Annotated in this window: 98 protein-coding genes (1 of these 98 running past the window's edge); 51 read left to right on the top strand and 47 right to left on the bottom strand. The window is 64.0% G+C overall.

The features are described 5' to 3' along the window. The 6 genes from DOM45_RS13885 to DOM45_RS13860 form a co-directional block, all read right to left on the bottom strand. Window positions 1-292: the 5' portion of an FAD-binding oxidoreductase gene (locus DOM45_RS13885; protein ID WP_110601461.1), read on the bottom strand. 1,118 nt of this gene lie to the left of the window's left edge; the window shows 292 of its 1,410 coding nt (coding positions 1-292); it begins with the start codon at window positions 290-292; its stop codon lies off the left edge, out of view. Window positions 293-321: 29 nt separating this feature from the next. Then, window positions 322-1,605: a TRAP transporter large permease gene (locus tag DOM45_RS13880; protein WP_110601459.1), complete on the bottom strand. Its 1,284-nt coding sequence runs from the start codon at window positions 1,603-1,605 to the stop codon at window positions 322-324. After that, a complete protein-coding gene (locus DOM45_RS13875) occupies window positions 1,605-2,117 on the bottom strand; it encodes a TRAP transporter small permease (protein WP_110601457.1) in 513 nt (170 codons plus the stop codon). Before DOM45_RS13875 ends, DOM45_RS13880 begins: the two co-directional genes overlap by 1 nt. An 80-nt stretch (window positions 2,118-2,197) precedes the next feature. Continuing rightward, a complete protein-coding gene (locus DOM45_RS20495) occupies window positions 2,198-2,641 on the bottom strand; it encodes a type 2 periplasmic-binding domain-containing protein (RefSeq protein ID WP_110601456.1) in 444 nt (147 codons plus the stop codon). Between the two features lie 81 nt (window positions 2,642-2,722). Then, window positions 2,723-3,745: a TRAP transporter substrate-binding protein gene (locus DOM45_RS13865; RefSeq protein ID WP_110601454.1), complete on the bottom strand. Its 1,023-nt coding sequence runs from the start codon at window positions 3,743-3,745 to the stop codon at window positions 2,723-2,725. Between the two features lie 118 nt (window positions 3,746-3,863). After that, on the bottom strand, window positions 3,864-5,570 hold the full coding sequence (locus DOM45_RS13860; protein ID WP_110602084.1) for a dihydroxyacetone kinase family protein: 1,707 nt from the start codon (window positions 5,568-5,570) through the stop codon (window positions 3,864-3,866). A 132-nt stretch (window positions 5,571-5,702) separates the two neighbouring features. Between DOM45_RS13860 and DOM45_RS13855 the strand changes: the two genes are divergently transcribed. The 5 genes from DOM45_RS13855 to DOM45_RS13835 all read left to right on the top strand — a co-directional run bounded on the left by DOM45_RS13855 (window position 5,703) and on the right by DOM45_RS13835 (window position 10,785). Next, window positions 5,703-6,557 (top strand): IclR family transcriptional regulator, encoded by an 855-nt coding sequence (locus tag DOM45_RS13855; protein WP_205909469.1) that lies wholly within the window; start codon window positions 5,703-5,705, stop codon window positions 6,555-6,557. A gap of 154 nt (window positions 6,558-6,711) precedes the next feature. Beyond that, complete coding sequence (locus DOM45_RS13850; protein WP_110601451.1) at window positions 6,712-7,197, top strand: tripartite tricarboxylate transporter TctB family protein; 486 nt, start codon at window positions 6,712-6,714, stop codon at window positions 7,195-7,197. Continuing rightward, complete coding sequence (locus tag DOM45_RS13845; protein ID WP_110601449.1) at window positions 7,191-8,693, top strand: tripartite tricarboxylate transporter permease; 1,503 nt, start codon at window positions 7,191-7,193, stop codon at window positions 8,691-8,693. Before DOM45_RS13850 ends, DOM45_RS13845 begins: the two co-directional genes overlap by 7 nt. Window positions 8,694-8,864: 171 nt before the next feature. After that, window positions 8,865-9,827 (top strand): Bug family tripartite tricarboxylate transporter substrate binding protein, encoded by a 963-nt coding sequence (locus tag DOM45_RS13840; RefSeq protein WP_110601447.1) that lies wholly within the window; start codon window positions 8,865-8,867, stop codon window positions 9,825-9,827. Between the two features lie 64 nt (window positions 9,828-9,891). Next, the gene (locus tag DOM45_RS13835; protein WP_110601445.1) at window positions 9,892-10,785 is read left to right on the top strand and encodes a dihydrodipicolinate synthase family protein; all 894 of its coding nucleotides are present in this window, start codon (window positions 9,892-9,894) and stop codon (window positions 10,783-10,785) included. Window positions 10,786-10,978: 193 nt separating this feature from the next. Here DOM45_RS13835 and DOM45_RS13830 read toward each other — a convergent pair whose 3' ends face one another. The 4 genes from DOM45_RS13830 to DOM45_RS13815 form a co-directional block, all read right to left on the bottom strand. Next, window positions 10,979-12,142, bottom strand: coding sequence for a GGDEF domain-containing protein (locus DOM45_RS13830; protein WP_110601443.1), 1,164 nt, complete (start codon window positions 12,140-12,142; stop codon window positions 10,979-10,981). A gap of 293 nt (window positions 12,143-12,435) precedes the next feature. Further along, a complete protein-coding gene (locus DOM45_RS13825; protein ID WP_110602082.1) occupies window positions 12,436-14,571 on the bottom strand; it encodes a TonB-dependent siderophore receptor in 2,136 nt (711 codons plus the stop codon). A gap of 184 nt (window positions 14,572-14,755) precedes the next feature. Further along, entirely contained in the window at window positions 14,756-15,043 is a 288-nt protein-coding gene (locus tag DOM45_RS13820; RefSeq protein WP_157958434.1) for a DUF4235 domain-containing protein, read from the bottom strand. 114 nt (window positions 15,044-15,157) lie between these two features. Then, on the bottom strand, window positions 15,158-16,087 hold the full coding sequence (locus DOM45_RS13815) for a hypothetical protein (RefSeq protein WP_110601440.1): 930 nt from the start codon (window positions 16,085-16,087) through the stop codon (window positions 15,158-15,160). A gap of 401 nt (window positions 16,088-16,488) precedes the next feature. Between DOM45_RS13815 and DOM45_RS13810 the strand changes: the two genes are divergently transcribed. The 5 genes from DOM45_RS13810 to DOM45_RS13790 all read left to right on the top strand — a co-directional run bounded on the left by DOM45_RS13810 (window position 16,489) and on the right by DOM45_RS13790 (window position 25,080). Next, window positions 16,489-19,122, top strand: coding sequence for a type VI secretion system Vgr family protein (locus DOM45_RS13810; RefSeq protein WP_110601439.1), 2,634 nt, complete (start codon window positions 16,489-16,491; stop codon window positions 19,120-19,122). A gap of 3 nt (window positions 19,123-19,125) precedes the next feature. Continuing rightward, window positions 19,126-20,013 (top strand): DUF4123 domain-containing protein, encoded by an 888-nt coding sequence (locus DOM45_RS13805; RefSeq protein WP_110601437.1) that lies wholly within the window; start codon window positions 19,126-19,128, stop codon window positions 20,011-20,013. Next, window positions 20,006-22,666 carry a T6SS effector BTH_I2691 family protein gene (locus tag DOM45_RS13800; RefSeq protein ID WP_110601435.1) on the top strand — a complete coding sequence of 887 codons (2,661 nt, stop codon included), beginning with the start codon at window positions 20,006-20,008 and terminating at the stop codon, window positions 22,664-22,666. The genes DOM45_RS13805 and DOM45_RS13800 overlap by 8 nt, the downstream gene beginning before the upstream one ends. Before the next feature lies 1 nt (window position 22,667). Further along, window positions 22,668-23,741, top strand: a complete 1,074-nt coding sequence (locus tag DOM45_RS13795; RefSeq protein WP_110601433.1) for a DUF6708 domain-containing protein — start codon at window positions 22,668-22,670, stop codon at window positions 23,739-23,741. A gap of 262 nt (window positions 23,742-24,003) precedes the next feature. Further along, entirely contained in the window at window positions 24,004-25,080 is a 1,077-nt protein-coding gene (locus DOM45_RS13790) for a DUF6708 domain-containing protein (protein ID WP_110601431.1), read from the top strand. 122 nt (window positions 25,081-25,202) lie between these two features. Here the strand turns inward: DOM45_RS13790 and DOM45_RS13785 are convergent, their stop codons facing one another. Further along, the gene (locus DOM45_RS13785) at window positions 25,203-26,225 is read right to left on the bottom strand and encodes a LacI family DNA-binding transcriptional regulator (protein ID WP_162302628.1); all 1,023 of its coding nucleotides are present in this window, start codon (window positions 26,223-26,225) and stop codon (window positions 25,203-25,205) included. A gap of 370 nt (window positions 26,226-26,595) precedes the next feature. Between DOM45_RS13785 and DOM45_RS13780 the strand changes: the two genes are divergently transcribed. From DOM45_RS13780 to DOM45_RS13725, 12 genes are all read left to right on the top strand, one after another. Further along, window positions 26,596-27,525, top strand: coding sequence for a Bug family tripartite tricarboxylate transporter substrate binding protein (locus tag DOM45_RS13780; RefSeq protein WP_157958433.1), 930 nt, complete (start codon window positions 26,596-26,598; stop codon window positions 27,523-27,525). 31 nt (window positions 27,526-27,556) lie between these two features. Beyond that, window positions 27,557-28,009: a tripartite tricarboxylate transporter TctB family protein gene (locus DOM45_RS13775; protein WP_110601424.1), complete on the top strand. Its 453-nt coding sequence runs from the start codon at window positions 27,557-27,559 to the stop codon at window positions 28,007-28,009. 1 nt (window position 28,010) lies between these two features. Beyond that, entirely contained in the window at window positions 28,011-29,537 is a 1,527-nt protein-coding gene (locus tag DOM45_RS13770) for a tripartite tricarboxylate transporter permease (RefSeq protein ID WP_110601423.1), read from the top strand. A gap of 10 nt (window positions 29,538-29,547) precedes the next feature. Then, complete coding sequence (locus tag DOM45_RS13765) at window positions 29,548-30,696, top strand: mandelate racemase/muconate lactonizing enzyme family protein (protein ID WP_110601421.1); 1,149 nt, start codon at window positions 29,548-29,550, stop codon at window positions 30,694-30,696. A gap of 21 nt (window positions 30,697-30,717) precedes the next feature. Beyond that, the gene (locus DOM45_RS13760) at window positions 30,718-32,514 is read left to right on the top strand and encodes an alkaline phosphatase family protein (protein ID WP_110601419.1); all 1,797 of its coding nucleotides are present in this window, start codon (window positions 30,718-30,720) and stop codon (window positions 32,512-32,514) included. Window positions 32,515-32,874: 360 nt separating this feature from the next. After that, window positions 32,875-33,060, top strand: a complete 186-nt coding sequence (locus DOM45_RS13755) for a hypothetical protein (RefSeq protein WP_110601417.1) — start codon at window positions 32,875-32,877, stop codon at window positions 33,058-33,060. Further along, window positions 33,057-34,064 (top strand): Ldh family oxidoreductase, encoded by a 1,008-nt coding sequence (locus DOM45_RS13750; protein ID WP_110601416.1) that lies wholly within the window; start codon window positions 33,057-33,059, stop codon window positions 34,062-34,064. Before DOM45_RS13755 ends, DOM45_RS13750 begins: the two co-directional genes overlap by 4 nt. Before the next feature lie 529 nt (window positions 34,065-34,593). Then, window positions 34,594-35,760 (top strand): ROK family transcriptional regulator, encoded by a 1,167-nt coding sequence (locus DOM45_RS13745; protein WP_110601414.1) that lies wholly within the window; start codon window positions 34,594-34,596, stop codon window positions 35,758-35,760. A 101-nt stretch (window positions 35,761-35,861) separates the two neighbouring features. Continuing rightward, window positions 35,862-36,869 (top strand): Bug family tripartite tricarboxylate transporter substrate binding protein, encoded by a 1,008-nt coding sequence (locus DOM45_RS13740; RefSeq protein ID WP_110601412.1) that lies wholly within the window; start codon window positions 35,862-35,864, stop codon window positions 36,867-36,869. A 132-nt stretch (window positions 36,870-37,001) separates the two neighbouring features. Next, window positions 37,002-37,481, top strand: coding sequence for a tripartite tricarboxylate transporter TctB family protein (locus tag DOM45_RS13735; RefSeq protein ID WP_110601410.1), 480 nt, complete (start codon window positions 37,002-37,004; stop codon window positions 37,479-37,481). Window positions 37,482-37,494: 13 nt separating this feature from the next. Further along, a complete protein-coding gene (locus DOM45_RS13730; RefSeq protein ID WP_110601407.1) occupies window positions 37,495-39,096 on the top strand; it encodes a tripartite tricarboxylate transporter permease in 1,602 nt (533 codons plus the stop codon). Next, window positions 39,089-41,140 carry a metallophosphoesterase family protein gene (locus DOM45_RS13725; RefSeq protein ID WP_110601405.1) on the top strand — a complete coding sequence of 684 codons (2,052 nt, stop codon included), beginning with the start codon at window positions 39,089-39,091 and terminating at the stop codon, window positions 41,138-41,140. The genes DOM45_RS13730 and DOM45_RS13725 overlap by 8 nt, the downstream gene beginning before the upstream one ends. A gap of 185 nt (window positions 41,141-41,325) precedes the next feature. Here the strand turns inward: DOM45_RS13725 and DOM45_RS13720 are convergent, their stop codons facing one another. The 7 genes from DOM45_RS13720 to DOM45_RS13690 form a co-directional block, all read right to left on the bottom strand. Further along, the gene (locus DOM45_RS13720) at window positions 41,326-42,141 is read right to left on the bottom strand and encodes a phosphodiesterase (RefSeq protein ID WP_110601403.1); all 816 of its coding nucleotides are present in this window, start codon (window positions 42,139-42,141) and stop codon (window positions 41,326-41,328) included. 24 nt (window positions 42,142-42,165) lie between these two features. Continuing rightward, a complete protein-coding gene (locus DOM45_RS13715) occupies window positions 42,166-43,149 on the bottom strand; it encodes an ABC transporter ATP-binding protein (RefSeq protein WP_110601401.1) in 984 nt (327 codons plus the stop codon). Between the two features lie 30 nt (window positions 43,150-43,179). Then, the gene (locus DOM45_RS13710) at window positions 43,180-43,995 is read right to left on the bottom strand and encodes an ABC transporter permease (RefSeq protein WP_110601399.1); all 816 of its coding nucleotides are present in this window, start codon (window positions 43,993-43,995) and stop codon (window positions 43,180-43,182) included. Between the two features lie 21 nt (window positions 43,996-44,016). After that, window positions 44,017-44,838 (bottom strand): ABC transporter permease, encoded by an 822-nt coding sequence (locus DOM45_RS13705; RefSeq protein WP_110601398.1) that lies wholly within the window; start codon window positions 44,836-44,838, stop codon window positions 44,017-44,019. A 4-nt stretch (window positions 44,839-44,842) separates the two neighbouring features. Then, the gene (locus tag DOM45_RS13700) at window positions 44,843-45,859 is read right to left on the bottom strand and encodes an ABC transporter substrate-binding protein (RefSeq protein ID WP_110601396.1); all 1,017 of its coding nucleotides are present in this window, start codon (window positions 45,857-45,859) and stop codon (window positions 44,843-44,845) included. A 68-nt stretch (window positions 45,860-45,927) separates the two neighbouring features. Next, complete coding sequence (locus tag DOM45_RS13695; protein WP_205909468.1) at window positions 45,928-46,935, bottom strand: LacI family DNA-binding transcriptional regulator; 1,008 nt, start codon at window positions 46,933-46,935, stop codon at window positions 45,928-45,930. Window positions 46,936-47,074: 139 nt separating this feature from the next. Then, on the bottom strand, window positions 47,075-47,977 hold the full coding sequence (locus DOM45_RS13690; RefSeq protein WP_110601392.1) for a LysR substrate-binding domain-containing protein: 903 nt from the start codon (window positions 47,975-47,977) through the stop codon (window positions 47,075-47,077). Window positions 47,978-48,136: 159 nt separating this feature from the next. Here DOM45_RS13690 and DOM45_RS13685 point away from each other — a divergent pair, with 159 nt between their 5' ends. After that, complete coding sequence (locus DOM45_RS13685; RefSeq protein WP_110601390.1) at window positions 48,137-48,760, top strand: NAD(P)H-dependent oxidoreductase; 624 nt, start codon at window positions 48,137-48,139, stop codon at window positions 48,758-48,760. A gap of 15 nt (window positions 48,761-48,775) precedes the next feature. On the opposite strand, the gene DOM45_RS13680 is transcribed toward DOM45_RS13685, so the two are convergent. Beyond that, window positions 48,776-50,041, bottom strand: coding sequence for an MFS transporter (locus tag DOM45_RS13680; protein ID WP_110601389.1), 1,266 nt, complete (start codon window positions 50,039-50,041; stop codon window positions 48,776-48,778). A gap of 89 nt (window positions 50,042-50,130) precedes the next feature. Here DOM45_RS13680 and DOM45_RS20075 point away from each other — a divergent pair, with 89 nt between their 5' ends. Together DOM45_RS20075 and DOM45_RS13675 are read left to right on the top strand one after the other, a co-directional pair. Then, window positions 50,131-50,268, top strand: a complete 138-nt coding sequence (locus DOM45_RS20075; protein ID WP_157958432.1) for a hypothetical protein — start codon at window positions 50,131-50,133, stop codon at window positions 50,266-50,268. A gap of 51 nt (window positions 50,269-50,319) precedes the next feature. After that, window positions 50,320-51,735 carry an FAD-binding oxidoreductase gene (locus DOM45_RS13675; protein WP_110601387.1) on the top strand — a complete coding sequence of 472 codons (1,416 nt, stop codon included), beginning with the start codon at window positions 50,320-50,322 and terminating at the stop codon, window positions 51,733-51,735. Window positions 51,736-51,760: 25 nt separating this feature from the next. Here the strand turns inward: DOM45_RS13675 and DOM45_RS13670 are convergent, their stop codons facing one another. After that, entirely contained in the window at window positions 51,761-53,344 is a 1,584-nt protein-coding gene (locus DOM45_RS13670; RefSeq protein ID WP_110601385.1) for an alkaline phosphatase D family protein, read from the bottom strand. Between the two features lie 185 nt (window positions 53,345-53,529). Here DOM45_RS13670 and DOM45_RS13665 point away from each other — a divergent pair, with 185 nt between their 5' ends. Beyond that, window positions 53,530-53,928 (top strand): GFA family protein, encoded by a 399-nt coding sequence (locus DOM45_RS13665; protein ID WP_110601383.1) that lies wholly within the window; start codon window positions 53,530-53,532, stop codon window positions 53,926-53,928. Window positions 53,929-53,945: 17 nt separating this feature from the next. On the opposite strand, the gene DOM45_RS13660 is transcribed toward DOM45_RS13665, so the two are convergent. After that, window positions 53,946-56,141 (bottom strand): OsmC domain/YcaO domain-containing protein, encoded by a 2,196-nt coding sequence (locus tag DOM45_RS13660; RefSeq protein WP_110602081.1) that lies wholly within the window; start codon window positions 56,139-56,141, stop codon window positions 53,946-53,948. A 412-nt stretch (window positions 56,142-56,553) separates the two neighbouring features. Between DOM45_RS13660 and DOM45_RS13655 the strand changes: the two genes are divergently transcribed. The 3 genes from DOM45_RS13655 to DOM45_RS13645 all read left to right on the top strand — a co-directional run bounded on the left by DOM45_RS13655 (window position 56,554) and on the right by DOM45_RS13645 (window position 60,489). Next, window positions 56,554-57,279 carry a gluconate 2-dehydrogenase subunit 3 family protein gene (locus tag DOM45_RS13655; RefSeq protein ID WP_110601382.1) on the top strand — a complete coding sequence of 242 codons (726 nt, stop codon included), beginning with the start codon at window positions 56,554-56,556 and terminating at the stop codon, window positions 57,277-57,279. Between the two features lie 64 nt (window positions 57,280-57,343). Continuing rightward, the gene (locus DOM45_RS13650; protein WP_110601381.1) at window positions 57,344-58,711 is read left to right on the top strand and encodes a c-type cytochrome; all 1,368 of its coding nucleotides are present in this window, start codon (window positions 57,344-57,346) and stop codon (window positions 58,709-58,711) included. Window positions 58,712-58,716: 5 nt separating this feature from the next. After that, window positions 58,717-60,489, top strand: a complete 1,773-nt coding sequence (locus DOM45_RS13645; protein WP_240612398.1) for a GMC family oxidoreductase — start codon at window positions 58,717-58,719, stop codon at window positions 60,487-60,489. A gap of 173 nt (window positions 60,490-60,662) precedes the next feature. Here DOM45_RS13645 and glpK read toward each other — a convergent pair whose 3' ends face one another. The 3 genes from glpK to glpD form a co-directional block, all read right to left on the bottom strand. Continuing rightward, the gene (gene glpK / locus DOM45_RS13640) at window positions 60,663-62,168 is read right to left on the bottom strand and encodes a glycerol kinase GlpK (RefSeq protein WP_110601379.1); all 1,506 of its coding nucleotides are present in this window, start codon (window positions 62,166-62,168) and stop codon (window positions 60,663-60,665) included. Window positions 62,169-62,238: 70 nt separating this feature from the next. Then, window positions 62,239-62,967, bottom strand: a complete 729-nt coding sequence (locus tag DOM45_RS13635) for an MIP/aquaporin family protein (protein ID WP_198655655.1) — start codon at window positions 62,965-62,967, stop codon at window positions 62,239-62,241. Between the two features lie 100 nt (window positions 62,968-63,067). Further along, entirely contained in the window at window positions 63,068-64,582 is a 1,515-nt protein-coding gene (gene glpD, locus DOM45_RS13630; protein ID WP_110601378.1) for a glycerol-3-phosphate dehydrogenase, read from the bottom strand. 368 nt (window positions 64,583-64,950) lie between these two features. Between glpD and DOM45_RS13625 the strand changes: the two genes are divergently transcribed. The 7 genes from DOM45_RS13625 to DOM45_RS13595 all read left to right on the top strand — a co-directional run bounded on the left by DOM45_RS13625 (window position 64,951) and on the right by DOM45_RS13595 (window position 72,369). Next, on the top strand, window positions 64,951-65,829 hold the full coding sequence (locus tag DOM45_RS13625; RefSeq protein ID WP_110601376.1) for a glycine betaine ABC transporter substrate-binding protein: 879 nt from the start codon (window positions 64,951-64,953) through the stop codon (window positions 65,827-65,829). Between the two features lie 220 nt (window positions 65,830-66,049). Next, window positions 66,050-67,636: an ABC transporter substrate-binding protein gene (locus tag DOM45_RS13620; protein ID WP_110601375.1), complete on the top strand. Its 1,587-nt coding sequence runs from the start codon at window positions 66,050-66,052 to the stop codon at window positions 67,634-67,636. 76 nt (window positions 67,637-67,712) lie between these two features. Further along, on the top strand, window positions 67,713-68,717 hold the full coding sequence (locus DOM45_RS13615; protein WP_110601374.1) for an ABC transporter permease subunit: 1,005 nt from the start codon (window positions 67,713-67,715) through the stop codon (window positions 68,715-68,717). 15 nt (window positions 68,718-68,732) lie between these two features. Beyond that, a complete protein-coding gene (locus tag DOM45_RS13610; protein ID WP_110601372.1) occupies window positions 68,733-69,632 on the top strand; it encodes an ABC transporter permease subunit in 900 nt (299 codons plus the stop codon). A gap of 63 nt (window positions 69,633-69,695) precedes the next feature. Beyond that, window positions 69,696-70,736 carry an ABC transporter ATP-binding protein gene (locus DOM45_RS13605; protein ID WP_110601371.1) on the top strand — a complete coding sequence of 347 codons (1,041 nt, stop codon included), beginning with the start codon at window positions 69,696-69,698 and terminating at the stop codon, window positions 70,734-70,736. Further along, window positions 70,733-71,737, top strand: a complete 1,005-nt coding sequence (locus tag DOM45_RS13600) for a dipeptide ABC transporter ATP-binding protein (RefSeq protein ID WP_110601369.1) — start codon at window positions 70,733-70,735, stop codon at window positions 71,735-71,737. The genes DOM45_RS13605 and DOM45_RS13600 overlap by 4 nt, the downstream gene beginning before the upstream one ends. Before the next feature lie 185 nt (window positions 71,738-71,922). Beyond that, entirely contained in the window at window positions 71,923-72,369 is a 447-nt protein-coding gene (locus DOM45_RS13595; protein WP_110601368.1) for a universal stress protein, read from the top strand. Window positions 72,370-72,451: 82 nt separating this feature from the next. Here the strand turns inward: DOM45_RS13595 and DOM45_RS13590 are convergent, their stop codons facing one another. The 6 genes from DOM45_RS13590 to DOM45_RS13565 form a co-directional block, all read right to left on the bottom strand. Further along, the gene (locus DOM45_RS13590; protein ID WP_110601367.1) at window positions 72,452-73,669 is read right to left on the bottom strand and encodes an ABC transporter ATP-binding protein; all 1,218 of its coding nucleotides are present in this window, start codon (window positions 73,667-73,669) and stop codon (window positions 72,452-72,454) included. A gap of 25 nt (window positions 73,670-73,694) precedes the next feature. Then, window positions 73,695-74,540: a sn-glycerol-3-phosphate ABC transporter permease UgpE gene (ugpE, locus tag DOM45_RS13585; protein WP_110601364.1), complete on the bottom strand. Its 846-nt coding sequence runs from the start codon at window positions 74,538-74,540 to the stop codon at window positions 73,695-73,697. Beyond that, window positions 74,540-75,415, bottom strand: a complete 876-nt coding sequence (ugpA, locus tag DOM45_RS13580; RefSeq protein WP_110602076.1) for a sn-glycerol-3-phosphate ABC transporter permease UgpA — start codon at window positions 75,413-75,415, stop codon at window positions 74,540-74,542. Before ugpA ends, ugpE begins: the two co-directional genes overlap by 1 nt. Window positions 75,416-75,540: 125 nt before the next feature. Then, window positions 75,541-76,863 (bottom strand): sn-glycerol-3-phosphate ABC transporter substrate-binding protein UgpB, encoded by a 1,323-nt coding sequence (ugpB, locus tag DOM45_RS13575; RefSeq protein ID WP_342588726.1) that lies wholly within the window; start codon window positions 76,861-76,863, stop codon window positions 75,541-75,543. A 156-nt stretch (window positions 76,864-77,019) separates the two neighbouring features. Beyond that, on the bottom strand, window positions 77,020-78,240 hold the full coding sequence (gene sbmA / locus DOM45_RS13570; RefSeq protein WP_110601361.1) for a peptide antibiotic transporter SbmA: 1,221 nt from the start codon (window positions 78,238-78,240) through the stop codon (window positions 77,020-77,022). A gap of 126 nt (window positions 78,241-78,366) precedes the next feature. Next, on the bottom strand, window positions 78,367-79,086 hold the full coding sequence (locus DOM45_RS13565) for a GntR family transcriptional regulator (protein ID WP_110601359.1): 720 nt from the start codon (window positions 79,084-79,086) through the stop codon (window positions 78,367-78,369). A gap of 207 nt (window positions 79,087-79,293) precedes the next feature. Between DOM45_RS13565 and DOM45_RS13560 the strand changes: the two genes are divergently transcribed. From DOM45_RS13560 to DOM45_RS13550, 3 genes are all read left to right on the top strand, one after another. Beyond that, on the top strand, window positions 79,294-80,127 hold the full coding sequence (locus DOM45_RS13560) for an amidohydrolase family protein (RefSeq protein ID WP_110601357.1): 834 nt from the start codon (window positions 79,294-79,296) through the stop codon (window positions 80,125-80,127). A 69-nt stretch (window positions 80,128-80,196) separates the two neighbouring features. Beyond that, complete coding sequence (locus DOM45_RS13555; protein ID WP_110601355.1) at window positions 80,197-81,498, top strand: SLC13 family permease; 1,302 nt, start codon at window positions 80,197-80,199, stop codon at window positions 81,496-81,498. Window positions 81,499-81,618: 120 nt separating this feature from the next. Next, window positions 81,619-83,388 (top strand): M14 family metallopeptidase, encoded by a 1,770-nt coding sequence (locus tag DOM45_RS13550; RefSeq protein ID WP_205909466.1) that lies wholly within the window; start codon window positions 81,619-81,621, stop codon window positions 83,386-83,388. On the opposite strand, the gene DOM45_RS13545 is transcribed toward DOM45_RS13550, so the two are convergent. Together DOM45_RS13545 and DOM45_RS13540 are read right to left on the bottom strand one after the other, a co-directional pair. Then, on the bottom strand, window positions 83,385-84,881 hold the full coding sequence (locus DOM45_RS13545) for an amidase (protein WP_110601353.1): 1,497 nt from the start codon (window positions 84,879-84,881) through the stop codon (window positions 83,385-83,387). The two genes, DOM45_RS13550 and DOM45_RS13545, sit on opposite strands and share 4 nt — an antisense overlap. A 126-nt stretch (window positions 84,882-85,007) precedes the next feature. After that, window positions 85,008-86,024: a 1-aminocyclopropane-1-carboxylate deaminase gene (locus tag DOM45_RS13540; RefSeq protein ID WP_110601351.1), complete on the bottom strand. Its 1,017-nt coding sequence runs from the start codon at window positions 86,022-86,024 to the stop codon at window positions 85,008-85,010. Window positions 86,025-86,213: 189 nt separating this feature from the next. Between DOM45_RS13540 and DOM45_RS13535 the strand changes: the two genes are divergently transcribed. From DOM45_RS13535 to pnp, 8 genes are all read left to right on the top strand, one after another. Then, entirely contained in the window at window positions 86,214-86,705 is a 492-nt protein-coding gene (locus DOM45_RS13535) for an Lrp/AsnC family transcriptional regulator (RefSeq protein WP_110601348.1), read from the top strand. Between the two features lie 160 nt (window positions 86,706-86,865). After that, window positions 86,866-87,783 carry a 5-dehydro-4-deoxyglucarate dehydratase gene (kdgD, locus tag DOM45_RS13530; RefSeq protein ID WP_110601346.1) on the top strand — a complete coding sequence of 306 codons (918 nt, stop codon included), beginning with the start codon at window positions 86,866-86,868 and terminating at the stop codon, window positions 87,781-87,783. A gap of 106 nt (window positions 87,784-87,889) precedes the next feature. Beyond that, a complete protein-coding gene (locus DOM45_RS13525) occupies window positions 87,890-89,245 on the top strand; it encodes an enolase C-terminal domain-like protein (protein ID WP_110601344.1) in 1,356 nt (451 codons plus the stop codon). A gap of 79 nt (window positions 89,246-89,324) precedes the next feature. After that, the gene (locus DOM45_RS13520; RefSeq protein ID WP_157958151.1) at window positions 89,325-90,269 is read left to right on the top strand and encodes a Bug family tripartite tricarboxylate transporter substrate binding protein; all 945 of its coding nucleotides are present in this window, start codon (window positions 89,325-89,327) and stop codon (window positions 90,267-90,269) included. 109 nt (window positions 90,270-90,378) lie between these two features. After that, window positions 90,379-90,879 (top strand): tripartite tricarboxylate transporter TctB family protein, encoded by a 501-nt coding sequence (locus DOM45_RS13515; protein WP_110601341.1) that lies wholly within the window; start codon window positions 90,379-90,381, stop codon window positions 90,877-90,879. A gap of 34 nt (window positions 90,880-90,913) precedes the next feature. After that, window positions 90,914-92,422, top strand: coding sequence for a tripartite tricarboxylate transporter permease (locus DOM45_RS13510; RefSeq protein WP_110601339.1), 1,509 nt, complete (start codon window positions 90,914-90,916; stop codon window positions 92,420-92,422). Between the two features lie 155 nt (window positions 92,423-92,577). Further along, window positions 92,578-94,155, top strand: a complete 1,578-nt coding sequence (locus DOM45_RS13505; protein ID WP_110601337.1) for an aldehyde dehydrogenase (NADP(+)) — start codon at window positions 92,578-92,580, stop codon at window positions 94,153-94,155. A gap of 218 nt (window positions 94,156-94,373) precedes the next feature. Continuing rightward, window positions 94,374-96,503, top strand: a complete 2,130-nt coding sequence (gene pnp, locus DOM45_RS13500) for a polyribonucleotide nucleotidyltransferase (protein WP_157958152.1) — start codon at window positions 94,374-94,376, stop codon at window positions 96,501-96,503. 65 nt (window positions 96,504-96,568) lie between these two features. On the opposite strand, the gene DOM45_RS13495 is transcribed toward pnp, so the two are convergent. The 9 genes from DOM45_RS13495 to dksA form a co-directional block, all read right to left on the bottom strand. Then, window positions 96,569-97,594: an acyltransferase family protein gene (locus DOM45_RS13495; RefSeq protein ID WP_110601333.1), complete on the bottom strand. Its 1,026-nt coding sequence runs from the start codon at window positions 97,592-97,594 to the stop codon at window positions 96,569-96,571. 163 nt (window positions 97,595-97,757) lie between these two features. Continuing rightward, window positions 97,758-98,714, bottom strand: a complete 957-nt coding sequence (gene coaA / locus DOM45_RS13490; protein WP_162302627.1) for a type I pantothenate kinase — start codon at window positions 98,712-98,714, stop codon at window positions 97,758-97,760. Between the two features lie 49 nt (window positions 98,715-98,763). Further along, window positions 98,764-99,252, bottom strand: coding sequence for a GNAT family N-acetyltransferase (locus DOM45_RS13485; RefSeq protein ID WP_110601330.1), 489 nt, complete (start codon window positions 99,250-99,252; stop codon window positions 98,764-98,766). Next, window positions 99,245-100,123 (bottom strand): pantoate--beta-alanine ligase, encoded by an 879-nt coding sequence (gene panC, locus DOM45_RS13480; RefSeq protein ID WP_110601328.1) that lies wholly within the window; start codon window positions 100,121-100,123, stop codon window positions 99,245-99,247. The genes DOM45_RS13485 and panC overlap by 8 nt, the downstream gene beginning before the upstream one ends. Next, a complete protein-coding gene (panB, locus tag DOM45_RS13475) occupies window positions 100,123-100,914 on the bottom strand; it encodes a 3-methyl-2-oxobutanoate hydroxymethyltransferase (RefSeq protein ID WP_110601327.1) in 792 nt (263 codons plus the stop codon). The genes panC and panB overlap by 1 nt, the downstream gene beginning before the upstream one ends. A 174-nt stretch (window positions 100,915-101,088) precedes the next feature. Then, window positions 101,089-101,586: a 2-amino-4-hydroxy-6-hydroxymethyldihydropteridine diphosphokinase gene (gene folK, locus DOM45_RS13470; RefSeq protein WP_110601326.1), complete on the bottom strand. Its 498-nt coding sequence runs from the start codon at window positions 101,584-101,586 to the stop codon at window positions 101,089-101,091. Continuing rightward, window positions 101,579-103,009 carry a polynucleotide adenylyltransferase PcnB gene (gene pcnB, locus DOM45_RS13465; protein WP_110601324.1) on the bottom strand — a complete coding sequence of 477 codons (1,431 nt, stop codon included), beginning with the start codon at window positions 103,007-103,009 and terminating at the stop codon, window positions 101,579-101,581. The genes folK and pcnB overlap by 8 nt, the downstream gene beginning before the upstream one ends. A 998-nt stretch (window positions 103,010-104,007) precedes the next feature. Next, window positions 104,008-104,910: a tRNA glutamyl-Q(34) synthetase GluQRS gene (gene gluQRS, locus DOM45_RS13460; RefSeq protein WP_110601322.1), complete on the bottom strand. Its 903-nt coding sequence runs from the start codon at window positions 104,908-104,910 to the stop codon at window positions 104,008-104,010. A 113-nt stretch (window positions 104,911-105,023) separates the two neighbouring features. After that, on the bottom strand, window positions 105,024-105,461 hold the full coding sequence (gene dksA, locus DOM45_RS13455; RefSeq protein ID WP_110601320.1) for an RNA polymerase-binding protein DksA: 438 nt from the start codon (window positions 105,459-105,461) through the stop codon (window positions 105,024-105,026). 263 nt (window positions 105,462-105,724) lie between these two features. On the opposite strand from dksA, the gene sfsA reads away from it, so the two are divergent. Beyond that, the gene (gene sfsA / locus DOM45_RS13450; protein ID WP_110601318.1) at window positions 105,725-106,480 is read left to right on the top strand and encodes a DNA/RNA nuclease SfsA; all 756 of its coding nucleotides are present in this window, start codon (window positions 105,725-105,727) and stop codon (window positions 106,478-106,480) included. Here sfsA and metW read toward each other — a convergent pair. The 5 genes from metW to DOM45_RS13425 form a co-directional block, all read right to left on the bottom strand. Continuing rightward, window positions 106,477-107,073: a methionine biosynthesis protein MetW gene (metW, locus tag DOM45_RS13445; RefSeq protein ID WP_157958431.1), complete on the bottom strand. Its 597-nt coding sequence runs from the start codon at window positions 107,071-107,073 to the stop codon at window positions 106,477-106,479. The two genes, sfsA and metW, sit on opposite strands and share 4 nt — an antisense overlap. Next, window positions 107,073-108,230, bottom strand: a complete 1,158-nt coding sequence (gene metX / locus DOM45_RS13440) for a homoserine O-succinyltransferase MetX (RefSeq protein WP_110601315.1) — start codon at window positions 108,228-108,230, stop codon at window positions 107,073-107,075. The genes metW and metX overlap by 1 nt, the downstream gene beginning before the upstream one ends. 151 nt (window positions 108,231-108,381) lie before the next feature. Further along, on the bottom strand, window positions 108,382-108,972 hold the full coding sequence (locus DOM45_RS13435) for a YggT family protein (protein WP_110601313.1): 591 nt from the start codon (window positions 108,970-108,972) through the stop codon (window positions 108,382-108,384). Window positions 108,973-109,005: 33 nt separating this feature from the next. Next, window positions 109,006-109,845, bottom strand: a complete 840-nt coding sequence (gene proC, locus DOM45_RS13430) for a pyrroline-5-carboxylate reductase (RefSeq protein ID WP_110601312.1) — start codon at window positions 109,843-109,845, stop codon at window positions 109,006-109,008. Window positions 109,846-109,885: 40 nt separating this feature from the next. Then, window positions 109,886-110,596, bottom strand: a complete 711-nt coding sequence (locus tag DOM45_RS13425; protein WP_110601310.1) for a YggS family pyridoxal phosphate-dependent enzyme — start codon at window positions 110,594-110,596, stop codon at window positions 109,886-109,888. Window positions 110,597-110,635: 39 nt separating this feature from the next. Between DOM45_RS13425 and DOM45_RS13420 the strand changes: the two genes are divergently transcribed. Then, entirely contained in the window at window positions 110,636-111,670 is a 1,035-nt protein-coding gene (locus DOM45_RS13420; protein WP_110601309.1) for a type IV pilus twitching motility protein PilT, read from the top strand. Between the two features lie 34 nt (window positions 111,671-111,704). Further along, on the top strand, window positions 111,705-112,838 hold the full coding sequence (locus tag DOM45_RS13415; RefSeq protein ID WP_110601308.1) for a PilT/PilU family type 4a pilus ATPase: 1,134 nt from the start codon (window positions 111,705-111,707) through the stop codon (window positions 112,836-112,838). 16 nt (window positions 112,839-112,854) lie between these two features. Here DOM45_RS13415 and DOM45_RS13410 read toward each other — a convergent pair whose 3' ends face one another. Further along, on the bottom strand, window positions 112,855-113,970 hold the full coding sequence (locus DOM45_RS13410; RefSeq protein WP_110601306.1) for an anhydro-N-acetylmuramic acid kinase: 1,116 nt from the start codon (window positions 113,968-113,970) through the stop codon (window positions 112,855-112,857). Between the two features lie 99 nt (window positions 113,971-114,069). Between DOM45_RS13410 and tyrS the strand changes: the two genes are divergently transcribed. Next, window positions 114,070-115,269 (top strand): tyrosine--tRNA ligase, encoded by a 1,200-nt coding sequence (gene tyrS, locus DOM45_RS13405; RefSeq protein ID WP_110601304.1) that lies wholly within the window; start codon window positions 114,070-114,072, stop codon window positions 115,267-115,269. Window positions 115,270-115,343 lie beyond the last annotated feature (74 nt).

Below are 115,343 nucleotides of genomic sequence, written 5' to 3'. Positions count from 1 at the left end.
GACAGACCCCACCATGAAGGGCGGCGGTATGGCCCTCCAGCGATGTTCCCGCGCCCATGGCGATCACCGCCACGTTCTCCGCAGCCGCCAGTTTAACGAGAGCGGCGACCTCCTCGGTCGACTCGGGATAGACGCCAACCTGAGGCGGAATCGAGGGGTGCCAGCACTCGCCGCGGCCCATACGCTCGAGCTCGGAGGGGCTGGTGCTGAGTCGCCCGCCGACGATCTGGCGCAGACCCTCGATGAAGCTGTCCGGCAGTGCGGTATGTCGAGTCGATGGCATGTAGCTCATGAGATTCCTTCCTGTAAGAGGCGTTGCGCTCAGTCCAGCCCGAACAGACGGGGCAGGTAGAGAACGGTCTCCGGTACGTAGGTGATGAGGAGCAGCGTGGCGATGGCGGAGAGCAGCAGCGGCCACATGGCGCCCACGATCTTCCCGATGGGCATGCCGGTCACGATGGCACCGGTGAACAGGGCCGCGCCATAGGGTGGCGTGATCAGGCCGATGACCAGGTTGAAGACCACGACGACCCCGAAGTGGATGGGATCGACTCCCAGATCCACGACCAGCGGCATCAGCATGGGTACCACGATGAGAATCGCCGGCAGCATGTCCATCACCATGCCCCAGAGCAGCAAGAACACATTGATGATCAACAAAATGAGATAGCGGTTGTCGGTGAAACTGAAAATGAAGCTCGCGATCAGGTCCGGGACCCTCTCCGAGGCGAGCACCCAGGAGAACACCGCCGAGGCGCCGGAGAGCAGGAGGACCACGGCGGAGAGCACGGCGCTTCGAATCATCAGGAACAAGATCGTCAGCCAGTGAATCGCCCGGCCTTGGCGGATCAACAGCAGCAGAAATCCGTAGCCGACCGCCACGGCGGATGCCTCGGTGGGCGTAAAGACCCCTGACAGAATGCCTCCGAGGATGATGATCGGCATGGCCAGGAAGGGCAGCGATGAGGCAGTGACTTTCAAGAATTCACCGATGCTGATGCGCCGGTCCCTGACTGGCGTCATCCTGCGCGAGGAGCAGAAGACGACGATGGCCATGGCGACGGAGACCAGCGTGCCGGGTATGGCTCCGCCGACGAGCAGGCCGCCGATGGATGTGCCGGTGATGGCTCCCACCAGCACCATCGGGATCGATGGTGGAATGATCGCGCCCTTGATCGAAGAGGCGACGGCGAGCGCGGTGCTGAATGCCCGCGTGAAGCCGTTCTTCTCCATCATCTTGACCTGCATCTTGCCCAGCCCGGCGATTTCGGAAATAGCCGATCCGGAGCAGCCTCCGAACAGCATCGATGAGACGATGGTCACATAGCCCATGCCGCCGCGCGTGCGTCCAACCAGCGCGTTCGAGAAATTCATCATCTTGTCGGCGGTGCCGGAAACCACCATGAGGTCGCCGGCCAGCATGAAAAAGGGAATGGCAAGCAGCGTGAAATTGTCGATGCCGATGAAGAACTGCTGAACCACCAGAAAGAGCGGCAGATCCTGGACGACGAAAAACAGGATCGTGCTGGTCAGCATGGCGAACGACAGCGGAATGCCGATCGCCATCATGACGACGAAGCCGATGAGAAAGAGGGTCAAAGACATCAGACGACTCCCTCGATCTCGCCCAGTGCTTCGCGTCTATCGGGGCCGAAGTGCCGGCCGAACACCTGGAGGATCGACAGCCCCGCCCCCAGCGGGTAAGAGAGATAGACCCACAAGTAGGAGACACGCAGCGATGGCGTTCGCATGATGGATTCATCGACCGCCAATAATGCCCCCTGGATCAGAATCACCAGCAGCGTGCCGATGACGATGGTATCTATCAACCACTCCAGGGTGATCTGCAGACGTGCCGGCAGGGCGGTAAGCAGAAAGGTCAGCCGAGGATGCTGCTGGAGCCGTATGGCGATGGCGCTGCCGATCATCACCAGAGAAAACATCAGATAGCGCGACATCTCATCGCCCCAGAACACCGGAGCGTTGAACAAGTAGCGAGCGACGACCATCCATATGACCAGAATCGACATCATCAGAAGTAGCGCGCCAGCGAGGGTGGCGGTGATCCAGAACACGACGCGATCACCATGTCCGAGAAAAGTCGTGAGTCGTTGCATGAGAAGACCTCGAAATCCGGCGAATGCGCCGCACTGAGAAAATCAGTCGTCGACCGAGTCGATGGTGTCAAAGCCGTCGTTCACGAACGCTTCTCCAGTCTCGTCGATCGCACACCGACTGGCCTGGGGGAGGGACCTCGTGAAGGACCTCGAGCCGCTCGGGTGTCGATGCCTGGATATCCACCCTTCGTCGATCCGAGTCTCGAGCGCGAGCACGTCCTGCATGGCGCTGATGCCGGCATGGGGAGGGTGGCCTCCGTCTGAGCCTCGTCCGCGGGCGGGCGAAGATCCTCGGGCAGAGGCTGATACCACTGCTCGTCGACGACCATGCCGGCGATGGTCATGAGATGACCCGAGTGGGTCGGTTGGCCCTGCACCTGGTCGTGCTTTTGCTGCTGTATCACCACCCGGAGCGCTGGCCATCCACCACGCCCATCTGCAGTGCGCTCTAGCACTCCCTGAACGGCGTGGCCGTTGGGGGCGTGCCGAGGCCTCGTGCGAGGCGACGGCGAGTAGCAGTGCAAGACGAAACGTCGGTTTCATGCGCTATGCCCCGGTAGTGATGAAGGCCAAATTGGCCCGGCCCGGCTCGAGCTTTCACCGCATCACGATGCCTCGTCGAAGCCGTCCAGGTAGTCGAAGAAGCCCTGAGCGAACTCGTCGCCGTACTCGTCGATCGCCCATTCGCGTAGAGGCTTGGCAGTGGCATCTCGAAACGCTTGGCGCTCCTCGGGCGAGAGCGCATAGATCGTCATACCCTCCTCCTCGAGCTGGTCGAGTGCCAGGACGTCCTGGATCGCACCGACGCCGGCATAGGCCAGCGATGCCTCGGCATTGGCCTGATCGACGGCAGCGCGTAGATCATCGGGCAGCCCGGCGTACCATGCTTCGTTGACGAAAATCGCCGCGATGGTCATGAGATGGCCCGAGAGCGTGAGATGGTTCTGTACCTGATAGAACTTCTGCTGCTGGATGGTGGCCAGCGGGTTCTCCTCGCCGTCGACGACGCCGGTCTGTAATGCGCTGTAAAGTTCGAGAAAGGGGATCGGAGTGGGTGAGGCACCGAGCGCTCGCATCAACTCCTGGTGCGGCACGATCTCCTGGGTCCGCATTTTCAAACCCCGCATGTCCTCTGGGCGATGAATGGGGGTATCCGCGGTAGTGAAATTGCGAAAGCCGTATGGCTCGAAGCCGAGAATACGCACGCCCGTGGACTCGGCGACGTCGTCGAGCAGTTCGGCGATGAAGGGCTGGTGGGTGGAAAGCTTCTCGACCATGTCCGCGCGGGTGGCATAGAGAAATGGCAGGTCGATGATGCCAAGCTCGGGATAGTAGAGCGAGGCGAAGACACCCGATGAGAAACTCGCCACATCGATGGTGCCGCGACGGACCTGCTGGGCCATGGAGCGGGCGTCGCCCAGTTGGCCGTTGGGAAAGACATCGACCTCGATGCGCCCGCCGCTGAGACGCTCCAGCGCCTCCTCGAATACGTAGGCATGTGCGGCGGCGGCGTTGGCGGCTGGTTGGTCCACGTCGGCGAAGGAGTATTTGAGCGTATATTCCTGCGCCTTTGCGGCGCCACAGCTCAGGCCCAGGGCCAAGGCGAGGGTTACCGTTATCGTTTTCATGTACAAAGTCCCCGAGTGGTTCGTGGGTGATGCCGCTCGCCGGCCTGATGATGAACCCTGCGAGCCTTCTACCTGGATTCTTGCGGTAACGCGCCTCCAGTGAGAGTGCGAGGCGCCTTCAGCTCGAGTGCCTGGTCAGCGAGTCGTGCAGCGCTTCCAGCCAGAGCGATACCGCGAAGGCGCCGCCATCCGGCGTACCCAGGGCTCGTTCGCCGAGATAGGCCGCGCGACCGAAGGCCGGTAGCATCTCCGCAGTGGCTTTGGCGCCTTCTCGAGCTGCTGTCACCGCTTGGTCGAGTGCAGACAGGGCGTCCTCGCCCCTGGCTATCGCTGTCGCGAAGGCATCACTGGCGGGAGCCAGCGCATCCACCATGGTTCGGTCACCGGGCCCGGCACCGCCGATCTCCGAGATGATCCGCTGCGCTGCGACCAGCGCTGCCGACCAGTCCTCCGCTTTCGCACTCTCTTCCGGCAGCACCTGTGCGGCACGTAGCAGTGCCGTGGCGTAGAAGGGGCCGGAGCTGCCTGCGATGGCCCGGCGCAGCGTATCCCCGGCGGCGGCGAGACAGACTTTGGGCGAGGCGAATACTGCGTCTGGCAGATCGCGCAGGGCTTGGGCACCTCGCGTCATGCTCGCACCCAGGTCGCCGTCGCCGGTGGCGGCATCGAGCCGGGTGAGGTGGGATTCGTTTGCTATCAGGCAAGTGGCGACGTCGAGCACGGCGCGCTGGAGTACAGGATCCGGTTCACCACGGGTTGCCGATGCGCGGGCTGTCGTCGGTGCGGCTGACAACGATCGCGTATGGCGCGCCTCGGCGACGGTGGCCGCGCGTGGCCAGATGCGTACCTCGGTGGCTGCGTCGAGTTGTTCGATCCGGGTGTCGTCAAGTGGCAGCAAGGTAAGCGAGCAACCGGCCATTTCGAGCGCGGTCATGAAGTTGCCGCTCCACAGCCGCTCGACGCGCAGCCCGCGTTCGCGCAGCTTGGCGATGGCGCGCCGAGCCACGATCGCGAGTTCCATCGGTGGCGTGGCACCCAGGCCATTGACCAGCAGTCCGACACGCTTGCTCGAGTCGTCGAAGTGGCCCAGCAGCGTGTCGAGTATCTCGTCGACGATGGCGTCCGCCGTCATCAGTTCGGCCTTGCGGACGCCCTTTTCGCCGTGGATACCCAGGCCGAATTCGATCTCCCGCTCACCGAGTGAGAAACCCTCCTGGCCTGCGGTGGGTACGATGCACGAGCCCAGGGCGATACCCATGGTGACGAGCGATGCGGCTGCCTCGCGAGCCTGGCGCGTTACCCGCTCGAGCGAGTCGCCGCGGGCCGCACTGGCACCGGCGATCTTGTGAACCAGCACCGTACCGGCCAGGCCCCTGCTGCGATCGGCGGGTAGCGTCTCGCGTAATGCGACATCGTCGGCGACCATCACCACTTCCGTGGGAATGCCCTCGGCGCTGGCGAGTTCGGCCGCCAGGGTGAAGTTGAGCCGGTCGCCGGTGTAGTTCTTGACCACCAGCAGTGCCCCTCTTGGACCCGCCGTGGCCCGGATGGCGGCATGAACCGCGTCAACGCTTGGGGAGGTGAATACGTCGCCGGCGACGGCGGCAGAGAGCATGCCAGCGCCGACGAAGCCGGCGTGGGCCGGCTCATGACCGCTGCCGCCGCCGGAGATGATAGCCACCGGTCTTGCATCCGGCGAGTCGGGCAGGTCCGAGCGCACGACCACGTTCTCGCCTTCGAGCAGGGCAATCGTCGGATTGGTATCTGCTAGTCCCTCGAGCAGTTCGTGTACCACATCTCGCGGATCGTTGATTAGCTTCTTCACTGCCAGCTCCATTTTCAATTCCGTTATACGGAATACCTTGGTGCTGGATAAGTCAATATCCACTTTATGCTGATATCTCTCCGTTTGTGGCCAGATCGAAAATAAAAATGGAACTTTAAGACATTGGTTACGTTGATAGCCGGCTATGAACGTGCGATCTTGCTGTCATTCAGGAGGGACACGATGAACGATATTCCAAGGTCGGCCATACAGGACGGCCGCGATGCCGGTGCCAAATCGTTCTACAAGATGGCGAAAGTGCTCGATTGTTTTTCGCGTTCGAAAGGACACTTGTCGATTACGGACATGGTCGAGATGACCGGGCTGCCGAGAACGACCATTCACCGCATCGTGGCGTCTCTGCGCGAGATTGGCATGATCGATCAGGACCATCGCCGAGGTGACTACCGCCTTGGGCTGAGAATGTTCTATTACGGCAGTGCAGTACTCGCCAATCTGGATCTTGACCGTCACGCGAGACCTCACGTGCTCGAGCTCCATCAGATCACTGGAGATATCGTGCATCTGCATATGTTCGACGGTAGCCAGATGGTCTGCATCGAGCGCGAGGAGATGGGCGATGCTCGCCTGACAACGCTGACCACCATCGAGGCCGCGCCGGTCCACTGCACTAGCGTTGGCAAGGCGTTCCTGGCTTTTCAAAGCGAGGCCCTGATCGAGCGTATCGTCGAGGAGGAGGGGCTGGAGCGCAGAACGGAACATACCTTGGTCGAGATGTCTGCACTCCGCGAAGATCTGCAGCGTATTCGTGAGCGTGGCTTCTCCCGTGACGACGAGGAGAACGAGCTCGACGTGCGCTGTGTCGGTGCACCTATCCGAGACAGTCGAGGACGGGTGTTCGCCTCCATCAGTGTTTCAGGCCCGGCCAGTCGGCTGCCACTCGCTCGTCAGGACGGTCTGGCTCCGACCGTCATACGCACTGCCGACGCCATCTCGCGCGAACTGGGCTGGGCGGGAAAGCCGTAAGTCTGCATCAAGAATTGAGAAGAGAAAGGTGAGTCTATAATCCGAATTGCGGATTGATAGTGTTTTTTTAAAGCGTATTTTCCATGGTAAGTGGCGCTGGGACCCAAAGACAGATCGAACCAGCGTCTTGGTTTCTCACCATGGAGACTGCGTTATGCGGGTACATGACATCATATTGGGGCCAGCAGTGGTTCTGGCGGGGGCTGGGCTCTGTGTCTGGGCCACCGCACTGCCGCAACCTCAAGGCTTTGCCTACGGCCCTAATCTCTTTCCTACGCTCACCGGTAGTGGTCTCGCACTGGCAGGGCTCTCCATACTTTTCGCCGGTATCAAGAAGCGTCGTATGGGACCGCTGTTCGAGCGACCCGATTGGTCGAAGCGCTGGCGACTCGCGATCAATTTCTGGTTGATCCCCGTGGCCATCATTGCATACGTACTACTGGTGGAGCCGCTGGGCTTTCTCATCACCGCGACTCTATTGCTGTTCGCCCTGATGATTGCCAACCGGGTGCATCCGCGACGCGCGGCAGTCGTCGCGCTGATCATCGCCCTGGCTATCAACTTGCTGTTCGCCTCGATATTGCACGTGCCGTTGCCTTGGGGACCGCTGACTGCGGTGTCGGGGTGGTTGATATGGTGATGTTCTATTCCGTGCTATCGCAGTTGACCGATGGCTATCTGTTGCTGGTGATTCTCCTGTCTGCTGCCTATGGGCTAATCATCGGCGCCATACCTGGGTTGACCGCATTGATGGCCAGTGCGCTGTTGGTGCCATTTGTCATCTTCATGCAGCCGATACCCGCGGTCGCTGCCATTATCACCGCGTCGGCCATGGCGATATTCGCCGGCGACATTCCCGGGGCGCTGCTGCGCATGCCCGGTACGCCAGCATCCGCGGCCTACACCAACGACGCCAATGGCATGGTCCTCCGAGGCAAGGGCGCCGTGGCCCTGGGTGCCGGTCTGATTGCCTCTTCACTGGGTGGTCTGATCAGCGCGCTGGTGCTCTCCTTGGCAGCGCCGTCACTGGCCAAGATCGCTCTGATATTCAGCTCCGTCGAATATTTTTGGCTGGGCGTACTTGGGCTCAGCTGTGCGACTTTCGTATCCGGCGGCTCTCTGGCCAAGGGGTTGGTGTCGCTGTTTCTGGGACTGTCGCTGGCAACGGTAGGCATGGACCCAGTCAGCGGCATTCCGCGGTTTTCGCTCGGATCTCCGGACCTGCTGGGTGGTTTTGGGCTGATCCCCGTGCTGATCGGCCTGTTCGCTGTTTCCGAACTGCTACGTAATGCGGCCAATCCGCCCCGAGCCGAGGCGTTACCTAGCATCAGCGGGCCGATACTCGTCCCAAGCCTCATAAATCTATGGCGACACCGGTTAGGCACGCTGCGCGGTGGCTCGATCGGTACATTGGTCGGTGCTCTGCCGGGCGCAGGGTCGGACATAGCCGCCTGGATCTCCTATGCGGTTGCACGCCGAGGAAGCCGGAAGGGGCGGCGGGAGGACGATATAGGAGCGTCGGAGCGGATTATGTCGGCCAGCGCGGCCAATAACGCGAGTCTCGGTGGGGCTTACATTCCGGCCACGGTCTTCGGCATACCCGGTGACGCCATCACCGCGATCGTCATATCGGTCATGTTCATCAAAGGCATCAACCCTGGCCCGACGCTGTTTCTGAATCAGCCGGAGGTCATCTACACGATCTTCGGGATCTTCTTTATTGCCAACTTGGCACTGATTCCTCTCGGCATCCTGTGTATCCGAGGCTTCGGTTACATCCTTCGGTTGCCGCGCGCGTATGTCTCAGCCGTGGTGTTGATGTTCTGCATTCTAGGGGCGTTCTCGGTCGAGAACACGCTGTTCTCGGTAGGGCTTATCGCGCTCTTCGGCTTGCTCGGCTACGTCATGGAATCCAACGAAATACCGCTGGCACCGGCGATTCTCGGCCTGATCCTGGGGCCGATGATCGAGGAAACGTTCATGACGACAATGCTCAAGTCTCGGGGTGATCTGAGCATCTTCTTCGATCGCGAGATCGGTGCTGTGCTGGGTATTGTCACTGTCGCGGTATGGGCGGGAGTCGTGCTGCTGCAAATTTGGCCTAAAAAGAAACTTAAGTCGAAACCTATCGGATGATATTCCGTATTTCGGAATACTACGATAGTTTAATTTCTATGGATCGATAAAAATGGAAGTATGGGCCCAGTAGTTTGATAAGCGACCAAGGGGTCCGGCGCGAATCTCCAAGGGCCTCTAGCGACGGGGTGTCGAGTGAAGCTGGGCCGTGGAATAAAGGAGAGGCATCGAATGAAAACGACCATGCTGATGATTGCGATGATGGCTGGCAGTGCGTGGGTATCCTCGGCGCAAGCGCAGGATGCCTGGCCAACCCGGCCCGTACAGATGGTCGTGATCGCCGGGGCCGGTGGCGGCAGCGATTACGTCTTCCGCTTGCTTTCCCGTGAACTGGAGAAAAATACGGGGCAGGCGTTCAGTGTGGTCAATCAGGCTCAGGGCGGTGGCGTTGTCGGCATGACGACCTATACCAACGCGGAGCCCGATGGCTACACACTCGGCCAGATGTCGCCTTTTGCTCAGTATCGCGTCCTAGGGCAGGCCGATTTCACCAGCGAGAGCTTCACTCCCATCGCGCTGGTGAACATGGATCCGGCCGCAGTTCACGTCGCTGCTGATTCCAATCTCGAATCGCTACAAGACATTGTCGACGCACTCAAAGCCGACCCCACCAGCTTGACGATTTCCTGCGGCGGTACGTGCAACGCCAGCTGGGACATTCCTTTCGTTTCTCTGATGCTCGATGAGGGTATCGATGTCACTCAGCTCAATCTGGTGCCGGCCAAGGGGGCCGCGGCAGGGCTACAGGAGCTGACCTCCGGCGGTATGGACGTCGTCTTGTCGTCGCTACCTGAGACCGACTCGTTGCGCGAAGCGGGGTTAGTCGAAAACGTTGCCGTATTCGCCGAGCAGCGCCTGGATCGCTACCCGGACGTCCCGACCGTCGAGGAGGCCGTCGGTGAGCCGGTGACCGGCGGGACTTGGCGCGGCGTCGCAGGGCCAGCGGGCATGTCACCGGCGTTGGTAAAGGTCATCGAGGCGCAGGTGAAAGCTGCCTTCGATGCCGAGGCTTTTCAGCAGGGTATGAGAGATCGGGGTTTTGGTCCGGTATGGATGAATGCCGACGAACTCGGTGACTTCATGGCCGAACATGAACAGCAAACCGAGCGCGTGCTCGGCGAGTTACGGCAATAACGCCCGCCAGATCGCGACTGAGCCGGCGATCGGTTGACATCACTTCATTGATAGGGACACCGCTATGAAACACGAGCTTGAAGGTATCATTCCGCCACTGGTCTCGCCGTTCAAAGAGGACGAGACGCTGGATGAAGAGGCGCTGCGCGATAACATCCGCTTCATGCTGAAGAAGAAAGTCCACGGTATCTGCTTGGGGGGGAGTACGGGGGAGGGGCATACGCTATCCGTCGAGGAGCTCGCTCGCTCCATCGAGATCGCTTGCGAGGAGGTCGACGGCAAGATTCCGGTTGTCGCGGGGATCATCGCCAACAGTACGCGTGATGCGATCGCGGCGGCCAAGGCCGTTTCGAAATTCGACGTCGCCGCGCTGCAGATCACTCCGGTGCATTATGTCTTCAAGCCCACCGAGGATGCCACCTACGCACACTTCGAGCGTTTGACTCGTGAAGTCGATATCCCCGTTATTATCTATAATGTAGTGCCTTGGAACTATCTCTCACCCCAGCTATTGGTACGGATCATGAAGGGCCTGCCCCAAGTGATCGGGGTCAAGCAGAGCGCCGGCGATCTCAAATTGATGGCTGATCTGATGCTGAGCGTGCCCGAAGGCCGTCGAGTGTTCACGGCAGTTGATGCGCTACTCTACCCGTCTTTCGCCATTGGCTCCCACGGCACGATAGCGGCCAATCCTGCGGCGGTACCCGGGGTCTGCGTAACGCTCTGGAATGCCGTCAAGGCAGGGGATCACAAGCTCGCCAGAGAGGTTCACGAAGCGCTGCTAGCATTCTGGAATACGATCTTCGCCGACAATTTGCCTGCCAACGTCAAGTACGTGCTGAGCAAACAAGGTGTGCAGACCGGGCGGCCGCGTATGCCGATGCCGCCAACGAGCGCAGAGCAGGCTGCGGCCATCGACGCTGAACTCGATAACGTCCTTCGCTTCGATCAAACCTGAGACCGCAGCAGTTGGGGGATCTCTCGCCGGTGTAGCCGGCGAGGGCATTCGCCATCACCAATCCCGCAATACTGGAAAAGCGGTGTGTGGGGTTCATCCCTTCCACGACCACTGGTCATATCTGAATGCAGTCGACGTCTTTCGAACGACGAGATCCATGGGCAAGATAATGTAGCCTGGCCCTGGTGCATCGTCACGCCCGGCTATGCTCGGTCAACTCGAGTATGCGTGTGCCGTTTCGGCCGCTGCGCTTGACGTCGTAAAGTGCCACGTCACCGTGGCCGATCAGGGATTCGAGATCGCCGGGTGGCTGCTCGAAGTATGTGGCGCCGACGCTCAACGTCACCGCATCCGGGGTGTCGAAGTTCTGCGCAGCGGTTTCATGGAAGCGCGCGCGCAACGTCTCGCTGAGTTGCCGAATGTCCTTGGGCATGACGTCATGCAGCATGATGGCGAACTCGTCGCCGCCGAGTCGGGCGGCGAGGGCCTCTTCCGGCAGCGCCTCCCGAATCAGGTCGCTCAACGTGATCAGCAGCCGGTCGCCCGCCGCATGGCCATGGAGGTCGTTGACCAGCTTGAAGTTGTCGACGTCGATCAGCAGCAGCGCCCCCGGCCGCTTGCTGGAAGCGTGGTTCAAGAATCGTGGCGTGCGCGCCTCGAAGGCCCGGCGGTTGAACAGTGCGGTCAACGGGTCACGCTCGGCGAGCTGTTCGATCTGGCGCTCCCGCCGATACCGCACCGTCCCGGTCATCGACAGGGCGATCAGCAGGATCGCCATCACCCCCTCGACCAACGAGATGCGGATCACTGCGCCCTGGTAGACGACGAGGTCGATCAGTGTACCGGGAACCAGTGCCAGTCCGACCTTGCTCAGGTAGAACGCGCCATGGACGAGCAGCGTGTAGTGCAACTGACGAGTGCCGAGCGTGGCGACGTCGGCCTCCAGACGCAGCAGCAGGCTGGCCCGGAGCGACACGATCGCCACCAGCAGCGAGTTGACGATCAGATAGAGTTTCGACGACGCTTGCCCGTCCGGCAGCAGCAGTAGCGCGCACCAGACCGCGACGACCAACCACCACCAGGCCGACAGCCGTCGCTCGACGAAGCGCGTGACACCGAGCAGAAACATCCAGTGGGCGAATACCAGCAGGCCGTTGGCGAACCAGACGCCGATGAAGAAGTGGCCGCTGGCGCGCAGCAGCGCGAGCGAGCAGCCCAGCGTGATCGAGGCGAAACCGGTGGACCAGAACAGCAACGAGACGTCGCGGGCGCCGCGCCACTCCATCAGCAGATAGAGCGCGGCGGCGGCCGAGATGGCGATGGTCAAGGTCAATATCGTGGCAGGGTCGAACGCCATGTTCGTGTCGATCCGTCGTGGCTTGGCGGAAAAGTTCTGCCGTCACGGCGTCTTCGAACGATCATGCGCTGGCGGCGGGCGAGCAGGCTTGCTCATTCGGTCATTATCGGCGATCGCACCGACTTCTTGAACCGCCCGCGATCCAGCGCCGCGCCGCTGGTCCGATCGCGGGCCTTCGCCATGCCGATATCTCGTTGGCCCTCGAGAATCCGGCGACGCGCATGGCAGGAGGAGAGATGTGGATTCCGAGCGGCCGGGGCCGCTCGGAATCTCACCGCATGCCGGCCTCGGCCCTACCAGCGGTAGCTGACTTTCGCCCGGATCTCGCGTCCCGGGTTGTAGTAGTTGGCGGTGCCGGAGCCGACGATGTGCTGTTCGTCGAAGAGATTGCTGACGTTGACCGTGAAGTCGGTGTTCCGGACGATCCGGTAGTCGAAGGCCGCATCGATCAGGGTCGCCGAATCGCTCTTCGCCGTATTGGCGGCGTCGAAGTAGTAGCCGTCGGTGTAGCGGGCGCCCAGGCCGACGCTCATCTGCTCGCCCGGGAGCGTGTAGTAGCCCCACAGCATGGCGGTGTGCTTCGGCGCGATGGCGAAGTCGTTGCCCTTGATCGAGGTGCCATCGCGCAGCGTGCCCTCCTCGACCTCCGAATCCAGGTAGGAGTAGCCACCGACGACGCTCAGGCTGTCGGTGAGCTCGGCCTTGACCTCGAGATCGAGGCCGCGTGCCCGGGATTTGCCGACGGTCTGCTGGTCAATGGCGCCGTTGTCCTGCACCACGGCGATGGTCACGTCGTCTCTTTCCAGGTTGTAGACCGCCGCCGAGAACTGGGCGTTCATGCCTTGGGGCGAGTATTTCAGCCCGATCTCCTGCTGCTTGCCCCGTTCCGGCGTGACGCCGATGGTCGGTGGCGCCACCGACTCCACGTAGCTGACGTAAGTGGAGAGCTCGTCATTGACGATATAGGTCAGCGCACCGCGAACGGTCGTCTCCGAGAAGTCGTCGCTATCGTCGAATGCCTCCCCATAGGATTCCCCCTCGCTCGAGAGATCCATCGAGTCGTTGCGCACGCCGGCGCTGACGACGACGCGATCGTAGAACGAGAGATTCTGCGTCAGGAAGACCGAGCGAGTCCGGTAATCCTGATTTTCGTAGCGGTAGGGCGTGAGGTCGCCGGGGCTGCCGCTGTAGACCGGGTCGGCGATATCGATGGGCGTCGCATCCCCGTAGATGGAGCGGGAGTCAGTCGAGGCGTCGCGGTACTCGACGCCGCCCAGGGTACTGCTGTCGATGTCGCCGAAACTGGCGTCGTACTGCAGGATCGTGTTGCCGATGAATTCGTGAGCATCGGTATCGGTGCCGAAGTAGTCGCGATCCACCAACGTGCCGACGCGCGTCGCGGAATCGGTGATGTAGACGTAGCGGAAGTCGTCCTCCAGATCGCTGTAGCGAACGTTGGCGCGCAGGGTCAGGCCATTCTCGAAATCGTGGATCAGTTGGCCGGTAACGCTGGTCCGGTCGACATCATGATCGTTGAAGCCCGGCTCGCCGAAGAAGTCGTCGCGATCATACTCCCGGTCTAGCGGATAGCCGCCGCTATTGGGGGTGTCGTCGCGATTGAGGTAGTCGACGATCAGTGTCGCCGAGGTCTGATCCGTCGGTTCCCACGTCAGGCCACCCATCAACAGCCCGTTGTTGTTCTTCGAGTGATCGTACTCGCGGTCGCTGTCCTGAATCTTGCCGGTGAAGCGGTAGGCGAGGGTCTGGCCCGAATCCAGGACATCACCGACATCGATACCGGCTTCCTTGTGATCGAACGAGCCGTAGGAGAGGAAACCTTCGCCGAAGCGTTCGAAACGCGGCCGCTTGCTGACGAAGTTGACCGATCCACCCGGATCGGCCGGGCCGAACAGCGTGGAGTTGGCACCGCGCAGGACTTCGATACGCTCGTAGGCGTAGGGGTCTTCTCGCACGCCGCGCATGGAACCCAGGGTCATGCCGTCGCGATAGGTCGTGGCCTGGAAGCCGCGAATCTGGAAATAGTCGTTGCGGTCATCGGTGCCGTAGTAGTCGGTGATGACCCCGGGGGTGTATTGCAGCACCTCCTCGGTCGTCTGGGCGCCGCGCTGCTCGATCTCTTTCTGGGTGATGACCGAGACGGAGGCAGGCGTGTCCTGAATGCTCGTGGCGACCTTGCCGCCTACCCAAAGCTCCCGTGCGACGACGGTTTCGCTGTCGTCGTCGGGGGCCGCTTGCGCATTGACGATGACGGGAGAGAGACGATACGCCCCGCCTCGATCTTCCGTCTGCTGCGCGTTCCCGATCGCGGGAAGGGTGAGTAGTGCGGAGCCGCAGAAAAGCGCCACGGTGGTCTGGTGCCACCATGGCGGATTCCCGCGACCCACGATCGTGCGATTGCGGCCGCTCATCGTGATGATCCCCAAGTGAATGATCCCTGTTGACAGGCCCGCGATTTTTTTAGTGGCGGGCCCGGGGATTATCCTTAGAGACCTCTATGCAATCAAGAATATTTCTCAGTTAGATTCGCGTTCATGGTCCAGGGGGGGGTATGACTGGCCCCTGTACGAGGGCGACCGGTGACGCACCAAGCCTTCAATCCTCGATACGTGAAAGCAGGCGTTGGCCCCGGCGAGTCCGACGGGCACGGCGCAGCCCGCTGGAAGCCATTTTCCAGCCCAGAATACGACCCACGCCAACCGCGACGCCGGAAGCAGCGCCCCACAAGAGCGCCTCGCGCCAACGCACATCGGGGTCGTCCGGGTTGACCGGGGGTTCGAAGGCGTGACGTCGGGTGGTGTGCTTGAGAGCCTCCCGGGTTGCCACGCCGGAGATGATGGCCGTGGACGTACCGATGATGGTCCAGAGTGTATGGGGTTTCATGCTGGCCTCCTTGCCGAGTGCGGGACTCTCAGCATGGTCCATGGCTCGTCGGGTTGCCAAGTGGGCGTGATTGGCTGGCGCCCGCGAACCGACGGTCTCCGAGTTGCCCGCGCTTCAGGGCAGTGGCTCGCCAGAGCTGCTGGCGCGACGCCGTGACCATTGCCACAGGGTCCAGTGAGCCAACAGCGGCCAGCGGGGCTGCATGAACTCGAGAAAGCGCTGCCGCCACAGGTTGGTCAGTGATTTGCTCAGCCCCAACCGCTCCCCGATCTCCGTATCGTGATACCCCACTACGAGAAGGCGCAGGTATTCCGGCCACAGTTCCTTATGCTGGATATGTGAAAGCGGCGTCTCGGTCAGGTTGTTGTAGCGGCGCCCACAGCCATGACATTGATACTCCGTAGCGCGCCGGCTGGTCAGCACCTGGTTCGATGAGGAACCGCAGTAGGGACAGTGCCTGTCGGTCAAGACAGTGAGCTCGGCAAGCGCCGCGACACACGCTTCCAGCGCCTCCTCGACTTCATCCGTCAGTTCGGAAACCTGCGTGGACTGATGGTCCTCCCACCAGCGATGCAGGTCGGCATCGTAGTCGGCCATGGCCTCCATGAAGGCCCGGCTCCAGGTCATCGAAGCCTTGTTGCTGATCCCCAGGAAGGTGGCGATCAGCTCTTGGGAGAACCCCTGGAACCGATAGCTCATCCACGGCTTCCACTTGTCTTCCGAGCGCAGCAGGCGAAGCGGCGTGCCGCTCAGCACGTTGAACCGCTTGTTGCAGTTTCGGCAGTAGTAGCCATCGCGACGCAACCCACGACTGCCAGCGGGGATGGCCAGTGAGATCGAGCGGCTCGCGCAGGCCGGACATTGATGAGGGGCGCTGGCGGGCAGGGTGGCGAGATAGGACAGGAAGCTCCGGGCGCTGGGGCGCAACGCCTCCGGCAGCAGCTCCAGCGACGGTCGCCCGAGCAGGAAGTCGATGGTGTCGACGTGCCTTCGCGTCGGGGGGATATTGAATGTCGAGAAAGTCTGCGGGATGGCAGGTGCCATACGGGAAATCTTTTATCGAGATGTCGAATGGGCGAGGTCACTAGGGTTGGTACGAAAGGTCGGCGAGCGCAGGCAGTTTTCGTACAAAGCCTAGAGTACGCGATGGTGCAGTCAGGGCGCCAACACCGACAGGCCCTCGACACCGAACCGAATAGTATCGGGCCATGCCGATCTGCCCAGGGCCCCGAACGCTTCAGATGACACAAGTGCCTTTCGGACACGGCTTATCGAGAGCAGTCTCCACGCCGAATCATCAAAAGTCTTAGTCATCAATAGCAATTCTCCTACAAACATTCGATGAATACCGCGTTACCCTAATGAATTGCGTCATTCATGGTCACTGCTACCCGGTTGCCTATCCGAGTCGCACCGGAACCTGAGCCCGTCATCAGGAAGACAACATGTTCAACGAACTACTCGACACTTTCGATATCGACCTGTCGCAGTCCCAGCGGCTGCTGACGCTCGAACTTGCCGGAACGTCGTTCATTCCTCACCGGCTGGTGGGCGAGGAGCGGGTCAGCGAGCCCTTCACCTACACCCTCGATTGCGTCTCCCAGCAGGGCGATATCGAACTCAAGACGCTGATGGCCCAGCCGGCCCGGCTCTCGATCCTGCAGGCCGACGGCAGCTATCGCCGCTTGCACGGGCTGGTCAGTGAGGCGGCGTTGCTGGGCGAGGACGGCGGCGTTACCTACTACCAGCTCACCCTGGTGCCGTGGCTGGCCATGCTCAAGCTGGGTCGCGACAGCCGGATCTTCCAGGATCGCAGCGTCGTCGATGTCCTCACCGACGTGTTCGACGGTCATGAACTGGCCAAGGGCCGCTACCGCTTCGATCTGCGTCGTGACTATCCCGCCCGCAGCTACTGCGTGCAGTATCGCGAGAGCGATTTCAACTTCGTCAATCGGCTGTGTGAAGAGGAGGGGCTCTGGTATTACTTCGAATATAGCGACGATAGCGAAGGGGCTGACGGCGGCGGCGAAGGCGAGCGTCGAACTTTCGACGGCCATCGCCTGGTCATCACCGACGATGTCGATACCACCCAGCCGGTCAGCCCCCAGGCGATCCGCTTCCACCGTCAGGCAGCCACCGAGCGCGAGGATGCGCTGACCCAGTGGGGCGGCGTGCGCGCCCAGCAGCCCACCCGGGTCAGCGTCGGCACCTTCGACTACAAGCAGCCCTCGCTGACCAAGCGCACCGGGCTCGACACCCTCAGCGATCAGGGCAACCTGCCTAAGACCGAGCTCTACGACTACGCCGGCGAGTACTACTACCACGGCTATGAGCGCGGCGAGCGCCTGACCGAGAACCGCCTCGAGTCTCACGAGTCCCGCGCCAAGCGCTTCCGTGGTAGCGGCGGCGCGCGCCAGCTCCAGGCCGGGCGCTGGTTCGAACTCACCCAGCACCCGCTTCACGACACCGGGGGCGAAGAAGAGCGTCAGTTCCTGCTGCTCGGGGTGACCGTGCACGCCGAGAATGCGCTGCCGGTCTCGGCCCAGTTCCAGGCACTGCCGGGCAGCCTGCAGCCGCAGCTCGATGCTGCCAAGCGCGCCCATGGGCTGGAGAGTGACACTGCAGATCCCACCGGCGAGCGTCTCAGCGACTACGCCACCGGCGGTACCGGCCACTTTCTGGTCGATCTCGAAGCGCAGCGGCGCAGCCAGCCCTACCGCCATCCGCTGACCCACCATCGCCCGGTGATCGGCGGACCCCAGACCGCCACCGTGGTCGGCCCCGCCAACGAGGAGATCCACACCGACCACCTCAACCGGGTGCGCGTCCAGTTCCACTGGGATCGCCAGGGGCAGCAGGATGAAAATAGCAGCGTCTGGCTGCGGGTCTCCCAGCCCAACGCCGGTGCCGGCTGGGGCGGGGTGTTCGTGCCGCGTATCGGCCAGGAAGTGCTGGTCGACTTCCTCGAAGGCGATGCCGACCGCCCGCTGATCACCGGCCGGGTCTACAACGGCGAGCAGACCCCCGACTGGCACAGCCACGGCCTGCTTTCCGGGTTCAAGAGCAAGACCTACCGTGGCAGCAAGTACAACGAACTCGTCTTCGACGACGCCACCGACCAGGAGCGGGTGCGTCTCAACTCCGAAGCCGAGAAGAGCCAGCTCAACCTCGGCTATCTGATCCACCAGACCGGCAACACCCGCGGCGCCTTCCGCGGCACCGGGTTCGAGCTGCGCACCGACGCCTATGGTGCCATCCGCGCCAACCAGGGGCTCTACCTCACCAGCTGGGGCCAGCTCGGCGCCAGCGGCGACCAGCTCGACCTCACCCCGGCCAAGCAGCAGCTCGACAGCGCCTACAACCTCACCGACAGCCTCAGCCAGAGTGCGGCGGACCACAACGCCGAAGCGCTCGACAGCCGCGACAACCTCAAGCAGGCCGGCGAAGACGCCGACGACCGCTACGGCAATAGCGAACAGCTTGCGGATGCTGATCAGAGCAACGCCCGTGGCGCCACCGACAGCGGCGGCCGCGGCGAAGCGGCGCGGATGAAGGCACCCTGGCTGCATATCGCCTCGCCCGCCGGCATCACGATGAGCACGCCGGAATCGACCCACCTGGCCCAGGGGCGTTCGCTGAGTGTCTCCAGCGGCGAGGACGTCAATGTCGCCACCGGCAAGAGTCTGGTCGCCTCGATCTCCGAGAAGCTCTCGCTGTTCGTCTACCGCGCCGGCATCAAGCTCTTCGCCGCCCGCGGCAAGGTGGAGGTGCAGGCGCAGAGCGACGAGATGGCGCTGACCGCGGAGAAGGACGTCAAGATCACCTCCACCGAAGGGCGGGTCGAGATCAACGCCGCCAACGGCATTTTGCTCACCAGCGGCGGCGGCTATATCCGTATCGAAGGTGGCAATATCGACGTCCACGGCCCTGGTGCGATTGATATCAAAGGCGCTCAGCACAGCTTTGGCGGGCCGGCGAGCATGGATGTCGCGATGCCTGAGCTGCCGGAGGGAGAGTGCGAGAAGCAGTTCGCGGGCGCCGATAAGTCATCTTCAGGCAGTACGCCCGTGGGAGGGTGATCCATGTCGGTATTGATGGAGCCATCCCGGATTCGCACAGATGACGCGAGTCTAACGGCAGAGTCGCTGCATCAATTCGACTACGCCGTGATCAACCCCTTGGTCGTGCACGAACGAGACTGGCGTGACCTGCCTGTCCGGGCGTTGGAAACGTCGCCTGCTCCGGCGCGAGGTCATCGCCTGCCGCAGCTGGTCGATCTCCAGATCTTGTCCGATGAGACGCGTGACGACGTGATCGACCACATCCGTCGCTATCGTAAACGTGGCGCCTCGTTTTTCTCGGCGCTGATGAGTACAAGCGCCGATCTCGAACAAACGGCCTACCACCTGCGTCGCCAGCTGCTGCAGCGGCGCCCTGGCGACCGCCGATATCACTGGTTTCGCTATTACGATCCGCTCGTCTTCCGCCATCTGGCGTGGCTGCTGACGCCGATGCAACTGGCCCGACTTCTGGGGCCTCTCGATCAATGGTTCTGGTTCGATGGGCAGGGTCGGTCTTATGTCCTGAAGCGTCCCGAGATCACTACCGCCATCGATTGGTTGGAACTGACTCGTGCCCAGTGGTCGAGTATCGATCGCTTTGCGGGACTGAATCGGAGTCTGCGCCGTCTGAGCCTGCTGGCCCCCGCCTGGCCGCAGGACACGATCCATTGGCAGTGGCTGGATGACACTCTGCGTCATGCGCAACGCTCGAGCCTATCGTCCGAGGATCAGTCGTTACTGGCAGAACGGGCGGCCATGCATCTGCCGGACCTGGCCGGACAGGAACAGGTAGAGCAGTTCATGGCGCTAGCGACGCGGCGACGATCCGAAACTGGCGGTCATCTGGACGCATGGCATGACGCCGAATGGAACATCCTCATTTCAGAGTTAAGGAGCGGACATGAGTAGCGCCGATAGTCCTCGCCCCGATTGCAGCTTCTGTGGCGGCGGTGGCCTGCCTATCCTGCCCGTACGATATGCCGTGGCGCGTAGCGATAATGTCAGCATTAGCGCCCCTGGATTGCCGGCGGATCTCGCGGATGATGCCATCTCGCAGATTGCGCTTGCAGGAGACCAGCACTACACACTGAGGCTACTGCGAGAAGGCTTTCTGTATGTCTTCAACGCGGCCCGTGGACGTTGGCAGGGCTACTACGTGACCGACGAAGGTTTTCTCAGCCGCTATATCGATGTCACCAACGACGAGCTGCTGGCGCTCGATCCCGACGCGCCGGGGCCGATCGATGCCGATATCCATGCGCCGGTGGAGGATGACGAGTTTCCCTGCCGCGGCAATCCCGAGCATGTCTATCCAGGGCGCTGTATCACGGTCCCGGCGGCTCAGGACGCTACAGAGCTCTACCTCGCCTTCTCGGATGACCGCTGGACCAAGCGGGTTTGGAAAGAGCACGCCGCCAATACGGATGGCCGGCGTGACGCCATGCGCAGGCTCTCCTTGACGCAATGGAAAGGAGGCGCGGCGGACTATACCCGCCCGCTCAGTGAACTCGGGGAGCGGGTGGCCGAGGCCAATTTCCCTTGGGTGCAGCGCCAGTCGAGCGATACGGGCGGCAGCGCAGCGAGCCAGAGTACGGAAGTGAGCGCGCTGAGCCACAGCCTGGCACCCGTCAACGGGATTCAGGGCGATGTCGATGGGTTCATCGAGTGGTCGCAACGCCAGGCCGAGCCGAGTGAGATGACGCCAGCGCTGTGCGTGCTCGACGATCCGGCCGGTGTCACCAGCGATCTCGCTGCACTACTCGCCGCACGAGAGAATGAGTTCAACGAGCAGGAAGCGATCAAGCGCCCGTTAGTGACGGCGGGGATCGTCAATGCGCTGCGAGACGGCTTCCGGGAGCGGGCGCGGATGCAGCGCGCCAATAAGATCGTCGAGGAGCGGCTCGAACATGAGTACTACCGTACTTATGGAGGTCCGCCGGGCATAGCACATGCAGCCAAAGCCACCTTCGAGCGTCGGCAGAAGGAAGATCCCGCTTATCGGCAAGAGGTCGAGGCCACGCGGCTAGCTGCCTACAAGAGCATCAGTGAGTCTGAACTCGAAGAGGCCGCCAACGATGCCTGGGGCAAGTATGGCGACAAACTCCGGCCCGGCGAGCCCGATCACTGGATGGAGAGCACCTATCGCTCGCAGCTATCGGATTACGATGAAGAGAATATGCAGCCACTGGCATCGGCCTATGTGAGCTGGGTGACTGGTAATCCCTTGCTGATCTACCTCAACAGCCGATTCGATGATGCGAACGTCGAGTCGGGTATCAATTTCGTCTCCGTGATCTCCTTCGTGCTGTTGGGTACCCAAAGCTACGCGCCTGCCTTCAAACAGTATGTTGAATGGCTGTCGGCGAGCGAGATCGACAATAGCAATCTGCTCTTGCGAGGCATGTGCCTCAATCAGCAAGCCCTGGTCGAACAGATCATGGCAGCGAGCGATGTTAATTTCGGTGCCAAACCCCATAACCCTGCCACCTTACCTTGGGGGCCGTTGATCGCTGCTTATCTTGGACTGACGGAAGATTATCCCGACGAAGTTGTCTCTCCCGCCAGAATGCTCGGCCATGCGCTGGGGCCAATGCAAAGTGTCGTGGCAAAAGCGCAGAATCCGACGCCATTCCTGCTCACCTTGGGGATGATCTCGGGAAGCTCGATTCAGATCACCCAAATCAGCGTGACGTTGGAGGAAGCCTTATCCCGAACCCGCGAGCCGCTCAAGTTGGTCCACCCCGACTGGGGTGAGAGTGAGCTGCATCAGTTCCAGCAGAAGGTTCGGGTGGAAACGCGCTCGCTCATCGCGGTCAACGGGGAGCCCCCTGTGACCTTCGATATGCGCCAGATAGACCTCACTCCGCTCGAGGAATTTATGGCGGAAACGTCTTCGCCCTCCAGAGCAATAAGCCTGACAAGTCGAGAAAGGTTAGAGTTCTCGGCAGGTATCGTTGGGGTGGCGTTGGCTTACATAAGCCTGAACGATCAGCTGGGGAAGATGAACAGCATCCTTGGCGCGGGCCTACAAGCCCAAGGGCGTCTACTCGGTATGGGGTTCGCCTTGGCCAGCGGCGCCGCTGAGCTTGTAGGTAAGACGTTTGAGCATGCACGGAAAGTATTTGAGGCCACGGATCATCTACTGGCCGGATCCAGCAGGTTTTTCCTGAGATGGGGGGCGAGGTTTGGTTTGGCGGGTGGGGTCATTTTAGGGTTGATGGATGTGTGGGAGGGAATCGAAAAATTTGAAAGTGGCGACACTACGATGGGATATCTTTATCTAGCCTCCGGTATTCCAACGATCTTGGGCAGTGGTGTTGCATTCTCGATTTTCATTGGAATGACCGGGGTTTTTTCCACAGCCTTTCTTTGGTGTGTTGTCGGTGTGCTCGGGATCGTTGCGTTTGCGGCAACACTTTTCATTTGGTGGTTTTCGGAAAATGACTTGCAAGAGTGGTTGGCCGAGTGTGGCTTCGGCGAACGTGGCGATCTAGGTCTTGGTAACGCGGCTCTAGAAAATGACATGCAAAGACTTGAAGCAATCACTCAAAAGGAAAAATGACATGCAACCCACAAAAAAGGATTTTTATAATCTTTATGTAAGAGGGAATTGGGGGTTCTCGAAAACAATGTCGAAAATCACCAAGTTGAAAGGAAGTACTAGGCCGCTCGAAAAAAACACAAGCGTTCCATCTGTCAAGGAAACGAAATTTAATTGTTCAGTGATTTCTATCAATGCCACCTTTTTAGAAGTTGTGGATGCAGATAATCGCCTAAGAGGGCTGGCTACGCCTTTTGGACTTGTTGGTGGGCTTGCCACACTGCTGAGCGGGTGGCTGGTTATCTACTACATGGTTGCGCAAAGCACTAATGTGCCTATCCCCATATACTTTCTCGCTACTTTCCTTCTTCTACTTGTAGTTTTGATAGGCTTCCCTATTTTTAACTCTCTCGTGCGCCGAGATATGTTTCGGAAAACCCACTACCCAATGCGCTTCAATCGCCGTGATCGAAAGGTCTACGCCTGGTCGCAGGATATGGGCGTCGTCACCATGAATTGGGACGATATTCAGTTTTACACTAGCGAAGCGACGAAGTCCCAGGATCGCCGAGGTATGTCGCGTGAGGAAATTCGCGGATACGTACGCGATCGCAACGGCAATATGCTTTATCACCTCGTCTTCTTCAAGTACGAAGGCTTCAAAGGTATGAAAGGCGTACTGGAAATCTGGGAGCTGGTGCGCCGCTATATGGAGGAACCTGACGGCTATATTCAGGCCTATCAGGTCGACCAGCGCTTGCTGGATCTGGATGGCAAACGTGAGAGTTTCATCCACTCGTTGATCCAGGCCACGCAGGTAATTGCAGACAGCCGCATTCTACAGGTGATTCTTGCAATGGCGATTACTTGGACAGGCACAGGCCGGCTGATCGCAAAGTGGACCTGTCGCGTGCCGCGTTGGCCCGAGTGGGTCGAGGAAAAATGCCGCGTCGATCCAAACGACCCCTACGTACGCAATCGCCAAACCGAGCGCCCGCTGAGTGCGAGGGAAATTCTTTGGCCATTATTCTGCTACCTGCTGGGATGGGCGGAGGTGTTAGTGATTCTGTACTTCTGTTTCCGGGGATATTTTTGAAACGCTGAACCTAAACAGGGAGCAGGCTTTGGGTTGGCACAACCAGGGCCTGCTCTACTATTAACACCGAGCGGGCCGTCGACAACGTGGCTGACTTAACACAGGCGCCGAAAATAGTCAGTTCAACCTCAGACAATATTATTCATAAAATCGTCATCACCAGCGGCAGCGGTTTATATCTACAGGCCCCAGCCGTGCTCAACCGGGTTACTAACCGGACAGTTAGAGGGCATCGAAGCCATTAGCCACAAGGAAGGAGGGTATGCAATCGACGACTGCCAAGGATCTTTACAACTTATTGATCAGGGCAAACTGGGGGTTCTCCAGTACTATGTCACGCTCGAGAGGATTTGGAGAGAAAGTCCAAGTGCTCGACAAGAAGCAAACGCCAGATCAAGTAAAGTCACCTCGTTTTAATGACTCGGTAATTGCCGTTAGTTCGAGCTATATTGAAGTAATTGATTCGGGAGGGCGTCTACGAGGCGTCACCTCCTTTTTTGGTCTCATGGGGGCGATCCCTGTTTTAATAGGATTCGGAGCTCTGTTTTTTAGCCTCTTCGATGATGTTGGTAGTCTCCCATTGATTGTTCACATATTTACGTGGCTGGCAATCCTAGCAGGAGTATTTATAGGATTTCCTATACTAAACGCCTTAGTTCGCTGGGACATGTTCCGCAAGACTCACTACCCCATGCGCTTTAACCGTCGCGACCGCAAGGTCTATGCTTGGACTCAAGATATGGGTGTGGTCACCATGAATTGGGACGATATTCAATTTTATGGCAGTCAGGCGACCAAGTCTCAGGATCGCCGGGGTATGTCGCGTGAGGAAATTCGCGGATACGTACGCGATCGCAACGGCAACATGCTTTATCACCTCGTCTTCTTCAAGTACGAAGGCCTCAAGGGCATGAAAGGCGTGCTGGAAATCTGGGAGCTAGTGCGCCGCTATATGGAAGAGCCCGATGGCCATATCCAAGCCTATCAGGTCGACCAGCGCCTGCTGGATCTGGATGGCAAACGTGAGAGTTTCATCCACTCGTTGATCCAGGCCACTCAGGTCCTCGCTGATAGTCGCGTATTCCAGCTGATTTTCGCACCGATGGTCATGTGGGCCGGCACCGGCCGTATCCTCGCTAAGTGGACCTGTCGCGTGCCGCGTTGGCCTGAGTGGGTCGAGGAGAAATGCCGGGTCGCACCGGACGATCCCTACGTACGCAATCGTCAAACCGAGCCTCCGCTGAGCACCAAGGAAATTCTCTGGCCGCTGTTTTGCTTCCTGCTTGGCTGGGCGGAGGTGTTAGTGATTCTGTACTTCTGCTTCCGGGGATACTTTTAATTCGCTGGGTCGACAGCGGCGAGCGTCGCCCAACTGCCGCAGCCTTCCAGGACCCGCTCTGAATCTGATCGGAGCGGGTTCGATGGTGGGCGTATGTCTCGGTCTTTGTGCCACCGATGCCCTCAAACGCTCTCCCGTTCCACCAGCCTCACCCCCAGGTCCAGACGTTTCTCCGCCTCCGGGAGTTCACCTGCGAGACTGGCCAGCAGTAGCCGGGCGGTGTGCTGGCCGATCTCACGGCGTGGCGGTTCGATGGTGGTGAGCGGGGGGACGGTGCTGGTGGTGAAGTCCAGGTTACCGAAGCCGGCAAGGGCGATGCGGTCGGGAATGTCCCACTTCTGTCGCTGGCACTCGCACAGCACGCCGAGCGCCACCATGTCGTTGGAACAGGCAATGGCTTCGATCTCCGGATGATCCTGCATCAGCGCGTGGGTCAGCCGCCCGGTTTCCTCGGCGTGGCTGCGGCCGCTCAGCTCCCGCAGCTCGACCGTCCCTCCGGCGGCTTCCACTGTCTCTCGAAAGCCGTGGTAGCGATCCCGCGCACGCACGTCGCGCTCGAAGTTGGTGCTGACGAACGCCATCCGTCGGCGTCCCTGCCGCAGCATGTGCTCGGCCACCAAGCGGCCGCAGGTGTAGTGAGAGAATCCCACCACCATGTCCAGCCCCGGCTGGCCGTAGTCCCACATCTCGACGATGGGCGTATCGTTGTTGGCCAGCACCGATAGCGACTTGCGGGTGTGCAGGAAGCCGGTCAGCACCAGGCCGGCGGGGTTCCAGCTCAGAATCGAGCGAATCAGTTCCTCTTCCCGCGAGTCGTCGAATTCGGTGTTGCCGATCAGCAGTTGATAACCGGCGCTTCGCAGATGACGCTCGAGGGTTTCCAGCGTCTCCGAGAAGAACGAGTTGGTGATGGTGGGCACCAGCACGCCGATCACGTTGGAGCGCGAGGATGCCAGCCCGCCGGCCATGGTGTTGGGCAGGTAGCCCAGCCGGTCGATGGCCGCCTGGATCTTCTCGGCGCGCCCAGGGGAGACCTCGTCCGGCCGACGTAGATAGAGTGATACCGTGCTCGGTGACACGTCTGCCAGTCTGGCGACTTCCCCCATGGTGACGCGCTGCGAACCGCGTCGTCGTCGTTTGGCCAAGATTCCGTTACCTCGTCTCCGACCCCGCGCTCGGACCGGATAAGCATATGAATTTTTTCGTCCCCCTCTAAGCTCTGTCTGAAAAACCGGCGAGCGCAGCATTTTTCAGACAAAGCGTAGGGCCCGCCCGCTAGTGTAAAGGGCCTGGCGCGGCGCTTCGTAAGGGGAGAAGCGCCGCGCTCGGACCGCGACCTGGATCGGGGTCTACGACGAATGGACGATGTCGACGCGTTGTTAGCGTTCATTCGTAGCGCTACGATTTTAAGCCATGTCGAGAACGAATTCTCCTGAATGGTCTCGAATGAGACCAATTATCTAAAGGCAGCGCTGGTTTCGGTTTTTTTCGCAGCGCTACGAAATGGAGCCAACCATGAAGTCACTGCGCTATTCCCTGGCCGCCCTGGCCCTGATCGGCACCACTCATGCGGCCATGGCGGCCGACAACCTGGAGATCATCGTGCCGTTCGCGGCAGGTGGTGCGACCGATATCGTCGCCCGCAGCTTCGAGCCGACCTTTTCGCAACAGCTGGGCGTCACGTCGGTGGTGCGCAATGTCGCCGGTGCCAGCGCCACGGTGGGCACGGCGGAGGTCGCCAACAGCGAGGGCAACCCCAATATCATCGGCTACGAGCCTGCCGGTGCGCTGTCGATCCAGCCCTCGCTGAAGAAGTTGCCCTACGGTCCGGACAGCTTCACCTACATCTGCCGCACCGTTTCCAACCCGATGTTCCTGATGGTCTCGAAGTCCTCCGATATCACCTCGTTCAAGCAGCTGGTGGAGGAATCCCAGGATCAGCCGTTCCTCTATGGCTCCTCCGGTCCGGGGACGCTGCCGCATCTCGCCATGGCGGCGACCGTGGTCAACAGTGATCTCAAGGCCGAACACGTGCCCTACAGCGGCTCGGGCCCGGCGATGAACGCGCTGGCCGGCAACGAGATCCAGATCATGGCGGACACCGAAACCATCCTCGAGAACTACGATCTGCGCCCGCTGGCGGTATTCGCCGATCACCGCGTCGAGGGTTATGACGACGTGCCGACGATCGAGGAGCTTGGCCTGCCGGCGCTGGATTTCTCGGTCTGGCAGGGTGTCGTCGCGCCCAAGGGGATCTCGGACGAGCGTGCCAAGCAGTACGCCGAGGCGTGCAAGGCGACCGTCGAATCGGACAAGTTCAAGACCTTTGCCGACAAGGCCAAGGCGAACATCGCTTATCTCGGGCCGGATGACTTCAAGGCGTTCGTTCAGAAGCGCTTCGAGGCCAACAAGCAGGTGCTCGAGGATGCGGGGCTGACACAGTAATCCGTCCACCGATCATCAGGAGTCGCGATCCATGTTGGCAACCTTGATACATCCTCGGGTCCTGACTGCACTGGCGCTGCTGGTGGCCGGTGCAGGGCTCTCGATCACCGCCTGGCAGGGGCCCGAGAGCGCCATGCTGGTGCCGCGTATCGTGCTCACGATCTGGTGTGTGATGGCCCTGGCGATATTGGTCGGCGAGCTGATCCGCCAAGCACCGAGGCAACGCACGGCGAAGGCGCCAAGGGCGCGCTCGCCGCTGCCGCTTTTGATGGCGGCGGTGCTGATCGCCGCGGTGGCCACGGCGAGCCTCGGTTTCCTGATCCCGGTGCTGCCGCTGGTGGCGCTGACGCTATGGCTGTTTCGAATCCGGCGGCCGCTGCCGTTGGTGCTGGGAACGATCGTGATCGGCGGCGGGCTGTGGTTCCTGTTCCATCACGTGCTGATGATCCGGTTGCCGGCGCTGCTCACGAATGGAGTGATCTGAGATGGACGTGATTCTGGCGGCGGTCGGCGACGCCTTCACCTGGCAGGCGCTGCTCGCCATCGTGATCGGCACCTGGGCGGGCATCATCATCGGTGGGCTGCCCGGGCTGGGCTCGGTGGTGGGCTTGACGATCTTTCTGCCGTTCACCTTCGGCATGGATGTCATCACCAGCATGGCGCTGTTGATCGGTGTCTACTGCGGCTCGGTCTACGGCGGGTCGATCACCGCGATCCTGATCAACACACCCGGTACGCCGCAGTCGGCGGCAACGACGTTCGACGGCTACCCGATGACCCAGCAGGGCCGGGTCGACGAAGCACTCGGCTGGGCGACCTTCGCCTCGTTCTTCGGCGGCGTGCTCTCCTGCGTGCTGCTGATCTTCTGCGCCCCGCAGCTGGCCAAGTTCGCGGTCAACTTCGGTTCGATCGAGGTCTTCGCGCTGGTCTGCCTGGCGATGCTCTGCATCGTCGGGATCTCCCGCGGCAGCCTGCTCAAGGGCCTCGTCTGCGGGATGATGGGCTTCTTCTTCTCGATGGTAGGCAGCGATCCCATCACCGGCGCCGACCGCTTCACCTTCGGCACCTATGCGCTCAGCTCCGGGCTGGATCTGATTCCGGTGGTGGTGGGCGCCTTCGCGCTGTCGGAAGTCTTCGTGCGTTTCTCCTCACGGGACGAGGAGGCCACCACCATTCCGGAGGCACGGTTGCGCTTTCCCGGCCTGCGCGATATCGGCCGACGCCTGATCGAACTGGTGCGCGGCTCTTTCATCGGCAGTTTCGTCGGCGCCTTGCCGGGTACCGGCGCGGCCGCGGCGGCCTTCATCAGCTATGCCGCGGCCCAGAAACTGTCGCCGCGGCGGGCCAATCTGGGCAAGGGCGAGCCGGACGGCATCATCGCCTCGGAGTCCTCCAACAATGCGGTGACCGGCAGCGCCTTCATTCCCACCCTGGCGCTGGGCATCCCCGGCGATGTGGTCACGGCGATGATGATGGGTGCCATGGTGATCCACGGCATCACCCCGGGGGTACGGTTGATGCAGGACCAGGCGCAGACGGTCTACGCGCTGTTCGTGGTGCTGATCATCGTCAACGTCGCCATGCTGGTTCTGAGCAAGCCTTCCATCGGCCTGTTTCGCTATCTGTTCAAGCTGCCGCTGGGCTTCGTCATGGGCGGCATCGTGATGTTCAGCTTCATCGGTGCCGTGTCGGTACGCGGCAATCCGCTGGACCTGGTGGTCGCGGCGCTGACCGGCATTCTCGCCTATGTGCTGCGCCGCGGCGGCTATCCGCTGGCACCGCTGGTGATCGGCATGGTGCTGGGGCCAGCGCTGGAGAGTTCGCTGCGCCGGGGGCTGTTGATCTCGCGGGGCGACTTCCTGTCGTTCTTCACCCATAGCGGTATCGCCACCACGCTGTTCGTGCTGATCGGGCTATTTCTGATCTGGACGGTGACGGCGGGCGTGCTCGAGTGGCGGGCGAGAGCCGCGACTCGCCGCAAGGCTGCCTCCGCTCAACCCGTTTCCGAATAAGGGATCCTGCATGAAGATCACCGATATCAAGACTCACGTTCTCGCCGCGCCGCTGGATCAGCCGTTCTCGTTCTCCCAGGGCTGGGTGCGTCAGCGCACCGCCATGCTGGTGGAGGTTCACACCGAGGATGGCCTGGTCGGCTGGGGCGAATGCGTCAACCACGGCCTGCAGCCGCCGCAGGTCGCCCAGGCGATGGTCGAGTACGCGCTCAAGCCGCTGGTGATCGGACGCTCGGTTTTCGAGCGCGAAGTCTTGTGGGAGACGATGTACAACCACTCCCGCCCCTACGGTCAGAAGGGCGTGGCGCTGTTCGGCATCGCCGCCATCGACACCGCGCTGTGGGATCTGGCCGGCAAGGCGCTGGGCCAGCCGATCCATCGCTTGATGGGTGGCGCGTTCCGCCATCAGATACGCCCCTACGCCACCGGCTTCTATCGTCGCGAAGGCGGCAACTATCCCGAGGAAGTGGTCGAGGAGGCGCTGCGTCATCAGGCCAACGGCTACCGCGCGATGAAGATCAAAACCGGCTTCGGCATCGAGGCGGACCTGCGCGATATGCGCGCGGTGCGCGAGGCCGTGGGCGACGAGATCGCGCTGATGATGGATGCCAACTGCGCCTACAGCGTGCCGGCGGCACGGCGCATCTTGATGGAGCTGGAGGAGACCCGGGTTCACCTGTTCGAGGAGCCGCTGAGCCCGGAGAACCGCCACGGCTATCGCGAGCTCAAGGGCGTTTCGCGCACCTGGATCGCCGCCGGCGAAAACGAGTACTCCAAGATCGGCTACCGGGACTGGATCAGCGAAGGGGCGTTGGACGTGATCCAGCCCGATATCGGCGCCGCCGGTGGGCTGACCGAATGCCGCAAGATCGCCGCCTTGGCCCAGGCCTTTCACGTGCCGGTGATGCCGCACGTCTGGGGCACCGGTATCGGTCTGGCGGCGGCTGTGCAGCTGATCGCCACCTTGCCGCCGCAGCCGCTCTCGCTCACCCCCGACGAACCGATGCTCGAGTACGATCAATCGGCGCATCCGTTCCGTCAGGAGCTGATTGGCGGCGAGTTCCAGCTCAACGCCAGCGGCTGCGTCGAGGTGCTCGACAAGCCTGGTCTCGGGATCGAGATCGATCGCGCGGTCATCGATCACTACACCATTCGCTGAGTCGTGCCCCAGGAGAGCCTCATGAGTCGGAATCATAAAGTCTTGCTGCTGGGCGTCGACGGGTTGATCCCCGAGCTGGTCGAGCGCTTCTGCGCCGAGGGCGTGCTGCCGAATATTCAGCGCCTGCGCGACGAAGGTGGCTCGACGCGGCTGCTGCCCTATATCTCGACCTGGGGCGACACCAACTTCGTCAGCTTTCTCACCGGCCAGGCGCCCGGCACCAGTTGGGTCGGCCAGCGCCAGCCGCCCAGCGGCACCGCACACCTGCTGGAGCTGATGCGCGACGCCGGCCAGCGGGCGGCGCTGGTCCATTTTCCCGAAAGCCTGGTGCCCGCGGACGAGCGCGATCTCTGCTTCGCCCCGTTCTGGAGCGGTAGCGGCCCCGCGCCGATGGAGCTGGCGCCGGCGTGCCTGCACAGCACCCATCTCGACCGGTGGACCTCGACGCCGTCGAGCGAGGCGCTGGGTTGGCCGCCCACCGGCACGCTGGCCCATCACCAGAAGCACAATCGCTTCGCCATCGAGCGCACGGATGATGGTTTCGTCGCCTTGATCCCTGCCCATCGTGGCAAGCCGGTGCCGGTAACGTTGCGTCTCGACGGCGAGCGGCTTCGGCTCCAGTTGGCGCGGGCCGAGGCTAACCTGGGCATCGGTGAATGGAGCGACTGGCTCCCGCTGGCGGACGAGCATGCCCTCGAAGGCAAGCCGGCGGCGGTGCGCTTCAAGCTGCTCGATCTCGATGTCGCCAACGGCAGCATCGACCTGCTGCAGTCCCAGGTCACCGCCCCGGAAGGCAGCAGCGGCAGGCCGGGCCTGGCGCGCCGGCTAGTCGAACGCCACGGCCCGTTCATCTCCAAGTGGGCGGTCTCCGCCGATCCCGATACCCGCTACTTCGAGACCAGCTTCGAAGAGGGGCGCTACCAGCTCGAGTGGCTGGTCGACAGCGCGCTGACGCTGCTGGGGGACGAGGGCTTCTCGCTCTTCGCCACGGTGTTCCGGCTCAACGACGAGACCCATCACACCTGTCTCGCCCAGTGCGATCCCGAATCCAAGTTCTACACCGCCAGCGATCACGCGCGTTATCTCGAGGTGATCCGGCGCTCGTACCGCATTCTCGACGACGCCGTGGGCCAGGCGCTGGCCGGCTGCGATGACGACACCACGCTGGTGCTCGCCTCCGATCACGGTGACGTCCCCAACTCCCACCTCTGTGATATCCACAGGCGGTTGGCGGAATTCGACCTGTGCACGATCGATGGCGAGGGCAAGCCTGATGCGGCCACGAGCCAGGCCTTCCTCAAGGACGAGCGCGGTGGGCTGGAGATCTTCGTCAATCGCGACCTCGTGCCGAGTGGCGAGATCGATCGCGTGCAGACGCGCATCCTCAAGGCGCTGAACACCTGGTATGTCGACATGCCGGACGGCGAGCGCAACGTGGTCGCGCTGGCGCTCAAGAAGCAGGATGCCAGCCCGCTCGGCTACTGGGGCGAGCGGATGGGCGACGTGCTCTTCGCCTACGCCCCCGGTTTCGTCTGGGGCACCAACCAGCGGGGCGATACCGTCGCCGAACTCGTCACCCCGGGGGCCAACCATGGCCCGCAGGTACCCACCGCCAGCACCGGGTTCGTCTCCAACCACGGCGTGGCGTTCTTCCACGGCGCCGGCATTCGGCCCGGCGTCGAGCTGGCGTTCGATACCGCTCGCGGCATCCAGCGCATGGACAGCGCCGGGGCGACGTTCGCCCGGCTACTGGGGCTCTCCACCGATTCGCTGGAGGGGAAGGTGCTGGAGGGATTGGTGGAGTCGGAGCTGCGATAGGATCGGTCGGTACGTCAAACCTTGAGAAAGTCGGTGAGCGCGCGTAGTGGCCGCAGCAATCGACGTGAGCGTGGCGCAAGTCGCGCTCGCTTGGCTCATCGGTGATACGAGGAGGGGGGCTGTTGCTCGGTCCGAGTCGTCCGTCACAGCTGTAGGCGAACATCGCGGCCCTGGAGGTGACGCTATCGGCTCGTCAGCGTGCCAGACTGGATGCCGTCAGCGCACTGCCAACGATCCATCCCTATTTCATCTTCGATCTACCGCGCGGGATGCTGTTTGGCGGTCATGCTGTTTCACGCTGGGCACGCCAACGACCTTGGCAGCCCTACGACGACTGTTACCGACCGAGGGAGTCATGACATGTTTGACGTGGTGATCGGCGAGTTCATGGATGCCACCACCGTCGAGACACTCGAGTCCCTGCTAAGCCGCAGCGATGGCGTGACCGAGGCGATCGCTTCCCTGCACCCAGGCAGCGTGCTGATCAACACCGCACGGATCAATACCGCCCGCAACGTGAGCCGGGTGCTGGAGGAGAACGCATGAGCCACCGGCGACTGTCGATCCCCCAGGTCCGCGAGCTGGCAACGCAGGCCCTGCAGGCGGCGGGCGTGGGCGCCCGCGAGGCCGATATCACTGGCCGGGCGCTGGTCGCCGCCGAATGCGACGGTCTATCCTCCCATGGCCTGGCTCGACTGCCGTTCTATCTCGACCAGATCCTGAGCGGCAAGGTCGTGGGTAACGCCATTCCCGACGTCCAGGTCCGCGGCAGTGTGGTTCACGTCGACGCCGGACACGGGCTAGCGTTTCCGGCCATCGCGGCGGGGGTCGACCGTGTCCTGCCGGTGGCGAAGGAACTGGGGGTGGCCGCTATCGCGATCCGGCGCTCCCATCACTTCGGGGTCGCCGGCCATCCGGTGGAGTCGCTGGCCCGGTCCGGCCTGCTGGCGATGGCGTTCAGCAACGCGCCCTCCGCCATGGCGCCCTGGGGAGGAAGGGTGCCGCTGTTCGGCACCAACCCGATCGCCTTCGCCTCGCCGCGAGCCTCGGCCGAACCGCTGGTGATCGATCTGTCGCTGTCCAAGGTGGCGCGGGGCAAGGTGATGCTGGCCAAGAAGGCCGGCGACACGATTCCTGCCGGCTGGGCCATCGATGTCGAAGGCCGCGATACCACCGATCCCGATGCCGCCCTCGCTGGCAGCATGGTGCCCATGGGCGACGCCAAGGGCGCTTCGCTGGCACTGATGATCGAGCTGCTCACGGCCGGGCTCACGGGCGGCCACTTCGGCTTCGAGGCGACCTCGTTCTTCGACGCGGAGGGAGAGCCGCCCAATGTCGCGCATCTGCTGCTGGCGTTCGATCCCGATCGCTTCGGCGCCGGCTATCTGGCCCGGGCCGAGCGGCTGTTCTCGGCGATGCTCTCGCAAGAGGGCGTGCGGCTCCCGGGGCAGCGGCGCTACGGCTTGAGACGTCAGCTCGAGGCCGACGGCATCCAACTGCCGGAAGCGCTGATCGACTCGCTGCAGCGCTACGCCGGGAAGCCGCTCTGACGGCAGCCTGAACGACAGCCGGGCACCCCCGCGCTGGGAAAACGTCTGCGCCACCGGTGCCTCACTCGTCGATCAGGCCGCCCGCCTCGTGAAACGGGTAGGGCCCGGCATGGTCGCCGATCACGCGGTGGTGGGTGATCACTTCATTGGCGCGCCAGAGGTGGAGCTGGTACCCGGCGGCTCCATGACGAAGGCGGAGGGGCCGTCCCCGCGCAGATCGAGGGCGGCCTGGTGGGCGGCGCTGAAGCAGCAACTGGCGAGGGTGCCGGCGAAGCGCTGGAAGATCAGCGATGCACGTGCCCGCAGATAATGCGCGCCACGTTGGGGTAATCGACCACGAACGCGGCCATCCCGGGGACATCGGCCGTGGTGCCATGTCTCATCCAGGTGCTCGCCACTCCCCTGCCGTCCTCCCTCCCGCTGCGTTTACCGCAGTCCATCGCACAATCTCGCCAAACCCTGTTGACTCTCTTCGACGTTAGTCTGATTATTTAATTGCTTTGATAAAGCAATTAATCAAGAGGCGTGAATGCTGACCCTCCAAATTCGCAGGCTACTGACCGAACTGCTGCTACGCGGGCCGATGCCGCGAAGCCAACTGGCGGCGAACGTCGGGATCAACCCCTCGACGGTGACCCGGCTGACGCAGCAGTTGATCGACGCGCGCTATCTGCGCGAGGGCGAGGCGCTGATCGAGAAGCGCCAACCCGGCCGGCGCGCCATCGAACTGCATCTGTGTGCCGATGAACATTTCGTGATTGGTATCGCGATCAATGCCTATCAGCAGACGGTGGCAGTCGCCAACCTGACCGGGACGGTCCTCGCGCGGCGTGAAGTTTCGCGCTCCTGGAGCCCGGACCCCAGGGCCTCCTTGAGCGCGCTGGCCACGGCTGCCAGGGAAGCGCTGAGTGAGTGCGGTATCGCGCTCGACCAGGTGGTCGCGACGGGGGTGGCCTGCGCGGGGCAGGTCGACCCCACGGGCAGGCGGGTAGAGAGCTCACCGGACATCGGCTGGTTCCAGATCCCGGTTGCCGAGTGGCTGGAGGCGTCGCTCGGCCCGCCGGTGTTCGTCGAGACGATGCAGAACGCACTCAACTCGACGGAGTGCGCTTTCGGGGCGGCGGCGGGAACGCGCTCGTCGCTGCTGGTGTCGGTGGCGCTGGGTATCGGCTCCAGCCTGATCGTCGATGGCAAGGTGGTTCGCGCGCGCTCGCAGACGCTGGCCTCGATGGGACATATGCCGGTGGCGGGCGTCGAGGCGCTTTGCAACTGTGGTCGACGGGGGTGCCTCAACACCGTGGCGTCGGGGTACGCCGTACTGCGACGCCTGGGCAGTGCCGAGGGCTACGAGCGGCCCCAGCAGCACTCTCCCGCGCTGGCCAGCCGACTGTTCGAGGTCCTTGCGTGCGCGGCGAGCGATTCCACGATCGCGTATGAACTCGAGCGCGCCGGCGAACAGCTCGGCGAGGCCTTGAAGTCGAGCATCGTCATCGCCTCGCCCGAGCGTATCGCGCTGTCAGGGCCGGTCGCGCAGATGGAAAGTTATCAACAGGGGGTTCGCCAGGCCTTGAGCCCCAACGAGCGGGATCCTTTCGGCTGGGACGGCGAGCTGACGGTCGTCTCTACCCGATTGGAGGACGCTGCCGCCCGACTGGCGTTGCATCGCCAGGTCTTTCTGGCCGAGATGCAGGCATGAGCTAGCACGGGAGCGTGAAGGATCACGGCTGAAAGCCGCACAGCAATGACAAAAACAGCGTTTTTCCTAAATCCAACAACACCAATAGGAAGGGAAACACCATGACTTTTGTAGCGAATCTCTCTCGCCCTCTCAAGGGGCTGGCCGTCGGCCTAGCGGTACTGTCGACGTTGACCATGGCGGCTGCCGGCCCGGCGCGAGCCGATGGCGATTACCCCTCCCAACCGATCCGCCTGGTGGTGCCTTTCGGCCCCGGCGGCTCGACCGATCTCGCTGCCCGGGTGCTGGCCAAGGAGCTGCCGCCGATCATCGGCGCCGACATTGCGGTGATCAACGTGCCCGGTGCCGGCGGTGCGGTGGGCACCAAGCAGGTGATCGACAGCGCTGCCGACGGTTACACGCTACTGATGGCGGCGATTGGCTCCAATGTCCTCCGCCCGGCGCTCAACCCGGATCTCCCGTACCACTACGACGACGTGACCTACCTCGGACGCACGCAGATCAACCCCAACGTGCTGATCGTGCGTAACGGCACCTATGCCGATTTCGCCGAGTTCCAGCAGGCGCTCGAGACCCGGCAGGGCAAGCTGCGCTACGGCACGGCGGGGGTAGGGCAGGTGACGCATCTCGGCCCGATTCTGCTCTACCAGGCGCTGGACATTCCGACCGAGGCCGCAACGCCGGTGCACTACGACTCGGACCCGGCGGCCATGCTCGCGCTGATGCAGGGCGAGGTGGATTTCGTGCAGGCCAACCTGCCGTCCGTGGCCTCCGCCATTCAGGGCGACCAGGTCAAGGCGTTGGCGGTGACGACGCCCGAGCGTATCGACGCGCTGCCGGACGTGCCGACCTACACCGAACTGGGGCTGCCCGATGTCTCCATTGTCGGTTGGCGCGGCGTCGCCGGTCCGAAAGACCTGCCCCAGGACGTCGTCGATAGCTGGAATCGGGCGCTCGCCGAGCTCACCCGGTCGGACGCCTGGCTCGAGGCAACCCGTCAGCTCGGTGATGACCCGGCCTACCTGAATGGGGCGGACTTCACCGAATTCGCAAAGCAGGACTTCGAGCGCTATCGCGCCATTGGCGACAGCCTGGGGCTGACGCACTGATCCGCTGATACCCCTCCGGTGGCCGGCCGACGGTGGTGTCGATTCGACACGCCTCGGCCGCGCGCCTGCGAATTCGACAGCGCCGCGGTGACGATGGCGCCGTGACGACGGACACCCTCCCAGGACATTCCCATGCGCAAGGTCCATACGTCCGAGCTGTGGCTGCCGCTCTGCCTGCTGGCGGGCTGTCTGCTGCTCTGGTTCTGGCTGATTCCCCAGCACATTGCGGTTTTCGGCGGTGGCGCCGGCCCTGGCCCGCGATTCTTCCCGCAAATTCTCACCCTGATGCTCGCCGGGCTTGCCGCGCTGCGCCTGGTCCAGGTGCTGTGGCTTTCGCTGGCGCCTGACCCGGAGGTGACGACGGGGTCGCGCTGGCGGCGCGAGCTCGCGGTCGTCGTCACGCTGCTGCTGGTCTATCCGGCGGTTTACTGGCTCGGCGTACTGCCGACCTGCGGTCTGCTCATAGCGTGGCTGATGTGGCGTTTCCGCATGCCCGGCCTGTGGCGAATCGGCGGCGTTACCGTGATCACCATCGCGCTCTTCTATCTGCTGTTCGTGGTGGTGGCTTCCGTATCGCTTCCCACCGGCGCGCTTTTCGACCTGCTCCCATAGCAAGGAACTCGATATGGAGACGATTTTGCATTTACCCGTGGCAGTGGCGAGCTACCTGCTCGACATCGCCCATGGGCTGTGGGCCGGTGCACACCTGTTCATGAGCTGGAACAACCTGCTGGCGGTGTTCGGCGGGGTCACCATCGGCTGTTTCTTCGGGGCACTGCCGGGTTTGAGCATTACGCTGGCCGTCGCGCTGGTCATGCCGTTCAGCTACGGCATGGAGCCGCTCACCGGGCTCACGCTGCTGTCGGCGGTCTATGTCGGCGCGATCTACGGTGGCTCGATTTCGGCGATCCTGTTCAATACGCCCGGTACGCCGGCGGCGGCCTGTACCACGGTAGATGGCTACGCACTGACCCAGAAAGGGATGGCCGGCAAGGCACTCCAGATGGCCAACGTGTCGTCGATGGTCGGCGACCTCACCAGTACCTGCCTGGTGATTCTGCTGTTTCCGCTGCTGGCCAAGGTGACGATCTATTTCAAGTCGCCGGAGTACTTCGCACTGATCTGCTTCGCCATCACCATCGTCGGCAGCGTTGCGGGGCGCTCTATCGTGCTCGGGATCATCGCCGGCATCATGGGGTTTCTGCTTTCGACCATCGGCATGGATCCGGTGGAAGGCTCGGGGCGCTTCGATTTCGGTTCGATCGAGTTGCTGAGTGGCGTCGGCTTCGTGCCGTTGTTGATCGGGCTGTTCGCCATTCCCGAGTTCGTGCGTCAGTACCGTCGCAGCCGCATGGCGACAGGACCGATCACCCTGGCCGACGGCGGTGCGACCGTCGCGAACGACCGGCTGACCAAACGCGAGTTCTTCGAATCCCTGCCGCATATGCTGCGCGGCGGCGTGATCGGTCTCGCACTCGGCGTCATTCCCGGCCTCGGCGCGACGCCCGCGGCCTTCGTGAGCTACGAGCAGGCCAAGCGTCGCAGCAAGAAGGCCCACCTGTTCGGCAAGGGGTCGCTCGAGGGCATCGCGGCCTCTGAATCCGGCAACAACGGCGTCAACGGCGCCACGCTGGCGCCACTTTTGACGCTCGGTATCCCGGGCGACGTGGTCACCGCGATCATGCTGGGTGCGCTGCTGGTCTTCAATCTGCAGCCGGGGCCGATGTTTTTCGCCCTGCATGCCGATCTGGTCTACGGGCTCTTCGTGGCGCTACTGGTCTGCGATATCGCGCTCAGGCTCGTCGGCCTGGTGTTCATTCGTATCGGGCGCTACGTCACGCGCGTGCCTACCGGCTATGTCTTCCCGATGATCTTCGTGCTCTGTGTGCTGGGGGCCTACGCGAGCAACAACCACCTGTTCGACATCGCCACCATGCTGATCTTCGGCGTGGTCGGCGTGATCTTTGCCCGCGTCGGGCTGCCGGTGGTGCCGTTCGTCATCGCCTTCATCCTGGGGCCAATGCTCGAGAAGGGGCTGCGCCGTTCGCTGGCCGCCTCGGGCGGCGATATCTCCGTGCTCTTCAGTAGCCCCATCTCGCTGATTTTCTACGCACTGACGCTGATCGCCATCGTCTCGATCGTCAGGAGCCGGTGGCAGGCCGTCAGGCGCGACCGATCCTCTGAATCCACGCCATCCTCCACCGTCAAGGACGCCCTCGATGAATAACGACTCCCGATTCCTGTTTCGCTACGTGGTGGTCTCCGACACCCATGTACGCCCCAGCGTCATCGACGACTCCTCGCCCTGGCCGGTCAATGCCAGGGCCAATGCGCGGGCGCGCTACGCCGTCGAACTGATCAATCGGGCAGCGCCGGCTTTCGTGTTGCACCTGGGGGATGTCGTCCATCCGCTGCCGTCGCTGTCGAGCTACGAAGATGCCATCAGCGAGGCCAAGGAGATCCTCGCCGGACTCGACGCGCCGCTACATGTCATTCCCGGTAACCATGACATCGGCGACAAACCCATGCCGGGGCTGCCAGCGGCACCGGTCGACGCCGAGAGCATCGAGAAATTTCGGGCCAACTTCGGCGAGGATTGGCAGGCGTTCGAACACGGGGGCTGCCGCTTCGTATTGTTGAACGTCGAGTTGTTGAATTCGGGCCTCGAGCGCGAGCAGGTCCAGAAAGCGTGGCTCGAAGCGGAGCTTGCCCGGCCGTTTGCCGGACGCACCTTCGTCTTCACCCACTACCCGACCCATATCCTCGCGCCGGATGAGCCCTCGAACTATGACAACCTCGACGAGCCGGCGCGCTCGTGGCTCATGGGGTTGATCGCCCAGGCCAACGTCTCGGCGGTCTTTTCGGGCCACGTGCATAACTTCTTTCACAACCGCGTGGGCGGGACCGATTTCTACGTGCTGCCCTCGACGTCGTTCGTGCGCCAGGACTACGCGGAGTTCTTTCGCCAGGCACCTGCCGCCGAACTCGGCCGTGACGATGCGGCCAAGCTGGGCTTTCTCGTCATCGACGTGTTCGAGGATGCGGTCGTCGTTCACACCGCTCGCACGCTCGGACTGGAGCTCGAGACGCGGGGAGCCACCGCCGGCAGTTCGGCTGAACATCGCGCCATGCGCCAGATACCGCCGGTCGGCTGGAGGGGCAATCGTCTCGGTGTCAACCTGCGTCACGATTGGGCGGAAGTGGTCAAACTGCCGTTCAACGGGCCGATGGATGAATTTTTGCGCAAGGAGGCGCGCAACGACTACACGCTTTTCAACCTGGTCGACTTCGGTGTCCGCAAGGTGAGGGTGCCGCTCAGGGATTTCGACGACCCGAGCTATCGGGAGCGTCTCGAGCTGCTCTGCGAACTCGGCATCGAGATCACCGCCTTCCAGTTCGGGATCCCTGGCGAAGCGACGCTGTCGCTGGTCGAGCGCCATGCCGCGCAGATCGCCACCTTCGAAATCATTGCGCCGTGGCAGGAGCGACACGCGCTGCTGGCGGCGATCGCGGCGCGGCGGGCGACGCTGCCGGTCAGGTTGGCCCTTGCCTGCATTACCAGCTCCGCGGATGGCGACACGGTGGGCAGTCAGTTCGCCCACTACGTGAGTTACGGATTCAGCGAATCCCGGTGGGAGGAGATCGCGGATTTCAGCCGGACTTCTGACGCTGCCGGTTTGATCGACGCCTTCGTCTTCACCGTGCCGGTGCGCGAAGGGGTGATCGGCGCGGTCGAGCGATTGGGCCGCAGGGCGCGCGAGCTGGGCATCGGGGTCAACGTCAACGTGCGCCTCGCGTCCGAAATTCCGTCGGAAGTCATCGATGACGACGCACTGATCGCCGCCCGCGTGGCCGAGGCTGTCATCGCAGCGTGCGCCTGGCGGGATCAGGATCTGTTTCTCGACACCTTCAACAGTCTCGACCGCGGCTATTTTCCGCGTACTGGGCTCTGTGACCGGTTGCTCAATCCAACGCCGGCGGGGGAGGTGTATCGCAACCTCGGCCTGGTGCTGCAGGATGATGACATCGGGATCGGCGCCGCCAGTGCCGGCGACACGCTGGCGCTGGAAGCGGCGAGTGAAAAGCTGATTCTGGTGGGGGCGCCCGGCCGCCAGGGTTTACCCTCCAGCTCGGGATGGTTGCTGCTTGGCGATGGATGTCACTGCATCGACGTGCCTGAAGGTCATGCCGGCCCCCTGCTGGCCTGCCGGCGCGAATGGCTGGAAACCCGCGCACCGATGATGCTGCCCCGCGGGCTCGCCTCTTCGTAGGCCGCCTGGTCCGTTGCCGCGGAGACGAGAGGGGCAGGCCCAGGTGCGGGGTCGGTGCACGGTGGTCTATCCAGTGCCCCTGCAGTCGATCGCTGGGGCGGCTGGCGGGATGGCCGGGCGTGGCGTACCAGTGACGACAGCGGAGGGCACCCCCGCGCGGGGAAGACCTTTGCGCCACCGGTGCTTCACTCGTCGATCAGCCCGCCCGCCTCGTGAAACGGATAGGGCCCGGCATGGTCGCCGATCACGCCGTGGTGGGTGATCAGTTCATTGGCGCGCCAGAGGTGGAGCTGGTATCCCGGCGGTTCCATGACGAAGGCGGAGGGGCCGTCCTCGCGCAGGTCGAGGGCGACCTGATGGGCGGTGCTGGGACAGCAGCTGGCGATGGTGCCGGCGAAGCGCTGGAAGATCGTGCGATGCACATGGCCGCAGATAATGCGCTCCACATTGGGGTAATCGGCCACGATCGCGGCCATCTCGGCAGCGCCGGCCAGGCCGATGGCGTCCATGTGCGCGATGCCGGTGGCGAATGGCGGATGATGCATGAAGATCAGGGTCGGGCGCTCGGGCTGTTCGGCCAGCCGCGCGGCGAGCCATTCGAGCCGCTCGGCGCAGAGCTCGCCGCGACTCTCGCCCGGCACCAGGGTGTCCAGTGCCAGCAGCCTTAGCGGGAAGCGTTCGACGGTGTACTGAATGAACGCGCCGCCGCCGAGATAGTCGTGATCGGGAAAGGCGTCGCGCATCGCCTGGCGATCGTCGTGGTTGCCGGGAATCAGGTACCACGGGATCTCCAGCGGCTGGAGCTGCTCGGCCAGCGTGGCGTACTCCTCCGGGCGGCCGAAATCGGTGGCATCGCCGGTAATCAGCACCACGTCGGGCCGGGGGGCGAGCGCGTTGAGCGCTGCCACTGCCGGGGGGAGATAGCGGTCGGTTTCGACCACCCGATAGGCCTTCTGGCCGGGACGACGAATGTGCAGGTCGGTGAGTTGTGCGATCAGCATGCAGAGGTTCCAGGTTGTCCGGATTCAGGCCACGCGGGCCTGCTCTATGAGAGCGGAGACGGTATCGCCCGGCTGCCAGATGGCGTCTGGCGCGGCCAGGGCGGTGAAGCGCTGGCCGTCGGCGAGCGTCAGTTCGAAGCGGATATGGCTGCCGAGGAAGAAGCGTGCCTGGACGCGGGCGGGCAATCCCCGGCCGGGGGGCGCGAGTTCGACCTCGTGCGGACGGAAGGTCAGCGCTGCGACGCCATGGCGGGTGGCCACCTCGCCGCCCTCCAGCCGGCACAGGGTGCCGAGGAAATCGGCGACGAAGGGCGAGGCGGGATCGCGGTAGAGGGTCTCCGGCGCGCCCAACTGCTCCAGGCGGCCGGCGGACATCACCGCGACCCGGTCACCCAGCATCATCGCCTCCTCCTGGTCGTGGGTGACGATGACGCAAGTGATGCCGAGCGTCTTGAGCAGCTTGGCGAGATCCACCCGCAACTGCTGGCGCAGGCGGGCATCGAGTGCGGTCAACGGTTCGTCGAGCAGCAGCACGCGGGGCTCGATGGCGATCGCCCGGGCCAGCGCCACGCGCTGACGCTGCCCCCCGGAGAGCTGATCGATACGCCGCTCCGCCAGCGCTCCCAGCTCGACCAGTTCGAGCATTTCCGCCACGCGTCGGCGCCGGCTGGCGGCATCCACGCCACGAATCTTCAGACCGTAGCCGACATTGCCGGCGACGTTCATGTTGGGGAACAGCGCGTAGCCCTGGAATACCACCCCCACGCCGCGCGCTTCCGGCGCTACCTGGGTGACGTCGTCGTCGCCGAAGCGAATCCGGCCACCCTCGTCGGCGCTCTCCAGTCCGCAGATCATGCGCAGCAGGGTGGTCTTGCCGCAGCCCGAGGGGCCGAGCAGCGCCAGCGTCTCGCCGGCGTCGATCGACAGGTTCAGCGGCGCCAGGGCGCGGGTGCCGTCGGGCCAGGTCTTGGCGCAGTTGTCGAGCCTGATGGTCAGCGGGTGTGTCATGTCGTTGAGTCGCTCATGTACGTGATGAAGTCATGTCGATGCGCCAAGACCGAGGCCGCCGTGGCGCGTCGAGCGGGCGGCGATCCACTGCAGCCCGACCATCAGCGGCAGCAGCATCAGCAGGAAGACGAGGGTGTAGGCGGAGGCGACCTCGAGTCGCATCGAGGCGTAGCTGTCGGCCAGCCCCACCGGCAACGTCTTGGTCAGCGGCGTATGCAGCAGCCAGGTCAGGTTGAACTCGCCGATGGAGAGCGTCACCACGGTCAGCGCGCCGGTGACGATGCCGCTTCTGGCGGCAGGCACGATGATGTCGAAGAAGCGCCGGCGGCGACTGGCACCGAGGGTCGCGGCAGCTTCGTCCAGCACCACCAGGTCGGCCCCCTGCATCCCGGCGCGCACGGCGCGCACCATGAACGGCAGCGTGAACAGCACATGGCCGATGACGATGAACGCCACGCTGCTGCGCAACCAGCCGACGCTGCCCCAGGAGACGATCAGGGCCAGCGCGGTGGCGAGCCCGGGGACGGCCACCGGCAGGGTCAGCAGCTCCTCCAGCAGGCGTGAGAGCCGGCCGGGAAACAGCGTCAGCACCCAGGCGGCGGGTACGCCGATGATGGTGGTGATGGCGAGGGTGGCCAGTGCCACGCCATAGGAGCGCCAGATCGTGTCGGCGTAGAGATCCCAGACCTGAACGATCCAGTCCAGCGTCAGCCCGCTGGAGAGGCCGACGAAATAGTTCCTCGTCACCCCGGCGGTGACCGACAGCAGCACCGGGCCGATCAGGAGGGCGGCGACGGCGAGCGTGGCGGTCAGGCCGAGCCGGGTGTCGAAGCGGGAATGCCTCATGTGGGAACTCCTGCGGTCATCTCAGTTTCCCCTTGCCGTACGGGCGGCCAGGCTGTTGGCGACGTAGAGCACCGCCCAGGTGGCCAGCCCCAGTACCACCGAGAGCGCCGCGGCGACCGGGAGGTTGGCGTAGTTGGTGAACTCGTCGTAGATGGTGATCGGCAGCACGTCGATCCGGGTACCGAGGGTGAACACGGTGCCGAAGGCGCCCATGGCGGTGGCGAAGCACATCGCCCCGGCCGCGGTCAGCGCGCCGGTCAGCGCCGGCAGCTCGATATCGACGAACCGGCGCCAGGGGCTTGCGCCCAATGTCTGCGCCGCTTCCAGCCAGTGCTTGTCGATCCCCTCCACTGCCGTCATCAGCACGCCGATGGTGCGCGGCAGCAGAAAGTAGAGATAGCCGATGAAGAGCCCTGCCATGCCGTAGGCCAGTACCATCGGGTCACCGGAAAGCGCCTTCGAGAGTGTGTTGAGCACGCCCTGGCGGCCGGTGGCGAGAATCACCAGGAAACCCACCACCACACCGGGGAAAGCGAGCGGAAAGAGCAGCAGCGACATCAGCACCCGCCGCCCGGGAAAGTCGGGGTGGCGAGCCAGGAAACGGCTGACGGGCAGGGCGATGACGAGCGTGGCCAGCGTTGCCCCCAGCGACAGCGCCACGGTATTGATCAGGCTCTGCCAGTAGCGCGGTTGGGTCACCACCAGCCAGTAGGCGGAAGCGTCCATGCCCTGTGGCGTGGCGGCACCGATCCCGGCCAGCTTGGCCATCGGCAGTAACCAGAAGGCGAGGAACAGCACCACGGCGGGTGCGGCGATCACCAACCAGGCTCGTCGTCGACCCATGGCGTCAATTCACCTCGTTGGCATAGCGCTGGGAGAAGGCCCGCTGCGCCGCGGCCATCCTGGCGTAGTCGACGGTTCCGGCGCGGGCGTAGTCGCTGTCCGGCAGGAACTTCGCCTGCGCTTCCGGCGACGCCGCGCCGGGACGGACCGGGCGCAGGTAGGCGTTGGCCCAGATCGCCTGACCCTTGTCGGAGAGCACGTAGTCGAGCACCTTCTTGCCCGCTTCCGGGTGCGGGTCGTTGGCGACCAGGCTCATCACGTAGGGCACGGTGACGGTGCCCTCCTGGGGGATCACGAACTGCACGTTGACCTTGTCGTCGTAGCGCGCCCGGTAGGCGTTGAAGTCGTAGTCGAGCAGGATCGGAATCTCGCCGGAGAGCACACGGGCGTAGGCGGTCTGCTTGGGTACGATGGGATCGTTGGCCTGCAGCTTCCGGAACCACTCGATCGCCGGGGTGAAATCGTCCAGCGAGCCGCCCAGCGCCCCGTTGACGGCAACCGCGCCGACATAGCCGACGAACGCCGACGACGGGTCGAGATAGCCGACCATGCCGCGATACTCGGGCTTGAGCAGGTCGCTCCACGACTGCGGTACCGGCGCGCCGTTGAGCGCATCGACGTTGACCATGAAGCCCAGGGTGCCCGAGTGGATGGCGAACCACCTGCCGTCGGGGTCTTTCAGGCCGTCGGGTATCTCGTCCCAGTGGGCCGGCTTGTAGCCCTGTACCAGCCCCTGCTCGGCGGCCTGGATGCCGAAGGTGACGCCGTAATAGACGACATCGGCGACCGGGTTGCTCTTCTCGGCGGTGATCGAGGCCAGCGACTGGCCGGAGTTCTTGTTGTCCTGCGGTACGTGGATGCCGGTATCCGCCTCGATGGCCTTCAACTGGGTGCCCCAGTCGGCCCACTCCGGCGGGCAGTTGTAACAGATGGCGTTGTCGGCGGCCTGGACCGCTAGCGACCCGAGGGCTGCGGCGGTGAATCCCAGTGCCATGACGGCGGTGCGAAGCGTCTGTTTCATGATGATCCGATCCTCTGGGTTGGCGATGCGGTGGTTGGGTGGTGCGACGTTGGAGTGGCTCGACGGTGCTAGTCGACCGGCAGGCGGGCGACGGTGCCACCTCCGCTCAGGCGATGTGGCAGGCGCACGGAGCGGCTGCTTCCGCCGCCGAGGGCATTGAGCAGTTCATGGCAGGCCTGGCTGCCGATCTCGCTGCTGGGTTGGTGGACGCTGGCCAGCGACGGCACCATCAGCGCGCCGAAGGCCATGCCGTCGAAGCCGCAGACGGAAAGGTCGTCCGGCACGCGCAGACCCAGGGTCGCCAACTCCGCGATCACCGAGGCGGCCAGCAGATCGTTGGAGCAGAACAGGGCGGTGGGCGGCCTGGGCGAGGAGAGCAGGCTCCTCAGGCGATCACGATCCGCCGCGGTATGCCGGGGCATCGAGACATGGGTGGGTGCGGGTAGATCCAGGCGGGCCGCGCGATCCAGGACGCCGTCGAGACGCTTCGACGCCCGGTCGGAGGCGTCCAGCGGCCCACTGATCATGGCGAGCCGGCGGTGACCGCTGGCGGCCAGATGCTCGACCATGTCGCCGGCGGCGGCGAGATTGTCGACGCTGACGAACGGATGCCGATCGCTCTCGTTATAGGCGAGCACGAACGGCAGGCCGCTGGCGGTGAGCTCGGCCAGCGTGGCGCTGCGTGCCGGGTCGGCAACGGTCAGGATCATGCCCTCGACACGGTGGTCGAGCAGGCTGTGCGCGGCCGCCCGCTCGCGTCGACTGTCGTACCCGGTGGTCGCCAGCATCACGCTGTAGCCCGCTTTCAGCGCACGCTCCTCGGCACCCTCGAAGCAGGCGGCAAAGACCGGATTGGACATCGTCGGCAGCAGTAGCCCCAACGTGCGGGTGCTGCCCGATCGCAGGCTACTGCCCACCTTGCTGGGCCGGAAACCGAGCTGCCTGGCAGTAGCGAGTATCCGCTCGCGAGTGGCGTCGCTGAGCAGCTCCGGCCGGTTGAAGGCACGCGACACCGTGGCCGGGGAAACCCCGACCCGTTCGGCGATCTGGACCAGTGAGGGACGTGATGACGGCATGACAGCGACTTCGCCTGCAACCATGAAAACGTTTGCAGTCTGTCCTCGGCGTGTGACGTTGCCGTGACGCCGGGATGTCAATTGGGTGATGCCGATGGAACAGGCAGTAGGGAAGAGATAAGAGGAAGACGGCCGATCTCTAGGCGTGCAGGTAGTTCCCCGGCAGCCGCTCGGCGAGAAACTCCATGAACAGCCGCGCGCGCTGCGAGAGTGCGCTCTGGCGATAGTAGACGACATTGATGCGCTGGGTCCGGAACCGGGTTTGCTCGGGCAGCACGTCGACGAGAGCGCCGCTTCGGCGTGGGGCGAGGGTCATGTAGTCGGCGAGGCAGGCGATACCCTCGCCTGCGAGGACGAGCTCCAGTAGCGTGGGGCCGCTGGATGCCGAGAGCGAGGGCTTCACGTGAAACGGCTCGCCGCGGGCGTCGAGCAGCGGCCAGTCGTTGAGATGATCGAGCTGGCTGAAGCCGAGCAGGCTATGCTGCGCGAGATCGCCGACGCCGCGGGGCGCACCGTGAAGCCTGAGATAATCCGGGCTGGCCAGAAGACGCAGTGGACTGTGGCCCAGCGGCCTGGCATGCAGCGAGGAGTCCTCGAGCTCGCCAATACGGATGGCGAGATCGACGCGCTGTTCCAGCAGGTCGATGAAGCGATCGTGGGTGTCGAGTTCCAGGGTGATGCCCGGAAAGCGGTCGCGGAATTCGCCGATGATCGGCACGATCACGAACTGCATGAAGCTCGGCGCTGCGTTGATGCGCAAGCGGCCGCGGGGGCGGTCGTGGCGGTTGGCGATCGCCTCCTCGGCGTTGTCGACGGCGGCAAGAATCGCACGGGCGTGCCCCAGGAACGTCTCGCCCTCCTCGGTCAGCTCCAGGCGTCGCGTGGTTCGTCTCAGCAGCGTCGTCTCGAGCTTCCGCTCCAGCCGGTTGAGCGCGCGGCTGACACCGGAGACGGTCAGGCCGAGCCGTTCGGCGGCGGCGGTGATGGAGCCGCTGTCGACCACGGCGACAAAGGCTTGCTGCTCTTCCAGGGTGCTTTTCATCGCGTTGCCGCATTGCGAGGTTTTATTGATTTTAAATCAAAAGTGACTTGCCGTCCGGGTGGTTTATCCGTGGCAGTTTCTCGTCACAATGGCTCTCATTCCTCCGGGCTCGGTAGTTTCCGAGTGCGCATGACCAATATTGATGGAGAACCATTCGAGATGAAGATTCTATTGATCAACGGCGGCAAGCCGTTCGCCCATTCCGGCGGTGAGCTCAACAATACCCTCCACGCCGTCGCCGTCGCCCAACTGACCGAGCTGGGCCACGAAATCCGCGAGACGGTGATCGAGCAGGGCTACGACATCGACGCCGAGGTGCAGAACTACCTGTGGGCGGATGTCATCGTCTACCAGATGCCGGGCTGGTGGATGGGTACGCCCTGGAGCGTCAAGCGCTACCTCGATGAAGTCTTCACCGCCGGCCACGGCTCGCTCTATGCCAACGACGGCCGTTCGCGGCAGGATCCCACCAAGCAGTACGGCAGCGGCGGCCTGCTCCAGGGCCGGCGTTACATGCTGTCGTTGACCTGGAACGCGCCGCGGGAAGCCTTCGACGAGCCGGGCAACTTCTTCGACGGCAAGGGCGTCGACGGTGTCTATTTCGCATTCCACAAGTCACAGGCCTTCGTCGGGCTGGAAGGGCTACCGACATTCATCGCCAATGACGTCATGAAGATGCCGGACGTCGAGCGCCATACCGCCGAGTATCGCCGTCATCTACGGGAGATTTTCACCGACGTCGCAATGTCGACCCGTGGAGTCCACCCGACCGTCACCGCCTGAAGCGCATCGCCACGGCTAGGCAGTTGGGATGGAATTCACTTTGCCCGCGGCAGCGTGCCCAGCGTCGTCAGGACGAGTCTCGCCGACGCCCAGCCAGTAGACGATGGGGGCGAGCACACCGAAGGCGGCCAGGAACAGGAAGCCACCGGCGTAGCCGCTGGCTTCCACCACATAGCCCGCGACCAGGTTCGAACTGGCCGCCCCCAGGGCGAACAGGGTGCCGAGCACGCCCACCGTGACGTTGTAGCGTCCCGTCCCGTGGGTGAGGTCGGCGGCCACGATCAGCCACAGTACGCCGAAGACGCCGGCGCCGATCCCATCCAGCGCCTGCACCATCAGCAGCCATAGCGGGTCGTTGCTGACGGCGTAGAGTGCACCACGCAGCGGCAGGGCCAGCAGTCCGATCATGAAGACCGGCAGGCGGCCCCAGCTCATTGCCCGTCGGCCCGCCCACCACGCCACGGGAATCATCACCAGCTGCGCGATCACGATGCAGGCCGACATGTACAGCGAGGCGGCGTCGCGATCGCCAATGGTCAGATATTGCCCGACGAGCGGTAGCATCGCGGCGTTGGCAAAATGGAATAGCACCAGGGTCAGGCCGAGCATCGATATGCGGCGATTCTTCAGCACATGCAGGAGGCTCCCGTCGGCCGGCGATGTGCTCTCGGTCTTGCCGCGGGCGGCGGCGTGGTCGATGTCCGCCTCCCGGATCACGAGCACGCTGATCAGGCTGCCGAGCGCAAAGATCACCAGCGCATAGAACAGCCACTCGATACTCAGGAAGTGAGCCAGCGCGCCCGCCAGCAATGCCGAAACCACGTTGCCGGCATGGTTGAACACTTCGTTGCGACCCTGACGGTGCGGGAAGCGTCGATTACCGACCATTCCCAGGGTGATTGCCGCCACCGCGGGCAGCAGGAAAGCCGCACTCACCCCCATCAGCGCCTGAAATAGGACGATGGCCGGCAAATTGACGAAAGCCGGCTGGGTCATCAGCACGCTGCAGATGGCGACGACGAGTGTCGCCACAGCCACCAGCGCCCGCTTGAAGCGCGTGATATCCAGCAACATGCCCGCCGGGCTCTGTGCGAGCATCGTCGCGAAGGTCATCGCGGACATCGCCACGCCGATCTGTCCGGCGCTCCAGTCGTGGCGAGTCAACAGATAGATGCCGAGAAACGGCCCCACACCATCGCGAACGTCGGCCAGAAAGAAGTTCAGGCCATCCAGCCCGATTCGGCTACGCGCCGTGGGGTGGTGCGAGGTTGTCGTTGACATGATTTGCCATCTCGAGAGGTCGGTCAGCCGGTTTAACGAATATCGCGCAGATTCCCGGATATTGCTCGTGCTTTCCCGAGGGCCTCGGAGTGAGCCGAACGGCCGTCACCCGGAGCCGCCTGGTCGAGCGCGCCGACTGCCGACGCCGTCAGGGAGACCGTCGCCAACTGACCCTGGCGGTACCGGCGGTGACCGCAGCGCGAGCGGAATCGGGTATGCTGGGGTGATCGATAGCTTGCTCACGGTCAAGCCTTACTGGTCCACTCGAGGTGTCTCTCATGTCTTCCGTCGCTGCACATCCTGCCGAACGACCTTCACGTCCCACTGCCGATGCACTTCGAGCGCTGATCGCCGAGCTCGGGCCGATCCTCGGCGACCGGATCACCACGGCGGCGGGCATTCGCGAGCAGCACGGCCACGACGAGTCCTGGCACCATCCGGCCGCGCCGGATGCGGTCTGTTTCCCCCACACCAGCGAAGAGGTGGCTGCGGTCGTCACGGCCTGCGCTCGCCACCGGGTACCGGTGATCCCCTACGGGGTGGGTACCTCCATCGAAGGCCAGATCATCGCCGAACACGGCGGACTCAGCGTCGATCTTTCCGCCATGAATGCCATTCTCGAAGTTCGGTCGGAAGACATGGACGCCACCGTCCAGCCCGGGGTGACTCGCACTCAGCTCAACGCTCATCTGCGCGCCACGGGACTGTTCTTCTCCGTCGATCCGGGCGCGGATGCGAGCATGGGTGGCATGGCGTCGACCCGGGCCAGCGGCACCAATACCGTGCGCTACGGCACGATTCGCGACAATGTGCTGTCGATGACCGTGGTGATGCCGGACGGGCGTATCGTCAAGACCGGGACGCGGGCCCGCAAGTCCGCCGCCGGCTACGATCTGACCCATCTGATGATCGGTGCCGAGGGCACGCTGGGCATCATCACCGAACTCAACGTCAAGCTGCACGGGCTGCCGGAGGCGATCTCGTCGGCGACGGTGGCGTTCGAGGATGTCGCCGGCGCGGTCAACGCGGTGATCGCTTCGATCCAGTACGGCATCCCCATGGCGCGCATCGAGCTGATGGATGCGCTGGCGATGCAGGCGGTCAACCGCTTCTCCGGATTCGACTACGCCGAGAAGCCAACGCTGTTCCTGGAGTTTCACGGCACCCACGCCGGGGTGAAGGAGCAGGCCGAGACGATGCTGGAACTGTGCCAGGAGTTCGGCGGCAGCGATTTCGCCTGGGCGACGAAGGAGGAGGAGCGTCAGGCGCTATGGCAGGCGCGCCACGATGCCGCTTACGCGGCCAAGGCACTGCGCCCGGGGATGGAGTTTCTCGCGACCGATATCTGCGTGCCGATCTCGCAGCTCGCCGAGTGCATCGAAGCGACCCAGGCGGATGTCGCCGAGAGTGGCCTGATCGCGCCGCTGCTCGGCCATGTTGGCGATGGCAACTTTCATCTGGTCGTCGCGGTGGATCGCCATAGCGAACAAGAACTCGAGACACTGGCGGCATTCAACCGGCGCCTGATCGAACGTGCCCTGGCCGCCGGCGGCACCTGTACCGGCGAGCACGGTATCGGCACCGGCAAGCGTGCCTACATGGAAGCCGAACACGGTGAAGGGTGGGCGGTGATGCGTGCGATCAAGGCCGCCCTCGACCCGCTCGGCATCATGAATCCGGGCAAGCTGGTGTGACCTCGGCGCCGACCGCCAGCCCTCCTCAGGCGTTGGCGGAACGGGGCTCGGGCTCCAGCACCTGGGTGTGCAGCGTCCTGCCGTCGCTGTCTTTCAGCCGGATAGTCAGTGTCTCGCTCTCGCCATCCAGGTCGGCCTGGCCGAAGAACTGGTAGCCCGCCGAGGGCGGCAGGTTGGACTGGCCCTCGGGCGGGGCCTTGAAGAAGGTCACCTCGGGGCCAAAGGTGGCGTCCATCTCGCTGGGGCCGAAGGTGCCGGCGTGGAGAGGGCCGCTGACGAACTCCCAGAACGGTTTGAACGCCTTGAAGCTGGCGCGCTCCGGGGCGTAGTGATGCGCGGCGGTGTAGTGCACGTCGGCGGTGAACCAGACCACGTTGGCAATATCGTCGTCGCGAATGGCCTGGAGCAACCGCGCGATCTCCAGCTCGCGGCCAAGAGGCTGGCCGGGATCACGGTTGGCGATCGCTTCGAACTGATCGCCATCCGGGACCACCATGCCGATCGGCATGTCGGCGGCGATGATCTTCCAGGTCGCGTTGGAGTCGTTCAGCGCTTGCCGCAGCCAGCGGAACTGGTTTTCACCCAGGAACGCGGTGGCCGAGGACTCCTCGTCTTGCAGGTTGACGCTGTTGGGGCCGCGATAGCTGCGCATGTCGAGCATGAAGACTTCCATCCCCGGGCCGTAGGAGAACCGTCGGTAGATCCGTTGCGGGGCGGAAGCGGGCAGGCGGATCGGCATGTACTCGAGAAACGCCTGCCGGCCGCGGGCGGCGAGCAGCGCGACGTTCTTTTCCGTGTACCGGTCGTTGTCGAGGATCTCCTGCGGATACCAGTTGTTGGTCGTCTCGTGATCGTCCCACTGCGCCAGCATCGGCACTTCGGCGGCAAAGCGGCGGAAGTTGGCATCGAGATGGTTGTAGGCGTGCTGGCCGCGATATTCGTCCAGTGTCTCGGCGACCTTCTGCTTGGCCGGCGTGACGATATTGCGCCAGATACCGCCATCGGGGAGCTCGGTCTGCGCTTCCAGCGGCCCGTCGGCGTAGACCGTGTCGCCGGAGTGGATGAAGAAATCCGGCCGGACCTGGCGCATCGTTTCCCAGGTGCGCATGCCACCGCGGGATTCATCGATGCCCCAGCCCTGGCCGACCACGTCGCCGGACCAGACGAAGCGCAGGTCGCGCGGTGCGCTCGGCGGCAGTCGCAACTGCCCGACCACCGGCTCGCTGATCGCCCGTGGATCTCCCAAGGCCGCGAATCGCACCCGGTAGTGGACGGTGTCCATGCCTGTCAGCCCGGTCGCGTCGAGCTTGCCGATCAGGTCGGTGCTGGGCAGCACCTCGACTCCGGGCAACTGGCGCGCACCACGGAACTCCGGGTTGTCGGCGACTTCGATCAGCATTCGCGACGGCTGGCTTGCCTTGCCCCACAGCATGGCGCGATCCGTCAGCACGTCGCCGCTCATCACGCCGCCTTCCACCGTCGGGCGTCGGCCCTCGGCCAGCACGATCGCCGGGGCGCCGAGAAGAGCGATGCCCGCCAGGCCGAGCCCGGCGTGGCCGCTGGCGACCAGCAAGTCGCGTCGCGTGAAAGGCTTCGGCGGTGTCGTCATGTCTCGTCTCCTCGAGGGCTCGTCATCGATGAACGGCAGGCTAGCGCCGTCCCGTGACGCTTGCATGAAGCGGAGGTAGAGAGATGTGAAGAGACGTAACCGGAGGGGTGATGGTGAAGGTCGGCGGGGCGGCGCTATGCTGCAGAGGGCGGCGACGGAAAGCGGGAGCGCAGGGGAGGGGACAGATGATCAAGCGCATCGGCAATACCGATATCCAGCCACGCCACCGTGCACTCTGCCACTGCGGTGCGGTGGTGCTCGAACTCGAACTACCCGACGGCGTGGTCGATCCGCGTCGCTGCAACTGCTCGATGTGTCGACGCCGCGGCGCGATCGTGGCGAGCGTGCCGCTGGCGGGACTGCGCATCGTCAGCGGAGAGGAAACCCTGCGTCGCTATCAGTTCAACACCATGACCGCACGGCACTATTTCTGCAGCAACTGCGGTATCTACACTCACCATCAGCGGCGTTCCAATCCGGACCAGTACGGCTACAACATCGCCTGCCTGGAAGGCGTAGATCCGTTCGACCTGCCCGGGCCGATTCCGGTCGGCGATGGCGTGAATCACCCCGCCGACCGGTGATGGCCGGGTTGCGCCGCTCAGCGCGCCCGGGCGGCCCGCCAGGCGTGCAGCTTGCGGTAGCTCTCGAGCAGGCGCTGGTGGCGCTCGATACCGTCGAGCTCGAGGCTGGTCGGTGTCAGCCCGGGGAAGCGCACCGAGCCCTCCACCGCGCCGATGGCGTCCGCCATCTTCGCCTCGCCGAACATGCGGGTCAGATTGTGGCGGTAGTCGTCGAGATCGAGATCGTCGTCCAGGGCGATCTCGAGCACCGCCGACAGTGCCTGATAGAAGAGTCCGCGGTCGACGGTGTTGTCGTTGAACTGCAAGAACATCTGCGCGCCGTCCAGGGCGTCCTCGAGGCGCCCCAGCGCCAGTTGGATCAGCAACTTCAGCTCGGCGATGGTCAGCTCCGACCAGACGGTGTTGTCGTCGAACTCGATCCCGATCAGGGTGACGATCTTCATCTGCTCGTCGAGCTCACTCTCCTCCAGACGTTCGAGCAGGTCGTTCAGCTGCGCCTCGTCGAGGCGGTGCAGGGCGAGGATATCCTCGCGGAAGGCCAGTGCCATGTTGGTGTTGTCCCACACCAGATCCTCGACCGGATAGACCTCGGAGTAGCCGGGCACCAGGATGCGGCACACCGGGGCGCCTAGGTCATCGTGGAGGGCGACATAGGCCTCCAGGCCCTCCTCCTCGAGAATCGCGAACAGGCGCTCGGCCTCCTCGTCGTTCGTACCGGAGAAGTCCCACTCGACGAAGTCGACGTCCGCCGTGGCGCTGAAGAAGCGCCACGACACCACGCCGGAAGAGTCGATGAAGTGCTCGACGAAGTTGTTGGGTTCACTCACCGCCTGGGTGTTGAAGGTGGGCGGCGGCAGGTCGTTCATGCCTTCGAAGCTGCGCCCCTGCAGCAGTTCGGTGAGGCTGCGTTCGATGGCGACCGACAGGCTGGGGTGCGCGCCGAAGGAGGCGAACACGCCGCCGGTGCGCGGGTTCATCAAGGTGACGCAGGCGACCGGGAAGCGCCCGCCGAGCGAGGCATCCTTGACCAGCACCGGGAAGCCCTGGGCTTCCAGTGCCTGCACGCCTTCGAGAATCGTCGGGTACTGCGCCAGCACCGCCTCGGGCACGTCCGGTAGCGCGATCTCCTGCTCGATGATCTGGCGCTTCACCGCCCGTTCGAAGATCTCGGAGAGACACTGCACCTGCGCTTCGGCAAGGGTGTTGCCCGCGCTCATGCCGTTGCTGAGATAGAGGTTCTCGATCAGGTTGGAGGGGAACCATACCGTCTCGCCGTCCGAGTAGCGCTGAAACGGCAGCGAGACGATGCCGCGGTCGGTGCGTCCGGAGTTGGTGTCATACAGATGCGAGCCTCGGAGCTCGCCGTCCGGGTCGAAGATCGCGCGGCAGTGGTCGTCGAGAATCTCGCTGGGCAGCGCGTCGTCCGGCCCCGGCTGGAACCAGCGCTCGTTCGGATAGTGGACGAACTCGCTGGCGGCGATCTCGCTGCCGAAGAACTGATCGTTGTAGAAGAAGTTGCAGGAGAGGCGCTCGATGAACTCGCCCAGCGCCGAGCACAGCGCGGCCTCCTTGGTCGCTCCCTTGCCGTTGGTGAAGCACATCGGCGAAGCGGCGTCGCGAATGTGCAGCGACCAGACGTGGGGCACGATATTGCGCCAGGAGGCGATCTCGATCTTCATGCCGAGACGCTCGAGGATGCCCGTCATGTTGGCGATGGTCCGCTCCAGCGGCAGGTCCTTGCCTTCGATCCAGGTCTCCTGGCTCTCGCCGTCCTTGTCGAGCGAGCCGCCCATCAGCAGCGCCTGGGCGTTCTCGTCGATGTTCTCCACCGCCTCGATCTGGAACTCGGGGTTGTTCTGGATCACCCGCTTGACCGAGCAGCGCTCGATCGAGCGCAGAATGCCGGTGCGATCCTTGTCGGAGATGTCCGCCGGCAGCTCGATCTGGATGCGGAAGATCTGGTTGTAGCGGTTCTCCGGGTCGACGATGTTGTTCTGCGACAGCCGGATGTTCTCGGTGGGGATCTCGCGGGCGTTGCAGTAGACCCGCACGAAATAGGCCGCGCAGAGCACCGTGGAGGCGAGGAAGTAGTCGAACGGCCCTGGCGCCGAGCCGTCGCCCTTGTAGCGGATCGGCTGGTCGGTGATCACCGTGAAGTCGTCGAACTTGGCTTCCTGGCGCAGGTTGTCGAGATAGTTGACCTTGATTTCCATGGGGCGCACCGGGTTGCTGAATGGCGTGGCCCGAGCGTCGGCCGGGCGGATGCCGGCCATTATCCGGATTTCAACCGGTGGCGTCTTGGCCTGATGGGCATCGGTATGTAGGCTGCTATCGTTTGTGCCATAATTACGTTGCTATATTACCTTGGGCTGCGGCGTCGTTGACACGCCCACTTGCTCGGCGGAGCTGGTTCAGCCATTGTGATTTGAGTCCATGTCGCCCTGACAGCGGCATGAGAGCTCGCTTTATCGCTGTGAAACCCGATTGATAACTGGCGCTTCGGGCCCTCGGGTGGGTGACGGTCGACACCTGCCTGGCTTGCAGGCCGATATCGCTCACGCCTCCAAGGGCGTGACGTTGCGTAATAATACCGACTTCCCGTGACAGTCGAGGATGGCCAAGATTATGCCGAAGAATGATTTCCAGCCCGATAGACGTGCCCTGCTGAAGGGCTCGTTGCTGATGCTGCCTGCGATGGGAACGGGCATTGGCCTGATCGCGACAGCGGGCGCCGATGAGGCACCGCCGCATATCGATGACTACACGCCGACTTTTTTCTCCACCGAGGAGTGGCAGTTCATCCTGGCGGCCACCGATCGGCTGATCCCTGAAGACGAGACCGGCGCCGGCGCTCTGGGCACCAACGTCCCCATCTTTCTCGACCTGCAGCTCGGGAGCGAATACGGCAGCGCCGATAACTGGTACATGGAAGGTCCTTTCCCGAAGGGGGCGCCAGCCGCGTTCGGCTACCAACTGCCATTCACCCCGGCGGACCTCTATCGCTACGGCATCGCTGCCACCCGCAGGTATTGCCAGGACACCTATCAGGCCGACTTCCCCGAGCTGGAAGCCAAGCGTCAGATCGAGGTGCTGAGCGGTCTGGAAAACGGTGACATTCACTTCGCGCCGCAGCAGGGGCGCGAACTGCCGAGCGCCACGTTCTTTTCCTTTCTGCTCAAGAACACCAAGGAAGGGTATTTCGCCGACCCGCAGTACGGCGGCAACAAGCACATGGGCGGCTGGAAGATGCTGGGTTTCACGGGCGCGCGTGCCAGTTTCCGCGAGTGGGTCGATCAGTACGATCGACCCTATCCGCTTGGGCCGGTCAGCCTTTCCGGCGAGCGGGGATGAGCCGCTACCTGACGCTGTTGAAGAGCACGGCGTTTCCCGACACATTCAGGATAAGGAATCTCCCATGAGTCGTTCATGGAGCCAGGTCTCGGTTGGCATGCTGGCGATGGGGCTCGTCTCGGTCGCGCTGCCTGCTGTCGCCCAGGAGCACGGCAGTTCGGATGACGCCCAGATCGAGCGGGGCGCCTATCTCGCCCGAGCGGGTGACTGCGTCGCTTGTCACACTGCACCCGGTGGTACGCCGTTCGCCGGGGGGCTGGCGATCGACAGCCCGTTTGGGGCGATTTATTCGACCAACATCACCCCCGACAAGGACCACGGTATCGGCAACTACAGCCGCGATCAGTTTGCCGCGGCGGTGCGCCAGGGTGTGCGCGCCGATGGCGCCAACCTGTATCCGGCCATGCCTTACCCGGCTTACGCCAAAGTCTCCGATGAGGATATCGATGCGCTCTACGCCTACTTCATGCACGGCGTCGAGCCGGTCTCCGAGCAACCGACGAAAACCGATCTGAGCTTCCCTTTCAATCAGCGTTGGGGCATCGCTCTATGGGATTGGTTCTTCACCGATGACCCGACCACGGCAACTGCCCCCGGTGGGGAAGACCCGGTGGCTCGTGGTCGCTATCTGGTCGAGGGGCTGGGTCACTGCGGCAGTTGCCATACGCCGCGCGGGCTTGCGTACCAATCCAAGGCGCTCGACGACAGCGACAGCGACTTTCTTAGCGGCGCCAATCTGAATGGTTGGCTGGCCCCGGCCCTGCGTGGTGGAGACGGTGTCGCCGGCATGGGGATCTCCGACTGGAGCGAGGAGGAGATCGTCGAATACCTGGCGACGGGACGTAATGCCCACGCCGCGGTGGGCGGCGAGATGACCAGTGTCATCGAGCACAGTACCTCGCATCTGTCCGACGACGATCTTCAAGCGATAGCGGCCTATCTCAAGACGCTGCCATCGGTCGAGAGCGATACCCAGCACGCCTTCGATGCCACCGCCGATAGCGACACCGAGCAGCAGCTCACTGGCGCGACCGATCTCTCCGAGGGCGCCGAGCTCTATCTCAATAGCTGCAATGCCTGTCACTTTGCCAATGGCAAGGGTGCGCCTCGTGTATTCCCATCGCTGGTCGGCAACTCCCTGATCAATGCCGACGATCCCAGCGGCCTGATCCACACCATCCTCGCTGGCGCTGAGCTTCCCTCGACGCCCAAGGCCCCGGAGCGCTTGATGATGCCCGGTTTCGCCTGGCGCATGAGCGACGAAGAGGTCGCCAATCTCGCGACCTTCCTGCGGCAGGGCTGGGGTAACCAGGCCCCCGGCGTTTCCGCCGACCAGGTCGCTGCCGTGAGAAGCGAGCTCGACCCCGAAGAGACCCATAGCAGCCAACCCGACCCGGTCTACGCCGAGCCGAACGCCAGCGAACAGGAGTAACCAACGTGCCCATCAACAAACAGCCAGTCGATGTCGTGATCATCGGGCTCGGATGGACCGGGTCGCTGATCGGCATGGAGATGACCGACGCCGGCCTCGATGTCGTTGCCCTCGAACGCGGCGCCGATCGTACCAAGGAAGATTTTCTCTATCCCAAGCCCGCCGACGAACTGAAGTACGGCGTGCGCCTGGGCATGATGCAGAGCCCGCGGACAGACGGCGTCACCATTCGTCGCAACGGTGGCGAAACGGCGCTGCCGCAGCGCCAATGGACCACCTTCCATCCCGGTAATGGCGTGGGTGGCTGCGGTGCCCACTGGACCGGTGTGCTCTACCGCGCGACGCCGACCGAACTCTCCATGAAGAGCTTTGCCGACGCTACCTTTTCACCGGGGTTCCTGCCGGAAAACATGGTGATGCAGGACTATGGCGTTACCTACGACGAGCTCGAGCCGCACTTTGACCTCTTCGAACGTATCGCCGGCCTTTCCGGCCAGGCAGGCAACCTCAACGGCGAGATCATCGACGGTGGTAACCCCTTCGAGGGGCCGCGCAGCAACCCCTTTCCGCTGCCGCCGTTACCGCGCACGCTGACCGATACCCTGTTCACCGAGGCGACCCAGTCTCTGGGCTGGCACCCATACCCGTATCCCTCGGCGAACGTCTCCCAGGCGTACACCAACCCCTATGGCATGCAGTTGGGGCCCTGTAACTTCTGCGGTTTCTGCAGCAATTACGGTTGCCTCAATTATTCCAAGGCGTCGCCGCAGACCTGTGTGCTGGACGCGCTCAAGCGGCGTGATAATTTCAGCTATCGCACTCAGTGCGATGTACGCCGGATCAACAAGGCCGGCGATGGCCAGACCGTCACCGGCGTGACCTATATCGATGGCGATGGCAACGAGGTGTTCCAGCCGGCGAAGATGGTTTTCCTGTGCTCGTTCACGCTTTCCAACGTGCGCCTGTTGCTGCTCTCCGGCATCGGACAGCCGTACGACCCGATTAGCAATACCGGTGTGGTAGGTCGTAACTTCACCTATCAGATCACCGGTTCGGTCGACATGTATTTCGAACGGCACCAGTTCAACCCGTTCATCAGCGCGGGTGGGAGCGGTCAGGTGATCGATGACTTCGCCCCAGACGCCTTCGACACCGAGCAGCACGGCTTCATCGGTGGTTCGTACATCTACACGACCCAGGGGCCAGGTGGTGCCATCGGGGGTACCCGGGTCCCACCAGGCTCTCCGAGTTGGGGCAGCGAGTGGAAGCGCAATGCCCAGCGCGAATATGGTCATCACATGATGATCGGCACCACGGGTTCCAACATGGCCTATCGCGACTGCTATCTGGATCTCGATCCCAACTATCGGGACCCCCATGGCGATCCGCTGTTGCGCATGACCTACGACTGGAAAGAGAACGACATGCGCATGACCATGTTCATGGCCGATCGGATTCGCGAGATCGTCGACGAGCTGGGGCCGGACTATCACACCGAAAGCTTCCACAAGGTCGGCGATCAGTTCGACCCATCCCACTATCAATCCACCCACCTTACCGGTGGCGCAGTGATGGGCACCGATCCGCAAACCTCGGTGGTCAACCGCTACCTGCAACACTGGGATGCGCACAACCTGTTCGTGATGGGGGCGAGCAACTTCCCGCAGAACATGATGCACAACCCCACGGGGACGGTAGCGGCATTGACGTTCTGGTCCGTGCGCAAGATCCGAGAGAGCTATCTCGCCAATCCAGGACCACTGATGTCCAGAAGCTGAGCGTGTGCCCGCACCGCCGGTGGCGTGCCGAAGGGGGATGGCGGATGCTCGAGGCTGGCGCTTCGCCACGATGTACGGGAAGGCGACGAGCTTGACCTAAAAGGCCCGAGCCTCAACGACGTGGGGCTCGGGCCTGGTGTTTCGCAAGGCGGCGTCGCGGGATGCGAACGTGCCTAAGAGGCGACCTGGAACGCCATGGTGGCCTGCACCGCCCGTTTCCAGCCGCCATACAGCTCGTCGCGTCGATCTTGGCCCATGACGGGTTCGAAGCGGCGTTCGATCGCCCACTGCGCGGAGATCTGCTCGCGGGACTCCCAGAACCCCAGCGCCAGTCCGGCAAGATAGGCGGCACCCAGTGCCGTGGTCTCGCTGATCTCGCTGCGCAGCACGTCGACCCCGAGGATGTCGGCCTGGAACTGGGCCAGGAAGTTGTTGGCGATGGCGCCACCGTCGGCGCGCAGTTCGGTCAGGTCGATACCCGCGTCGGCCTGCATCGCCGCGAGCACGTCCGCGGTCTGGTAGGCCATCGATTCGATGGCGGCGCGGATGAACTGCTCCTTGCTGGTACCGCGCGACAGGCCGAACATCGCCCCTCGCACATTGGAGTTCCAGTAGGGCGCGCCGAGACCGGTGAAGGCCGGTACCAGATAGACGCCGTCGTTGCTGCCGGCGCGCTCGGCGTAGGCCTCGGAATCCGATGACTTGCCGAGCATGCGCAGCCCGTCACGCAGCCACTGGACCACCGAGCCGGCCACGAATATCGATCCTTCCAGGGCATATTCGACCTCGCCGTCGATCTCCCAGGCGATGGTCGTCAACAGCCCATTGTCCGATTGCGTGGCCTCGTTGCCGGTATTCATGAGCGTGAAGCAGCCGGTGCCGTAGGTGTTCTTGGCCATGCCGGGCTTGAAGCAGGCCTGACCGAACAGCGCCGCCTGCTGGTCGCCGGCGATACCGGCGATCGGCAGCTTCGTGCCGAAGAAGAACTTCGGCAGCACGTGGCCGTAGACTTCGCTGGAGGACTTGACCTCGGGCAGCATCGATTCCGGCACCCCGAACAGCTCGAGCAGCTCCGGGTCCCAGCGGCGCTCGCGGATGTTGAACAGCAGCGTGCGCGAGGCGTTGGTCACGTCGGTGACATGCACGGCGCCGCCGGTCAGGTTCCAGATCAGCCAGGAGTCCATGGTGCCGAACAGCAGGTCGCCCTTCTCGGCCTTCTCCTTGACGCCGTCGACGTTGTCGAAGATCCACTTGATCTTGGTGCCCGAGAAGTAGGCATCGATCACCAGGCCGGTCTTGTCGCGGACCCTGTCGGCATGACCGGCGTCGCGCAGCTCGTCACAGATTTCGGCCGAGTGCCGCGATTGCCAGACGATGGCGTTGTAGACCGGCTGGCCGGTGTGCTTGTCCCAGATCACCGTGGTTTCACGCTGATTGGTGATGCCGATGCCGGCGATCTCCTCGACATCCACCTGGGTGTTGTTGATCACTTCGGTCAGCGTGGTCAACACGCTGGTCATGATGTCGCGGGGGTTGTGCTCGACCCAGCCCGGACGCGGAAAGATCTGCTCGAACTCGCGCTGGGCGACGCCCGCGATCTTGCCGTCGTGATCGAACAGCATGGCGCGCGAGCTGGTGGTGCCTTGATCGATGGCCAGAACGTATTTCTTGTCACTCATGAGAAACTATCCTTCTGAATGGTGAGTCCTGAATGAGGAGTCGACGTGTCTCTGAATCGCCCGCTGCCGCTCAATAGACCGTGGCAGCGAGTGCCGCGAGGCTGCTGCCGATGATCGGGCCGACGAACGGCACCCAGGCGTAACCCCAGTCGTTGGAACCCTTGCTCCGGATCGGCAACATGGCGTGGGCCAAACGCGGCCCCATGTCCCGGGCGGGGTTGATCGCGTAGCCCGTGGGCCCGCCCAGCGAGGCGCCGATGGCGACCACCAGCAGTGCCACGGCCAGTGGCCCCAGGCCGTTGGGCGTGTGGCCGAACATGATGATGACGAACACCAGCACGAAGGTCCCGATGGCTTCGGTCACGCAGTTCCAGAAACGCGACCGGATCGTGGGAATGGTCGAAAAGGTGGCCAGGATGGTGGTGGCGTCCTCGGTATCGTCGTACTGCTTCTTGTAACAAAGGTAGCAGAGCACCGCACCCAGCCAGGCACCCACGAACTCGCCAGTGAAGTAGGCCAGCGTATTGTTCAGGGTGATGGGAATGCCGTCCGCGTACTCGGTGGCCGGCCCCAGCCACAGCGCGAGCGTGATGGCCGGATTGAGATGAGCGCCGGTATCGAACGCGATCCACACGCCGCAGTAGACCGCGAGTCCCCAGCCGAAGAAGATCAGCAGCGGGCCGCCATTGTGACCGCCGGTCTTCTTGAGCAGAACGTTGGCGACCACGCCGCAGCCGAGCAGCGTCATGCAGGCCGTACCGGCGATCTCATGCAGCACTATCGTTTCTATGACTCCCATGGTCTTCCTTACTGTCAGTGATGTTCCGGCCGGCATGGCCCCGGTGGCCTGCGTCACGTCGATGGCTCGATCGGCTGTCGAGGCGTGGTGCGTTCGTCGGCTAGGTTTTCTCCTCCGTCGCTGCCAGAGACGGGCAGCCCAGGTAATCGGCGAGCCGGCGCTGCTCGCGCTGGTCGAGACGCAGGCCGAGCTTGGAGCGACGCCAGAGGATGTCTTCCGCGGTCCGGGCCCATTCGTGCGCGCACAGGTAATCGACCTCGGCGGCGTGGAGATCGGCGCCGAAGTGTTCGCCGAGATCGGTCAGACGCTCGGCCTTGCCCAGGATCGTCAGCGCTCGGGTGCCGTAGTTGAACACCAGACGCGTCGCCATCGACGAGGGCACGAAGGGGTAGCGGGTCTGCAGCGCCGCGACGAGCTGCTGGGGATTGGCGTCATCGCCGCCGGGCAGCGGATGACCGTCGTGGGTCCAGGACTTCTCATGCCGGCCGAGCGTCGGCGCCAGCTGGTCGACGGCATCCTCGGCCAGGCGTCGATAGGTCGTCAGCTTGCCGCCGAAGACGTTGAGCAGTGGCGCGCCACCCGCCGTGTCGAGCTGGATGCGGTAGTCGCGGGTGATCTCGCTGGCGTTGTCCTCGTGATCGTCGAGTAGCGGGCGCACGCCGGAGTAGCTCCAGACCACGTCGTCGGCACTGATCGAGCGCTCGAAGTAGCGGTTGATGGCCTCGCAGAGGTAGGCGATTTCGTCCGGCTCGATCGCCACCTTGCCCGGCGCCCCCGAGTGTTCGACATCGGTCGTGCCGACCAGGGTGAAGTCGCGCTCGTAGGGAATGGCGAAGACGATGCGGCCATCCGGCTGCTGGAAGATATAGGCGTAGTCGTGGTCGAACAGGCGCTCGACCACGATGTGGCTGCCCTTGATCAGACGCAGCGAGTAGGGGTGGTTCTGGGCGGCGATATCGTCCAGGAAGCGAACCGCCCAGGGGCCTGCCGCGTTGACCAGCCCGCGCGCGTGCACCTCGCTGGTCTCGCCGTCGCTCGTCTTGAGCGTCACCTGCCAACCGTCGGCGCTGCGTGTCGCCGTCTCGGCCCGGGTGCGGGTCATGATCCGCGCGCCGCGAGCGGCCGCGTCCATGCAGTTGAGCACCACCAGGCGGGCATCCTGGACCCAGGCATCCGAATAGGCGAAGCCCTTGGTGAACGCCGCTTTCAACGGCACCCCGGCCGGATGGTCGGCGAACTTGATGCCGTGGGAGTTTGCCAGGGTCTGTTTCCCGCCGAGATGGTCATAGAGAAACAGTCCGATACGGATCATCCACGCCGGGCGCAGGCGCTTCTGATGGGGGAGCACGAAGCGCATCGGCCAGATGATATGGGGCGCCATCTTGAGCAGGACTTCCCGCTCGGATAGCGCCTTGGCCACGAGCTTGAACTCGTACTGCTCCAGATAGCGCAGGCCGCCGTGAATCAACTTGGTGGAGGCCGACGAGGTATGGCTGGCGAGATCATCGGCCTCGACCAGCAGCACCGAAAGGCCGCGGCCCACGGCATCCCGAGCGATGCCGGCGCCGTTGATGCCGCCGCCGATGACAATCAGATCGTAGCTTTCGTTGGCCATGTTCGGATCTGCTCATGTGTGTTCGGTTTAGATCATTGTGGCGCGAAATCGAACATTATGAACTAGGCAGAAAGTCGTAGACGATCCGACATCCCCGGATGCGGGTCTGAAAATATAAAGATAAATCAAATAAATGTGTCTTGTATTGCCGCGACCAGCAATGTTCGTCAATGAATGTTTGAAACACGATTTACGAATATTTGCGTTTCGTATCGGAACATGGCGGCCCGTTTGGGGTGCCGCCTCCTTCTGAAACTTGAAGGTCAGCCGGGTGCTAAAGCGCAGATCCAAAGCTGAAAGATCATGCGCTTTAAGCGATACTCATAACGATTTTTTCTTGAATGACATAAAAACAGAGGTTTCCAGTTATGAGAAAGATGCTTTGTCCGTTGGCAGCCACGGTGTTCACTGCGGTGTCCCTCTCACCGATTCACGCCTTAGCGCAGGAAAAGAGACTGACCATCGGCACCAACAACTGGGCGGAGAACGTCGCTGTCGCCAACCTGTGGAAGCTGGTGCTGGAGAACCACGGCTACGACGTCGAGCTGTCAGCCGTCGGCAAGAGCGCGCTTTACGCTGGGATGGCCGCCGCTGACATCGACCTGTCGCTGGAGATATGGCTGCCGCATACCGACAAGGAGTTTCTCGCACCGTACAAGGACACGCTCGAGGTTCACGCTGCCTGGTACGACAAGACCGGACTGGGCCTGGTCGTGCCGAGCTACGTCGATATCGACACCATTCCGGAGCTGGCAAAACACGCTGACGAGTTCGAATATCAGGGGAGTCCCACGATCCTGGGTATCGATCCGGGTTCCGCCATCGCCGGGATGACCGACGAGGCCATCGAGACCTACGATCTACCGCTGGCGCAGGTCAACAGCTCGGAACCGGCAATGATGTCCGCGCTCGACAGCGCCTATCGGGACGAAACGCCGATCGTGGTGACGCTGTGGAATCCGCACTGGGCGTTTGCCGACTACGATCTGAAGTATCTGGCAGACCCGCAAAACGTCTATGGAGACGGCGATACCATCTACTGGTTCTCGCGTCAGGGCTTCGCCGAGGACGACCCCTGGCTGACCGCGGTGCTCGATGCCTGGCACATGAGCGACCAAAGCCTCGGCACGCTGATGTCGGAGATCGAATCTCGAGGCGACCCGGTGGCTGGAGCACGGGCCTGGCTCGAAGAGAACCGGGACCAGGTCGATCAATGGCTGGCCGCTGGCGAGCGAATTCAGCCATAGGCTTTCGGCCACACGCTCCCGGCGATGTCCGATGGGGTCACTTAGACTGAATGCCCCCTCGCTGCAACCACCTCTTCTCACGCTATTGGACAATTGATTAAACGCTACTTCACGCTCTAGTCTGTGCCGATTGCCGGCTGTCTGACAGGCCGGCATTACAACGACAAGCGGCCACAAGCCGATATCACAAGAACAGCGATAGCTGTGCAGGAGATGGATAATGAAGAAGACGCTGCTTGCGGCTGGCATTGCCGCCATGATGATGGGCGCGACCCCGGTCATGGCCAAGACGCTGGTCTACTGCTCCGAAGGCTCGCCGGAGGGCTTCGATCCCTCGCTCTACACGGCTGGCACCACCTTCGACGCGTCGAGCAAGACGATCTACAACCGCCTGGTGCAGTTCAAGCCGGGTACCACCGAAGTCGAACCGGCCATCGCCGAGAGCTGGGACGTGTCGGACGACGGCCTGGAAGTGACCTTCCACCTGCGCGACGACGTCAAGTTCCAGACCACCGACTTCTTCACTCCCAGCCGACCGCTCAACGCCGACGACGTGATCTGGACGTTCGAGCGTCAGATGGACGAGAACAACCCGTATTACAAGCTGGCCAACGGCAGTTTCGAGTACTTCAACGCGATGTCGATGGGTGATCTGATCGAGTCGATCGACAAGGTCGACGACCACACCGTGAAGTTCGTGCTGACCGAGCCCAACGCACCGTTCGTGGCCAACCTGGCGATGGACTTTGCCTCGATCCACTCCAAGGAGTACGAGCAGCAGCTGCTCGACGAGGGCAAGCCGGAGCTGGCCAACCAGCAGCCGATCGGTACCGGTCCGTTCCAGTTCGTCAACTATCGTGAAGACGCAGCGATCCGCTACCAGGCCAACCCGGACTACTTCCGCGGCAAGCAGCCGATCGACAACCTGGTCTTCGCGATCACCTCCGATGCCCAGGTGCGTTACCAGAAGCTGATGGCCGGCGAGTGCCAGGTGATGCCGTTCCCGAATCCGTCCGACGTCCAGGCGATGCAGCAGAACGCCGACATCAACGTGCTCGAGGAAGCCGGTCTCAACGTGGCGTATCTGGCCTACAACACCCAGATGGCACCGTTCGACAAGCCGGAAGTGCGCAAGGCGCTGAACATGGCGATCAACAAGCAGGCGATCATCGATGCGGTGTTCCAGGGCGCCGGTCAGGTGGCCAAGAACCCGATCCCGCCGTCCATGTGGGGCTACAACGACGCCATCCAGGATGATCCGTACGACCCCGAGAAAGCCGAGCAGATGTTGAAGGATGCGGGGGTCGAGAATCTGAAGATGAACATCTGGGCGATGCCGGTTCAGCGTCCGTACATGCCCAACGCGCGACGGACCGCCGAGCTGATGCAGTCGGACCTGTCGAAAGTCGGCGTCGATGCGCAGATCGTCACCTACGAATGGGGCGAGTACCTGAAGCGCTCCTCGGACGTCGACCGTGACGGTGCGGTCATCCTCGGCTGGACGGGCGACAATGGCGATCCGGACAACTTCCTGGGCGTGCTGCTCGGCTGTGACGGTGTCGGCGGTGCCAACCGTTCCCAGTGGTGCTATCAGCCGTTCGATGAGCTGATCCAGAAAGCTCGCACCCTGGATAGCCAGGAAGAGCGCGCCAAGCTCTACGAGCAGGCCCAGGAGATCTTCAAGGAGCAGGCGCCCTGGGACACCCTGGCCCACTCCACGGTCTTCATGCCGCTTCGCAAGGAAGTGACCGGCTACAAGATCGATCCGCTCGGCGGCCATAGCTTCGAAGGCGTCGACATCGAGTGATTCTCTCCTAGCGAAGACGCGGGGCGGCCCTGACAGCCGCCCCGCGTCTTATCGCGTGACTAGCCAGACCTCCAAAATGTTCAAATTCTTTCTGATCAAGCTGGCGCAGCTGGTCCCGACGTTCATTGGCGTCACCATCGTTGCGTTCGCTTTCATTCGCCTGTTGCCGGGCGATCCGATTCTGCTGATGGCGGGGGAGCGCGGCATTTCCGCCGAACGTTACGCCCAGCTCGAGTCCCAAATGGGATTCGACCGCTCCCTGGTCGTCCAATATCTCGATTTCCTGAAGGGGTTGCTGCATGGCGATCTCGGTAACTCCCTGGTGACCCACGCCCCGGTGATGGACGAGTTCATGAGCCGCTTCCCGGCGACGCTCGAACTCTCGCTCTTTGCCCTGGCGTTCGCCGTCATCATCGGCCTGCCGGCCGGCGTGCTGGCCGCGGTCAAGCGTGGCAAGACGCTCGATCACACCATCATGGGGGTCAGCCTGACCGGCTATTCGATGCCGATCTTCTGGTGGGGCCTGCTGCTGATCATGCTGTTCTCGAGCACCCTGGGCTGGACCCCGGTCTCGGGGCGCATCTCGTACATGTACTTCATCGAGCCGGTCACCGGCTTCATGACCATCGACAGCCTGATCGCCGGCGACTGGGGCGCGTTTCTCTCCGCGCTGCACTACCTGATCCTGCCGTCGATCGTGCTGGGGACGATCCCGCTGGCGGTCATCGCCCGGCAGACCCGCTCCTCGATGCTCGAGGTGCTGGGCGAGGACTACGTGCGCACCGCACGGGCCAAGGGACTGTCCAATTTCCGCGTGATCATGGTGCACACCCTGCGCAATGCGCTGATTTCGGTGGTGACGGTGATCGGTCTCCAGGTGGGCCTGCTGCTGGCGGGAGCGATCCTGACCGAAACGATCTTCTCGTGGCCCGGCATCGGCAAGTGGATGATCGACGCGATCTCGCGACGCGACTATCCCTCGGTGCAGGGTGGCCTGGTCCTGATCGCGTTCATCGTGATGATCGTCAATCTGCTGGTCGATCTCGCCTATGGCGTCATCAACCCGCGCATCCGCCATTAACAGGGGGCTTTCATCATGAGTACCATTTCTACCCCCGCCGCACCCGGCTCGTTCCGCTACCAGCTGGCGTCCTTCTGGAGCGATTTCAGCGCCAGTCGTGGCGCGCTGGTCGGTCTGATCTTCATCGTCTTCATTCTGCTCGTCGCGCTGTTCGCACCCTGGGTCGCACCTCACGACCCGGCGATGCAGGATCGTGCGGCGCTGCTGGTGCCGCCGGTGTGGCATGCCGAAGGGAGCTGGAACTACATCCTCGGCACCGACGCGGTAGGTCGCGACATCCTCTCGCGGTTGATCTTCGGCGCGCGCTATTCGCTCTCGATCAGCGCCATGGTGGTGGTGATCTCGATGGGCGTGGGGATTTTCCTCGGCCTTCTGGCCGGGTATTTCCGCGGCTGGATCGAGACCGTCATCACCCGCGTGATGGACGTGGTGCTGGCGTTCCCCAGCCTGCTGCTGGCGCTGGGCCTGGTCGCCATCCTCAGCCCCGGCCTGACCAGCGCCATGATCGCCATCGCGCTGGTCCAGTTGCCTTACTTCGTGCGCCTGACGCGAGCGGCGGTGATCGGCGAGAAGAATCGCGAGTACGTCATCGCCAGCCGGCTCTCCGGTGCCGGGCACCTGCGCCTGATGTTCAACACCTTGCTGCCCAACTGCATGGCGCCGCTGATCGTGCAGGCGACGCTGTCGTTCTCCACCGCGATTCTCGACATCGCGGCGCTGGGCTTCCTCGGCATGGGTGTCCAGCCGCCGACGCCGGAGTGGGGTGCGATGCTGGCCAACGCCCGCGAGTTCATGGGCAGCGCCTACTGGGCGGTGACGTTTCCGGGGCTGATCATCCTGCTGACCGTGCTGATGATCAACCTGATGGGTGATGGCCTGCGCGATGCGCTGGATCCCAAGATGAAAAGATCGTGAGCGCTTCGCCCGCCCTGGCGCCTGGCGTCCGGGGCGGGTGCGGCGACGCGATGAGGAGTTGTCATGGCATTACTAGATATTGAAGGCCTCAGTGTTCGCTTCAAGACCAGCAGCGGCCTGTTCGCTGCCGTGGAAGGGGTCGACATCAATGTCGACCGCGGCGAAGTGTGGTCGATCGTCGGCGAATCCGGCTCGGGCAAGTCGGTGTCGATGCTCGCCACCATGGGCCTGCTGCCGTGGACGGCGCAGGTCACCGCCGACAAGATGGCGTTCGACGGCCAGGACCTGCAGCAGCTGAGTTCGCGTCAGCGCCGACGAATCGTCGGCGGCGAAATGTCGATGATCTTCCAGGAGCCGATGAGCAGCCTCAATCCCTGCTTCACCGTCGGTACCCAGATCGACGAAATGATCAAGCAGCACCTGGGCGGCTCCCGCAAGGAGCGCCACGAGCGTGCGCTGGACCTGTTGGCACAGGTCGGGATTCCCGATCCGGCACGCCGGATCAAGGCCTATCCCCACCAGATGTCCGGCGGCATGAGCCAGCGGGTGATGATCGCCATGGCGATCTCCTGCAATCCGCGGCTGCTGATCGCCGACGAGCCGACCACGGCGCTCGACGTCACCATCCAGGCGCAGATTCTCGAGCTGCTGCTGCGGCTGCAGGAAGACACCGGCATGGCGCTGATTCTGATCACCCACGACATGGGCGTGGTGGCGGAGACCGCCAAGCACGTGGTGGTGCAGTATGCCGGGCGCCAGGTCGAGAAACAGGATGTGAAGTCGCTGTTCGCCAATCCACGCCACCCGTATACCGAGGCGCTGCTGTCGGCGCTGCCGGAGCGGGCCGGCGATCAGGACCGGCTGCCGACCATTCCCGGCGTCGTCCCCGGCCAGCATGATCGTCCGAGCGGGTGTCTGTTCAATCCGCGTTGTCGCTACGCCACCGAGCACTGCCGCGAGGTGGAGCCGGTACCGGCGCCGGACGACCCCGCCCGAACGCTGTGTCACTATCCACTGGAAGATGGGGTTTCGCCGTCGCCGGCTGCGGCGGGCGTGGCGCGAGACAACCCGCAGTCCAGCCCGCATAGAGAGGTGCGCCCATGAGTCGCGATGCCGTATTGAGCGCCGTCAATCTCACCCGTCACTATCAGATCAAGGGTGGCCCGTTCTCCCGGCCGGCGACGGTGAAGGCGCTCAACGAGGCGACCTTCGAGCTCTATCCCGGCCAGACCCTGGCGGTGGTCGGCGAGTCCGGCTGCGGCAAGTCGACCCTGGCCCGGGTGTTGACGATGATCGAGCCGCCCACCAGCGGCAAGCTGACCATCAGCGGGCACGAGGTGTCGCTCAAGGAGGGGCAGCGCCCGCCGGCGGCGCTGCGCCGCGAGGTCCAGATCATCTTCCAGAATCCCTATGGGTCGCTCAATCCGCGCAAGACCGTGGCGACCATGCTGGAAGAGCCGCTCAAGCTCAATCGCAAGGAGATGAGTGCGGCGGCGCGGCGCGAGGCAGCGCTGGAGATGATCGCCAAGGTGGGCCTGCGTCCGGAGCATGCCGATCGCTATCCGCACATGTTCTCCGGCGGCCAGCGCCAGCGTATCGCGATCGCCCGCGCCTTGATGCTCAACCCCAAGATCCTGGTCCTCGACGAGCCGGTCTCGGCGCTGGATCTGTCGATCCAGGCCCAGGTGCTCAACCTGCTGGCGGATCTGCAGGAGGAGTTCGGGCTGGCCTACGTGTTCATCTCCCACGACCTATCGGTGGTGCGACGCATCGCCGATGACGTGATCGTGATGTACTTCGGCCAGCCGGTGGAGACGGGGCCGGCGGAAGAGGTCTTCACCACCCCGCGCCATCCCTACACCCAGGCGCTGTTCTCGGCGACGCCGGTGGCGGATCCCAACCGCCGGCGCGAGCGCGTCCACCTCAAGGGCGAGCCGCCGTCGCCGCTGGCGCCGCCGCCGGGCTGCCCGTTCGCCCCACGCTGCCATCTGGCGACCGATGCCTGCACCCAGGACGATCCGCCGCTGGAGCGCGTCGACGACCGGGTCGAAGTGGCCTGCATCCATGTCGATCAAGCGATGGCCCGGTACGCTCGAGCCGGTTGAGGCGAATGCCGTTGCCGGGTGACGTCAGCGCCGAATGCCTCCGGGCATTCGGCGTTCGTCGTCTGGCGGGGAGGCTAACTCCGGTGGAGAATTGGCTACGCTAAAGACAGGTACGCTACCCGGTGTTCGTCGCGGCGAGCGGGGTAGCCGAATCGCGTCAGTCATCATCTCGAGGGGAAGCGATCATGTCTCAGCAGATACTGGTACCCATCGATGGCTCGGCCAGCGCGCGCAAGGCGCTGGAGCACGCCTGCCTGATCCAGCGCGCGACCCAGGCCGGCATTCACCTGCTGCACGTTCCCGAGGTGCCGATTGCCAAGGATTCGCTTGGTGCGATGGTCGGTGCCTCACCGGTCGACTACACGCCGGAGAAGGGGCATCTCGCGGGAGAGCACTTGCTGGAGGAAGCGTGGCAGGCGGTAGGCGGGGGCGCCGGCGCAGTGACCTACCACGTCGTGGAAGGGCGGCCGGCCCAGACGATCGTCCAGCAGGCGACCGATCTCGGCGTCGACATGATCATCATGGGCAGCCGTGGCCTCAGCGACCTCAAAAGCCTGGTGGTCGGCAGCGTCTCGCACAAGGTGTCGCATATCGCGCCCTGCCCGGTGATCACCCTGCACGTGCCGGACTAGGCGCTGCCGGTCAAGTATCCGTTGCCGGACCCGAGCCGCCTGCTGGGTCGGCCCCCCGACTGTCGGCGCGCTCGATACCGGGTCAGGCAACGCTCGACTGCGCCGCCGACGTCTCGGCAGCGAGGCGCGCCCGCCGTGCCAGACGCTGCTCCTCGGCGTCGAACAGGTGCAGCGGGCCGTCGACCGCGAGCCGGATCTCGCTGCCCTCGCGCAGCGCCGCGGCCTCCAGCGTGGCCAGCGGCAGTCGCGCGGTGAGCGGGGCATCGAGCCCTGGCAGGCGGCAGTAGACCAGGGCATCCACCCCCAGGCGCTCGATCATCTCCAGGGTGACCGCGAACTCGCCCTGCGGGTCGAGGCGCAGGTGCTCCGGGCGTACACCCAGGGTGGCGGCACGCTTGGGTGCCTTGGCGTCTGCGCGCGCCGCTGTCTCGGGCTCGGCTTTGGCCCTGGTTTGGGTTTCGAGGGCTTCGGTCTCGAGGGCTTCGGTCTCGCGGGCGTCGTTCTCGAGTGCTTCTGTTTCGAGGATCAGGCCGCCGGGCAGTCGCGCGCGGCCGTCGCTGTGGGTCACCGGCAGCAGGTTCATCGCCGGCGAGCCGATGAAGCGCGCCACGAAGCAGCTGGCGGGTGTCTCGAACAGGCTCATCGGGGTGCCGATCTGCTCGATCCGGCCATCGCGCAGCACCACCAGACGGTCGGCCAGGGTCATCGCCTCGACCTGATCGTGGGTGACATAGAGCATGCTCGCGCCCAGGCGCTGCTGCAGGCGCCGAATCTCCAGGCGCATCTGCACGCGCAGCGCGGCATCGAGATTGGAGAGCGGCTCGTCGAACAGGAACACGGTCGGCTCGCGCACGATCGCCCGGCCCATCGCCACGCGCTGGCGCTGGCCGCCGGAGAGTTGGCGCGGGCGGCGTTCGAGCAGCGCTTCGATTCCCAGCAGGGCCGCGGCCTCGCGCACCCGGCGGGTGATCTCCTCGCGCGGGCGCTTCTGCAGCTTGAGCGCATAGGCCATGTTGTCGAACACGCTCATGTGCGGGTAGAGAGCGTAGTTCTGGAACACCATCGCCACCCCGCGCTGGGCCGGCTCCAGCTGGTTGGCCAGCCGCCCGCCGATCTCGAGCTCGCCATCGCTGATCGTCTCGAGCCCCGCCACCATCCGCAGGAAGGTCGACTTTCCGCACCCCGAGGGGCCCACGACGACCATCAGCTCGCCGGGTTCCAGGGTCAGATCGATGCCATCGACGGCGCGCTGGCCGCCCTTGTAGGTCTTGACGAGCTGGCGACAGGTCAGTGTGGCCATGGGTCGAGTCTCTTGGTGTTGAAGGTCACTTTTCGGCATCGGTCAGCCCACGCACGAAGAAGCGCTGCATGGCGACGATCACCACCACCGGGGGCAGCACCGTGAGCAGCGTCATCGCGGTGGCCAGTTGCCACGGTGGCAAGGTGTCGGTGGACTGCACCAGATTCTTCAGGCTGATCACGGCGGTGGCGTGATCGGGCGAGTTGGCCGCCAGCAGCGGCCACAGATACTGGTTCCAGCCGTAGATGAACATGATCACGAACAGCGCCGCGAGGTTGGTCCGCGACAGCGGCAGCACGAAATCCTTGAGAAAGCGCAGCGGCCCGGCGCCATCCAGCCGCGCCGCCTCGAACAGCTCCGACGGCAGGCTCAGAAAACACTGGCGCAGCAGGAAGGTGGCGGTGGCCGAGGCGATCAGCGGCAGGATCATTCCGGCGTAGGTGTCGATCAGCCCGAAGCGCGCCACCACGCCGTAGGTCGGCACGATGCGCACCTCCACCGGCAGCATCAGGGTGACGAAGATCAGCCAGAAGCAGAGCGTGCGGCAGGGGAAACGGAAGAACACGATGGCGTAGGCGGCCAGCAGTGAGATCGCGATCTTGCCCAGCGCGATACCCAGCGCCATCACCAGCGAGTTGCCGAGCAGGCGCAGCGCACTGACGCCGAGCCCGGGCATCGGCTGCGACAGTAGCTGCCAGTAGTTGACCAGCCCCTGGTCGCCGAACCACAGCGGGGCGATGCCGCTCTGCAGGTCGGCGGCACTGTGGGTGGAGGCGGTGAGTGCCAGCCATAGCGGTAGCCCGAAGATCACCGCGCCAATGATCAGCAGCAGATGGGTGAGGCCGTCGAGGCCGGGGCGACGATAGCGCATCAGTAGGCGACCCTGCGTTCGAGATAGCGGAACTGGATGAAGGTGAGCACCCCGACCAGCAGCATCAGCAGCACCGACTGGGCGCTGGAGCCGCCCAGGTCGCGACCCACGAAGCCATCCTCGTAGAGCTTGTAGACCAGGGTACGGGTAGCGCCGCCGGGCCCGCCCAGGGTGGTGTTGTCGATGGTGGCGAAGGTCTCGAACAGCACGTAGACACTGTTCATCACCAGCAGGAAGAAGGCGGTCGGCGACAGCAGCGGCAGGGTGATGCCGAAGAAGCACCGGAACGGCCCGGCGCCGTCGATGGCGGCGGCCTCGAGCAGCGAGGCGGGGATCATCTGCAGCCCGGCGAGAAAGAACACGAAGTTGTAGCTCATCTGTTGCCAGATCGAGGCGATCACCACCAGCGCCAGCGCCTGGCCGGGGTCGAGCTGGGCATCCCAGTGCACGCCGAAGACGGCCAGGGCGTGGGTCAGCACGCCGAGCACCGGGTCGAACATGAACAGCCACAGAAGCCCCGCCACCGCCGGCGCCACCGCATAGGGCCAGGTGAGCAGCACCCGATAGAGCCTGGCGCCATGGAGCACGCGGTCGGCGAGCACCGCCAGCAGCAGTGCCAGGCCCATGGCGCCCGCCGCCACCAGCAGGCTGAACAGCGCGGTGACGCCGAAGGCGTGCCAGTAGCCGGGGGAGCTGAGCACGTGCTGAAAGTTGGCGAGCCCGACGAAGCGCTCGCCGAGGCCGAAGGCATCCTGCACATAGAACGCCTGGCGCAGCGACTCGGCGGCGGGCCAGAAGAAGAAGATGGCGACCACGGCGAGCTGGGGCGCCAGCAGCAGCCAGGGAGTGACGGAGTGACGTTCGAAAGTGGTCATCTTGATCGGCATAGCGGGCGGCTTGCGCCGCCCGCTTTTAGGGACTCGACAGGAGAGAAGGACATCTCAGGCGCTTAGGGTTTGGACACAAAATCAGCGTGCGCCGGTCGTTTTCGTACTAAGCCCTAGTTCGAGACGCTGCGCTCGAACTGCTCGAGCTCCGCATTGCCACGCTTGGCGGCGGTGGTCAGCGCCTGGGTAGCGGTTTCGCTGCCGTTGAACGCCTTCTCCAGCTGCTCGGCGATGATATTGCGGATCTGCGGCATGTTGCCCAGGCGCAGGCCGCGGCCGTTGTCATCCGGCGTGCCCCGGGTCAGCTGGTCGATCGCCACGCTGGCGCCCGGCGTCTTGGTGTAGAAGCCCTCTGCTTTCAACTGCTCGTAGGCTGCGGTGGTGATCGGCACGTAGCCGGTGAAGCTGGCCCAGTCGGCCTGTACCGCCGGCGAGGAGAGGAAGTTGAGGAACTCGGCCACGCCCTGGTAGACCGTGTCCGACTGGCCCTGCATGACCCACAGCGAGGCGCCGCCGATGATCGAGTTCCTGGGCTGGCTCACCGCCTCGGCGTCATAGGGCAGCGGGGCGATGGCGAAGCCGAACTTGCCCTTGGCGGCTTCCTGGATACCCGCACGCGAGGCCGAGGAGGTGGTCAGCATGGCGCAGCGACCCGACTGGAAGCGCTTGGTGCCGCTGTCGGCGCGACCGCCATACTCGAAGGCGTGGCTCTTCTGCCACTCGGCCAGATCCTGGATATGGGCCACCGTGGCCGGCTGCTGGTCGAACACCAGGCGGGCATCGCTGCCGTTGAAGCCATTGGCCTGAGTGGCGAAGGGCAGGTCATTGATCGCGCTGAAGTTCTCCAGCTGGGTCCAGCTCGGCCAGGCGGTGGTCAGGCCGCACTCGGCAGCGCCGCTCTCGACCAGCTTGTGGGCGTCCCTGCCGAGCTCGGCCCAGGTCCTGGGCGGCGTCTCGATGCCGGCCTTGGCGAAGGCGTCCTGGTTGTAATAGAGCACCGGTGTGGAGGAGTTGAACGGCATCGACAGCATATGACCGTCGCTCGAGGTGTAGTAGCTCTTCACCGCCGGCAGGAAGGCGTCGGGATCGAACGGCGTGCCGGTGTCCTGCATCAGCTGGTAGACCGGATAGATCGCGCCCTTGGCGCTCATCATCGTTGCCGTGCCGACCTCGAACACCTGGGTGATCGCCGGCGCCTGGCCGGCGCGGAAGGCGGCGATGGTCGCGGTCAGGTTGTCGCTGTAGCTGCCCTTGTAGACGGGCTTGACTACATAGTCGTCCTGGGAGGCGTTGAATTCGTCGGCGATGGCGTTGACCTTCTCGCCGAGCGCGCCCTCCATGGCGTGCCACCAGGTGATGGTGGTGGCCGCCTGGGCCGAAGTGGACAGCGATAGCGCGGTGACAGCGACGAACGGAAGCAGTTGGACAAGGCGCACGATGACATCTCCTGACAGAGCGTTACAGGGTGTGTTGCGTACCCTAGGGCGGCACGATGTCAGGAGCGTGGCAGTCGGATGTCACTCGGGTGACGGCGTTGTGACAGGGCCAGGGTGACGGCGCGGCAGGACGCTGCGCGCGCCCTGCCGCGCCGTTCAGGTCGTCGCCTGGGGAGCCGGCGTGTGTTCGATCACCCGTTCGAAGGTGCGCAGGCGTTTGACGATCGAGAGCAGCTCGATGATGGTCGACCAGGAGTTGACCAGATACTGGAAGGAGTCGCGCACCTGGCCGAACACGTTGAGCACCTGCTGGAGCAGGCCGAGGGTGAGCTTGCCGGCGACGATCGATGGCGTCAGCACCACGAAGGCGAAGATCGTGTCCGCCTGCAGGTAGAAGATGCGGGCGATATTGAAGTAGGCGTAGTGCCAATAGAGCCGGAAGTAGTTGCGCCGTACCGCCTGATACAGCTCCGCCACGGTGGCCGGCCGGGCGCGCTCGGCATTGTCCTCGCCGTAGACCAGCTCCTTGCGGTAGGCCGCCTCCACCCGCTGGTTGCGAAACTCGAGCCCAGGCAGCTTGACCCCCACCAGGGCCAGGAACAGGGTGCCGAACACGGACCAGACGATCGCCGCCCACACCAGCGCATCGGAGACATGACCGACCAGCGGCAGTTCGGTGATGTGCTGCGACATCGTGACCAGCAGCGGTAGAAAGGCGATCAGCGTCAGCACCGCCTTGAGCAGGTTGACGCCCAGCCCTTCCAGCGTGGTCGAGAAGCGCATGGTGTCCTCCTGCACGCGCTGGGCAGCGCCCTCCACGTGTCGAAGCTGCGACCAATGCGCCATGTAGTAGTCGTTCATCGCCGTGCGCCAGCGAAAGATGTAGTGGCTGACGAAGAACAGGTTGAATACACCCACCGTCACCGCGACGAAGGCGATGCCGGCAAAAGTGAGCATCTCCCGGTAGAGGTCCTGCGCAGTGACGTCGCTGCCGCCGGCGAGCGCTTGCTGCACCATGTCCCAGAACGGGCCATACCAGGCGTTGACCGCAACGCTGGTCTGGACCGAGAAGTAGGTCATGAAGACGATCAGTGCGCTACCCAGGATCGACCAGTACTGCCACCGGTGCGGGGCGAAACGAAACCACACGGCGCTGAACAGCCCGACGCAGAGCGCGTAGTAGAGATAGAACCAGAGAAACGACGCCGACCAGAATCGCGAGACGCCGATCGGCAGGGAGGCCTCGCCTGCCGGCGACAGCCCGATGGCGGCACCCCACCCGCTGGCGGTGGACTCCCACAGGACGATGGCGAACAGCGCCCATCCCAGGGCAGTGACGAAGAAAAGCGATGGCTTGGGGAAGAACGATCGGAACACGGTGACGGCCCTGCAATTGGCGATGAACGGCGACGCGGCACCATGACGGCGCGGCGTCGGTCACTCATCGACCGCGAACCGGTTGTTACGTTCCCTTACGAGCGCCGGCGGCCAGGGCCATTCGCCTCAGGAAATGTCGACCTGATAGCGGAACGTGGTGGCGGCGCCACGCGAACGCCGGTACTCCAGCGGCGTGCGATCGTAGCCGAGCGCCAGCCGCTCCACCATGACGACCGGTTCCCCGGTGCCGATACGGAGGATGTCGGCGAGAGCTGCTTCGGCAGTCTCGACGGTGAGCGTCTCCCGCGCCGAACCGATCAACTGGCCACAGTGCGATTCATAGAACGGGTAGAGCAGGTTGCCGAAATCCGCGATATCGATGTGCATCAGGGCATCGAAACGGGCGGCTGGCAGCCAGATATCCTCGTGCAGCAGCGTCGCTCCGTCGAGCTGGCGGATCCGCTCCAGGCGGATGGTCTCTTCGGCCACCGCCAGTTCCAGCGCCTCCGCGATATCCTTGGCGGCGGGTTCCAGCTGGCGCGAGAGGATGCGGCTCTTGGGGATCCGGCGATCACCACGAGCGTCTACCTGGCGGAAGAAGCGGAACAGCGACCCCTCGAAATTGGGGCGAAGGATGAAAGTGCCACGCCCTTGGCTCCTCTTCATCAGGCCATCCTGGACCAGGGTGTCCACGGCCTTGCGCAGCGTGCCGACGGCGACGCCGTAGTGCCTGGTCAGCTCCGCCTCGGTCGGTATCGCGACACCGGGTGTCCACTCTCCTGCAGCGATTCTGGCCAGCATGTCGTCACGTAGACGTTGATAGAGCGGCAGGCGTTCGTCTGTCATCGAGCTCGTTCCCCTCATGAATGGTTTCCCTCCGCTCTGTTTCAAACAAATGTATCACTTTGTTGCCATCTTTAGTCGTAGACCCTGCGGACTGCGACTAATGGGGTGTATGCTCTGACCGAGTTTATTCATATAGTTGAATAGATATATATAGGTCGAACCATTCGTTCGCCGTCAAGTGTTCACGCCATTCACCAAGGGCCTCTCATGACGCAACCCGCTACCGTCGCGCTGACCGGCGTCGATACCCATGCGCACATCTTCCGGCAGGACCTGCCACTGGCGGGCGACCGTCGTTATAGCCCGGCGTACGACGCCACCATCGAGCAGTATCTGGGGCATCTCGATCATTGCGGCCTCTCCCATGGCGTGCTGGTACAGCCCAGCTTTCTCGGTACCGACAACAGTCACCTGGTTTCGGCACTGCGTCGGTTTCCGCAGCGTCTGCGCGGTACGGCGGTGGTGGCGCCTGAAGTATCCAATGACGAACTCGATGAGCTGGCGGAGTCAGGAGTCGTCGGCATCCGGCTCAATCTGATCGGGCAGCCTCTCGAGGATTATCGTAGTCCGCCATGGCGCGCGCTATTCGCCAGAATAGCTAAGCGTGGCTGGTCGGTGGAGATCCAGCGGGGGATGGAGGACCTGGACACGATCCTGCCGCAGATTCTGGCGGCTGACGTGCCGGTGGTGATCGATCACTTTGGATTGCCCTCCGGCGAGATCGATCCGGTCAACTCCCGCCATCGGGCGCTGCTGTCTCTGCTTTCGAGCGAGGATATCTGGGTCAAGCTGTCGGCGACCTACCGGAGCAGGTCCAGTCACGCCCAGGCGCTGGCATCGATCGATCGACTGCGCGACGCCTACGGCCATAGCGAGCGCCTGCTGTGGGGCAGCGACTGGCCGCACACCCGCTTCGAGGCCGACACCGACTACGACGCCCAGTTCGCGCTGATGCAGACGCTGCTGCCGAACGTCGAAGAGCGCCGCCAGATCATGATCGCCAACCCGGCCAGGCTGTTCAAGATCGATCTCACGCGCTAAGGGGCGCCGGGCGGAATAACGAACACGCACCATGAGTGCGAACGACAAGTACGAGAGGGAAACCGACTTATGATGAGTCTACTGGTGGTAGGGGCGATCGTCGTCTCCATCATTCTGGGATACCGCACCAAGATCAATATCGGGCTGTTCGCGATCGCGTTCGCCTATCTGATCGGCTGCTTCGGGCTGGGTCTGAAACCCGCGGAAGTGATTGCCATGTGGCCGCTGAAGATCTTCTTCATCATCTTCTCGGTCTGTCTGTTCTACAGCTTCGCGATCGTCAACGGCACGCTGGAGAAACTGGCCGAGCACCTGATGTATCGCTGCCGGCATTTTCCGCATCTGCTACCGTTCGCCATCTTTCTGGCGGCGGTGGTGATCTCGGCGTTGGGTGCGGGTTACTACACCGTGCTGGCGTTCATGGCACCGATCACGCTGCTGCTGTGCAGCCGCACCGGGCTGAACCTGATCGTCGGTGCCATGGCGGTCAACTACGGGGCGCTGGCGGGTGCCAATTTCGTTTCCAGCCAGAGTGGCATCATCTTCCGTACCCTGATGACCAATTCGGGCATCTCCGACAACCAGGCTTTCATCAACAGTTTCGGCATCTTCGCCAGCACCATGATCGTGCCGATCGTGGTGCTGTACGGACTGATCCTGTTCGGCCGCAAGCGCGGCACCGCGATGGCGTCGCTGGAGCACGTCGAGCGTCCCAGCCCGCTCGACCGCGACCAGCGCGCCACCCTGATCCTGACCCTGGTGATGATGGCCACCGTACTGCTGCCGCCCATCGCCAGCCTGATCCTGCCCGACAACGCCGCCGTGACGTTCGTCAATTCCAAGGTGGACATCGGCCTGATCGCCAGCGTGTTCTCGGTCATCGCGCTACTGATGAAGCTGGGTGACGAGCGCAAGGCGATCGCCTCGCTCCCCTGGGGCACGATCATCATGATCTGCGGCGTCGGCATGCTGATCTCGGTGGCGATCAAGGCGGGCACCATCGATCTGCTCGGCTCCTGGATCGGCACCAACATCCCGCCGGTGCTGATTCCGGTCGCGTTCGGCGTCGTTGCCGCGTTCATGTCGCTGTTCGCGAGTACGTTGGGTGTGGTCACGCCGGCGCTGTTCCCGCTGGTGCCGTCGCTGGCCGGTACGCTCTCGATCGACCCGATGATCATCTTCATCGCCATCGTGGTCGGCGCCCAGGCCACCTCGATCTCGCCGTTCTCCTCCGGCGGCAGCCTGATCCTCGGCTCGTGCCCGACGGACGAAGCGCGCTCGGGACTGCTGCCCAAGCTGCTGTTCCGTGCCGCCCCGCTCGGCTTCGTCGCCGCGCTGGTGTTCAACCTGCTGCTGACGTTCGTGTTCTGAACGCGGGGTGACAATCGATCATCGTCATCGTAGCGTGACGAACGGCGGCGCTCTTGCTGACAAGGGCGCCGCTTCTCGTTCGAAACGACCCTTCGGCACCGTCATGAGAGGAGCATCGCCGTGATCCTGTTCGACAAGCGTTATCCCGCTACGCTCGACACGCTTGTCGAGGCGTCCACGGCTGCCACCTTGGAAACCTGGACGTTCGACGACCAGGCCACGCGCCGCCGGGCCGAGAGAGCGCTGGCGGACCGCGGCATCACCGCACGCTGTCGCTCGGCCTACAAGCCGCTGGTCTGCGCCTTCCGCGAGGAGATCACGACCGAAGGTCTGACGCGTGTCGAGGTTACCTTCCCCCGGCATCCCGACGCCCCGGCGTCGCGCTTCCTGCTGGAGAGCTATCCGCTGGCAGCACTCTATCCCGGCGTCGGCTTCGAGTTCGCGGCGGGGGACATGTGTGACGAGTTGCCGGTCTACCGCCTGCGGTTGCATTACGCCGATGGGCGCGACGAGCCTCTGGAAGTGCTGGCGCCCAACCGCCGGCATGTCGACTTCGCGGAGGAACCGGCGCTCTCCCCCTGCGGCTGGCAGATCGTCGATGGTGCAGGCGGCGCCTTGACGACGGTCTACGAGCAGCTCTTTGCCGAGGCGATGACAGCCATCCGCGGGGCCACGTGGAGCACGCAGGAAAGAGACCAGGAGCCCTATTTCGAAGAGCTCAACATCACCGTAACGCTGCCGATCGCCGATGAGCCGCTCGGCTACGCCGACGAGGCGCTGTCGCTGCGGGAAGCCCTGCACGAGGAGTTCTACTTCTCGCTGCTGGAGGTGTTCCAGCGGCGCTCGGGAAGGCCGCTGGGCGATCGCCATCTGCAGCCGGGGCAGATCGTGCCGGAGATCCGGCTCGGCGACGGCTACGAGGTGACGGTGGAGACGCGTGGCTACGACCGTGAGACGATAGCCTCTCCCCGTGAATCGCTCGACGCCGTGTCCCGGCCACTGTCGCCGCGGCAGATCGCCAAGGAGCTGGAGTCGCTCGGCGGGACGCCGTTCTACGCCACCTCGGTCGCGGGGCGGCGAGTCGAGGGTCGGTACGTGGCCGGGGGCGACCGGGGCGTGATCATCTCCGCCGGCCAGCACGCCAACGAGACCTCCTCGCCGGCCGGCACGCTCCAGGCGGCCGGTCTACTGGCGCAGCGCGAGGGCGCGCACTTCTCGCTCTGCCCGCTGGAAAATCCGGACGGCTATGCGCTGCACCAGCGGCTGGTGGCGGACAACCCGTGCCATATGCACCACGCCGCCCGTTACACGGCACTGGGCGATGACCTGGAGTACCGCGAAGCGGATGAGCACGAAACGGCTATTCGTCTCGAGGCGGAGCGGCTGACCGGGGCCAGGCTGCATCTCAACCTCCACGGCTATCCGGCCCATGAGTGGACGCGGCCGCTGTCGGGCTATGTGCCGCGCGGCTTCGAGATGTGGACGCTGCCCAAGGGGTTCTTTCTGATCCTGCGCCATGCGTCCGGCTGGGCCGACGCCTCGCGCTGGCTGATCGAGGCGGTCACGCTGGCGCTCGGCGAGGTGCCGGGACTGCGCGCCTTCAACGATCGCCAGATCGCCCTGTTCGAGATCCACGCCGGTGAGACCGGATTCGAGATGATCAACGGCTTTCCCTGCCTCGTCGCCGAGGATGACCGCCACCGGTTGCCGCTGACCCTGATTACCGAGTATCCCGACGAGACCGTCTACGGCGCTGCGTTCGCCGCTGCCGCCACGGCGCAGCGGGCGACCGTACTGGCAGCCTACGAGGCGTACCAGCGGATGCCCGGGCCCTTGTTCGCCGATGCGCACGGCGGCGACGCGAAGGCGGGCCACCCGGCCGTCGGCTAGCGCGCCGGCTGCAGGGCGGGGGGCAGGCGGGCGAGCCCGCCGCTGGCCTTTTCGTAGGCGCGGGCCAGCTGCAGCACGCCCCAGTCGTCGCGGGGCCGGCCGATCAGCTGGAAGCCCATCGGCAGGCTCTCTTCGCTCAACCCGGCCGGCAGGCTGATGGCCGGTGCGCCGAGCATCGAGGCGGGTACGACGACCTCCATCCAGCGGTGGTAGGTGTCCATCGGCCGCCCGGCGATCTCGCTGGGCCAGTGGGTGTCGACGTCGAATGGAAACAGTTGCGCGCTGGGCATGGCCAGGTAGTCGAACCGTTCGAACAGCGCGCTCCAGGCGTGATAGGCGTCGCCGCGCTGGACGTTGGCGGCGTAGATCTCCTGCGCCGAGAGCGGCAGGCCGCGTTCGACTTCCCACTGCGCCTCGGGCTTCAACCGTTCGCGGGTCGCGGGGTCGGCGTAGTAATCGCCCAGGTTGCCGGCGACGGCCCAGTGGCGCAGTGTGGTCCAGCTTTGCCACAGCGTGTCCGGGTCGAAGGGAGTGTCGCAGGCGTCGAGTTCGGCGCCGCATTCGACGAGTCGATTCAAGGCCGCTTCGCACAGCGCGAGCACGCCGGATTCCATCGCCAGATGCCCACCCCAGTCGCCCAGCCAGCCGATCCTGAGACCGCGAACGTCACGTTCCAGCGCGGTGTCGACGGTGTCGGTTCCGCGCCGTAACGGCTCTCCCAGGGAGAGCGGGGCGCGCCGATCGAAGCCGGACTGGATCTCCAGCAGTCGGGCGACATCGGCGATCGTTCTGCCCATCGGGCCATTGGTGGCGAGCTGCTGGCCGAACGGGTCTGCGGCCAGCCCCGGCACCCGTCCGAACGAGGGGCGAAAGCCGATCACGTCGTTGAACGCGGCAGGATTGCGCAACGACCCCATCATGTCGCTACCGTCGGCCACCGGTAGCATCCGCATGGCGAGCGCCGCCGCCGCGCCGCCGCTGGAGCCGCCGGCAGTGCGGGTGCGATCGAAGGCGTTACGGGTCGCACCGAAGACCGGATTGTAGGATTGCGAGCCGAGTCCGAACTCCGGGGTGTTGGTCTTGCCGATGACGATGGCACCGGCGTCGCGCATGCGCGCCACCATCAGGCTGTCCGCGGCGGCTATCTGCCCGGCGAGCAGCGGCGAGCCCTGGGTGGTCGGTAGGCCCCTGGCATCGGAGAGATCCTTGATCGCCTGCGGGAAGCCGTGCATCCAGCCCCGCGAGTGTCCATTCGTCAGCTCCCGGTCGGCGGTGTCGGCCTCGGCGAGCAGCGCAGCCCGCTCATGGCGGGAAACGATGGCGTTGACCAGCGGATTGGCGGCGTCGACATGGTCGAGATAGGCGTTCATCACCTCCCGGCAGGAGACGACGCGATCGTGAAGGTGGCACGACAGCGTGGTGGCGTCCCAGGTCACGATCTCGCTCGGGGCGAACGCCGGCGCGGCGCGATTCGAATCGGAAAGCGGTGTCATGAGGGGAGAGCTTGTTGTTGGAGGAGGCTCCAGCATAGCGCAATGGGGCACTGAATCATCGCCACCGCCAAGCTGGAACCCGGCGCCGGATCACGCCGCCGGGTTCACGGTCTTCACCGGTCGTGCTTAGCCGCGAGAGAACCACTCGCTGTAGGCGCTCAGTGCCGGTGCGCCACCCAGGTGGGCGTAGAGAACCTTGGCGCCGGCGGGGAATTCGCCGAGACGAACTTTCTCGATCATGCCGTGCATCGACTTGCCTTCGTAGACCGGGTCGGTCAGCACGCCCTCGAGCCGCCCGCAGAGTCGAATCGCTTCCAGCGTGCCGTCGTTGGGCAGGCCGTATTCCGGATAGCCGAACCGCGTGTCGAGCACCACGTCGTCGGCGGTGATCGGCTGGCCGAGCTCCACCAGCTCGGCGGTGTGCTGGGCGATGCGCACAATCTGGGCATGAGTCTGCTCCGGTTTGGCGGAGGCATCGATACCGATCACCTGACGGGCTCTACCGTCGGCGGCGAAGCCGACCACCATGCCGGCCTGGGTGCTGCCGGTGACCGAGCAGACCACGATGTAGTCGAAAGTGAAGCCCAGCTCGCGTTCCTGCTGGCGCACTTCCTCGGCGAAACCGACGAACCCGAGCCCGCCGTAGGGGTGCTCCGAACAGCCGGCGGGAATCGGGAACGGCTTGCCGCCCTTGGCCCGAACGCTCTCCATCGCACGTTCCCAGCTTTCGCGAATGCCGATGTCGAAGCCGGCCGGGTCGAGGCGCACGTCGGCACCCATGATCCGCGACAGTTCGATGTTGCCGACCTTGTCGTAGCTGGCATCGTGATAGTTGACCCAGTTCTCCTGGACCAGCACGCAGTCGAGCCCCAGATGGGCAGCCACGGCGGCGACCTGGCGCGTCTGGTTGGACTGGATGCCGCCGATCGAGACCAGGGTGTCGTAGCCGCCTTCCAGCACTTCCGGAATCAGGTATTCGAGCTTGCGGGTCTTGTTGCCGCCGAAGGCGAGTCCGCTGTTGCAGTCCTCGCGCTTGGCGTAGAGCTCGACCTCGCCGCCGAGATGTTCGCTCAAGCGCTTGAGCGGGGTGATGGGAGAGGGGCCGAATGTCAGCGGATAGCGAGCGAACTTGTCGAGTTTCATGGAAGCTCCGGCTGTTGTTGTGGAGTCGTGGAGAGGACTCGATCTATCCTAGAGCGAAACGCTCTGAGGCGTGTTGCAAACTGGAATGGATAAACGGCTGAAAAGTTGCCGATGTCGAATAAATAAAGGATTAAGTTTTAAGTAACTGGTCATGCGAGAAATTAAATTAACAAGAGGTAAGGCCAAGCCATGGCCCAGATCAGCAGCGATGCGGGCGCATCACTGGATCGAATCGATCGCCAGATCCTCGACCAGCTCCAGCGCGATGCCTCGATCTCCAACGTTGCGTTGGCGGAGCGCGTCAACCTCAGTCCGCCCGCCTGCCTGCGACGGGTCGAGAGGCTCAAGCAGCAGGGGATCATCAAGGGGACAGTGGCACTGCTCGATGCCGACAAGCTCAACGTCGGCATGGTGGTGCTGATCGGCGTCGTGCTGGATCGCTCGACACCCCAGTCGTTCGCCGATTTCGAAGCGGCCGCGCAGCACATTTCGGGGTGCATGGAGTGCCACGTCGTGACCGGCGAGTTCGACTATTTCCTGCTGATCCGAACGCGTGACAACCAGAGCTTCAATCGACTGCATGCCGAGCAGCTCATCTATCTGCCTGGCGTGCGCCAGATCCGCTCGTTCATGGGCCTGCGCGAAGTGCTGTCGACGACGCAGCTGCCGTTCGCGAAATGAAGGGGGCGCAATGGCGTTCATCTAAGGTCTAACGGCATCATAGTATGATGTATGACAATATCGGCATCACGATTTCTCGGCCTGTGTTTCCTCGATCGAGGCGAGGCGGCTGGACGACTGAGTGACCGATTTACGTTAACCCACGATGAGGGGAGCCAAGGTGAATTTTTCCAAAGAAGCGGTTGTTGCCTCTATCAAGGATGGCCTGCTGTCCTTCCCGGTGACCGATTTCGATGCCAACGGCAAATTCGACGCCGACAGCTACCGCCGGCGTCTGCTGTGGCTGAAGGAGTACGAGGTCTCCGCCCTTTTCGTGGCTGGCGGTACCGGTGAATTCTTCAACATGACGATCGAGGAGTACCGCGAGATCGTCACGATCGCGGTGGAGACCATCGGCGGGCACGTGCCGATCATCGCCAGCGCCGGGCAGAGCGCCGAACTCGCCAAGGCGCACTGCAAGGCCGCCCAGGAAGCGGGGGCCGACGGTATTCTGCTGATGCCGCCGTACCTTACCGAGTGCCCGCAGTCCGGCATCGTCGAGTATGCCGCCAGCGTCTGCGAATCCACTGACCTCAGCGTGATCTACTACAACCGCGCCAACGGCTATCTCACGGTCGATGGCGTCCAGGCGCTGGCCGACCGCTGTCCGAACCTGGTCGGTCTCAAGGATGGCAAGGGCGACATGCAGGCGCTCAACATCATCATCAAGACACTGGGCGATCGCCTGGCCTACGTCGGCGGCGTGCCGACGGCCGAGATCATCGCCGAAGCCTACCTCGCCATCGGCGTCAGCACCTATTCGTCGGCGGTCTTCAACTTCGTGCCGGAGATGGCGGTCAAGTTCTACCGGGAGCTGCGCCAGGGCAACCGCGATTTCGTGCGCCAGGCGACACGCGAGTTCTTCATTCCCTTCGTCACCCTGCGCGACACCCAGAAAGGCTATGCCGTCAGCCTAATCAAGGCGGGCGCCGATCTGGTCGGTTACCCGGGCGGCAACGTGCGTGCACCGCTGACCATGCCCAGCGAGCAGGAGCGAGCCACGCTCGAGCAACTGATCGAGAAAGCGCGCACGCTCTGAGCGACACCCCCCTGCGGCTCCTTCATCAAGCCGGGAGCGGCCCTGTGGCCGGCCCGGCGTCGCCAGCCCGATCCCTTCGCGTTCATCGCCTCGACGGAGACTTCCTATGCCGAGCCACGGCACGCCAACCATCACGAACATGAAGGTGATTCCGGTCGCCGGCCGGGACAGCATGCTGCTCAATATCGGTGGCGCCCACTCGCCCTGGTTCACCCGCAACCTGGTCATCCTCGAGGACAGTGCGGGCCACGTCGGCGTCGGCGAGGCGCCTGGCGGCGATACCATCCAGCAATCCCTGGAGCAGGCGCGACCGCTGGTCGTGGGGCAGCCCATCGGCAAGCTGCGATCGATGGTGGCATCGCTGCACACCGCCGGTCGCGGTGCCGATTTCGAGGATTTCGGCAAGGGCTCCTGGACCTTCGAACTGCGCGTCAATGCGGTGGCGGCGCTGGAGGCGGCACTGCTCGACCTGTTCGGCAAGTTCCTCGACGTACCGGTGGCCGAGCTGCTGGGTGACGGCAGGCAGCGCGACAGCGTCGAGGTCCTGGGCTATCTGTTCTTCGTCGGCGACGGCCAGAAGACACCGCTCGGTTATCGCGAGCGCACCGAGGACAGTGGCAACAACGATCTCGGCCACGAGTGGTATCGCCAACGCGACATGGCATCGATGACGCCAGCGCGCATCGTCGAGCTCGCTCGCGCCGCCCAGGACCGCTACGGCTTCCGGGACTTCAAGCTCAAGGGCGGTGCGCTGCCTGGCGAGCAGGAGATCGAGGCCGTCACCGCGTTGCACGACGCCTTCCCCGAGGCGCGAACCACCATCGATCCCAACGGCGCCTGGTCCCTCGACGAGGCGATCCGGCTGTGCAAGGACCTGCATGGGGTCATCGCCTATGCCGAGGATCCCTGTGGCGCGGAGCAGGGCTTCTCGGGGCGCGAGATCCTGGCCGAATTCCGCCATGCCACCGGGTTGCCGGTAGCGACCAACATGGTGGCCACCAACTGGCGCGAGATGGCCCACGCGCTGATGTTGCGTTCGGTGGATATCCCGCTGGCCGATCCGCACTTCTGGACGCTATCTGGCGCGGTACGCGTCTCCCAGCTGTGCCAGGACCACGGCATGACCTGGGGCTCGCACTCCAACAATCACTTCGATATCTCGCTGGCGATGTTCGCCCAGGTCGGGGCGGCGGCCGTCGGCCGCACCACGGCGCTGGACACGCACTGGATCTGGCAGGAGGGCGACGCCCGGCTGACCCGCAATCCGCCCCGGATCGTCGATGGCAAGGTCGCGGTGACCGATGCGCCCGGCCTGGGTATCGAGATCGACATGGGCCAGGTCGAGCAGGCCAATGCGCTCTACCGCAGCCTGCCGGCCGGTGGCCGCAACGATGCCATGGCGATGCAGTACCTGATCGAGGGGTGGCAGTTCGATCCCAAGCGGCCGGCGCTGGTTCGCTGACGCGACCGGGCTGGGCCCCTCTTGCATGCTCGAAAGCGCGAAAGACAAGACATCCAGAAAAGAACCGAAGGAGCCGATAGTGAAAAAGCTACTCAGTACGCTGACGTTGGCCGCCGCGATGGTGGTTGGCGGGCCGGCGCTCGCCGATGACTATCCCACCAAGAGCATCGACATGATCGTGCCGTTTTCCGCGGGTGGCGGTAACGATACCTTCGTGCGCGCCTTGCAGCCGCTGCTGGAGAAGCAGCTCGGCGAGGATCTGGTCATCCGCAACATTCCCGGCGGCGGCGGTGCCGTGGGGATGTCCCGCGCGGTCGCCTCGAAGCCCGACGGCTACACCCTGCTGGCCGCCAGCAACGCCATGTTGACGCTGGAGGCGATGGGCAACGTTCCGTTCACGCACAACGACTTCGATTTCATCGCCAAGGTGATCGAGGAGCCCTACGTGATCGCGGTCGGCGGTGACAGCCAGTACGCCAATCTCGAGGATCTGGTGAACGCGGCCACTTCCGGCACCACCATCAAGGTAGGGGTTTCCGGCGTCGGTTCCTCCGCGCACATCGCCGCCGTGGCCATGGCCAACCGGACCGGTGCCGAGTTCAACATCATTCCCTATCCCGGCGGTTCCGAGGCGATCTCCGCCGCCATGGGCGGCCATGTCGATGCCGTCGTGCTGGGCGGCGCAGAGCTGCGCTCGGCGCTGCAGTCCGGCCGCTTGAAGGCGCTGGCGATGAGTTACGCCGAACGCAGCGATTCGCTGCCCGACGTGCCCACCTTCCAGGAACAGGGCTACGACCTGACGCTGACGGTATGGCGCGGTATCGCGGCGCCCAAGGGGCTGCCTGCCGACGTCGAGAAGCGCTGGGTCGATGCGATCAAGCAGATCGTCGCCGATGGCTCCTATGAGCAGACCGCCGAGAATCTCGGGACGCAGGTCTCTCCGCTCTACGGCGATGAGCTCGACGCGTTCATCGACCAGTCCGCAGAGGTGATGCGCGAAGCGGCCGGCGATCTGGCGAAGTAGCGCGCAGGGCCGAGCAGCGTGGCGCACTGGCGCGCGCTGCCCGGCCTGCCGACAGGGTCGCCCGACGACCGTCCCTCTTTTTCTGGTCGAGGCGCTGGAGTCTGAATCCATGGAACGTGATATCGGTAAGCCGATTTTCGATCTTCTGCTGTTGATCGCATCGGCAGCGGCTTTTGCCGCTGCGATGGCGCTGCCGGACATCGAGATCGTCGGCGATCTCTCGCCGGCGTTCTTCCCCAAACTGATCTCGGCAATGATCTTTCTGTTCGCCATCCCCTGTCTCGTCAAGGATGTGCGCGAGTGGCGAGCCGCCGTGCCCGCGGGCGGGTCTCGGCCCGCCAACCGACGCGGGGTCATGCAGTGGTTGTGGATCGTGGGCCTCACCGTCGTCTACATCCTGCTGTTCGAGCCTCTGGGCTACATACCCAGCACGGCGGTGTTCGCCTTCTGCTGCGTCATCGGCTTGCTGATCGCCAGCGGTGTCTGGGGCGAGCTGAGTGCCTCGCAGCGGGTGAAATCGCTCGGCGGTGCGGCGATCTTCGCGATCGTGCTCGCGGTGGCGATCTACTACGTCTTCACCGATCTCTTCGAGATTCCGCTGCCGGACTGAGTGGCAGCGTCGGCAGCCGATTTAGGAGCAAGACATGATTTCCGGATATCTCGAGGGGCTGGGCATGGTGCTGCAGGTCGGCACGCTGCTGGCGATCGCCGGCGGCACCCTGCTCGGCATCATCATGGGCGCGCTGCCGGGGCTGACCTCGGCGATGGCGATCGCGCTGCTGCTGCCGGTGACCTTCGGCATGCCGCCGGTCATGGGCATCGGCATGCTGCTGGGTGCGCTGTGCGGGGCTGGTGCCAGCGGGTCGATCCCGGCCATCCTTCTCAACATCCCCGGCACGCCCTCGTCGGTGGCGACCACGTTCGACGGCTTTCCGATGGCCCAGAAGGGCGAGGCCGGCCGCGCGCTGGGGCTGGCGATCGTTGCCTCGTTCTTCGGCGGTGTCGCCAGCATGGTGATCCTCAGCCTGCTGGCTCCGCCGATCGCGGAGTTCGCGCTGCGCTTCGGCGCGGCGGAGTATTTTTCGCTGAGCATCTTCGGGCTGGTGATCATCGCCTCGGTTGCCGGCAAGTCGCTGTTGAAGGGGCTGATCGCCGGGCTGATCGGCTTTTTCGCCTCGACCATCGGCACCGACCCCATCACCGGGGTGGGTCGCTTCACCTTCGACCAGCTCTCGTTGCTGACCGGGATCAACCTGCTGCCGGCGCTGATCGGGCTGTTTGCCGTCTCCCAGGTGCTCAAGGACGCCTTCGAGTACGATCCGCGCCAGCGCCTCGAGGAGAGCACCCACCGTATCGATATCGCGCGGCCCCGTTTTCTGGAAACGCTGCGCCACTGGAAGGCGGTCGTGGCCGGCATCCTGTCCGGCTCCATCGTCGGGCCCATCCCCGGCGCCGGTGGCAGCATCGCTTCGCTGGTCGCCTACGACCAGACGAGACGATTTTCGAAATCTCCCGAGAAGTTCGGTACCGGCCACGCGCCGGGGATCGTGTCGGTGGAGAGTGCCAACAATGCGCTGCTGGGTGGCGCACTGATACCGACGCTGGCGCTGGGGATTCCCGGCGAGGCGGCAACGGCCGTGCTGCTGGGCGGTCTGATGATCCAGGGCATCACCCCCGGCCCGCTGCTGTTCGATGACCAGAGCGGCACGGTCTACGGCATCTTCCTGGCCTATCTGGCCGCCAACGTCTTCATGCTGCTGATCATGTGTCTGGGCATCAAGCTGTTCATCCGGGTGCTGATGGTGCCGCGCAAGCAGTTGCTGGCGGCGATCCTGGTGTTCTGCTTCATCGGTGTCTACGGCGTCGATGGCGATGTGTTCAACCTCTATCTGATGCTGGGCTTCGGGGTGCTGGGCTATTTCCTCAATCGCTATGACTTCGGCACGGCGCCGGTCATCCTGGGGCTGATTCTCGGGCCGATCGCGGAGGCCAACCTGCGCCGCGGGCTGCAGGCCTTCCAGGGCGACTGGACTCCGTTCTTCACCCGGCCGATCAGTCTGACGTTCCTGGTGATCGCGGTGGGGCTGCTGGCACTGACGCTCTGGCAGAACTATCGTGGCAACCGTCGGAGCGAATCGAACGCATCCTCGTGACGGCCGTCCACCCGATGTGCATGGCGGCGGTGCGCGCCGGTAACCCCGGCACCAGCCCCGGGCTTGCCGAGCGGTGCGCCGCGGCGACCAAGGCAGGTTGAATCCGGCTCCGGCCGGAAGATGAATGAGTATCCACCCTCACTGCAGGAGGCAACATGAAACTGACAGGTGAAATGCTGATCGGCCAGCAGGCCGTCAAGGGCAGCCGTGATCCGATCCAGGCGATCAATCCGGCCACCAACGAGCGCCTCGAGCCGAGCTACCCCGGTGGCACTCAGACCGAGGTCGACCGTGCCTGCGAGCTGGCCTGGAGCGCCTTCGACAGCTACCGCGAGACCTCGCTCGAGGATCGCGCCAAGTTTCTGGAGACGATCGCCGACGAGATCGAAGCGATCGGCGACGATCTGATCGAGCGCGCCGTGGCCGAGTCCGGCCTGCCCCAGGCACGCATTCAGGGCGAGCGCGGCCGTACCTGCGGCCAGCTCCGTCTGTTCGCCAAGACCGTGCGGGCCGGCGAGTGGCTCGACGTGCGTGTCGATCCGGCGCTGCCGGATCGCCAGCCGCTGCCGCGGGTCGACCTGCGCCAGCGTCACATCGCGCTGGGCCCGGTGGTCGTCTTCGGTGCCAGCAACTTCCCGCTGGCGTTCTCCGTGGCCGGCGGCGATACCGCTTCCGCCCTGGCCGCCGGCTGCCCGGTCATCGTCAAGGCCCACGGTGCCCACCCCGGCACCAGCGAACTGGTGGGGCGTGCGATCCAGGCCGCGGTCAAGAAATGCGGCCTGCCGGAAGGTGTCTTCTCGCTGATGTACGGCTCCGGCCGTGAAGTGGGTACCGCGCTGGTCACCGACCCGCGCGTCAAGGCGGCGGGCTTCACCGGTTCGCGCAGCGGCGGCCTGGCGCTCTGGAAGGCGGCCCAGTCGCGTCCCGAGCCGATCCCGTTCTACGCCGAGATGAGCTCGATCAACCCGGTGTTCCCGCTACCGGCGGCGCTGAAGGCGCGGGGCGAGGAGATGGGCAAGGCGTTCGTCGGCTCGCTCAACATGGGTGCCGGCCAGTTCTGCACCAATCCCGGGCTGGTGATCGCGCTCAAGGGGCCGGAGCTGGACGCCTTCGTCGAGGCGGCCAGCGAAGCGGTCCGGGGCAGCGCCGCCCAGACCATGCTCACGCCGGGCATCTTCGAGGCCTACGAGAATGGCGTCAGCACCCTGGCGGGGAGTGGCAAGGCGAAGGAAGTGGCGCGCGGTCAGAAGGGTGAAGGTCCCAACCAGTGCCAGACCGGGCTGTTCGTGGCCTCGGCGCAGGACTTCCTTGGCAGCGACGCGCTGCAGCAGGAGGTGTTCGGCTCGACGTCGCTGGTGGTCGAGTGCGCCGATGCCGCCGAGCTCGAGCGGGTCGCCGAGCATCTGGAAGGCCAACTGACGGCGACGCTGCAGATGGACGACGCCGACCTGGAGGCCGCCCGCGCGCTGCTGCCGATCCTCGAGCGCAAGGCGGGCCGGGTGATGGTCAACGGCTGGCCGACCGGGGTGGAAGTGTGCGATGCCATGGTCCACGGCGGGCCGTTCCCGGCGACGTCGGATTCGCGCACCACCTCCGTGGGCACCGCGGCGATCTTCCGCTTCCTGCGTCCGGTCTGCTACCAGGATCTGCCGGATGCGCTGCTGCCGGCAGCGGTCAAGCAGGCCAATCCGCTGAAGCTGCGACGCTTGGTCGACGGCAAGCGCGAAGCGTAAGCCGCCATCGCCGTGGCCGGGTCACCGCTCGGTGGCTCGGCAGTGCCAATCCCAGGACCCCCGCTCTCGAGCGGGGGTCCTGGCGTTTCGGACGGCCTCTCCTCGTGCCGGACGAGATGGGACCAAGGTCGCCCACCGGTAGCTCTATCCCGCTCGAAAGCCTAGAATGAGCGCCGAGTCAAACGACCCCAATGAATTCGACAAGTAAAGGAAAGCCCGTGAATCCGGTTCAGACCACGTTCCAGTACGGTTCGAGTACCGTCACCCTAGAAACCGGGCGCGTTGCGCGCCAAGCCACCGGCGCTGTGCTGGTTACCATGGACGACACCGTGGTGCTGTGCACCGTGGTCGGGCGCAAGGATCTCAAGCCCGGCCAGGACTTCTTCCCGCTCTCCGTGCACTACCAGGAGAAGACCTACTCCGTGGGCAAGATCCCGGGTGGCTTCTTCAAGCGCGAGGGCCGTCCGACCGAGAAGGAGACGCTGACGTCGCGTCTGATCGATCGTCCGATCCGTCCGCTGTTTCCGAAAGGTTTCATGAACGAAGTGCAGGTCATCTGCACCGTGCTCTCCGCCGACCGCAACCAGGATCCCGATATCGCCGCGATGATCGGCACTTCCGCCGCGCTGGCGATCTCCGGCCTGCCGTTCAGCGGTCCCATCGGGGCGGCGCGTGTCGGCTTCACCGAGTCGCGCGGCTACTTCCTCAACCCCACGGTGGAAGAGCTGGCCACCTCCGAGCTCAACATGGTGGTGGCGGGTACCGACAAGGCCGTGCTGATGGTCGAGTCCGAGGCCCAGGAGCTGACCGAGGACGAGATGCTGGGCGGCGTGCTCTACGCCCACCAGGAGATGCAGGTCGCGATCGACGCGATCAAGTCGCTGGTCGGCGAAGCGGGCAAGCCGAAGTGGGATTGGCAGCCGGCCGCCGCCAACGTGGCGCTCAAGGAAGCCGTCGCCGGCAGTTTCGAGTCCGCCGTGGGTGAAGCCTATCGCATCACCGACAAGATGGCGCGCCAGGATGCCCTGGCCGAGATTCGCGCCAAGGCGATCGAGCAACTGGCCGGCGGCGACGCGCCGCAGTTCAGCGCCGATGAAGTCGGCGGCGCCCTGGCCAGCCTCGAGAAGCACACCGTGCGGCGTCGTGTCATCGCCGGCGAGCCGCGTATCGATGGCCGTGATCACAAGACCGTACGCCCGCTGGACATCAAGGTCGGCGTGCTGCCGCGTACCCACGGTTCGGCGCTGTTCACCCGTGGCGAAACCCAGGCCGTGGTCATCGCCACCCTGGGCACGCTGCGCGACGCCCAGTTGATCGAATCGCTGGAAGGCGAGCGCAAGGACCGCTTCCTGCTGCACTACAACTTCCCGCCGTACAGCGTCGGCGAGGCCGGTTTCATGGGTGGCCCCAAGCGTCGCGAGATCGGTCATGGCCGCCTGGCGCGACGCGGTATCCAGGCGATGCTGCCCAGCGAAGACGACTTTCCCTACACCATCCGCGTGGTGTCCGAGATCACCGAGTCCAACGGTTCCAGTTCGATGGCGTCCGTCTGTGGCTCCTCGCTGGCGCTGATGGATGCCGGCGTGCCGATCAAGGCGCCGGTGGCCGGTATCGCCATGGGCCTGGTCAAGGACGATGACGGCTTTGCCGTGCTGACCGATATCCTGGGCGACGAGGATCACCTCGGCGACATGGACTTCAAGGTGGCCGGTTCCGCCAATGGCGTGACCGCACTGCAGATGGACATCAAGATCGAGGGCATCAACGAGGAGATCATGGAGACGGCGCTGCAGCAGGCGCACCAGGCTCGTATCGAGATCCTCGACAAGATGAACGCCGTGATCGCCGAGAGCCGCAACGAGGTCTCCGACCACGCCCCGGCGATGCAGACGATCAAGATCTCCCCGGACAAGATCCGTGACGTCATCGGCAAGGGCGGCGCGACGATTCGCGGCATCTGCGAGGAGACCGGCGCGTCGATCGACATCGACGATGACGGCACCGTTCGCATCTACGCCGAGGATCGTGCTGCGGCCAAGCGTGCCATCGACACCGTGCTCGGCATCACCGCCGAAGCCGAGATCGGCAAGCTCTATCGCGGCAAGGTGGTGCGTCTGGCCGACTTCGGGGCCTTCGTCAACTTCATGCCGGGTACCGACGGCCTGGTGCACATCTCCCAGATCGTGCCGGAGCGCGTCAACGACGTGAAGGAGTACCTGAGCGAAGGTCAGGAAGTGACGGTCAAGGTGCTCGACATCGACAACCGCAACCGCGTGAAGCTGTCGATCAAGGAGATCACCCCGGAAGAGAAGGCTGCCTTCGAGGCATCTCTCGTCACCGAAGAGTGATTCGTCGGCGGTAACCGCCAACGCCCGGTCTGCGTCATGCAGGCCGGGCGTTTTTCATGGGTGGCTCATGCCGCGGCGGCCAGGGGGCGCGGCGCCGGCAGGAGGCGCTTGAGCTGGCGGGAGAGTTTCTTCTCCACGAACTCGTAGCTGAGCCAGGAGCAGAGCGCAATGACGGGCAGGCAGATCGCCAGCGCCAGGTAGGGAGGCAGACCGAACTGCTCGGTCAGCACGTAGTTGCCCGACCACAGCACGATCACATGCAACAGATAGGTGGAGTAGGACCAGTCACCCATCGCCTTGAACACCCGGTTGTTGCCGATACGGGCTTCCATCCCGATGAAGGCGATCACCAGCAGCGCGCTCGGTAGTCCCCAGGCGAGGAACCGCAGCGCCCCGGAAGGATCGTTGAAATGGAGAATCGTGGCGCTGCTGGCCAGCGCCAGCGCGATCGGCCACCAGCGTCCCTGGGGCATGCCGTAGCGTCTGTAGAGGGCGCCGATCCCCATGCCCAGCAGGAATTCAAAGATGATCGGGTCGGTGTAGAAGTTGCTGATGAATGGCTGATGGGCGAACAGCGTGTTGATCACCACGATCGCCAGCACCACGCTCCACAGCCGCCATTCGCGCTTGAGCATCAGCGAGGCGGCGAAGACCACGTAGAACAGCATCTCGAAGTTCAGCGTCCAGCCCACCGGCAGGATCGGATAGTAGCCGTAGCCGGCGGGGTTCTCCGTGGGCAGGAAAAACAGCGACATGACCAGGCCCTTGAGACTCAGGCCGTACTCCGGCATGACGTTGCTGGTGAAGTAGATGATCGCGGCGGTGATCAGCGTGTAGAGCCAGTAGGCGGGGACGATCCGGACCAACCGGTGGAGCAGGAATTGCGGCATCGTCAGCCGCTTGCCGCGGCTGGAGACGTAGATGATGAAGCCACTGATGACGAAGAAGATATCCACACCCACCTGGCCGCGGGTGGAGAAAAGATACTCGACCCAGTTATCCGCCTCGAAGCTGAAGAAGACCTGCATGAAGTGGTGGAAGACGACGATCCATGCCGCCAGGGCGCGTAACGCCTGTACAGAAATGAGCATCCCTAGGAGTCCTTGCCCGTAAGTCCAAGACGCCTCTTGAGAAGGGTGGATGCCGGAAAAGTTCGATGCTATTACCCAATATTACAAAACGCTGTTCTTATTTGCAGTGCGTCGCCCGGGTGTAGTAGTGCGTCATCGCCGGGCCACACGATGCGGTCATGATTCACAGCTTCCGCAGTGCTACCTGCTCCACCAGGTGATCGCGACCCTTGCGCAGGATGAGGTCGGCGCGGGGGCGCGTGGGCAGTATGTTCTCGCGCAGGTTGCGGCGATTGATGTCACGCCACAGCCCTTCGGCGATCTCGAGCGCCGCCGCCTCGTCGATCTGGGCATAGCGGTGGAAGAACGAATCGGCGTTCTGGAAGGCGGTCTGCCGCAGCAGCTTGAAGCGTTCCAGATACCAGTCGTGGATGTGAGCCTCCTCGGCGTCGATATAGATCGAGAAGTCGAAGAAGTCGGACACGAACGGCACCATCTTGCCGTCTTCCGGCAGGTCACGGACCTGCAGCACGTTGATGCCCTCGACGATCAGGATGTCGGGACGGTCGACGATCTGGTATTCGCTGTCGCGTACGTCGTAGGTCAGGTGCGAGTAGAGCGGGGCCTGGACATTGCGCGCGCCGGCCTTGATCCATGACAAAAAGCGCAGCAGGGCGCCGATATCGTAACTCTCCGGGAAGCCCTTGCGGGCCATCAGCGCCTTGTCGCGCAGCGTGGCGTTGGGATAGAGGAAGCCGTCGGTGGTGACCAGGTCGACCTTGGGGCTCGACGGCCAGCGCGCCAGCAGCTCCTTGAGGATGCGCGAGGTGGTCGATTTGCCCACCGCGACGGAGCCCGCGATGCCGATGATGAACGGGGTCTTCTGGGTATCGTCGATGTCCAGGAAGCGTTTGCGCTGGGCGTAAAGCCGCTGGCTGGCTTCGACGTAGGAGGAGAGCAGGCGAGACAGTGACAGGTAGATCCGGCGCACCTCACCCAGGTCGATCGGGTCGTTGAGCGAGCGCAGTCGCTGCAACTCCTCCGCCGACAGGGTCTGCGGCGTATCGGCTCGAAATTCGGCCCACTGCTCGGCCGTGTAGAACTGATACGGGGAGAAGGGGTCCGGTCTCAATTGATTCATCGTATCTCTTTCACTGTCGAACCGCCGCGTGATCGGTACGCTGCAGGGGCTAGGAGAGGTCATTGTCGACATTGGCGGCAAATTGTCTCAGTTGCATGGGGCGAATGCCACGCGAATCGGCGCTGCCGCATTCGGTGAAGCCCAGTCGCCGGTAGAGATCGATCGCCGCCCCGTTGTCGGTGAAGACATTGAGCGTGACGCGCTCGGCGCGACGCCGCCGGGCTTCGTCCAGCAGGCGACGACACAGCGCTTCGCCAAGCCCCTGGCGTCTGTGCGTTGGCGACACGATGATGCGGGCCAGGTGATAGTGGCGCTCGCCCTTGACGACGAGCTGGCCGAAGGCGAGCGGCTCGCTGCCGGAGACGAGGCAGAACGAGAGCAGGCCGCCGCCGTCGATCTCCCGCCACAGCCTGGGGCCATCCGTCGGCCACGACAGCCCGGGGCCGGCCCAGTGCTCCAGCGCCTGCGCCGACCCGATCCATTCGGCGATGCGGGCGAGGTCCGTCGGTAGCGCCGGGCGCCAGCGGGCATCAGCCATGGCGATCGCCGGTTCCGGATGGCCGCGGCAAGGAGACGGCCAGGTTGTCGATCAGTCGCGTCGAGCCGAGATAGACCGCCCCCAGCAGGCGGCCTTCGGTATGCCGAGAGGCATCGAACGGGGCCAGCGCGGGCCCGCGGATCTCGAGATAGTCGAGCCGAAAGCCGGACGCCTGCAGCGCCTGCCTGGCCTGAGCCAGCGCGTCGTCGGGTGACTGGCCACCGGCCAGCGCCTCGCGGCAGCGCGACAGCTCCCGATGGAAGGTGGGCGCCAGTGCCCGGTCCTCGGCGCCGAGATAGCCATTGCGCGACGACAGCGCGAGGCCATCCTCGGCGCGAACGGTCGGCACGCCGACGATCTCGATCGGGAAATGCAGGTCGGCTACCAGCTTGCGGATGACCGCCAGCTGCTGGAAATCCTTCTCGCCGAAGCAGGCGATGTCCGGCTGCACCAGGTGAAACAGCAGCGAGACCACCGTGGCGACACCGTCGAAATGGCCGATGCGGGTGCCGCCGCAGAGCCCTTCGGAAACGTCTGGTACGTGGACCTGGGTCTGCGTATCGAGTCCGCCGGGATAGAGCGTCTCGACGCCGGGAGCGAAGAGCAGATCGCAGCCATGCGCGGTCAGCTCATCACGGTCGCTGTCGAGGGTGCGCGGATACTGGCCGAAATCCTCGCCGGCGCCGAACTGCAGCGGGTTGACGAACAGCGTGGCAACGACCACGTCGGCGAGCTCCCGGGCCCGATCGACCAGGGCCAGGTGGCCGGCGTGGAGATTGCCCATGGTCGGCACCAGGGCGATGCGCCGCCCGGCCATTCGGTGTGCCTGCAGGGCCTCACGCAGCGGCGCGATATCGTGCAGTGTCCGCATCAGAAACAGTGCTCCTCGGCCGGGAAGCGGCGGGACTTGACCGCTTCGTCATAAGCGCGGAACGCCGCCTCGATACTCTCCTGACCAGGCAGGAAATTCTTCACGAAACGTGGCACATAGCCACTGTTGAGCCCTAGCGTGTCGTGCATGACCAGGATCTGCCCATCCACGTCCGGACCGGCACCGATGCCGATGACGGGGGCGGCGACTGCGTCACGGACCGCCTTGCCCACGGCCCTGGGCACGCACTCGAGCAGGATGACGGCGGCGCCGGCCTCGACCAGCCGCTGGGCATCGTCGACGATGCGCTGGGCCGCATCGGCGGCCTTGCCTTGGACCTTGAAGCCGCCGAGCTGGTGGACGCTCTGCGGAGTCAACCCGAGATGGGCGCAGACCGGAACGCCACGGCGGGTGAGTTCGCGGATGCCGTCGGCCATCCAGGCTTCGCCTTCGATCTTGATCAGTTCGGCGCCGGCGCGCATCAGCTCACCCGCATCGCGCAGCAGTTGACCGATATCGGCGTTGCTCATGAACGGGAGGTCGACCATCAGCAGGCTTCGCTGCTTGCCCCGCGCCACGCAGGTGGTGTGATAGCGGATATCTTCCAGGGTGACCGGCAGGGTGCTGGGGTGTCCCTGCAGTACCATGCCCAGCGAATCGCCGACCAGCAGCACATCGATACCGGCGGCATCGGCGCAGCGCGCCAGCGTGGCATCATATGCGGTCAGACAGCTGAACGCCTCGCCGCGGGCCTTGCCGTCGCGCAGCGTGTCCAGGGTAACGCGCCTCATGCTCTCTCTCCCAATCGCGCCGGGCCCTGCTCGCGCCGGCGTTGACGAAGGCTCCGTCCTGCGGCTTGCGACCAGGGCGCGAGCCCATTTCATCATGCCCGACAGGGCGATGCGGAGCAGAGTGTAGTGAGTTGCCCACCAGACGCAACAAGACGTTGGCGGCATGCCGATGGTTCACGCTGGCAGGCGCTGCAGCGTCTGATCCTCCAGCCGGTTTGCCAGACACCCTGGTAGTTCGCCGTCGAGGGAGAGCGTTGGTGCGATTTCAGCCAGGGGTTCGAGCACGAAACGGCGGTGAGTCATCTCCGGGTGGGGCAGAGTGAGACGAGGGGAGCGGCAACTGAGGCCCGCGAACCACAGGAGGTCCAGATCCAGCGTGCGAGGTCCCCAGTGGCGATGCCGCACACGACGATGGCGTTGCTCGATCGCCTGGAGCTGGTCGAGCAGTGCCAGCGGCGAGAGTCGCGTACGAACGGCGACGACGGCGTTGACGAAGTCGGGTTGGTCCTGGGGGCCGACCGGCGCGCTGGCATAGAGCGAGGAGACGGCAACGCACTCGCTCACCGGTAGCGCTGCCAGCGCCGACATTGCCCGCGCCAGTTGGTCACGCGGCGACGCCAGGTTACTGCCCAGACCGATATAGGCCAGGGCGAAGTGTCGATGGTCAGTCATCCAGCGTCGGCGGTGTCGGCTTGTTGGTCGGTCGCCGGCGCTTGCGTGGACGGCGACGGCGCGGCTTGGGGCTGGTCCCCGCCGGATTGGCGCCGGCATCGTTGGCGAGTAGCTGACGCTGCCCCTCCTCATCCGCCTGCTGAAACTCGGTCCACCAGCTACCCAGGCCCGGGGTCAGCTCGCCGGCTTCCTCGCGCAGCAGCAGGAAGTCGTAGGCGGCGCGGAAACGCGGATGTTCCAGTGTCTGGAAGACCCGACGGCCGCGGCGGCGCGGGAGTTGCTGCTGAAGGTCCCAGATCTCGCGCATCGGGATGCTGAACCGCTTGGGGATCGATGTATGTTGCAACTGTCGACTGATGACCTGCTGCGCCGCGGCCTGCTGAGCCGGAACTTCCGGCAGGTCCTGTTCGTGGGCGATGCGGGGAGTACGTTGCTGAACGCAGGGCCACAGCAGGGCGCCAAACAGGAAGGCAGGCGTGACCGGCCGGTCCTGGGCGATCCGCGCGTCGGTATTGATCAGCGCCTGCTCGACCAGCTTGACGGCCCAGGGCTGCTCGTCGAGGACTTCATCGCTCTCGGGGAACAGCATCGCGAACAGGCCGTGATCACGCAGCACCCGGAAGCTCTGCAGCGCGTGGCCGGAGAGAAACAGCTTGAGCACCTCCTCGAACAGCCTCGCCGGCGGGATCTGGAGCAGCAGTGGGGCCAGCTCGCGAATCGGTGCCTCGGTACCTTCGGCAATCCGGAAGTCGAGCTTGGCGGCGAAGCGTGCGGCGCGCAGCATGCGCACCGGATCCTCGCGATAGCGGGTCTCCGGATCGCCGATCAGGCGAAGCACGCGGTCTTCCAGGTCCTTGAGGCCGCCGGTCCAGTCATGAATGGCGAAGTCGGTCACGCTGTAGTAGAGCGCATTGACGGTGAAGTCGCGCCGGATCGCGTCCTCCTCGACGCTCCCCCAGACGTTGTCCCGCAGCAGCAGGCCCTCGTCCGACTGCTGGCTGTGATTGCCGGTGTGTTCCTCGCCATGCCGTCCGCGGAACGTCGTCACCTCGATCACTTCGCGCCCGAAGCGGACGTGGACGATCCGGAAGCGTCGGCCGATGATCCGGGAATTACGAAACAGCTGACGCACCTCGTCCGGCGTCGCATTGGTGGCGACATCGAAGTCCTTGGGCCGGTTCCCGAGCAGGGAGTCCCGGATGCAGCCTCCGACCAGATAAGCGTCATAACCCGCGCCATTGAGTCGATATAACACCTTGAGAGCGCTCTCGCTAAGGTTCTGGCGCGAGACGTTGTGTTCGTCGCGGGGAAGGACTTGCGGGGTGGGCGTGGCGTCTTCGGCCGCCTGAGCGGATTCCGGGCCGAAGAAGGTCTTCAAACGTTCACCGGGACGTTGGAGAAAACGGGAAAATCCTTTGAACATGCGGCGAAATCGACTCGCGAGGTAGCAAAACTCCAGTGTAGCGGAGGCCAGGGGGCTTGCAAAGGCAATGGCGGGATGAGGGGGCGCAGAAGACAACGCACGGATCGAGTTGTGGCCGTAGGGGGATGATATTCGCCGCCAGCTCAGCTCTCGGTCGAACGAACGAGGTCGATGGGAACCTTGAGGTGAGAATAGTAAAAGGGGAGACCCGGTGGGCCTCCCCTTGCAAGAATGCTTCGCAACGTCCATGCCGCTTCTTCTTGTTCGTGATGGCGCATCGCCTTGAATACGCACCACAGTCGCTGAGCGAGCTTGCAGTCACTGGCTTGTCGTTATCAGCCATGCTGTGTGTAGCGACCACCTCGTATTCAAAACAATAATCCAACCACGACAGGCAATGCCCTTTCCCGGTTGTTGTCGTTGTTCCGGGAAGTCTCCAGATCACGAGGAAGCTTGTTGTTGTTGCCTCGTTGATGAAGAGCGTCGCGTCCTGATTTTGCGTCGGCTCGAGGACGATTGTTGTTGTTCGTGTCCTCGTTCGCTCTGGGCCTGTGTTGTTGTTATGGGGCCGGTGGCGATCTGCCTTCCTAGTTTGAGTGCCGTGTTGTTGTTGTTATCGGCAGTGGGGGCCATTCCGATCTCTATTGTTGTTGGGTTGGATCGGTACCCGCTGTTGTTTTTCTTGTCTTAGTTATTGCACTTGCTGTGCCACTCCTTGTTTTTTTTAACAAAATCAATTTCTTGCTGTTTTTTCTTCGTGCCAGTCGCCCTATGGCTGCCGGCGTGGTGGGAGCCGGATGATTCATAAGGGGGCATCGGCAGCGCATCGTGCGTGATTGTGGTGCGCCCCTCTCCGCAATGGCGACAGGGTGGCGCAAAACGGCGCGAGTTTCGCTTAGACAATAGTCTTCAATCGAAGGGAGGGACGGCTCCGGCGTCACCGGAAGGCAGGCTCCATGTCAGGCGGGGGGCGCCGGGAGACCTTGCCGACGGGGGCGTCAGCCTGGCTTTCGGCCCGGGGTGGCAACTATCGCTTCGGGGGACCAGCGCGCGAGCGCGTGAGCCAGTTGAGTGCTCACCTCCGCCTGGCGTAGCGCGGCCTGGGGAGCCTGACCCAGCAGCTGCAGTGCCCGATGGAGCACGGGGCGAGCCGCAGTGCCATCGTGGGGGATGGCGGTCGCGAGATTCTGTTTGGAGAGTTTCTGGCCATCCTCGCCGAGGACCAGCGGCAGATGCAGATAGCGCGGTTCAGGATAGTTCAGGGCGGCCTGCAGCTGGCGCTGCCACGGCGTATTGTCGAGCAGGTCGAAGCCGCGAACGACATCGGTTATGCCCTGCTCCGCGTCGTCGACCACCACCGCTAGCTGATAGGCCCAGAGGCCATCCTTGCGCTTGAGTATCACGTCGCCCTGGACAGTCGGGTCCAGACATTGGCTCCCGAACAGGCGGTCCTGCCAGCACACCGGCTGGATGCCCTTGTCGGTTCGCAGCCGCCATGCCTGGGCGCGTTCGGGATGGCGCGAGCCATGGCGGCACCATCCCGGGTAGTGGCCATGCTGCTGCCATTCGCGTCGCGAACAGCCGCAGGGGTAGGCCATCCGGTCGGCGACCAGACGGTCCAGTGCGGCCTGATAGGTGGCCCCCCGGGTGCTCTGGTGGTGGATCTCCCCATCCCATTCCAGCCCGAACGCTTCCAACTGGCGGTAAATCTGGTCGACGGCACCGGGAGGGCAGCGTGGTGGGTCGATATCCTCGATGCGCAGCAGCCAGCGGCCGCCGGCTGCTCTGGCATCCAGCCAGCTGCCCAGGGCCGCCACCAGGGAGCCCAGGTGGAGCGGACCGGAGGGCGTGGGCGCGAAGCGCCCGACATAGCCCGAGGCAGGTAGCGGGGCGGTGGTCATCAGACGACTCGTGAGGTGGAACATGGCAGCGCCGGGTGACGCCAGGATAGCGCGGAACGCAAGACGGGCACCGATGAAGGTGCCCGTCGCGGTTCCCAGGTGACCGAGGTCATTCAGCCGCCGAGCTGCTTTTCCTTGAGTTCGGCCAGCGTCTTGCAGTCGACACAGAGCGTTGCCGTGGGGCGGGCTTCGAGGCGGCGAATGCCGATCTCGACGCCACAGGCCTCGCAGAAACCGTAGTCGTCCTCGTCGATCTTCTCGATCGTTTCGTTGATCTTCTTGAGCAGCTTGCGCTCGCGATCGCGGGTGCGCAGTTCCAGGCTGAACCCCTCTTCCTGCGTGGCGCGATCCGCGGGGTCCGCGAAGTTGTTGGCCTCTTCCTGCAAGTGGCGGACCGTGCGGTCGACCTCTTCCATCAGATCCTGTTTCCAGCCCAGAAGGATCTCACGGAAATGCGCAAGTTGTTTGTCATTCATATACTCTTCACCCGGCGCCGGCTGGTACGGGGTGAATTGACTGGGCGCTTCCGTTTTCTTTTCCGCTACTGGCATGGGGGCGGCCTCGTTACGCAAGTGTCGTGACGCGTGTGATCTGGCCGAGTATCGGCCGGGGCAGCGTCTGCCACTGCCCGAAGCCATGCTTATTTAGCGAAAAAGTTGCCGCTTTGCAACCGAATGGGCGCTTTATTTTTCTCATCCCCGGTTCGTGAACGCCGGGGAATCGGGCTGGCATCCGCCGGGTTGGCGATGCCACGACTATCGTGTTGCCGGAGCGAGTCTCTCCAGGCACTCGTCTTTGTGGATATCAGTACCTCATGCATTATCCCGTTCTTATTCCTGGCACGCTGTTGAGACGCTACAAGCGCTTCCTGGCCGACATCGAACTCGAGGATGGCCGCGAGGTCGTGGCGCACTGCCCGAACACCGGCTCGATGCGCGCCGTCAACGTTCCCGGTTGCCGGGTCTGGGTGTCGCCGAGCACCAATCCCGCCCGCAAGCTGTCCTGGACCTGGGAGCTGATCGAACTGCCCGACGGCAAGGGAGGCGTCGATCTGGTGTCGGTGCATACCGGGCGTGCCAACGCGCTGGTCGAGGAGGCGCTGCGCGACGCTCTCGTCCCCGAACTCGCCGGCTTCGCCGAGCTCAAGCGGGAGGCGAGCGTCGAGGGGGCCCGGCTCGATTTCCGCTTGAGAGCGGCGCAGGGACGCGACACCTTCGTCGAGGTCAAGCAGGTGACGCTCAAGGAGGACGACGGTCACGGCTATTTTCCCGATTCGGTCAGCGAGCGTGGTCGCCGTCATCTCGAGGTGCTGGCCGAGCTGGTCGCCCGTGGCCACCGCGGGGTGCTGCTGTTCTGCGCGGCGCACACCGGTATCGACGACGTGGCACCCGCGGCGCATCTCGACCCCGCCTACGCACGCACGCTCCAGGCGGTCGCCGAGCGTGGCGTCGAAGTGCTGGCCTACGGTTGCCGGGTGACGTGGGCGCAGGGACGGCCCGAGGCGGTGATGCTGGATCGCCGCCTGGAGCTGAATCTCGAACGGCGCTGGCAAGCCGCCGAGTCGCGTTAGCGCCCGCGCCGGACCCGGAAGATCGCCGTCTCGCCGAACAGGTTGGGCCACAGCCTCGATGTCCAGTGTCCCTCGTGTTCGGCGCTGCCGACGGCCTCGTCGACGATGGTGACGCCCTTGTCGCGGCACAGGCTGGCGAAGTCCCGGAACGTCGACAGGTGGATGTTGGGGGTGTCGTACCAGGCGTGGGGCAGGGAGCGCGAAACCGGCATGCGACCACGGAACGTCAGATGCAGCCGGTGCTTCCAGTAGGCGAAGTTGGGGAAGGCGATGATGCACTCCGGGGCCACTCGCAGCATTTCGTCCAGCATGGCGTCCGGGCGGCGCAGGACCTGTAGTGCCTGGGTCATGATGACCAGGTCGCAGGCATCGTCCACGAAATTGCCCAGGCCGTCGTCCAGGTTCTGCTCGAGCACATTGACGCCCTTGGTCAGGCACGCCGAGATCCCTTCCGGGTCGATCTCGAGGCCGTAGCCGGTGACGTTCTTGTGGCGTGCCAGCGCTGCCAGTAGCGTACCGTCGCCGCAGCCCAGGTCGAGGATGCGGGCGTCATTGGGCACCCAGCCGTAGATCAGTTCGAGATCCGCGCGCATCAGCTCGCCCCTCCGTTGAGTTGCGCATCGATGCGCCGCATGAAGCTGCCGAAGACCGATTCGTACTGGTCGTTGGGCAGCAGGAAGGCGTCGTGCCCGTGCGGGGAGTCGACGTTGACGTAGCTGACCGCCTTGCCGGCTCGCAGCAGGGCGTTGACCAGTTCCTGCGAGCGGGCCGGGGCGAAGCGCCAGTCGGTGGTGAAGCTGATGACCAGAAACGGGCAGTCGGCCGGTGCCAGCGCGGCGGCCAGGTCGCCGTCGTGCTGTCCGGCGGGGTCGAAATAGTCCAGCGCCTTGGTCATCAGTAGATAGGTGTTGGCATCGAAGCGGGTCGAGAAGGTATCACCCTGGTGGCGCAGGTAGGACTCCACCTGGAACTCGACGTCGTAGCCGAAATTCAACTGGTCGCTGCGCAGGTCGCGCCCGAAGCGCGAGCCCATCGAGTGCTCGGACAGGTAGGTGATGTGACCGATCATCCGGGCCAGTTTCAGGCCCAGCTTGGGAATCGCGCCGTGGTCGGCGTACCAGCCGTCGTGGAAATCGGGGTCCGAGCGGATCGCCTGACGGGCGACTTCGTTGAAGGCGATGTTCTGCGCCGACAGGCGCGGGGTCGCGGCAATCACCGCCACGTTGGCGACGCGTTCCGGATAGGCGATCGTCCACTGCATCGCCTGCATGCCGCCGAGACTGCCGCCCACCACGGCGGCGAAACGCTCGATGCCGAGCCGATCGGCCAGGCGCGCCTGGCTGTGAACCCAGTCCGCCACCGTCATGACCGGAAATGTCGGGCCCCACTGACGGCCGGTCTGTGGGTCGACGCTGCCGGGGCCGGTGCTGCCGTGGCAACCGCCGAGGTTGTTGAGCGAGACGACAAAGAACCGGTCGGTATCGATCACCTTGCCTGGGCCGATGTAGGCGTCCCACCAGCCGGGCTTGAGCTCGTCGGCGGCGTGAAAGCCCGCCGCATGGTGATGACCGGACAGGGCGTGACAGATCAGAACCGCATTGCTGCGCTCGGCGTTGAGCGTGCCGTAGGTCTCGTAGACCAGCTCGAAGCTTTCGAGGGTCTTGCCGCAGGCCAGAGCCAGCGGAGACTCGAATGTGGCGGTCTGCGGTGTGACCAGCCCGACGGAGTCGGACGGAAAGGAAGCGGACATGAAACGGGATAGTCTCCAGGTTCAGCGAGGGCAGTTGGCCGATTCACATCGGTGAGTGCCCGGGCGCCGCCCGCCGCGGTTCGTCAGCGGTCCACGACCTGTTGCTGGCGTGGACCGTCTTCAGGCCGGCGGCGGAGGCGGTCGGCGTGGCTCAGAAGCCGACCAGGGCGCCCGGCAGGCCGGCGGCACGGGCCAGCGACCCGACGACGACGCTATCGAGCAGATTGATGGCGATGAAGACCACGATCGGCGAGAGGTCGATCATGCCCAGCGGGGGTATCACGCGGCGTACCGGGGCCATGATCGGCTCGACGATCTGCATCACCAGCAGCGCTCCCGGATGACTGGCACGAGGCGCTACCCAGCTCAGGATGATCATGATGATCAGGGCGAAGAAGTAGATCTTGAGAATCGCATTGAGTACGCCCGCGATGCCCGCCAGCAGCAGGCCCTGCAGCGGCGGCATGCCGAAACCGGCAATCTGGAAGATGGCGGTGATCACGATCACCTTGAGCAGAAAGCCCACGAACAGCGTGGCGATGTCGATGCGCCCCACGGGCCGCAGGATCTTCTGGACCGGCGCGACCACCGGCTGGGTCGCCTTGACGATTCCCTGGCTCATCGGGTTGTAGTAGTCCGCCTGCGAGAATTGCAGCAAAAAGCGCAGCATCAGCACAAACAGATAGATGTTGACCAGCGTGTTGACCAGCATCAGGCCGGCGCTTCCAAGATTACTGCCCATTATTTTCTCCTAATGGATTCCGTTCCTGCTCGTTCAGTTCCGACCCAGCTCGCTCGACAACTCGCGGGCGCGCTCCGCGCAGGCGTGGGTCGCGCGGCTCACGATCTCGGCCAGGCCCGCCTCCTCGAACGTGTGGATCGCGCGCTCGGTGGTGCCGTTGGGGGAGGTGACCCGCCGACGCAGCTCGGCGGGGTCGAATTCGCTCTCCCGCGCCATCTTGGCGGCGCCGAAGGCGGTCTGCAATGCCAGTCGGCGCGCACTCTCGGGGGAGAGTCCCAGCGCGGTACCGGCTGCCTCCAGTGACTCCATGAACAGGAAGAAGTAGGCCGGGCCGCTGCCGGAGATAGCCGTCACGGCCTCGATCTGGGCTTCCTCCTCCACCCACTCGACCAGGCCCACCGATTCCAGCAGGTCGGTCGCGAGCTGACGTTCGGCATCGCTGACGCGGTCGTTGGCGTAAAGCCCGCTGGCGCCCTCGCCGACCAGCGAGGGCGTATTGGGCATGCAGCGGATCACGGCGAGACCGCCCCCCAGCCAGGCGTCCAGCGTCGCGGCGTCGAGTCCGGCCGCCACCGAAATGATCAGAGGCCGCCGGGACTGGACGCTATCCCGCAGCGACAGGCAGAGGTCGCGCATCATTTGCGGTTTGACGGCGAGGACGATGACGTCCGCTTCCCCGACCGCGGCCAGATTATCCTGCATCGTGCGAATGCCATAGCGCTGACCGATGGTATCGCACGTTTCCTGGCTGCGTGACGTGGCGACGATGGCATCGGCGGGATAGCCGCCTTCGAGCATCCCGCCGAAGATGGCGCTGGCCATGTTGCCGGCGCCGATGAAGACGATGCGGCTGGCGGTGGGCGAGTCGGTCATGACTGGGTCCTTGGGGTCGGTCAGAGAAGGAGCGATAGGGTCAGCTTCCGAGTGGCGGGCGGCTGCCGAAGATGGCGGTGCCCAGGCGAACGATGGTGGCGCCCTCCAGGACGGCGGCCTCCAGGTCGCCGCTCATGCCCATCGACAGGGTATCCAGGGGGGCTTCGGGAAAGCGGCGCTGCAGCTCGGCCAGCGCGGTGGCGACCTGGCGGAATGCGTGACGCTGTCGGTCTCGGTCGTCGCTGGGCGCCGGTAGCGCCATCAGGCCCCGCAGGCGGAGATTGGGAAGCGTCAGCAGCGACTCGGCGAGCACCGGCAGGTCGTCGATGTCGACCCCCGCCTTGCTGGCTTCGCCGCTGACGTTGAGCTGCAGACAGATATCGATAGGGCCCAGCGCCGGCGGGCGCTGCTCGGAGAGCCGGCGAGCGATCTTCTCGCGGTCGACGCCATGTACCCAGTTGAAATGCTCGGCGACGTCGCGGGTCTTGTTCGACTGCAGTGCACCGATGAAATGCCACTCGATGTCGTCGAGGTCGGCCAGCGCCTGCTGCTTTTCCAGGGCTTCCTGCAGGTAGTTCTCGCCGAAGGCGCGTTGACCGGCGGCATAGGCCTGGCGCAGCATATTTGCTGGCTTGGTTTTGCTGACGGCAAGCAGGTGTGCGCTGTCTAGCGGCCGGCCGGCTGCGGAGAGCGCCGCCTCGAGACGTTCGCGGGCGCTGGATAGGGACTCGGACACCGACGCTTCTGGCATACTGGATGGCGACCTTACGCAGGGGATCGAATAAAAAACATGGATATTACCGAACTGCTGGCGTTCTCGGCAAAGCACGACGCTTCGGACCTGCACCTGTCGGCGGGGCTGCCGCCCATGATACGGGTCGATGGGGATATGCGTCGCCTCAATGTGCCCGCGCTCGACGACAGCCAGGTGCGCCGACTGATCTATGATGTGATGAACGACCGTCAGCGTCGGGATTTCGAAGCTACGCTCGAGACCGACTTCTCGTTCGAAGTCACCGGCGTGTCTCGCTTCCGTGTCAATGCGTTCACGCAGGGACGCGGTGCCGGCGCGGTCTTTCGTACCATTCCCAGCAATGTGCTGACGCTCGACGACCTCGGGTTGGGCGACGTGTTCCGGCGTCTGTCGATGTTGCCGCGAGGCCTGGTGCTGGTCACGGGGCCGACCGGCAGTGGCAAGTCGACGACGCTGGCGGCGATGATCGACTACATCAACAGCAACCGTCAGGAACACATCCTGACCATCGAGGATCCGATCGAATTCGTGCACGAAAGCAAGCGTTGCCTGATCAATCAGCGTGAAGTGCATCGCGACACCAAGGGCTTCGCCCCAGCCCTGCGCTCGGCCCTGCGCGAAGATCCCGATGTCATCCTGGTCGGCGAGCTCAGGGACCTGGAGACCATTCGGCTCGCCTTGACGGCTGCGGAGACCGGCCATCTGGTATTCGGCACACTGCACACCACGTCGGCGGCCAAGACCATCGACCGCATCATCGATGTCTTTCCCGGTGACGAGAAGGGCATGGTGCGCTCGATGCTGTCCGAATCGCTGCAGGCGGTGATCTCACAGACGCTGCTCAAGCGCGAGGCCGGTGGGCGTGTGGCGGCTCATGAGATTCTGGTGGCGACATCGGCGATTCGCAATCTGATACGGGAAGGCAAAGTGGCCCAGATGTACTCGGCGATTCAGACCGGCGGTAGCCTGGGGATGCAGACGCTGGACGCGGCGCTTTCCCAGTTGGTGGCCGACGGCGTGGTGACCCGCCAGGAAGCTCATGCCAAATCGCGCGCCGGACTCGACCAATGAGCTCGCACTTCGGATTCCGAAACCAGGACCTGAAATGACCCCCTCTCAATGGTTTGAGCAGCTTCTCGATATCATGCTGGCCAAGCAGGCTTCGGATCTGCTGATCTCTACCGGGGCGCCGCCCTGCCTGAAGCTGGATGGAAAACTGGTGGCCCTGGGCGATGTCCCCCTGCAGCCGGACCAGGTGCGCGAGCTGGTGGCCATCGCTTTGCCCCGGGGGCGGCAAGAGGCTTTCGAGGTGGATCACGAGGCCAATTTCGCCCTCAGCCTCAGCGGCAAGGGGCGTTTCCGTGTCAGCGCCTTCTACCAGCGCAGCCAACCGGCGATGGTCGTTCGCCGGATCGCGTTCGACATTCCCGATCTCGAATCGCTTGGCCTGCCGGAAGTGACGGCGACATTGGCCTCCATTCGGCGTGGACTGGTGCTGGTGGTGGGTGGGACCGGCAGCGGCAAGTCCACCACGCTGGCCTCGATGATCCAGCACCGCAATCGCACGGTTGGCGGTCATATCATCTGTATCGAAGACCCTATCGAATACATGCATCCGCACCAGCGCGGCATCATCAACCAGCGTGAAGTGGGGATCGACACCGAATCCTACGAGGTAGCGCTGAAGAATGCCCTGCGCCAGGCGCCGGATGTCATCATGATCGGCGAGATACGCAGCCGGGATACCATGGAACTGGCGCTCAGCTTTGCCGAAACCGGCCATCTCTGCCTGGCCACGCTGCACGCCAACAGCGCCGATCAGGCTATCGAGCGGATTCTCAGTCTGTTTCCGCCGTCACGCCAGGAGCAGATAGGGATGGATCTGTCGCTCAATCTGCGTGCCGTGGTCGCTCAGCGACTGTTGCCGCGTCAGGATGGCGCCGGGCGCTGTGTGGCGACCGAGGTGCTGCTCAAGTCTCCCCTGATCAGCGAACTGATCCGTCGTGGCGAGGTCGCCGAGTTGAAGGATCTGATGCGCCGCTCCCGGGAGCAGGGCATGCAGACCTTCGACCAGGCGCTCTACGAGCTGTTCCGGCGAGGGGACATCAGCGAGAGTCTGGCGCTGGCGCATGCCGATTCGGCCAATGACCTGCGCATGCTGCTCAAGTATGGCGAGCGTCGGGACGCCGGTGACAGCAGCGATGATGGCACGAAGTTCTCGCTGATCGACGATGAGTGAGCGGATGCCCCCTGGTTCAAGGTGCGTAGATGCCGCCAAGGACGCGAGGGCCGCTGGCGCCGGTCACCTCCGGCAGGTTGCCGGTCAGCCGGTGAATCCGGCGCCATGCCAGCCAGGCGAAGGCGCCGGCTTCCAGCCAGTCGGCCGACCAGCCGAATGCATCGCAGCGGGTGATCGAGACCGCCGGTAGATGTGTCGCCAGACGCTTCATCAAGTGACGGTTGCGGGCACCGCCGCCGCAGACGATCAAATCCGTGTCGTCGGCAACGATGAAGTCGCGCGCGGCCCTTGCGACGCTGGCCGCGGTCAGCTCCGCCAGTGTCGCCTGGACGTCGGCAGCCGCTTCGTTGCCGCACAGTCGCGCTTCCAGCCAGGCTAGGTGAAATTGCTCGCGTCCCGTGCTCTTGGGTGGCGGGGCGGCGAAGTACGGCTCCTCGAACAGGCGGGCCAGCAACGACTGATCGATGCTTCCACTAGCCGCCCAGCTTCCCGCTTCGTCGATCGGCCCATGCCGGTGCCGGGCGTGCCAGGCGTCGAGCAGCAAATTTGCCGGGCCGGTGTCGAAGCCGATGACCGGCAGCGATGAGGTCTCCGGGGGGAGCCGTGTCAGGTTGGCGATACCGCCCAGGTTGAGAATCAGTCGAGTACGCACAGGATCGGAAAACAGGGCCTGATGGAATATCGGCGCCAACGGCGCGGCCTGCCCGCCGGCCGCCATGTCCCGGCGGCGGAAGTCGGCAACTACCTGGCAACCGGTCAGCTCGGCCAGCCGGCTGGGATTGTCGAGCTGGTAAGTGAAGGGCGTTTCGGCGTAGGGTGCGTGCTCGATGGTCTGGCCGTGGCTGCCGATGGCGGTAATCGCCGAGGGCTCGAGGTCGTGGCGCTGCAGCAACTGGCGCACGGCTTCGGCCTGGTGGTCGCAGAAGGCGCTTTCGGTGGCGCCCAGCATGGCGAAAGAGACCCGGGACGCCTGGGTCAACTCGAGCAGCGCCGCTTTCAGTTCGGCACTCATGGGTAAGCACAGCGCGTCGATCAGACGCGGGCGCCGAGTGACGTCATCGACGATCTCGACGAGTGCGGCGTCGATCCCATCCAGGCTGGTGCCGGACATCAGGCCCACGAATAGCGTCATCTACTTTCTCCTGTCGCGGAGCGGTTCAACGGGTTCAAGAGAGTCGTGCTAAGATTGCCGCCTTTCAAGCTCGATAGCGTAGTAGTGGAGACGGATACGATGGCCCAGGTCGACGAAGCGCTGGCATTGATCAAGCGCGGCACACAGGAGATTCTGATCGAAGACGAGCTGGTAAAAAAGCTCGAATCCGGTCGCAAGCTCCGGATCAAGGCTGGCTTCGATCCTACCGCTCCCGACCTGCACCTGGGGCACAGTGTCTTGCTGACCAAGATGCGTCAGTTCCAGGATCTTGGCCACGAGGTGATTTTCCTGATCGGGGACTTCACCGGCCGGATCGGTGATCCCACCGGCAAGAACGTCACCCGCAAGCCGCTCACCGAGGAGGAGGTCAAGGCCAACGCCCAGACCTATCGGGAGCAGGTCTTCAAGATCCTCGATCCCGACAGGACCGAAGTGCGCTTCAATGCAGAGTGGTTCGGGGAGATGTCCGCCGCCGACATGATCGAGCTCTCCGGACAGTCCACCGTGGCCCGCATGCTCGAGCGCGACGACTTCGAGAAGCGCTACCGTGCGGGTCAGTCGATCTCGATCCACGAGTTTCTCTACCCGCTGGTGCAAGGCTACGACTCGGTCGCACTGAAGGCGGACATCGAGCTCGGCGGTACCGACCAGAAGTTCAACCTGCTGATGGGGCGCGAGATCCAGAAGCACTTCGGCCAGGAGCCGCAGGTCGTCATCACCATGCCGCTGCTCGAAGGGCTGGATGGCGTGCAGAAGATGTCCAAGTCTTTGAACAACTATGTTGGTGTCGACGACGCCCCCGGCGTGATGTTCAACAAGATCGTGTCGATGCCGGACGGCCTGATGTGGCGCTACTTCGAGCTGCTGTCGCTGAAATCCAACGAAGAGATCGAGGCGATTCGGCGTGAGATCGAACAGGGGGCCAACCCGCGCGACATCAAGATGGCCTTGGCGAGAGAGTTGATCACGCGTTACCACGGCGCGGAAGCAGCGGCGAATGCGCACCGTTCGGCGGGCAACCAGCTCGCGGAAGGGGAGCTGCCGGAGGATCTGCCTGAAGTCGAGGTGGACTTCGAGGGGGCGGCGCAGGCGCCGATCGCGGCAGTGCTCAATCGAGCCGGGCTGGCCAACAACAGCGCCCAGGCCAAGGACATGCTCAACAACGGCCGGGTGAAGGTCGACGGCGAAGTTGCGGCCAAGGACACCATGCTCGCCACCGGCAGGCACTATGTCATTCAGGCCGGCAAGAAGCGCTACGCCCGGGTCACGATCGGCTAGCCGATTTGGCAATCCCGCTGAAACGCCCGCCCCGCGCGGGCGTTTCGGTCTCTGGGGGTTGGCGGCGGGAGGGT

This window comes from Salinicola lusitanus (assembly GCF_003206045.1).
GTDB lineage: Bacteria > Pseudomonadota > Gammaproteobacteria > Pseudomonadales > Halomonadaceae > Salinicola > Salinicola lusitanus.
The sequence above is the reverse complement of the archived record's forward strand: the minus strand, read 5'-3'. Positions and strand labels throughout refer to the sequence as shown.

What these genes read in the sequence shown, in the direction of transcription:
- DOM45_RS13880 (WP_110601459.1), bottom strand. Translation starts at nt 1,605, where the DNA reads ATGTCTTTGACCCTCTTTCTCATCGGCTTCGTCGTCATGATGGCGATC.
- DOM45_RS13875 (WP_110601457.1), bottom strand. Translation starts at nt 2,117, where the DNA reads ATGCAACGACTCACGACTTTTCTCGGACATGGTGATCGCGTCGTGTTC.
- DOM45_RS13865 (WP_110601454.1), bottom strand. Translation starts at nt 3,745, where the DNA reads ATGAAAACGATAACGGTAACCCTCGCCTTGGCCCTGGGCCTGAGCTGT.
- DOM45_RS13850 (WP_110601451.1), top strand. Translation starts at nt 6,712, where the DNA reads ATGCGGGTACATGACATCATATTGGGGCCAGCAGTGGTTCTGGCGGGG.
- DOM45_RS13845 (WP_110601449.1), top strand. Translation starts at nt 7,191, where the DNA reads ATGGTGATGTTCTATTCCGTGCTATCGCAGTTGACCGATGGCTATCTG.
- DOM45_RS13840 (WP_110601447.1), top strand. Translation starts at nt 8,865, where the DNA reads ATGAAAACGACCATGCTGATGATTGCGATGATGGCTGGCAGTGCGTGG.
- DOM45_RS13835 (WP_110601445.1), top strand. Translation starts at nt 9,892, where the DNA reads ATGAAACACGAGCTTGAAGGTATCATTCCGCCACTGGTCTCGCCGTTC.
- DOM45_RS13830 (WP_110601443.1), bottom strand. Translation starts at nt 12,142, where the DNA reads ATGGCGTTCGACCCTGCCACGATATTGACCTTGACCATCGCCATCTCG.
- DOM45_RS13825 (WP_110602082.1), bottom strand. Translation starts at nt 14,571, where the DNA reads ATGAGCGGCCGCAATCGCACGATCGTGGGTCGCGGGAATCCGCCATGG.
- DOM45_RS13820 (WP_157958434.1), bottom strand. Translation starts at nt 15,043, where the DNA reads ATGAAACCCCATACACTCTGGACCATCATCGGTACGTCCACGGCCATC.
- DOM45_RS13815 (WP_110601440.1), bottom strand. Translation starts at nt 16,087, where the DNA reads ATGGCACCTGCCATCCCGCAGACTTTCTCGACATTCAATATCCCCCCG.
- DOM45_RS13810 (WP_110601439.1), top strand. Translation starts at nt 16,489, where the DNA reads ATGTTCAACGAACTACTCGACACTTTCGATATCGACCTGTCGCAGTCC.
- DOM45_RS13805 (WP_110601437.1), top strand. Translation starts at nt 19,126, where the DNA reads ATGTCGGTATTGATGGAGCCATCCCGGATTCGCACAGATGACGCGAGT.
- DOM45_RS13800 (WP_110601435.1), top strand. Translation starts at nt 20,006, where the DNA reads ATGAGTAGCGCCGATAGTCCTCGCCCCGATTGCAGCTTCTGTGGCGGC.
- DOM45_RS13795 (WP_110601433.1), top strand. Translation starts at nt 22,668, where the DNA reads ATGCAACCCACAAAAAAGGATTTTTATAATCTTTATGTAAGAGGGAAT.
- DOM45_RS13790 (WP_110601431.1), top strand. Translation starts at nt 24,004, where the DNA reads ATGCAATCGACGACTGCCAAGGATCTTTACAACTTATTGATCAGGGCA.
- DOM45_RS13780 (WP_157958433.1), top strand. Translation starts at nt 26,596, where the DNA reads ATGAAGTCACTGCGCTATTCCCTGGCCGCCCTGGCCCTGATCGGCACC.
- DOM45_RS13775 (WP_110601424.1), top strand. Translation starts at nt 27,557, where the DNA reads ATGTTGGCAACCTTGATACATCCTCGGGTCCTGACTGCACTGGCGCTG.
- DOM45_RS13770 (WP_110601423.1), top strand. Translation starts at nt 28,011, where the DNA reads ATGGACGTGATTCTGGCGGCGGTCGGCGACGCCTTCACCTGGCAGGCG.
- DOM45_RS13765 (WP_110601421.1), top strand. Translation starts at nt 29,548, where the DNA reads ATGAAGATCACCGATATCAAGACTCACGTTCTCGCCGCGCCGCTGGAT.
- DOM45_RS13760 (WP_110601419.1), top strand. Translation starts at nt 30,718, where the DNA reads ATGAGTCGGAATCATAAAGTCTTGCTGCTGGGCGTCGACGGGTTGATC.
- DOM45_RS13755 (WP_110601417.1), top strand. Translation starts at nt 32,875, where the DNA reads ATGTTTGACGTGGTGATCGGCGAGTTCATGGATGCCACCACCGTCGAG.
- DOM45_RS13750 (WP_110601416.1), top strand. Translation starts at nt 33,057, where the DNA reads ATGAGCCACCGGCGACTGTCGATCCCCCAGGTCCGCGAGCTGGCAACG.
- DOM45_RS13745 (WP_110601414.1), top strand. Translation starts at nt 34,594, where the DNA reads ATGCTGACCCTCCAAATTCGCAGGCTACTGACCGAACTGCTGCTACGC.
- DOM45_RS13740 (WP_110601412.1), top strand. Translation starts at nt 35,862, where the DNA reads ATGACTTTTGTAGCGAATCTCTCTCGCCCTCTCAAGGGGCTGGCCGTC.
- DOM45_RS13735 (WP_110601410.1), top strand. Translation starts at nt 37,002, where the DNA reads ATGCGCAAGGTCCATACGTCCGAGCTGTGGCTGCCGCTCTGCCTGCTG.
- DOM45_RS13730 (WP_110601407.1), top strand. Translation starts at nt 37,495, where the DNA reads ATGGAGACGATTTTGCATTTACCCGTGGCAGTGGCGAGCTACCTGCTC.
- DOM45_RS13725 (WP_110601405.1), top strand. Translation starts at nt 39,089, where the DNA reads ATGAATAACGACTCCCGATTCCTGTTTCGCTACGTGGTGGTCTCCGAC.
- DOM45_RS13720 (WP_110601403.1), bottom strand. Translation starts at nt 42,141, where the DNA reads ATGCTGATCGCACAACTCACCGACCTGCACATTCGTCGTCCCGGCCAG.
- DOM45_RS13715 (WP_110601401.1), bottom strand. Translation starts at nt 43,149, where the DNA reads ATGACACACCCGCTGACCATCAGGCTCGACAACTGCGCCAAGACCTGG.
- DOM45_RS13710 (WP_110601399.1), bottom strand. Translation starts at nt 43,995, where the DNA reads ATGAGGCATTCCCGCTTCGACACCCGGCTCGGCCTGACCGCCACGCTC.
- DOM45_RS13705 (WP_110601398.1), bottom strand. Translation starts at nt 44,838, where the DNA reads ATGGGTCGACGACGAGCCTGGTTGGTGATCGCCGCACCCGCCGTGGTG.
- DOM45_RS13700 (WP_110601396.1), bottom strand. Translation starts at nt 45,859, where the DNA reads ATGAAACAGACGCTTCGCACCGCCGTCATGGCACTGGGATTCACCGCC.
- DOM45_RS13695 (WP_205909468.1), bottom strand. Translation starts at nt 46,935, where the DNA reads ATGCCGTCATCACGTCCCTCACTGGTCCAGATCGCCGAACGGGTCGGG.
- DOM45_RS13690 (WP_110601392.1), bottom strand. Translation starts at nt 47,977, where the DNA reads ATGAAAAGCACCCTGGAAGAGCAGCAAGCCTTTGTCGCCGTGGTCGAC.
- DOM45_RS13685 (WP_110601390.1), top strand. Translation starts at nt 48,137, where the DNA reads ATGAAGATTCTATTGATCAACGGCGGCAAGCCGTTCGCCCATTCCGGC.
- DOM45_RS13680 (WP_110601389.1), bottom strand. Translation starts at nt 50,041, where the DNA reads ATGTCAACGACAACCTCGCACCACCCCACGGCGCGTAGCCGAATCGGG.
- DOM45_RS13675 (WP_110601387.1), top strand. Translation starts at nt 50,320, where the DNA reads ATGTCTTCCGTCGCTGCACATCCTGCCGAACGACCTTCACGTCCCACT.
- DOM45_RS13670 (WP_110601385.1), bottom strand. Translation starts at nt 53,344, where the DNA reads ATGACGACACCGCCGAAGCCTTTCACGCGACGCGACTTGCTGGTCGCC.
- DOM45_RS13665 (WP_110601383.1), top strand. Translation starts at nt 53,530, where the DNA reads ATGATCAAGCGCATCGGCAATACCGATATCCAGCCACGCCACCGTGCA.
- DOM45_RS13660 (WP_110602081.1), bottom strand. Translation starts at nt 56,141, where the DNA reads ATGGAAATCAAGGTCAACTATCTCGACAACCTGCGCCAGGAAGCCAAG.
- DOM45_RS13655 (WP_110601382.1), top strand. Translation starts at nt 56,554, where the DNA reads ATGCCGAAGAATGATTTCCAGCCCGATAGACGTGCCCTGCTGAAGGGC.
- DOM45_RS13650 (WP_110601381.1), top strand. Translation starts at nt 57,344, where the DNA reads ATGAGTCGTTCATGGAGCCAGGTCTCGGTTGGCATGCTGGCGATGGGG.
- glpK (WP_110601379.1), bottom strand. Translation starts at nt 62,168, where the DNA reads ATGAGTGACAAGAAATACGTTCTGGCCATCGATCAAGGCACCACCAGC.
- DOM45_RS13635 (WP_198655655.1), bottom strand. Translation starts at nt 62,967, where the DNA reads ATGGGAGTCATAGAAACGATAGTGCTGCATGAGATCGCCGGTACGGCC.
- glpD (WP_110601378.1), bottom strand. Translation starts at nt 64,582, where the DNA reads ATGGCCAACGAAAGCTACGATCTGATTGTCATCGGCGGCGGCATCAAC.
- DOM45_RS13625 (WP_110601376.1), top strand. Translation starts at nt 64,951, where the DNA reads ATGAGAAAGATGCTTTGTCCGTTGGCAGCCACGGTGTTCACTGCGGTG.
- DOM45_RS13620 (WP_110601375.1), top strand. Translation starts at nt 66,050, where the DNA reads ATGAAGAAGACGCTGCTTGCGGCTGGCATTGCCGCCATGATGATGGGC.
- DOM45_RS13615 (WP_110601374.1), top strand. Translation starts at nt 67,713, where the DNA reads ATGTTCAAATTCTTTCTGATCAAGCTGGCGCAGCTGGTCCCGACGTTC.
- DOM45_RS13610 (WP_110601372.1), top strand. Translation starts at nt 68,733, where the DNA reads ATGAGTACCATTTCTACCCCCGCCGCACCCGGCTCGTTCCGCTACCAG.
- DOM45_RS13605 (WP_110601371.1), top strand. Translation starts at nt 69,696, where the DNA reads ATGGCATTACTAGATATTGAAGGCCTCAGTGTTCGCTTCAAGACCAGC.
- DOM45_RS13600 (WP_110601369.1), top strand. Translation starts at nt 70,733, where the DNA reads ATGAGTCGCGATGCCGTATTGAGCGCCGTCAATCTCACCCGTCACTAT.
- DOM45_RS13595 (WP_110601368.1), top strand. Translation starts at nt 71,923, where the DNA reads ATGTCTCAGCAGATACTGGTACCCATCGATGGCTCGGCCAGCGCGCGC.
- DOM45_RS13590 (WP_110601367.1), bottom strand. Translation starts at nt 73,669, where the DNA reads ATGGCCACACTGACCTGTCGCCAGCTCGTCAAGACCTACAAGGGCGGC.
- ugpE (WP_110601364.1), bottom strand. Translation starts at nt 74,540, where the DNA reads ATGCGCTATCGTCGCCCCGGCCTCGACGGCCTCACCCATCTGCTGCTG.
- ugpA (WP_110602076.1), bottom strand. Translation starts at nt 75,415, where the DNA reads ATGACCACTTTCGAACGTCACTCCGTCACTCCCTGGCTGCTGCTGGCG.
- DOM45_RS13565 (WP_110601359.1), bottom strand. Translation starts at nt 79,086, where the DNA reads ATGACAGACGAACGCCTGCCGCTCTATCAACGTCTACGTGACGACATG.
- DOM45_RS13560 (WP_110601357.1), top strand. Translation starts at nt 79,294, where the DNA reads ATGACGCAACCCGCTACCGTCGCGCTGACCGGCGTCGATACCCATGCG.
- DOM45_RS13555 (WP_110601355.1), top strand. Translation starts at nt 80,197, where the DNA reads ATGATGAGTCTACTGGTGGTAGGGGCGATCGTCGTCTCCATCATTCTG.
- DOM45_RS13545 (WP_110601353.1), bottom strand. Translation starts at nt 84,881, where the DNA reads ATGACACCGCTTTCCGATTCGAATCGCGCCGCGCCGGCGTTCGCCCCG.
- DOM45_RS13540 (WP_110601351.1), bottom strand. Translation starts at nt 86,024, where the DNA reads ATGAAACTCGACAAGTTCGCTCGCTATCCGCTGACATTCGGCCCCTCT.
- DOM45_RS13535 (WP_110601348.1), top strand. Translation starts at nt 86,214, where the DNA reads ATGGCCCAGATCAGCAGCGATGCGGGCGCATCACTGGATCGAATCGAT.
- DOM45_RS13525 (WP_110601344.1), top strand. Translation starts at nt 87,890, where the DNA reads ATGCCGAGCCACGGCACGCCAACCATCACGAACATGAAGGTGATTCCG.
- DOM45_RS13515 (WP_110601341.1), top strand. Translation starts at nt 90,379, where the DNA reads ATGGAACGTGATATCGGTAAGCCGATTTTCGATCTTCTGCTGTTGATC.
- DOM45_RS13510 (WP_110601339.1), top strand. Translation starts at nt 90,914, where the DNA reads ATGATTTCCGGATATCTCGAGGGGCTGGGCATGGTGCTGCAGGTCGGC.
- DOM45_RS13505 (WP_110601337.1), top strand. Translation starts at nt 92,578, where the DNA reads ATGAAACTGACAGGTGAAATGCTGATCGGCCAGCAGGCCGTCAAGGGC.
- DOM45_RS13495 (WP_110601333.1), bottom strand. Translation starts at nt 97,594, where the DNA reads ATGCTCATTTCTGTACAGGCGTTACGCGCCCTGGCGGCATGGATCGTC.
- coaA (WP_162302627.1), bottom strand. Translation starts at nt 98,714, where the DNA reads ATGAATCAATTGAGACCGGACCCCTTCTCCCCGTATCAGTTCTACACG.
- DOM45_RS13485 (WP_110601330.1), bottom strand. Translation starts at nt 99,252, where the DNA reads ATGGCTGATGCCCGCTGGCGCCCGGCGCTACCGACGGACCTCGCCCGC.
- panC (WP_110601328.1), bottom strand. Translation starts at nt 100,123, where the DNA reads ATGCGGACACTGCACGATATCGCGCCGCTGCGTGAGGCCCTGCAGGCA.
- panB (WP_110601327.1), bottom strand. Translation starts at nt 100,914, where the DNA reads ATGAGGCGCGTTACCCTGGACACGCTGCGCGACGGCAAGGCCCGCGGC.
- folK (WP_110601326.1), bottom strand. Translation starts at nt 101,586, where the DNA reads ATGACTGACCATCGACACTTCGCCCTGGCCTATATCGGTCTGGGCAGT.
- pcnB (WP_110601324.1), bottom strand. Translation starts at nt 103,009, where the DNA reads ATGTTCAAAGGATTTTCCCGTTTTCTCCAACGTCCCGGTGAACGTTTG.
- gluQRS (WP_110601322.1), bottom strand. Translation starts at nt 104,910, where the DNA reads ATGACCACCGCCCCGCTACCTGCCTCGGGCTATGTCGGGCGCTTCGCG.
- dksA (WP_110601320.1), bottom strand. Translation starts at nt 105,461, where the DNA reads ATGCCAGTAGCGGAAAAGAAAACGGAAGCGCCCAGTCAATTCACCCCG.
- sfsA (WP_110601318.1), top strand. Translation starts at nt 105,725, where the DNA reads ATGCATTATCCCGTTCTTATTCCTGGCACGCTGTTGAGACGCTACAAG.
- metW (WP_157958431.1), bottom strand. Translation starts at nt 107,073, where the DNA reads ATGCGCGCGGATCTCGAACTGATCTACGGCTGGGTGCCCAATGACGCC.
- metX (WP_110601315.1), bottom strand. Translation starts at nt 108,230, where the DNA reads ATGTCCGCTTCCTTTCCGTCCGACTCCGTCGGGCTGGTCACACCGCAG.
- DOM45_RS13435 (WP_110601313.1), bottom strand. Translation starts at nt 108,972, where the DNA reads ATGGGCAGTAATCTTGGAAGCGCCGGCCTGATGCTGGTCAACACGCTG.
- proC (WP_110601312.1), bottom strand. Translation starts at nt 109,845, where the DNA reads ATGACCGACTCGCCCACCGCCAGCCGCATCGTCTTCATCGGCGCCGGC.
- DOM45_RS13425 (WP_110601310.1), bottom strand. Translation starts at nt 110,596, where the DNA reads ATGCCAGAAGCGTCGGTGTCCGAGTCCCTATCCAGCGCCCGCGAACGT.
- DOM45_RS13420 (WP_110601309.1), top strand. Translation starts at nt 110,636, where the DNA reads ATGGATATTACCGAACTGCTGGCGTTCTCGGCAAAGCACGACGCTTCG.
- DOM45_RS13415 (WP_110601308.1), top strand. Translation starts at nt 111,705, where the DNA reads ATGACCCCCTCTCAATGGTTTGAGCAGCTTCTCGATATCATGCTGGCC.
- DOM45_RS13410 (WP_110601306.1), bottom strand. Translation starts at nt 113,970, where the DNA reads ATGACGCTATTCGTGGGCCTGATGTCCGGCACCAGCCTGGATGGGATC.
- tyrS (WP_110601304.1), top strand. Translation starts at nt 114,070, where the DNA reads ATGGCCCAGGTCGACGAAGCGCTGGCATTGATCAAGCGCGGCACACAG.